This is a genomic window from Escherichia sp. R1 (assembly GCF_003000935.1).
GTDB classification, from domain to species: domain Bacteria; phylum Pseudomonadota; class Gammaproteobacteria; order Enterobacterales; family Enterobacteriaceae; genus Escherichia; species Escherichia coli.
Window position 1 is genome coordinate 1 of the sequence record NZ_PSRU01000012.1, and the last position, 115,343, is coordinate 115,343.

The following is a 115,343-nucleotide window of genomic DNA, read 5'->3' on the forward strand; positions in this document are numbered from 1 at the left end:
TTTCTCTGTTGAGATTCTCAGGAGAACCCCGCTGACCCGGCGGCGTGTTTGCCGTTGTTCCGTGTCAGTGGTGGCGCATTATAGGGAGTTATTCCGGCCTGACAAGAGGAAATTTAAAATAATTTTCTGACCGCGCAACATTCAACCAAATCAGCCTAAAACTGCCAGTTTTTCGAGCGTTTCGAAGCCGTAACGCTGTAAAACGGGCAATAATTGTTCAGCTTCTGGCGTCATTGCCATACAAAAGGCAATATTCGCATCGGCAGATTTTGCATCCGGGGCTTCATGTTCTAACAGCCAGGCCGTTCGGCGAGCAATCGCTGCGCCAGAATCCACCAGCCGGGTTCCCTCTGGCAGCACCTGTAACAGTTCTTCTTGTAGTAGAGGGAAATGGGTACACCCCAGTACAACGGTATCTGGCGGCTCTTTCATTCTTAACCACGGGCGTAGGATACGTTTTAGCGCATCCAGAGAAACATCTTCGCCATGCAGCTTCGCTTCAGCCAACTCAACCATCTCTGCCGAGCCCAGCATTTCTATCTGGCATTCATTAGCGAAACGCGCGATCAGCTCATGAGTATAAGAACGTTTAACAGTTCCGCGGGTTGCCAGTAATCCGACAATGCCATTTGCCGTCAGACGTGCAGCAGGTTTAATCGCCGGCACGACACCAACAACCGGGAAGTCGAACTTTTCGCGTAATGCAGGAAGTGAAACGGTACTGGCGGTGTTGCAAGCGACCACAGCCAGCGCAAGGGGATAACGTTCTTGCACTGCGGTGACAATTTCCACCACTCGCTCAACAATAAACACTTCGCTTTTTTCGCCATACGGGAAAGCGACGTTATCGAAAGCATAAATGTAATGGAGATCCGGTAAGAGATGCCGGATCTCGTCATAGACCGACAACCCACCGACGCCGGAGTCAAACACCAGCACGGTGGGACGTGGTTCAGAAGGTGTAGCTGCCAGACAAGGTGTATTCCCGTCCTGCAGTTTGGTAGCCATAGACTGTCTCATAATCTTTGTCGAACAGGTTGGCTATTTTACCACGAACTGTCAGGTGAGAGGTGACCGGATACGCAACCGCAAGATCCCACAAGCTCACACCGCCCATTTTAACGGTTTGATAAGGATAAGATGAGTAATCCTTATCATAGCGAGTGCCTAAATACTGATAAGTAATCCCCCAGTCGAAGTCATACAACTGCCAGTCGAGCTGGTATTTCACCTGCTGTTTAGCACGGCGTAACAACGGCGTGTCAGTAATTGCATTGCGCGCATCAACATAATCATAACTCACAGTATGCGTCAGTGGTCCGGTATCAAAATTAGCGGTCGCCTCGACACCCTTAATCCGCGCTTTCCCTTCGTTGTAATATTTCAGGGTGTGATCATCATAATCGATCAAGTCACTGACATCGTTACGATATCCGGAAATACGCCAGTTAACCCCAGCAGTTAAGCCTTCAAACGCGCCTTCCCATTGTTTGCTTTTCTCAGGATTCAGATTCGGATTACCGTAGGTGCCATACAGTTGCCCAAGATTTGGTGCCTTATAAGATGTTCCGTAGGAAGCAATAAAGCGATAACCTTCGATGAACTCCCAACCGGCGCTGGTTTGCCAGGTACCATGACGACCAAACTGAGAATTATCGTCGCTGCGTCCTGCGCCTTCAAAAGTAAAATCGCCGACTTGTTGCAGCCCAGTCAGATAGATGCCGGTATTACGTTGATCATATCCATCCTCAACATAAGCTGTGCCCGGTGCCGTGCTCTGCTTCTGCCAGTCAACACCCGCACCAATATTACCGTGGCCAATGATGATGTTGTTTGCCCACTGGACGGTGTACTGTTTCATCTCATCGAGCGTCGCGGACGAATCATAACGACCATAATGCGGATCGTAGTTGTAATCTTTGCTATGGCTGTAGCTGGAAATCAGTTGTGATTTAATCAGTTCGCCGTTATAGCGCAGTCCGGCATCCCAACTTTGGCTATAGAGTTTACGGGTATCGACCAGTGGCAAGCCGGGAGAATAATATGCGTCATAATTGGTACGATTATCATAGCCATAGCCGCGCACAAAGCCGCTCCAGACATCAGTAAAATTATGCTCCAGCGCGCCATAAAGCGTTTTACTTAAAAAACCATCGTTATCTGGCTGCGCTTGCGTTCCGGTATTACCATAGGCGACAACATCATAACCATGAGTATGGGCATAATCGCCCAACAGCGTTACCCGTGTCTTATCCCCCAGTTGTTGCTGTGTAGAGACATCATAGTTCTGATAACTATTGCTTCCCCACCCTGCTGAAATTTCCGTTCCGGGGTGATCGCGCGTCGTGATGATATTCACGACCCCGCCTATTGCATCTGAACCATAAACAGCGGAGCGCGGCCCACGGATATATTCAACACGCTGGACAAGCGCAATAGGGAACTGACTAAGATCAGCAGAACCACTCACCCCCGCCAAATTCAGGCGGACGCCATCAATTAACACCAACACATGACTGGCATTTGTACCGCGAATAAAAATAGATGAGAGCTGACCTGAACCGCCGTTTTGGGTGATATCCACGCCCGGAAGACGGCGCAGCACATCATTGACCGAGGTCGACTGCCAGCGGTCGATATCCTGACGCGTCACAACAGTAGTTGGCGCAAGCACAGTGCTGCGCGGTTGTTCAAAACGGTTAGCAGTAACGACGAGAGTATCCGGGCTGGTATCCTGTGCCCAAGCGGAAAATGCCGTGACGGAACACGCCGTCAGCAGCGAAGCTTTTTTAATCATTGTAAAGCATCCACAATAGAAGAAGGATGCCGCAGGTTTCATCAATATTACGCGATGATGAGAACCAGATGCGACGTTGGCCGGCAGGTCTTCGGGCTTGGAGGGGTATCTAAGATACTAAGAGATGATGACTTCCCACCGGATGGCAGTGTCCGCATAACGCAATCATCGCACCTTTCCTTACCGCTGCGCGTCAGCTCCAGATTCGCACTGGATTCCCTATTAACTCACAGGACCGGCAAGTGGATGCTACAGGTTGTAACAAGTTACTGTCCAGACGTAGCTCACAAATAGGAATTCATCAAGATCTGGACATCTGATGAGCAATCCCTACAATCGCCGCGTACTTTAATTTTTCAGGATACATCATGACCCCCGAACACCTTCCAACAGAACAGTATGAAGCGCAGTTAGCCGAAAAAGTGGTACGTTTGCAAAGTATGATGGCACCGTTTTCTGACCTGGTTCCGGAAGTGTTTCGCTCGCCGGTCAGTCATTATCGGATGCGTGCGGAGTTCCGCATCTGGCACGATGGCGATGACCTGTACCACATCATTTTCGATCAACAAACCAAAAGTCGTATCCGTGTGGATAGCTTCCCCGCCGCCAGTGAACTTATCAACCAGTTGATGACGGCGATGATTGCGGGTGTGCGTAATAATCCCATTCTGCGCCACAAGTTGTTCCAGATTGATTACCTCACTACGCTAAGCAATCAAGCGGTTGTTTCCTTGCTGTACCATAAAAAGCTGGATGATGAGTGGCGTCAGCAGGCGGAAGCCCTGCGCGATGCACTGCGCGCGCAGAATCTGAATGTGCATCTGATTGGTCGGGCAACGAAAACCAAAATCGCGCTGGATCAGGATTACATCGACGAACGTCTGCCGATCGCGGGGAAAGAGATGATCTACCGTCAGGTAGAAAACAGCTTTACCCAACCGAACGCGGCGATGAATATTCAGATGCTGGAATGGGCGCTGGACGTAACCAAAGGCTCAAAAGGCGATTTACTGGAGCTATACTGCGGCAACGGTAACTTTTCATTAGCGCTGGCACGCAATTTTGATCGGGTATTAGCCACCGAAATCGCCAAGCCGTCAGTCGCCGCCGCGCAATACAACATTGCCGCTAACCATATTGATAACGTACAAATTATTCGTATGGCGGCAGAAGAATTTACTCAGGCGATGAATGGTGTGCGCGAGTTTAACCGCCTGCAAGGAATCGACTTAAAGAGTTATCAGTGCGAAACCATTTTTGTCGACCCACCGCGCAGCGGTCTGGACAGTGAAACCGAGAAAATGGTGCAGGCGTATCCACGTATTCTGTATATCTCCTGCAATCCGGAAACGTTATGCAAGAATCTGGAAACATTAAGCCAGACGCACAAGGTCGAACGTCTGGCTCTATTTGATCAGTTCCCCTACACGCACCATATGGAGTGCGGCGTATTACTGACCGCGAAGTAAAACCCATGCCGGATGCGCTTGCATCCGGCATGATACCGATTACTCAGCAACTTCCTGCTTACGGTTACGCATCTTCGCGCCAATCCAGAACACCATAATGACGGACAGTACTGCCGGGAAGAAGTTAGAGCCGATATCCGGATATTCCGCACGAACTACCGTGCTGTACAGCAGTACGCCGAGAATAAAACAAGCAGCTGCCAGACCCGGCAAGCCTACCGGCATAGTGCGATTAAGATAACGTTGATGCAGGCAGTAAACTGTCAACACCAGGGAAATAATCGGGAATACAGAAAATGGTACAATGGAGCTAAACAGCGCTGCAAAAGTACCATTGATCGATAAGCCAGCAACCAACGCTAGCAGCAGCGTACCTCTATCTTGATTTGCTTGTTTCATTACTCGTCCTTCACATTTCCCGGAATAATTGTGGTTTTCTCTTGTTCACGGCGATACCAGTAATAAGCCCCTTTCGAAATCATTCGCAGCTGCAGTACCAGTCGCTCTTCTAATTGCCGGCGTTGCTCGACGCCGACATCCAACGCCTCGGCCCCCGCACTGAAGACAATCGTCACCATTGCTTCGGCTTGCGCTTCAGTAAACGCACGCGGCATATGGTTTTCGAGTTCCAGATAGTCCGCAAGTTCCGCAATGAAGTGCTGAATTTCACGCGCAACGGCGGCACGAAACGCAGCGGAGGTGCCGGAGCGTTCCCGCAATAATAACCGGAAGGCGTTAGGATTATTACCGATGAACTCCATAAATGTGGAGACCGAGGTGCGGATCACACTCCCGCCTTTGGCGATACGCTGACGCGCCTGACGCATGAGTTGGCGTAGCATTAAACCGCTCTCATCAACCATGGTCAGACCCAGTTCGTCTACGTCGCGGAAATGCCGATAAAAAGAGGTGGGAGCAATGCCTGCTTCTCGTGCCACTTCACGCAAACTCAGGCTGGCGAAGCTGCGTTCAGCACTTAATTGGCTAAATGCGGCTTCCACCAGCGAACGGCGGGTTTTTTCTTTTTGTTGCGCTCTTACGCCCATCACGATGTCTGAATCCTTGCCAAAAGTACTGCTGGCACTATACCAGAGAATGAACATACTGGATTGCTCCAGTGTTGTGAATGAACGGTAACGCAATAAAACATATTTACTGCAATTCTTTGGCCGGTTCTTTTACGTACAACAACGCCAGCATCGACAGCAACGTGCCTCCCCCCAGATACCACGCCGGAGCCGTCAGACTATCCAGCAACACGATGGATTGCGTGGCGAAATATTGCGCAAAACCGCCAAAGATTGCTACGCCAATGCTATAAACCAGCGCGAAACCTAATGCCCGAATCCGTTTCGGCAACAGTTCAGAGATCAACAACATCACTGGCACACCGCCAAGCGTGGTAAAGCTGACCATCACGAAAACCACCGTCAGCAACATGCCAGGGCTTGGGTAATTCACCAACAGCCAGAATGACGGCCAGCTACAGAGAAGCACCATCACACGGGAGATTAAAATCAGCTTTTTACGCCCAACCGAATCACATAGCATCCCCACCAACAGCGCACCCACAAACGTAATTACCCCCGCCAGTAACATCGCTGCATGAGAATAATGTTGAGGCATCGCCAGATACTTCGCCGCCCAGGTGCCGTAATAAAAGAGGGAGATATAGGTTGCGACCGTGCTACCAATAGCGAGTAAAACGCCATTAACGATAGTCGCCTTATGTTGCAGGAGCAGAGAAAACGCGCTTTCGCTGGTAGCAGCTTTTTTATTGCGCACTGGCTCAGGTACGTCATTTTCCAGGCTCAGACGCAACCAGCAACCGATAGGTGCTAATAACACGCCAATAAAAAACGGCACACGCCAGCCCCATTCTGCCATTACGGTTTCTGAACCTGTGGCGAACGGTAGCCATGCGCTCAGACCTAAAGCAACAACCCCACCGAAGGTCGTTGCCAGCCCTTGGGTCGCCAGTGACCAACTGCTGTAAAAGCCGCGACGATTTGCCGGAGCTGACTCCACCAGTAGCGACATTGAAGCCCCGACTTCACCACCTGCCGCAACGCCCTGAATTAGACGCGCCAGCACCAGCGTTGCAGTTCCCCAATAGCCCGCCGTTTCATACGTCGGTGCGATGCCGATCATCAGCGTACCGAGGCTCATCAGAGCAATAGTGAACACCATCGCCGGTTTACGCCCGAAGCGATCGGCCCAGGCACCAACGATAATCCCACCGAGCGGACGCATAAAAAAGCTCACACCAAACGTTGCAAATGCCAGTAACAGCGCGACGTTATGATCGGCACTGGGTGGGAAGAAAAGCGTACTGATATAGACCACAAAAAAGTTGTAAACGCCAAAATCAAAAAATTCGAGCGCATTGCCAAACGCCGAGGCAAAGATCACCCGCCTGCCGCTGGGCTTTTTCTTCACACTCACGGTTTCATTTACGATCGCCGTCATTCCATGTTCCTTGCCAAAAAGTGTTGTTGTGTGTTGTTTTATTTATTGCAGCCAGGCTTCAACCAGTGCGCCCCAGTAGCTGCTTGCCGGGACCAGGCTTGCATCGTTAAAGTCGTAACCGGGGTTATGCACCATGCAGGAACCTTCCCCGACATCGCCATTACCGAATAACAGGAAACCGCCTTTGGGTTGGGCTTCCAGCATGAAAGAGAAATCTTCACTGCCCATCAGGGGTTTGATGCCAAACTCAGCCCGATCTTCACCAAATGTTTTGCACGCCACCTGCCAGGCGAAGCGCGCCATCTCCTCGTCATTTACTAATACCGGTGTACCGTTAACATGCGTAACCTCAGCCGTAGCGCCAAAGCTGGCAGCCTGGGCTTGTGCAAGAGCAGGAATACGGGTCAGAAGAAGTTGTCGGGTATCGCGGCTAAGAGAGCGGACACTGATTTTCATCTCAGCACTGTCAGGAATGACGTTAGCCGCCTCACCCGCAACAATGCTGCCGACGGTAATTACCGCCGCTTCCAGCGGATCGACATTGCGCGACACAATGCTTTGTAATGCGGTGGTGATATGTGCAGCAACCAGCACTGGATCGATGGCTTTGTGCGGGATCGCACCGTGTCCGCCACAACCACGAACCGTAATATGGAACTGATCCATTGACGCCATCAGCGCCCCAGGCTGGAAGAAAAACTTGCCGACCGGCAAACCCGGCATGTTGTGCATCCCGAAAATGACATCGCAGGGGAAACGATCAAAAAGCCCCTCTTTAACCATGATCTCACCGCCGTTAATCATCTCTTCCGCAGGCTGGAAGATAAGGCGTAACGTGCCGTTAAAACGGCGGGTTTCGGCAAAATAACGCGCAGCCCCCAGCAGTATGGTGGTATGCCCGTCATGCCCGCAGGCGTGCATTAAACCAGGATGTTTACTGGCCCAGGGCTTGCCACTATTTTCATAAATCGGCAACGCATCCATATCCGCCCGCAGGCCAATACTTTTCTCTCCGTCGCCCACTTTTAACGTGGCTACCACGCCGGTTGTCGCCAGCCCTTGCTCAACCTCATAGCCCCACTGGCGCAGCTTTTCCGCAACCAAAGCACTGGTTTTAAATTCTTGTAATCCCAGCTCCGGGTTTCCGTGGATCTGATGGCGGATCTCGCGAAGTTCTTCCTCAAACCCACGAATATAGTGTTCGATCATCGGCTATTCCTTTATTCACTTATAAACAGGCTAATTAACGGATTTTATTGATGGTATAAATACAAATAACTCATCAATATAAAATATTTATACATTTGTTTTATAAGAAGATTTCATAAAGACAATAACAAAAAAGCACGCTTCGGCAAGATAAAACTATCAGCCATAAGAAAAAGCGATTAATAGTGAATAAATAAAATAAGAAGGAGGAAGACAAAGCAAAGGCCGCTCACGATATAGCCAGATAAATGACGGGGATCAATTGGCTTACCCGCGATAAAATGTTACCATTCTGTTGCTTTTATGTATAAGAATAGGTAAGCCCTACCATGCCACATTCCTACGATTACGATGCCATAGTAATAGGTTCCGGCCCCGGCGGCGAAGGCGCTGCGATGGGCCTGGTTAAGCAAGGTGCGCGCGTCGCAGTTATCGAGCGTTATCAAAATGTTGGCGGCGGTTGCACCCACTGGGGCACCATCCCGTCGAAAGCTCTCCGTCACGCCGTCAGCCGCATTATAGAATTCAATCAAAACCCACTATACAGCGACCATTCCCGACTGCTCCGCTCTTCTTTTGCCGATATCCTTAACCATGCCGATAACGTGATTAATCAACAAACGCGCATGCGTCAGGGATTTTACGAACGTAATCACTGTGAAATATTGCAGGGGAACGCTCGCTTTGTTGATGAGCATACGTTGGCGCTGGATTGCCCGGACGGCAGCGTCGAAACACTAACTGCTGAAAAATTTGTTATTGCCTGCGGTTCTCGTCCATATCATCCAACAGATGTTGATTTCACCCATCCACGCATTTATGACAGCGACTCAATTCTTAGCATGCACCACGAACCGCGCCATGTACTTATTTACGGTGCTGGAGTGATCGGCTGTGAATATGCGTCGATCTTCCGCGGTATGGATGTAAAAGTGGATCTGATCAACACCCGCGATCGCCTGCTGGCATTTCTCGATCAAGAGATGTCAGATTCTCTCTCCTATCACTTCTGGAACAGTGGCGTAGTGATTCGTCACAACGAAGAGTACGAGAAGATCGAAGGCTGTGACGACGGTGTGATCATGCATCTGAAGTCGGGTAAAAAACTGAAAGCTGACTGTCTGCTCTATGCCAACGGTCGCACCGGTAATACAGATTCGCTGGCGTTACAGAACATTGGGCTGGAAACTGACAGTCGCGGACAGCTGAAGGTCAACAGCATGTATCAGACCGCACAGCCGCACGTTTACGCGGTGGGCGACGTGATTGGTTATCCGAGCCTGGCGTCGGCAGCCTATGACCAGGGGCGCATTGCCGCGCAGGCGCTGGTGAAAGGTGAAGCCAACGCACATCTGATTGAAGATATCCCTACCGGCATTTACACCATCCCGGAAATCAGCTCTGTAGGCAAAACCGAACAGCAGCTGACCGCGATGAAAGTGCCATATGAAGTGGGCCGCGCCCAGTTTAAACATCTGGCACGTGCACAAATCGTCGGCATGAACGTGGGCACGCTGAAAATTTTGTTCCATCGGGAAACAAAAGAGATTCTGGGTATTCACTGCTTTGGCGAGCGCGCTGCCGAAATTATTCATATCGGTCAGGCGATTATGGAACAGAAAGGTGGCGGCAACACTATTGAGTACTTCGTCAACACCACCTTTAACTACCCGACGATGGCGGAAGCCTATCGGGTAGCTGCGCTAAATGGCTTAAACCGCCTGTTTTAACACTTTATCGAAATGGCCATCCATTCTTGCGCGGATGGCCTCTGCCAGCTGCTCATAGCGGCTGCGCAGCGGTGAGCCAGGACGATAAACCAGGCCAATAGTGCGGCGTGGTTCCGGCTTAATGCACGGCAGATAAACAACCCCATCGCGTTTGCGTTCCGGCGGCACAGCCAGCGCAGGCAGTAAAGTGATCCCGCTACCTGCCGCCACCATGTTGCGCAGAGTTTCCAGGCTGGTCGCGCGGAAGTGTGTATCTTCATCCGCCCCGGCTTCAAAACAGAAACCCATTGCCTGATCGCGCAAACAGTGACCATCTTCCAGCATCAGCAGTTTTTCCCCTGCCAGATCGGCCATCGGTACGCATTCGCGGTTCGCCCACGGGTGGTCTTCATAGATAGCCAGCAACATTGGCTCATCAAACAACGGCACTTCAATGAATGCTTCGCTCTCTTTCACCAGCGCGAGGATCACGCAATCGAGTTTGCCGCTGTCCAGTTGCGCCAGTAACTGGTGGGTCTGTGCTTCATGCAGATACATTTCCAGCTTTGGAAAGGTCTGGTGCAGCATCGGGATAATATGCGGTAGCAGGTACGGTCCAACCGTGGGAATCAAACCAATATGCAGCGGCCCGGACATCGTCTCGCCCTGCTGGCTTGCCATCTCTTTAAGGACTTTCACCTCACGCAGTACGGTACGCGCCTGATCCACCAGCAGCATTCCCGCCTGGGTGAACAACACTTTACGGCTGGTCCGCTCCAGCAACATCACGCCCAACTCATCTTCCAGCTTACGAATTTGCCCGCTAAGCGTCGGCTGGCTAACGTGGCAGGAATCTGCCGCACGCCGAAAATGGCGGTGTTCGGCCAATGCCACCAGGTACTCAAGATCACGAATATTCATTATCCATCCTCCATTGCCACGATAGTTCGCGGCGATAGGTAGCATAGCAACGAACGATTATCCCTATCAAGCATTCTGACTGATAATTGCTCACAGAAACGGAGCGGCACCTCTTTTAACCCTTGAAGTCACTGCCCGTTTCGAGAGTTTCTCAACTCGAATAACTAAAGCCAACGTGAACTTTTGCGGATCTCCAGGATCCGCTTTTTTTTATTCTACAGGCCCACAGCAAGAGAGCCTGATAGTAACGGTTACTCAATCCGATCTTTGACAATAAAGAAGTAACACAGCGCCCCGGTGAACGTCACACAGGCCGCGATAACCAGCGCCAGATTAAACGAGTGTGTGGTATCCACGACCCAACCGGTTACGATCGGAGCAAAGGAAGCAAAAACAAAACTGCCAAAGTTTTGAATCCCGGCGATGGAAGCCACTTTTGTTTCTGACACCATCACCTGCACCAGCCCCCATGCAGATGTTCCCGCGAAATGCACGCAGAACAGCGCCATTGAGATAAACGCTACCGCCTGGGCTGGCGAGGAAGATTGCACGACCAGCAACGTGCCTAATGCCGACATCATCAAACCGCAGACAATCGCCGTTTTACGCGTCTTCGCCAGGTCATAGCCTTTTTTCGCCAGCCGATCGACAACAATACCGTTAACCCACATCCCGACCGCCGCCGCGAGGAAAGGAATTGCCGCCACCCAACCGGTTTTCGCCAGACTGAAACCTTGTTCGGCCTGCAAATAACCGGGTAACCACGCGATGTAGAGCCAACCGGTATAATTGACGCCAGAGAAACCTAAAATCATCCCCCAGGTTGTCCGATGCTTAAACAGCGCCAGCCACTCGCTAAATTGTAACTGTGGACGCGGTTTAACCGGCGCGGAGAGATATGTCCGTTCTTCCTCGGTCAGGACAAACTGCGCCCGGTTGCGATACCACGCGTACCAACAGATCCCAACCAGAATCCCTGCTACGCCGATGATGACAAACATCGTCCGCCAGCCCCATGCCAGTTGCATCAATACAAGAGCAGGAGGCGCGATAGCCTGACCGATAACGGTAGATGAGTTAAAAATCCCCAGCGCCGTGCCGCGTTCTTTTTGCGCATACCAGTCGGTGATCGACTTTACTCCCGCAGGCATAAATGGCGCTTCGCCAATACCCAGACCGATACGCATTAAAATAAAGTGGCTAAAAGAATTAACCATTCCTGTTAATGCCTGCATTAATGACCAGAATATTAAGCCTGCGCCTAACACTATTCGTGGGCCAAAGCGGTCTAGCAAAATACCGGAAGGAAGTTGTGAAAAACCATAAGACAGAGAAAATGCAGAAAGCAAAACACCAAATTCGGTAGCGGATAATCCTAACTCACCACGAATTGCTTCACCTGCCACGCTCAATGACGAACGGTCGAGAAAATTAACGATCCCCGCCATAAATAATAAAACCAGGGTCACTGTCTGAATACGACGAATCCGTTGCGGTTTATTACCCGCAACACTGGTTGACACATCAACGTCCATTTTTAGCTCCTTGAGCGGAATTAATCGATTTGATGAATATTCAGAAAATAATTAAGCGAACCGCTATTACCAGTTCCACAATGTGCCATCTTCCAGTCGTGCGACGGGGAGATACGCCGGGTCATACGGATATTTCGCCGCCAGTTTCTCATCGAAAGAAATACCCAGCCCCGGTTCATCGCCTGGGTGCATATAACCTTCATCGAAGCGCCAGCTGTGCGGGAAGACTTCAAGCATTTGTTCGGAATAGCCCATGTACTCCTGAACGCCAAAGTTTGGCACCCAGAGGTCAAAATGCAGCGCCGCCGCATGACAAACAGGCGATAAATCTGAAGGGCCATGCGAACCGGTACGTACCTGATAAAGCGATGCAAAATCGGCAATCCGTCGCATCCCGGTAATGCCGCCTGCATGGGTAATCGTCGTGCGAATATAGTCAATCAGCTGCTCTTCGATTAACTGCTTGCAGTCCCAGATACTGTTAAACACTTCACCGACCGCAATCGGCGTCACGGTATGCTGGCGAATCAGACGAAAACATTCCTGGTTCTCGGCAGGCGTCGGATCTTCCATCCAGAACAGGCGGTAATCCTCAATGCTCCTCCCAAAGCGTGCCGCTTCGATGGGGGTCAGGCGATGGTGCATGTCATGCAACAGATGTTCGTTAAAACCGAACTTATTACGCACCGCTTCAAATAACTTCGGCGTAAAATCGAGATACTTTTCTGAAGACCACAACTGCTCTTCTGGCCACAGGCCTTTGGTTGCTGGTTCATACGCCAGTCCTTTGCCCTTCGCCAGACCATAGGTGGTTTGCATACCCGGTACACCACACTGCACACGAATCGCCTTAAAGCCCATCTGCTGGTGCTTTGCATAGTCTTCAAGGACTTCATCAATCGTCCGCCCGGTGGTGTGGCAATAAACCATCACGCCTTCACGAGAAGCGCCACCAAGCAGTTGATACAATGGCATATTTGCCGCTTTAGCTTTGATATCCCACAACGCCATATCAATGGCAGAAATGGCCGACATCGTGACGGGACCACGTCGCCAGTAAGCTCCTTTATAAAAGAATTGCCAGATATCTTCGATACGGCTGGCATCGCGGCCAATTAATTGAGGACAAAGATGATCTTTCAGATAAGAAGCGACCGACAATTCGCGACCATTTAACGTGGCATCTCCTAATCCACAAAGTCCGCTTTCAGTGGTTATTTTAAGCGTAACGAAATTACGCCCGGGACAAGTAACAAAAACATCCACAGCAATAATTTTCATTATTGCAATCTCCTGTATTGTAAATAGACACTTCAAACTTAATTTTACGCCTACTACCATACAAGAGAGCAAAAGTGATTATTCAACCGTGATCACATTAAAAATAAAAATTTCTACCGAGGAGAAAAAACACCCTCAAAAACCACCTGAATAATTAGCCATCATCGTTAAAACAACACGTTAAATAATCACATAACAAACTCCATTAATCATTAAAAATGAACACAGCAATAGAAATGAATTATATTCAATTAATTAAAGTATGTATTGGCTGATGTATTGAAAATATAATTTTTATGGGGAGAGTGAAGGTAAAGAAGACGCAAGAATAAAAAGGAATGTGACAAATAATGGTTCTGGTTGGGCGTTAAATTTAAGGTCACCAGAATGCTGACAAATTTCTGCCTGATGCGGCGTAAACGCCTTATCCGCCTACGAAGTGTCACACTTTGTAGGCGTGGTAAGCTCCCCATTTTCAGGGGAGCAATATAAACAAATTACCCCAACCGCGCCTGCGCAAAAGCAATCGCCTGCGCCACCTGTTGCGGTGAGACACCGCCTTTTGCTGCACGCTTGTCGAGGCACGATTGCAGCGACAGAATCGGATAGACATCTTCGCCAATCACCTGGCTGAATTTCTGCAACTCACTGAGCGGCAGATCTTCCAGCGCTTTGCCCTGACGAATGGCTTCCACCACCGCTTCACCCACAATATGGTGCGCCTCGCGGAACGGTACGCCTTTCGCCACCAGATAATCCGCCAGTTCAGTAGCGTTGGCGTAACCCTGCTGCGCCGCTTCCTGGCAACGCGGACGTTTCACCTGAATGCCGTCCAGCACCAGCGCCGCCATATGCAGGCAGTCCAGCCAGGTATCGAGCGCGTCGAACAGACCTTCTTTGTCTTCCTGCATATCTTTGTTGTAAGCCAGCGGCAAACCTTTCAGCGTCATCATCATGCCGGTTAACGCCCCCTGCACCCGACCGCATTTACCGCGAATCAGCTCCAGCGCATCCGGGTTTTTCTTCTGCGGCATTAATGATGAACCGGAAGTCACACGGTCAGAAAGCTCCACAAACCCCGCTTCGCCGGTGTTAAAGAAAATCAGATCTTCAGCAAAACGCGACAGATGCACCATGCCGATAGCGGCAGCAGAAAGCAGTTCCAACACATGGTCACGGTCAGAAACGCTGTCGAGACTGTTACGGGTCGCCGAAGCAAAGCCCAGCCAGCCTGCTAACTGTTCACGGTCGATTTCATAGGCCGTTCCTGCCAGTGCGCCACAGCCTAGCGGGCTGACATCCAGACGCTTAAGCGCATCCTGCAAACGGCTTTCATCACGCGCCAGCATCTCAACGTAGGCCAGGCACCAGTGCGCGAACGTCACCGGCTGGGCGCGTTGCAGGTGGGTGTAACCCGGCATCACCGCGTCCTGATTGTTCTGCGCGGTCTCGACCAGAGCGGATTGTAACTGCCGGTTAGCCGTCAGCAACTCGCTAACGGTATCTTTGCACCACAGTTTCAGGTCAGTTGCTACCTGATCATTACGGCTACGCCCGGTATGCAGTTTTTTGCCTAACTGACCCACTTTGTCGATCAGTTTGCCTTCCACCCAGCTATGGATATCTTCGGCGTCGCTTTCAAGGATTTGTTGTGGCCTGGCGCGAACATCTTCCAGCAGCACGTTCAGCGCCTCTTCCAGTTGCGCCTGCTCTTCTGCGGTTAACACGCCGACCGTTACCAGGGCTTTGGACCAGGCCACAGAGCCAACAATATCCTGCTCCGCCAGACGGTAATCAAAGCGCAGTGAGTCGTTGAATTGTTTGAACCGTTGATCTGCTGCCTGGGTAAAACGCCCGCCCCAAAGTGCCATAACTCTGTTTCCTTATTTTGAAATTCAATGCCGGAAAGCTGCGCCTCCGGCCAACAAAACTTAAGCTAAAATCCGCGTACCCATCGGCATACCGTTAAACAGTGCCGGAAGCTGTTCCGCATGACGCCAGGAGGCGATATCTACCGGACGGCCCAACGTGCGCGCAGCATCCAGCGCCGCGTTCACTTTCACAATCATGCCGTCAGTAATAATGCCCTGCTCAATCAGTTGTTCTGCTTTCGCGGCGGTCATTTCGGCAATACGTTGCCCTTTGCCGTCGAGAATGCCGCTGACGTCAGAGAGCAAAATCAGATCCGCGCCCAGCGTTGCCGCCAGCGCCGTCGCCGCCTGGTCGGCATTGACGTTCATCAGTTGCCCTTCGTTTGTTACGCCAATGGAGCTGACCACCGGCAGATAACCGTTCTCCAGCAAGCTGTTGATAAGCTTAGGCGAACCTGGCTGCGCCAGTCCAACATGGCCTAACTCTTCATCAAGCTGGGTCACTTTGACGCTGTCGCCGTCACCGAGAAACAAACCTACGGCCGCAATCTGATGCTTCTTCGCCCATGCCAGCAGGGTTTTATTTGCCGTTCCCGCCAGTGCTCCGGTGATAATGTCTATCTGATCCGCAGGCGTCACCCGCAGGCCATTTTTCTTTTTCACCGGCAGATTCAGCCCTTTCATCAGCTCATCCACCACGCAACCGCCGCCGTGCACAATCACCAGCTGACGCTGATGTGACTCGCGATAATTCACCAGTGCGCTAAACAGACGTTCCAGCGCCTCTTCACTATCCAGCAGTACGCCACCCAGTTTGATAATTAATGGATTCATCATTGCACCCTTAAATAAGAGACTGCGTTTCCGCATAGCCGAAACGAATATTGGCGCACTGCACCGCTTGTGCCGCCGCGCCTTTCAGTAAGTTGTCTTCGGTCGCCACAATAATCAGATGCTCGCCCTGAACGGCAAAACCGATATCGCAGAATGGCAGTCCAACGACATTTTTCAGCGCCGGAACGCCTTTGTCATACAGCCGCACCAGTGGTTTATGGGCATACGCCTGCTGTAACGCTTGCGCCACTTGCACCTGGCTCACACCCGGTTTCAGGCGGCAGGTAATGGTTTCGAGAATGCCGCGCGGGAAATTGCCCAGATGCGGGGTGAAGATAACGTCAGCACCGAGGTGTGTGGCGATCTCTGGTTGATGGCGATGGGTAAAGACGCCATACGGTTGCAGGCTAACTTCACAAAAACTATTTGAAATCGCTGCCTTACGTCCTGCACCGCTCACGCCGCTGGTGGCGTTGATCACCGGCCACTGATTGAGGTCAAGAAGATCGGCATCAATCAACGGTTTCAGCGCCAGCTGTGCTGCCGTCGGATAACAGCCTGGCACGGCAATCAAGTTCGCTTCTTTTAATTTATTACCGCACCACTCCGCCAGACCGTAGGCTGCCTGTTCCAGCAGTTCCGGGTATTGATGGGTAAAGCCGTAATATTTTTCATAGAAGGCGACATCGTTAACACGAAACGCGCCGGAAAGGTCGAACACCACACAGCCTGCTTCAAGAAATTGCGGCGCTAAATCGTGGCTGACTTCATGGGCGGTGGCGAGAAACACCACGTCCACCCCTGGGCTAAACTCGCTGATATCCGACATCGGCTGCAACGGCAGATCAACGATGCCTTTTAGCTGCGGATGCAAATCGGAGATTAACTTTCCCGCATCATTGCTTTGCGCTGAAACAGTCAAAGCGGTTATGTTCATATGCGGATGGCGATTTACATAGGTCACTAGCTCTGCGCCAGCGTAGCCGCTGGCACCCACAATCAGCGTATTCAACATCGGGGCTATTCACCTTCTTATGTCTGGTTGCCAGGTTAAACGTAAAACATTCACCTTACGGCTGGTGGGTTTTATTACGCTCAACGTTAGTGTATTTTTATTCATAAATACTGCATGAATATTGATACTATCATGACCAGAGGTGTGTCAACAATGAAAAACAAATTACCGCCATTTATCGAGATTTACCGTGCTCTGATTGCCACACCTTCAATAAGCGCCACGGAAGAGGCACTCGATCAAAGCAATGCAGATTTAATCACTCTGCTGGCGGACTGGTTTAAGGATTTAGGCTTCAATGTGGAAGTACAGCCTGTGCCAGGAACTCGCAACAAATTTAATATGCTGGCCAGTTGCGGACAGGGGGCTGGCGGTTTGTTGCTGGCGGGGCATACCGATACGGTGCCATTTGATGACGGACGCTGGACGCGCGATCCATTTACGTTGACGGAGCATGACGGCAAGCTTTACGGCTTAGGCACCGCCGACATGAAAGGCTTTTTTGCGTTTATCCTTGATGCGCTACGCGATGTCGACGTCACGAAGCTTGCAAAACCGCTCTACATTCTGGCGACTGCCGATGAAGAAACCAGTATGGCCGGAGCGCGTTATTTTGCCGAAACTACCGCCCTGCGCCCGGATTGCGCCATCATTGGCGAGCCAACGTCGCTGCAACCGGTACGCGCGCATAAAGGTCATATCTCTAACGCCATCCGTATTCAGGGCCAGTCGGGCCACTCCAGCGATCCAGCACGCGGAGTTAACGCTATCGAACTGATGCACGACGCCATAGGGCATATTTTGCAATTGCGCGATAACCTGAAAGAACGTTATCACTACGACGCGTTTACCGTGCCATACCCTACGCTCAACCTCGGGCATATCCACGGCGGCGATGCATCTAACCGTATTTGCGCTTGTTGTGAGTTGCATATGGATATTCGTCCGCTGCCAGGCATGACACTCAATGAACTTAACGGTTTGCTCAACGATGCATTGGCTCCAGTGAGCGAACGCTGGCCGGGTCGTCTGACGGTCGACGAGCTGCATCCGCCGATCCCTGGCTATGAATGCCCACCGAATCATCAACTGGTTGAAGTGGTTGAGAAATTGCTCGGAGCAAAGACCGAAGTGGTGAATTACTGTACCGAAGCGCCGTTTATTCAAACGTTATGCCCGACGCTGGTTCTGGGGCCTGGCTCAATTAATCAGGCTCATCAGCCTGATGAATATCTGGAGACGAGGTTTATCAAGCCCACCCGCGAACTGATCACCCAGGTGATTCACCATTTTTGCTGGCATTAAAACGTAGGCCAAACAATGTCGGATGCGATGCTTGCGCATCTTATCCGACCTACACCTTTGGTGTTACTCGAGGCGATTTTTTAACATTCCCATAAGTTACGCTTATTTAAAGCGTCGTGAATTTAATGGCGTAAATTCCTGCTATTTATTCGTTTGCTGAAGCGATTTCGCAGCATTTGACGTCATCGCTTTTACGTGGCTTTATAAAAGACGACGAAAAGCAAAGCCCGAGCATATTCGCGCCAATGCGACGTGAAGGATACAGGGCTATCAAACGATAAGATGGGGTGTCTGGGGTAATATGAACGAACAATATTCCGCATTGCGTAGTAATGTCAGTATGCTCGGCAAAGTGCTGGGAGAAACCATCAAGGATGCGTTGGGAGAACACATTCTTGAACGCGTAGAAACTATCCGTAAGTTGTCCAAATCTTCACGCGCTGGCAATGATGCTAACCGCCAGGAGTTGCTCACCACCTTACAAAATTTGTCGAACGACGAGCTGCTGCCCGTTGCGCGTGCGTTTAGTCAGTTTCTGAACCTGGCCAACACCGCCGAGCAATACCACAGCATTTCGCCGAAAGGCGAAGCTGCCAGCAACCCGGAAGTGATCGCCCGCACCCTGCGCAAACTGAAAAACCAGCCGGAACTGAGCGAAGACACCATAAAAAAAGCAGTGGAATCGCTGTCGCTGGAACTGGTCCTCACGGCTCACCCAACCGAAATTACCCGTCGTACACTGATCCACAAAATGGTGGAAGTGAACGCCTGCTTAAAACAGCTCGATAACAAAGATATCGCCGACTACGAACATAACCAGCTGATGCGCCGCCTGCGCCAGTTGATCGCCCAGTCATGGCATACCGATGAAATCCGTAAGCTGCGTCCAAGCCCGGTAGATGAAGCCAAATGGGGCTTTGCCGTAGTAGAAAACAGCCTGTGGCAAGGCGTACCGAATTACCTGCGCGAACTGAACGAACAACTGGAAGAGAATCTCGGCTACAAACTGCCCGTCGAATTTGTTCCGGTCCGTTTTACCTCGTGGATGGGCGGTGACCGCGACGGCAACCCGAACGTCACTGCCGATATCACCCGCCACGTCCTGCTGCTCAGTCGCTGGAAAGCCACCGATCTGTTCCTGAAAGATATTCAGGTGCTGGTTTCTGAACTGTCGATGGTTGAAGCGACCCCTGAACTGCTGGCGCTGGTTGGCGAAGAAGGTGCCGCAGAACCGTATCGCTATCTGATGAAAAACCTGCGTTCTCGCCTGATGGCGACACAGGCATGGCTGGAAGCGTGCCTGAAAGGCGAAGAACTGCCAAAACCAGAAGGCCTGCTGACACAAAACGAAGAACTGTGGGAACCGCTCTACGCTTGCTACCAGTCACTTCAGGCGTGTGGCATGGGTATTATCGCCAACGGCGATCTGCTCGACACCCTGCGCCGCGTGAAATGTTTCGGCGTACCGCTGGTCCGTATTGATATCCGTCAGGAGAGCACCCGCCATACCGAAGCGCTGGGCGAGCTGACCCGCTACCTCGGTATCGGCGACTACGAGAGCTGGTCAGAAGCCGACAAACAGGCGTTCCTGATCCGCGAACTGAACTCCAAACGTCCGCTTCTACCGCGCAACTGGCAACCAAGCGCCGAAACGCGCGAAGTGCTCGATACCTGCCAGGTGATTGCCGAAGCGCCGCAAGGCTCCATTGCCGCCTACGTGATCTCGATGGCGAAAACGCCGTCCGACGTGCTGGCTGTCCACCTGCTGCTGAAAGAAGCGGGTATCGGGTTTGCGATGCCGGTTGCTCCGCTGTTTGAAACCCTCGATGACCTGAACAACGCCAACGATGTCATGACCCAGCTGCTGAATATCGACTGGTATCGCGGCCTGATTCAGGGCAAACAGATGGTGATGATTGGCTATTCCGACTCAGCAAAAGATGCGGGCGTGATGGCAGCTTCCTGGGCGCAATACCAGGCACAGGATGCATTAATCAAAACCTGCGAAAAAGCGGGTATTGAGCTGACGTTGTTCCACGGTCGCGGCGGTTCCATTGGTCGCGGCGGCGCACCTGCCCATGCGGCGCTGCTGTCACAACCGCCAGGAAGCCTGAAAGGTGGCCTGCGCGTGACCGAACAGGGCGAGATGATCCGCTTTAAATATGGTCTGCCAGAAATCACCGTCAGCAGCCTGTCGCTGTACACTGGGGCGATTCTGGAAGCCAACCTGCTGCCACCACCTGAGCCGAAAGAGAGCTGGCGTCGCATTATGGATGAACTGTCAGTCATCTCCTGCGATCTCTACCGTGGCTACGTACGTGAAAACAAAGATTTTGTGCCTTACTTCCGCTCCGCTACGCCGGAACAAGAATTGGGCAAACTGCCGTTGGGTTCACGTCCGGCGAAACGTCGCCCGACCGGCGGCGTCGAGTCACTGCGCGCTATTCCGTGGATTTTCGCCTGGACGCAAAACCGCCTGATGCTCCCCGCCTGGCTGGGTGCAGGTACGGCGCTGCAAAAAGTGGTCGAAGATGGCAAACAGAGCGAGCTGGAAGCCATGTGCCGCGATTGGCCATTCTTCTCGACGCGTCTCGGCATGCTGGAGATGGTCTTCGCCAAAGCAGACCTGTGGCTGGCAGAATACTATGACCAACGCCTGGTCGACAAAGCACTGTGGCCGTTAGGTAAAGAGTTACGCAATCTGCAAGAAGAAGACATCAAAGTGGTGCTAGCGATTGCCAACGATTCTCACCTGATGGCCGATCTGCCGTGGATTGCAGAGTCTATTCAGCTACGGAATATTTACACCGACCCGCTGAACGTATTGCAGGCCGAGTTGCTGCACCGCTCCCGCCAGGCAGAAAAAGAAGGCCAGGAACCGGATCCTCGCGTCGAGCAGGCGTTAATGGTCACTATTGCCGGGATTGCGGCAGGTATGCGTAATACCGGCTAATCTTCCTCTCCTGCAAACCCTCGTGCTTTTGCGCGAGGGTTTTCTGAAATACTTCTGTTCTAACACCCTCGTTTTCAATATATTTCTGTCTGCATTTTATTCAAAATCTGGATATCCCTTCAGATATCCTTAAGGAATTGTCGTTACATTCGGCGATATTTTTTTCAAGACAGGTTCTTACTATGCATTCCACAGAAGTCCAGGCTAAACCCCTTTTTAGCTGGAAAGCCCTGGGTTGGGCACTGCTCTACTTTTGGTTTTTCTCTACTCTGCTACAGGCCATTATTTACATCAGTGGTTATAGTGGCACTAACGGCATTCGCGACTCGCTGTTATTCAGTTCGCTGTGGTTGATCCCGGTATTCCTCTTTCCGAAGCGGATTAAAATTATTGCCGCAGTGATCGGCGTGGTGCTATGGGCGGCCTCTCTGGCGGCGCTGTGCTATTACGTCATCTACGGTCAGGAGTTCTCGCAGAGCGTTCTGTTTGTGATGTTCGAAACCAACACCAACGAAGCCAGCGAGTATTTAAGCCAGTATTTCAGCCTGAAAATTGTGCTTATCGCGCTGCCCTATACGGCGGTGGCAGTTCTGCTGTGGACACGCCTGCGCCCGGTCTATATTCCAAAGCCGTGGCGTTATGTTGTCTCTTTTGCCCTGCTTTATGGCTTGATTCTGCATCCGATCGCCATGAATACGTTTATCAAGAACAAGCCGTTTGAGAAAACGTTGGATAACCTGGCATCGCGTATGGAGCCTGCCGCACCGTGGCAATTCCTGACCGGCTATTATCAGTATCGTCAGCAACTAAACTCGCTAACAAAGCTACTGAATGAAAATAATGCCTTGCCGCCGCTGGCTAATTTCAAAGATGAATCGGGTAACGAACCGCGCACCTTAGTGCTGGTAATTGGCGAATCGACCCAGCGTGGACGCATGAGTCTGTACGGTTATCCGCGTGAAACCACGCCGGAGCTGGATGCGCTGCATAAAACCGATCCGAATCTGACCGTGTTTAATAACGTGGTTACGTCTCGTCCGTACACCATTGAAATCCTGCAACAGGCGCTGACCTTTGCCAATGAAAAGAACCCGGATCTGTATCTGACGCAGCCGTCGCTGATGAACATGATGAAACAGGCGGGTTATAAAACCTTCTGGATCACCAACCAGCAGACGATGACCGCCCGCAATACCATGCTGACGGTATTTTCGCGCCAGACCGACAAGCAGTACTACATGAACCAGCAACGTACGCAGAGTGCGCGTGAATATGACACCAACGTGCTGAAGCCGTTCCAGGAAGTGCTGAAGGACCCTGCGCCGAAGAAACTGATCATCGTTCATCTGCTGGGTACGCATATCAAGTACAAGTACCGTTATCCGGAAGATCAGGGCAAATTTGACGGTAATACAGAGCATGTTCCACCGGGATTAAACGCAGAAGAGCTGGAGTCATATAATGATTATGACAATGCTAACCTGTACAACGATCACGTGGTTGCCAGCCTGATTAAAGACTTTAAAGCGACCGATCCGAACGGTTTCCTGGTTTATTTCTCTGACCACGGTGAAGAGGTTTACGACACGCCGCCGCACAAAACTCAGGGGCGTAATGAAGACAACCCGACGCGTCATATGTACACCATTCCGTTCCTGCTGTGGACGTCAGAAAAATGGCAAGCGACTCATCCGCGTGATTTCTCACAGGATGTTGATCGTAAATACAGCCTGGCGGAACTGATCCACACCTGGTCAGATTTGGCGGGCTTATCTTACGACGGTTACGATCCAACCCGTTCAGTGGTGAATCCGCAATTCAAAGAAACTACCCGCTGGATTGGTAACCCGTATAAGAAAAACGCACTGATCGATTACGACACTCTGCCGTATGGCGATCAGGTGGGTAATCAGTAATTATCAGCCAGATGTTATTTGCCGGATGCGACGCTTGACGCGTCTTATCCGGCCTACAGATCGCGGCGGTAGGCCGGATAAGGCGTTTACGCCGCATCCGGCAATACAAGTCGACTGAAACTGCCGCAATGTTTACATCTCACTCCCATCAGGCCACACTTTTCAGGTGGCCTTTTTTCATAATGCCAGTTACTGTTTTCCCGTCTACATACCTAAGGGAATAACATGTATCACGACGTCAGCTATCTGCTCTCCCGCCTGATCAACGGCCCGCTGTCCCTGCGCCAGATTTACTTTGCCAGCAGCAACGGCCCGGTGCCCGATCTTGCGTATCAGGTCGATTTTCCACGGCTGGAAATTGTGCTGGAAGGTGAGTTTATTGATACCGGCGCTGGAGCAGCGTTAGTTCCCGGCGATGTGCTGTACGTCCCTGCTGGTGGCTGGAATTTTCCACAATGGCAAGCCCCCGCCACCACCTTTAGCGTGCTGTTTGGCAAACAGCAACTCGGCTTCAGCGTTGTGCAATGGGATGGCAAACAATATCAAAATCTGGCGAAGCAACACGTCGCCCGACGCGGCCCGCGCATTGGTTCTTTTCTGCTACAAACGCTCAATGAAATGCAAATGCAGTCGCAGGAGCAGCAAACGGCCAGACTTATCGTCACCAGCCTGCTTAGCCACTGCCGCGATTTGCTCGGCAGCCAAATACAGACCGCCTCACGCAGCCAGGCTCTATTCGAAGCTATTCGTGATTATATCGACGAACGCTATGCCTCCGCACTTACCCGCGAATCTGTCGCACAGGCGTTCTATATTTCGCCAAATTACCTCTCGCACCTGTTTCAAAAAACGGGGGCCATTGGTTTTAACGAATACCTGAATCACACGCGACTGGAGCACGCTAAGACATTATTGAAAGGCTATGACCTGAAGGTAAAAGAAGTGGCGCACGCCTGCGGCTTTGTCGACAGCAACTACTTCTGCCGTCTGTTTCGTAAAAATACCGAACGCTCGCCGTCGGAATATCGTCGGCAGTACCACAGCCAACTGACAGAAAAACCGACTACTCCAGAATAAGATGGGTTTGCTGCGGCGCAGAAAGCACTTTGCGCACTGCGCTCATCACCCTCTGCGGCTCACGCAGGAAAGCGTAGATGCTGCATTGCACGTAGCGACAATGTTCAAATCGCTCAGCACCGGCAAGCTCGATATCCGTAATTAACAGCGCAACATCCGCCCGGCGGATATCCTCGTCCGCTAAACGATTCTCCGTTCCCAACGCGCCCTGAGTTTCAATGCTAACGCCCCACTTCTCTAACTGGCACAACTTTTCCAGCCGTTCCGCCGCCATATAAGTATGCGCCACGCCGCTTACGCAGGCGGTTACTGCCACCAGGTATGCCATTTTAACCTCCCACGGTAACCTGAAATCCGGCCCGTTCTGCCATTTCACGCATCGTTGCCACATCGGCTGACGACGGAGCAGCAACCTCTTTCATCGACCATGTTTTCCCCAGCAGGCGGTATTTCGGCTCGCCGTACTGATGAAACGGTAACAGATGGATCTGCTTGATATTCAGCGGGATCAGCACGTCCAGCGCCTGCTGCATATTCTCCCGGCTGAGCGTGAAACCAGGGATCAGCGGTAAACGCGGGATCACGTTGACACCCTCACTCACCAGCAAACGCAGATTCTCCAGCACGCGTTGCAGGTTCATCTTCACCACATCCCGCGCCTGAGCCGCATCCATAATTTTTAAATCGAACAACACTTCATCGCACAATTTCGCCAGCGGTAACAGCTTGCTGGCTGGCGCGTCTCCGGCAGTTTCGATGGCGCATGACACACCCCATAGCCGCAGTCGCTGTAAAAAACGGGTCGCAAACTCCGCCTGCATTAACACTTCGCCGCCAGAAAGCGTGACGCCACCGCCGGACGTGCGAAAGAAAATGTCATCTTTCATCACTTCCCGTTCCAGAGCGTCAAGGCTGATATCGCGACCAATCCGTTCAAACGCCCCGGAGGGGCATTCATCCGCATCACGCAAACATTTCGCACAGTGCAGACATTTCGCCTCTCTGCGTACCGTCTGGATTTTGCCGGAGATCGACTCCGGATTAGCACACCATGGGCAAAGATGCGGACAGCCTTTAAAAAAGACCACCGTACGAATGCCCTCGCCGTCATTCAGTGAATAACGCTGAATGTTGAAAATGCGCGCCACATCATTGCGGCGCGTTTCCACAACGTTACAGCTGATGCGCTGTCCGGCGGATGATGTCATCCTGGATCTCCTTCGACAGTTCGACAAAGAAGGCGCTGTATCCGGCAACGCGCACCACCAGCCCGGCATAATCTTGTGGGCGCTGTTGCGCTTCCCGCAACGTGTCGGCGTTCACCACGTTAAACTGAATATGCTGCAACTTAAGCTGGGTAAACGCCCGTAAGAAGTCGGCCAGTTTGCGTAATCCCGCTTCACCTTCCAGGGTCGCCGGAGTGAATTTCACGTTCAGCAACGTACCGTTAGACAGCAGCGTATTATCGAGCTTACTGACTGATTTCAGTACCGCCGTTGGCCCTTGTGCATCCTGACCCAGCATGGGTGACAAGCCACCGTCTGCCAGTTGTTCCCCGGCAAAACGACCGTCTGGCGTCGCGCCAACCACCGATCCCAACGGGACGTGGGCAGAAACGGTATACGATCCCGGCGTGAAGTAGCCGCCGCGCGGGTTCTGGTATTTTTCCACTTCTTTGCAGTAGTGGCGTAACAGTTCGGCGCTGATGTTATCCACCTCGTCGATATCGTTACCGTATTTCTCGAAGCGGTTAATTAAGCGAGCGCGGACTTTTTCGCCTTCTGGCGTGGCGAAGTTGGCTTTTAATACCGACAGCAATTCGTCAAAACTTAAACGCTGTTGATCAAAAATCATCCCTTTCAACGCATGGAGAGAATCGCTCAGGTTGGCGATACCGATCCCCTGTACGCCGGAGAAGTTATAACGCGCGCCGCCATCGGTAATATCGCGACCTTTTTCCAGACAATCGCTGATAAAAGACGAGAGTAGCGGTACAGGAGCCCAGTCGCGATGGCCGATATCACAAATATTGCTGCCCTCAACCATCAGGGTGATGTAGTGGCTGATCTTGGCGCGGATCTGTTCCAGTAAACCTTCATAAGTCAGCGCAGCGTTGCCTTCATTTTCATGCAGGCAGATTTCCATCACTTTCAGCAGGTTAAACATCGCGATGTCATGCAAGCCGTAGGTTCTGCCGGGAATAGATAATTCCACACAGCCCACTACGGAATAGTCGCGCGCATCTTCCAGCGAAACGCCACGGTTGAGGAACGCTGGCACTACCACTTCATCGTTAAAGATTTGCGGAATACCGGTGCCGAGGCGAATGGTTTCTGCGGTTTTCATCAGGAAAGGGGTGTCGATCAAGGCGTTAGTGCGCACGCCGAGGTTCGGTTGCGGTAATTGCACGCTTTGATAAGCGTCAAGGCAAAGGAACGAAAGCACGTTCACCGCGCTACGTCCGTTCTCGGTTAACCCGCCGAGCAGTGCGGTATAGCCGGTAGGGAAACCGGCGAAATAACGCGCGCTACTGGTGGAGCGCAACAGCACGATGTCGTTGCATTTCACCCATAAAGATTCGAGCAGTTCTTTCAGGAATGCCGGATCTTCGCCCTGGGTTAATGATGTCTGATAGAACGGCAACATATACTGGTCGAAGCGCCCCAACGATAGCGAACTGGCGTTGGATTCGTATTGCAGAATGATGTTCATGTACCAGAATAACTGGCACGCCTGCCAGAACGTCTGCGGCTTATGTTCGGCGTTATGGCGGGAGATCTCCGCAATGGTCAGCAGTTCTTCGCGACGCGGGCCATCAGTGCAGCTTGCCGCCATCGTTTCCGCCAGTTCGGCGTAACGCAAAATATGTTTCTGCGAGGCTTCCAGCAGTAACAGCGCTGCCTGATAAAAGTGATTCTCCGGCTGTTGCTGACAATGTTGCTGCATCTGTGCCACCAGCTCCCCCAGCCCGTGATTCAGCAGGCGCGGGTAATCAATAATAATGTGCCCCTGGCCTTTATCCGTCTGGTTGATGCTGAAAATCTGCGTGCTGGTCGCGGCTTTTACTTCATCCGTCATCTGCCCGTTGATGAAATCTTTCATCGAACGTTTTTCCCAGTACGGGAACAACTCTTCGCGGTAGATACGTTTATCTTCTTCGCTGATAGCAAAGCGGTCCTGCGGACGCGTCGGGAATTGATCCAGCTCTTTCAGCAGCCAGTAAGGGTCCATTTCCGGCGACATAATCCCGGCGCGTGGTTTTACGGTGCGGTTACCGGCAATCAGTTCTTCATCACGAATCGAAATTTCAACGTGTTCAAGGATATACGCTGTTGCTTTCGCCCGACGCATTATCACCGGCTCCCCTTCGGTTTGCCGATGGCTGGCGGTATAAAGCAACGCCCGCTCCAGCGAGATTTCACGGGTATTGGCAAACAGTGCAGTTTTGAGGCGAGAGATACGATTCGTCATGAGGAACTCCTGTGGGAAAGCGAACCCGCCCTTGCGGGCGGGATAAGAACTTAAGCGGTTTGCGCCAGGTGAGCTTCAATTTTGCTCATAATGGCGTCAGCACGTTTTACCGCGTCGCTGATGTTGACACGCACGATAGTCTTGCCAGCAAAACGCTCTTCAAATTTGATGCCGATATCTTTGGTCAAAATCACCATATCGGCGCTTGCCACGTCTTCCGCAGTCAGTTCATTTTCCAGACCAATCGACCCCTGGGTTTCTACTTTCACTTCCCAGCCTTTCGCTTTCGCGGCGCTTTCCAGCGCCTCTGCCGCCATATAAGTATGGGCAACACCTGAAGGACATGCGGTTACTGCGATAATTTTCGTCATGGCTCGTTCCTCAATTAATTAATTTCAAAATCCAGATCCAGGTCGTCTTCCTTCTCTTCAGTTGAAGACCCATTTTTACGCGCCAGACTTTTCAGCACGTTCACGCAGACTGCCGTCACAACCGCCCCGACAGCCACTGCCGCGATGTAACCCAACTTACCTTCAACCACCGGCAGCACAATCAGACCACCCCAGCCTGCATAGCACTGCGCACCGACCAGCGCCGCAGTTACCGCACCACAAACTGAACCGACCATGATGGAAGGAATGACACGCAGCGGATCGGCAGCGGCGAAAGGAATCGCCCCTTCAGTAACGCCAACACAGCCCATCACCAGTGCCGCCTTGCCGGTTTCGCGCTCTTCTGCGGAGAAATTTTTACGACCAATCAGCGTCGCCAGCCCCATCCCCAGCGGTGGAACACAAATCCCAACAGCGGCAATAGCCACCACGGTATAAACACCCTGAGCAACGCAAATCAGCATGAAGGCATAGGCCACTTTGTTAACCGGGCCGCCCATATCGAACGCCAGCATCAGACCCATGATCACCGCCAGCATAACAATGCTGCCCTGCTGCATCCCCTGAAGCCACTGGGTCAGGCTGTTGGTCAACGCCCCCACCGGCTCGCCCAGCCCCCACATCATGACGCCAGCGGTAATCAGTGTGCCGACGATTGGAATGATGAAGATTGGCATCACCGAGCGCAGAACTTTATGCACCGGAATTTTCTTCAGGTAATGCACCACGATGCCGCCGATAATCCCGGCGATCAGCGCACCAAAGAAGCCCGCGCCAAAGCTGTTACCAACCCAGGCACCGATAGCGCATGGAGCCAGCGCAGAACGTTCTGCAATGGAATAACCGATGTAAGCGGCGAGGAAAGGCACCATCAGCGTCAAACCTGCAACGCCGATATCAAACAGTTTTTTCAGATTCGGATCGGCTACGGCATCCGGCACTGCGCCTTTGCCATACAACATGACGGAAACCGCCAGCAAAATACCGCCCGATACCACGAAGGGAATCATGTGTGAAACGCCCGTCATTAAATGCTGACGGGTATTTTTCAGGATCTGCACCAACTCATTCATAAGCTGCTCCCGGGCTTGCGAAAGCCCATGTCCATATTTTTGATGGAAGAAACAATAGGCAATCGCAGGCGGAGCAAACAGTGGATAAAAAGGCCATTTACTGGACTTTTGTAATATCAGTACAAAAATGCGATCCGCCTCATAACTTGCGATAATCCGGAAGTACGCCGCAAAACGGCGTCTTGTGAGACGCGTCGCAAATTGACGGTTACATTACATTTGTCCAGCTTTTGGCAGATTTGTCACATGGCAGGCCGTTGCCGTGCGCTCTTATCCTGTAAACAGAAAACCGTACCGGGAGAAAGGCAATGGCCCTGATTGTGGAATTTATTTGTGAGCTACCTAACGGCGTGCATGCGCGTCCGGCAAGCCACGTTGAAACGCTGTGTAATACTTTTTCATCACAAATTGAGTGGCATAACCTGCGCACTGACCGCAAGGGCAACGCCAAAAGCGCCCTTGCGCTGATTGGCACCGATACGCTGGTGGGCGATAACTGCCAGTTACTGATTTCCGGGGCCGACGAACAGGAAGCGCACCAGCGTTTAAGCCAGTGGCTGCGCGATGAATTCCCCCACTGCGACGCACCGCTGGTGGAAGTAAAATCTGACGAACTGGAACCACTGCCGATTTCACTGACCAATCTGAATCCGCAAATTATCCGTGCTCGCACCGTGTGCAGCGGTAGCGCAGGCGGCATTCTGACGCCGATCTCTTCTTTAGATCTCAATGCGCTGGGTAATCTTCCCGCAGCCAAAGGCGTTGACGCCGAACAATCCGCACTGGAAAACGGTCTGACGCTGGTACTGAAAAACATAGAGTTTCGTCTGCTGGATAGCGACGGTGCTACCAGCGCGATTCTGGAAGCGCACCGATCCCTGGCTGGCGATACTTCCCTGCGCGAACATTTACTGGCAGGTGTCAGCGCCGGATTAAGCTGTGCCGAAGCGATTGTCGCCAGTGCACACCACTTCTGCGAAGAGTTTTCCCGTTCCAGCAGCAGCTACCTGCAAGAACGCGCCCTGGACGTACGCGACGTCTGCTTCCAGTTACTCCAGCAAATCTACGGTGAGCAACGCTTCCCGGCACCGGGCAAACTGACGCAGCCCGCCATTTGTATGGCGGATGAACTGACCCCCAGCCAGTTCCTCGAACTGGATAAAAATCACCTCAAAGGTCTATTACTGAAAAGTGGCGGCACCACCTCACATACGGTGATCCTTGCCCGTTCGTTCAACATTCCGACGCTGGTAGGTGTGGATATTGATGCCCTTACTCCGTGGCAACATCAAACGATTTATATCGACGGCAACGCAGGGGCGATTGTGGTTGAGCCAGGGGAATCCGTGGCCCGTTATTATCAGCAAGAAGCCCGCGTACAGGACGCTCTGCGTGAGCAACAGCGTGTCTGGCTGACCCAGCAAGCGCGTACCGCAGACGGTATCCGCATTGAAATTGCCGCTAACATCGCTCACTCCGTGGAAGCGCAGGCCGCATTCGGCAATGGTGCGGAAGGCGTTGGTTTGTTCCGCACTGAAATGCTCTATATGGATCGCACCAGTGCACCGGGTGAAAGCGAGCTGTACAACATTTTTTGTCAGGCGCTGGAGTCTGCCAACGGACGCAGCATTATTGTGCGCACTATGGACATTGGCGGTGATAAACCCGTTGATTATCTGAACATTCCGGCAGAAGCTAACCCGTTCCTCGGTTATCGCGCGGTGCGTATTTATGAAGAATACGCGTCGTTGTTTACCACACAACTACGGTCGATCCTGCGCGCCTCTGCTCACGGCAGCCTGAAAATCATGATCCCGATGATCTCCTCAATGGAAGAGATCTTATGGGTGAAAGAAAAACTGGCGGAAGCCAAACAGCAACTGCGTAACGAACACATTCCGTTTGATGAGAAGATCCAGCTCGGCATCATGCTGGAAGTGCCGTCGGTGATGTTCATCATCGATCAATGCTGCGAAGAGATTGATTTCTTTAGTATTGGTAGTAATGACCTGACGCAATATCTACTGGCAGTGGATCGCGATAACGCTAAGGTGACTCGTCACTACAACAGCCTGAATCCGGCCTTCTTGCGGGCGCTCGATTACGCCGTGCAGGCGGTGCATCGCCAGGGCAAATGGATTGGTCTGTGCGGTGAACTGGGAGCGAAAGGTTCCGTGCTGCCGTTGCTGGTCGGTTTAGGGCTGGATGAACTCAGCATGAGCGCACCATCAATTCCGGCGGCGAAAGCGCGGATGGCGCAACTTGATAGCCGTGAGTGCCGCCAGTTGCTCAACCAGGCAATGGCCTGCCGTACTTCGCTGGAAGTGGAACACCTGCTGGCGCAATTCCGCATGACCCAACAGGACGCACCGCTGGTCACCGCCGAGTGCATCACACTGGAAAGCGACTGGCGCAGCAAAGAAGAAGTGCTCAAAGGCATGACCGATAACCTGCTGCTGGCGGGCCGCTGCCGCTATCCGCGTAAACTGGAAGCCGACTTGTGGGCGCGCGAGGCCGTTTTCTCTACCGGACTGGGCTTTAGTTTCGCCATTCCCCACAGTAAATCGGAACACATTGAGCAATCCACCATCAGCGTAGCGCGTCTGCAAGCGCCAGTGCGCTGGGGCGATGATGAAGCGCAATTCATCATTATGTTAACCCTGAACAAACACGCCGCGGGCGATCAACATATGCGCATTTTCTCGCGCCTCGCTCGTCGCATCATGCACGAAGAATTCCGTAATGCGCTGGTTAACGCCGCCTCTGCCGACGCTATCGCCAGCCTGCTGCAACATGAACTGGAACTGTAAAAGGAAACATCATGGAACTGTATCTGGACACCGCTAACGTCGCAGAAGTCGAACGTCTGGCACGCATATTCCCGATTGCCGGGGTGACAACTAACCCGAGCATTATCGCTGCCAGCAAGGAGTCCATCTGGGAAGTGCTGCCGCGCCTGCAAAAAGCGTTCGGTGATGAGGGAATTCTGTTTGCTCAGACCATGAGCCGCGACGCGCAGGGTATGGTGAAAGAAGCGAAACGCCTGCGCGACGCTATTCCGGGCATTGTGGTGAAAATTCCGGTAACCTCTGAAGGTCTGGCAGCAATTAAAATGCTGAAGAAAGAAGGCATTACTACGCTGGGAACCGCAGTGTACAGCGCCGCGCAAGGATTACTGGCGGCGCTGGCTGGAGCCAAATACGTTGCTCCATACGTTAACCGCGTAGATGCCCAGGGCGGTGACGGCATTCGTACTGTACAGGAGTTGCAAGCGTTACTGGAAATGCATGCGCCAGAAAGCATGGTGCTGGCTGCCAGCTTTAAAACACCACGTCAGGCGCTGGATTGTTTGCTGGCTGGATGTGAATCCATCACACTGCCCTTAGATGTAGCGCAACAAATGCTTAACACCCCTGCGGTAGAGTCAGCTATAGAGAAGTTCGAGCACGACTGGAATGCCGCATTTGGCACTACTCATCTCTAAAGGAGTAATTATGGACCGCATTATTCAATCACCAGGTAAATACATCCAGGGCGCAGATGTAATTAATCGTCTGGGCGAGTACCTGAAGCCACTGGCGGAACGCTGGTTAGTGGTGGGTGACAAATTTGTTTTAGGTTTTGCTCAATCCACTGTCGAGAAAAGCTTTAAAGATGCTGGACTGGTAGTAGAAATTGCGCCGTTTGGCGGTGAATGTTCGCAAAATGAGATCGACCGTCTGCGTGGCATCGCGGAGACTGCGCAGTGTGGCGCAATTCTCGGTATCGGTGGCGGAAAAACCCTCGATACTGCCAAAGCACTGGCACATTTCATGGGTGTTCCGGTAGCGATCGCACCGACTATCGCTTCTACCGACGCACCGTGCAGCGCACTGTCTGTTATCTACACCGATGAGGGTGAGTTTGACCGCTATCTGCTGTTGCCAAATAACCCGAATATGGTCATTGTCGACACCAAAATCGTCGCTGGCGCGCCCGCGCGTCTGTTAGCGGCGGGTATTGGCGATGCGCTGGCAACCTGGTTTGAAGCGCGTGCCTGTTCCCGTAGCGGCGCGACCACCATGGCGGGTGGCAAGTGCACTCAGGCAGCGCTGGCACTGGCTGAACTGTGCTACAACACCCTGCTGGAAGAAGGCGAAAAAGCGATGCTTGCCGCCGAACAGCATGTAGTGACTCCGGCGCTGGAGCGCGTGATTGAAGCGAACACCTATTTGAGTGGCGTTGGTTTTGAAAGCGGCGGGCTGGCGGCGGCACACGCGGTACATAACGGCCTGACCGCTATCCCGGACGCGCATCACTATTATCATGGTGAAAAAGTGGCATTCGGTACGCTGACGCAGCTGGTTCTGGAAAACGCGCCGGTGGAGGAAATCGAAACCGTAGCTGCGCTTAGCCATGCGGTAGGTTTGCCAATAACTCTCGCTCAACTGGATATTAAAGAAGATGTCCCGGCGAAAATGCGAATTGTGGCAGAAGCGGCATGTGCAGAAGGTGAAACCATCCACAACATGCCTGGCGGCGCGACGCCAGATCAGGTTTACGCCGCACTGCTGGTAGCCGACCAGTATGGTCAGCGTTTCCTGCAAGAGTGGGAATAACCTACTCCAAACTCCCGGCTTGTCCGGGAGTTTGAACGCAAAATTGCCTGATGCGCTACGCTTATCAGGCCTACGCAATCTCTGCAATATAGTAAATTTACGTACTTTTGTAGGCCGGATAAGGCGTTCACGCCGCATCCGGCACGCTGTGCCAGTAATCTGAAACTTCCACCTTGTTCGGGTGTTTTTTTATCCGCTTCTGGACATTTTCTCCACAGAACAATCGTTAGCCCGGAAGGTCGAATCTGTGACTCTTATTTTCACGGACGAAACAGATGAAAGCTTCACTGGCGTTATTCAGTCTTCTGACGGTATTTACCAGTTACTCCTTAAAATCTCCCGCCGTTCCACCAACCGTGGTACAAATCCAGGCTAACACCAATCTTGCCATCGCAGACGGCGCCAGACAGCAAATCGGCAGCACGCTATTTTACGATCCGGCGTATGTGCAGCTTACCTATCCTGGCGGTGATGTCCCGCAAGAACGCGGCGTATGTTCCGATGTGGTGATCCGTGCATTGCGCAGCCAGAAGGTCGATTTGCAGAAACTGGTGCACGAAGATATGGCGAAGAATTTTGCTGCGTACCCGCAAAAATGGCAGTTAAAGCGCCCGGACAGCAACATCGATCACCGTCGGGTGCCTAATCTGGAAACCTGGTTTACCCGCCACGATAAAACACGCCCCACCAGCAAGAACCCCAGTGACTATCAAGCGGGCGATATTGTCTCCTGGCGATTAGATAACGGGCTGGCACATATTGGGGTGGTGTCAGATGGCTTCGCCCGCGACGGTACGCCGCTGGTGATACATAACATTGGCGCAGGCGCGCAGGAAGAAGATGTACTGTTTAGCTGGCGGATGGTGGGGCACTATCGGTATTTTGCTAAATAAGAGATCTCCCCACATGAAGAAAAAATTCAGATCCTTTTTACACTGACGGCTTCTTTTTTCTTACGGCTCACCAGCGCCAGTGCCAGCACAATCAGCACAATACCGCTACCTTCAACTGCCCCCGGATTCTCACCGAGCAGCCACCAGGAAAAGAGTACGCCGCAAACGGGAACGGCCAGTGTGCTTAAGCTGGCAATACTGGCAGGCAAGTTTTTCAATACAAACAACCATAAGCTCCACGCCAGCGCTGTCGCCAGAATCGCACTGTAGGCCAGCGCCCAGAACACGGTGGGTTGCCAGTCAATTTCACGTTGCGGCACCAGTAAAGCGACCACGCTCATCACCAGCGCCGCATACAGCATCTGCCAGGATGTTAGCGACAATAAATCCACGCGCGGATGGCGGGCATACAGACGTTTAGCAACAATCGCGCTCGCCCCCCAACTCACACCGGAGAGGATTGCCAGCATGGCACTTTTCATCGAAGAGAAATCGAGTTGCCACGGCTGCAACACCAAAAATAAGCCGAAAGCGGCAATCAGTATCGCGAAATATTGCCCACGTCGCAGGCGTTCACCGAGAAACAACGCGGCGAAAATTACCACCCAGAACGGCATGGTATAGCTCAGGATTGCCACCTTCCCCGCTCCGCCGCTGACCAGCGCCCACTGTGCCAGGCCAACCATCCCGCAGGTTTGTAACAGGGCAATGGCTAAGGTGTATTTAAACGGCGTCGGGCGCATTCCGCGACCACGTAATAAAAGGACGATGAATAAAACGAGAGCGCCGAAAATGCAGCGTAAGGCGGTGAAGTCGAAGGCACCGATGTAGCTGGTGACTTGCTTCATGAAAATCCAGCTATAACTCCAGATAAGTGTGAGCACAACCAGGCCACTGATTGCCAGTGGGTTGCTCTTTCCTGCGGCAGACATGAGAGATCCAGTGTGTAGTTTTCCTGTGGACACTATACGCCGGTAAAGAAACTTCAGCGACTGCATGAAAGGCAGTCGCTGAAGAAGGTCAGATTACAGCAGGTCGAAACGGTCGAGGTTCATCACTTTCACCCACGCTGCCACGAAGTCTTTAACAAACTTCTCGTGGGCATCGCTGCTGGCGTAGACTTCCGCCACCGCACGCAGGACAGAGTTAGAACCAAAGACCAGATCCGCACGGCTGGCTGTGTATTTCACTTCGCCAGTTTCGCGGTCACGGCCTTCGAACAGTTCTTTCGATTCGTCGGTCGCTTTCCACTCGTAACGCATATCCAGCAAGTTCACGAAGAAGTCATTGCTCAATACGCCAACGCGGTCAGTGAAGACGCCGTTTTTGCTGCCATCGAAGTTGGCACCCAGTACGCGCATCCCGCCCACCAGCGCAGTCATTTCCGGCGCGGTCAGCGTCAGTTGCTGTGCTTTATCAATCAACAGTGACTCGGTGGTGGAAACGTCCAGACGAGCGCGATAGTTACGGAAACCGTCAGCAATTGGCTCCAGCAGTTCGAACATCTCAATGTCAGTCTGATCCTGACGCGCATCAACGCGGCCCGGCGCAAACGGTACATGAATGCTCAAACCTGCGGCGCTTGCGGCTTTCTCAACGCCAACCACACCTGCCAGCACGATGATATCCGCCAGCGAAGCTTTGCCAGACTCTTTCTGAATTTTCTCCAGAACTGGCAGAGCACGAACGGCTGCGGCGTTCACATCCCAGTCACGCTGCGGCATTAATGCCAGACGCGCACCGTTGGCACCACCACGTTTGTCGCCACCACGGAAGGTAGAAGCAGACGCCCAGGCCACCGATACCAGCTCACTAACAGACAGACCAGAATCCGCAATCGCGAATTTCAGATCGATAATGTCCTGCTCGGTCGGGTTGTAGATCGGCTGCGGCAGCGGATCTTGCCAGATCAGATCTTCTTTCGGTACTTCCGGTCCGATGTAACGAGATTTCGGCCCCATATCCCTGTGCGTCAGTTTGAACCAGGCACGAGCAAAGGCTTCGTTGAACGCCTGCGGATCGTTGAGGAAACGACGAGAGATCTTCTCGAACTCAGGATCAAAACGCAGCGTCAGGTCGGTCACCAGCATCGTCGGTTTACGTTTCTTCGACGGATCAAACGGATCCGGGATAATTTCCGGTGCGTCTACCGCTTCAAACTGGATTGCGCCAGCCGGGCTGCGGGTCTGTACCCACTCATACTTGAACAAGTTCTCGAAGAAATAGTTGCTCCACTGGGTCGGCGTCTGGGTCCAGACCACTTCCAGACCAGAGGTAATGGCATCTGCGCCAACGCCGCTGCCGTAAGTGCTCGCCCAGCCTAAACCTTGTTCTTCAATCGGTGCAGCTTCTGGATCAGGACCTACGTTTGATGTCGGACCAGCACCGTGGGTTTTACCCAGCGTATGACCACCCGCAATCAGCGCCACGGTTTCTTCGTCATTCATGCCCATGTTGCCGAAGGTCGCGCGGATAGCTGCTGCCGCCGAAAGTGGTTCGCCGCTGTGATCCGGGCCTTCCGGGTTAACGTAAATCAGGCCCATCTCGGTTGCACCCAGCGGTGCTTTCGCCAGCGCTTCCGGATGACGGTGAGTCAGCCAGGCTTTTTCATCACCCCAGTTAACATCCAGATCCGGTTCCCAGACGTCTTCACGACCGGCACCAAAACCGAAGGTACGGAAGCCGGAGTTTTCCAGCGCCACGTTACCCGCGAGGATAAACAGGTCGGCCCAGGAGATTTTCTGGCCATATTTCTGTTTGATTGGCCACAACAGGCGACGCGCTTTATCGAGGCTTACGTTATCCGGCCAGGAGTTCAGCGGTGCAAAACGTTGCTGACCACGACCCGCGCCGCCGCGACCGTCGATTGAACGGTAAGTACCCGCGCCGTGCCAGGCCATACGAATAAACAGACCGGCGTAGCTGCCCCAGTCGGCTGGCCACCACGGTTGAGATTCTGTCAGCAGGGCTTTCAGATCTTTTTTCAGGCCGTAGTAATCTAATTTGCTGAATTCTTTGCGGTAGTCAAAGTCCTCACCCAGCGGGTTAGAACGATTAGAATGTTGGTTTAACAGGTCAACACGGAGTTGATTTGGCCACCAGTCGCGCGTGGTTGTGCCCCCACCTGCGCTCTGGTCGTGACCGCCCTGATGGAACGGGCATTTGCCGGTGGCTGTCGTGTTATGGATATCGTCTGACGTGCTCATCAATGTGCTCCCCTCTACAGTGTTACCGTTACGATACACAGCGTTAGAGAGAAGTTATAATTGAATTAATCCACGGATGCGATAGTTGAGATCTTACATATTGTTGGTTAAAGAGATGTAGATCAAATTGATCGTAATTAAGACTTTTTGATTATGTCCGATTTAGGATAAATGCTTTATAAAAAAGGGTTTTAGATTTGTATCCTTCAAGTAATGAGGGAGAAAACAAGGCTGATAACCTTATTTTCCCGCCCTCATTTCGAGGCAGCATTTTGTGCTCTGTTTAAAATTTGTGATCACTGTGTGATTTTCACAAAAGGCACACTATTTATAAACCAGGTCGAACACCCAGTGTATGGCAAATCGCGTAACTCATTTCAGCGCGGTTAAGCGTATAGAAGTGGAAATCTTTCACTCCTTCACGGCTTAAAATCTTCACCATATCCATGGCAATATTCGCGCCCACCAGCTTGCGGGTTTCAGCATCGTCATCCAGGCCGTCGAACATTTGTGCCATCCACGCCGGAATACGCACGTTGGTCATGTCGGCAAATTTCTTCGCCTGTTTAAAGTTCGAAACCGGCAAAATTCCCGGAATGATTTCCACATCAATGCCTGCCGAGACGCAGCGATCGCGAAAACGCAGGTAGCTTTCGACATCGAAGAAGAACTGAGTAATGGCGCGGTTGGCTCCGGCATCCACTTTTCGTCTCAGGTTGAGTAAATCGGCCTGGGCACTTTTCGCTTCTGGATGTACTTCCGGATACGCCGCCACGGAGATATCGAAATCTGCCACTTCTTTTAACAGCGTCACCAGGTCAGAAGCATACATTTCTGGCTTACCACTTCCCGGCGGCAGGTCGCCACGCAGCGCCACGATATGGCGAATACCGTTATTCCAGTAGTCGCGTGCAATGATCCGCAGCTCGGCAGGCGTCGCATCAATGCAGGTAAGATGCGGTGCCGCTTCCAGGCCGGTGCGATCTTTAATGCCTTTAATAATGCTGTGCGTACGGTCGCGCTCGCCGGAGTTTGCGCCATAGGTCACCGATACAAACTTCGGTTTCAGGCTGCTAAGGCGATCGATGGAGTTCCACAGGGTCTGCTCCATTTCACTGGTACGCGGCGGGAAAAATTCGAACGAAACGTTAATCTGCCCCTGGACTTCTGCCAGACTCTGATTCAGGGCATCCCGCTGGCTGGCGTGAAAAAAGCTCATACCTTACCTCATCAATCGCTTATCGTTATATGTTGTGTTGTGCACATCTATCCGTTTAGACGTCCAGATGTAAAGATGAAGGAAAAGCCGAAGGGCGTCAACCGAAAAATAACCAATGATGGTGAGGAAAAATCAGGGAAGATGAAAAAAACTCATCTTAATTAGAGGCGATAAAAGATTTCTCTATAGCGCAATCCACCTCGCACGTTTTGACTCATATTCTGACAACACAGCGACACCTGGGCTAATTCGAAAAACAACGTCCTGCCACCGGATGGTGATGTTAAGGCATCTGATTCGGCCTGCGCCCTCGCGTAGGCCGAATACAGGATCTGCGCAATCAACGGGTAACAAACAGTTGAGTCAATTCAGTGCGCACTTTTATTTGATATCCTTCACGCGCATACCGTTGAGCTGTTCATCCGTAATGGTGTTGCCCGCTTTGAAGTAATCAACCACCGCGTGATAAACGTAATAACCGCCCGTTGTGTTACGCGCTTTCCCTTCGGTAAAGGCGGTAAAACCATCTCCACCATCAGCAAGGAAACTCTGAGTAGCAATGTGATAAACCGTCGCATCTTCAATGGGTTTGCCATTCAGAGTCAGTGTGATTACCCGCTGACCAACCGGCTTGCTGCTGTCGTACTTCATTTCCAGGCCTTTCGATACCTGTAAAACGCCATTGCTTAAACTTGCGCCGTGTTCCATCAGACTGCGTAATTGTTTACCCGTGAGTTCCATCGTCACCAGTTCGTTGGGGAACGGGAACGTACTGATAACGCCGCCCATCGTGATCGCCCCTGCGGGGATCTCATTGCGGATACCACCAGAGTTTGTTAACGCCAGTTGGGTATTTTTACCCGCTGCTGCCAGTAAAGCGTCAGCCGCCAGGTTCCCGAGGGAAGCCGATTCACCATAGGCACGTTTTAATTCAACCGGCGATTGCGCCACCGTTTGTTGCACCACTTCATCAAGCTTTTTATTCCAGCCGTCGATCACCTGTTTCGTTTGCGGATCGGGCTTCCACTCGTCAGCGTAAATGGTTTTAAGCTCGAAGTTTTTCACCGTAAAATTATGCGGCTTCTCTTTGTAGTCGAGAACCAGTTTGCCCACATCAATCCCGCCGCTGTCAGTGGAGAGGATGAGCGTATTGCCGACTTTAATCGGTTCCGGCGTACCCACATGTGCATGTCCGGTGATCAAAATATCCAGCCCTTTCACCTGACTTGCCGTCTGAATATCTTTATCCAACGCGCGACGCACATCTGTGCCTCCCATACTGGACTGGCGGGCTGGAACACCTTCGTGGATCAGGGCGACGGTCAAATCAACCTTGCCTTTGAGTTCATCGATATAACGTTGTAGCCATTTAATTTCATCGCGCGCTTCAATACCCACGCGCGTAGCAGCAGAGACAGTGTCATTAAAGGCAAATACTCCGTGCAAACCAATAACGCCTATTTTCACACCGTCTTTTTCGATGATGGTATATGGCTTATCCCAGAATGATTTACTGCTGTTCTGATAAAAAATATTGCCCTGCACAATAGGGAATTTTGCCTGGCTCAACTGTAATAATGTGTTGTCCCAGCCGTGGTCAAATTCATGGTTGCCTATTGTGACGGCATCAAACGGCATAGTATTCATAATATCGATAATAGCCTTACCTTTGGTCAGGCTGCTGATATATGGCCCGGTAAAATAGTCGCCCGCATCAAAAAACCATGTCGCTTTATTTTTTGCTTTTTCTTGCTTAACCAGCGTAGTGATATTTGCCCAGCCGCCAATATCCCGTTTACCGTCAGCGATCCACGGCACTTTATAAGGTTCTACATGCGCATGGAGGTCGTTGGTATAAATAATAGTGACATCTTTAGCGCAAGCCCAGAACGGCAGTGTTAATGCGATACCCGCAGCAAGTATTTTAATTTTCATAAACAATCCCTTTCAGTGAGATAAAGGATTGCTACATTACGTTCTGAAAGACTTATTTATGTGAGAGTAATCACATCCGCAGGGGATAGTTGCCGGACAAAATCAACGACCTTGTGAAATCGTTGGTGATATATGTCGACTCTGTTTACGATTAATGCCTGTAAAACGTTCGGTTGCCGAAATTTGGGATTAGCCTCATCGGAAGATTACAGTTGGCCAGACTATAAACTGGGTTATCCGGCACTGCACTGTCGGGCATGTGGCAGTTACCCGCCGTTGTTTGACGAGCAACAATTTCGTGACTGGTTGTCAGTTCACTTGTCTACTTATGCAATTGAGAAAGGCCATTTCTGCCCGGTATGTTATGGCACAGACATGATTTGTTATGGTCACAATCCACAGGGTTCGCAACGCATTCAATGCCGTAACTGCAAAAAAGTCTGGACGCCTAAAAAATATCAGAAAGAAATTACGCATCCCCAGGCCATTGAAACCGTTCAACTGTTCATACCCTTTCAAGGGGCCAGCGCAGTACAAAAACTGTATGTTTTAGTCAGTCTTGACGCCACTCGTGGCAACATTCTTCATCTCTCCACGAATTATACGCAACATCAGACAGGAGACAGTCTGCGGTACAGTTACAAGGGCAACACAGAACCAACTATGCACCATCGCGATATCGTGCAGAAGGTAGATATGCGTGAAGCGCAATTCTTGCGCCGGAGCCAGTTCGATGAAATTCAGTATGGCAGTGCTGTACTCAAGCGCAACGGTAAGGGAGCCATACTACGCCCGGTTATCACGGCACACGGGCATTTCAGAATACTGAAAATCCGCTATCCAGATGTCAAAACGCATATTATTTCACACGAATGTTTTCTAAGAGGCGCAATTATTACAGCCTGGGCAGATCAGTTCCGCCAACAACAAGGTGAACTTTGGTTCGTAGAAGAAGAAATCAGTGACAGTAACGCTGATACGCCCTGGCATTTTAAGGGAACGACATACCATGGTTGGTGGCAAAATCAGTGGCAGCGCTGGGAGCAGGGGAATAACTGCAAGATGGTCTGCCTACTCACGGGAGCCAGCTTAGAAAGGGGCGCAAATGTTTCTCTGGCAACCAGTCGTTGTTTTATCACATGGCTGACAGACCAACACGACTTTACCCAAAGCGCGTTATTATCCGCAGGTCGCGTAACGCAGATGCTGACCTCACTGGCGTTAAAATACAATGAATCGCTCACTCCATCTTGTTAGTCAATACACTCGACAAACGACCATAAATTAAGAGAGATCACTACCTTTCATTTAATTAAATATATAAATGTATGACCGTGAAATATAATCATGGTCAATGTTTAATTAATAACATTATTTGTTACTAAGATCACACAATACTTTTCTGAACTATGCTTACATAAAATAAGACACGATGTGCCTTTTATTTAAATAATTCAACAAATGTAACACACCCTATCCAGGAGGGATGATGAAAACTGTATTTACAACATTATCAGTCATATTCGGCGTGATATTTTCTCACAGTGTTCTAGCTCAGGACGTTACTATTTATTATACGAATGACATTCACGCACATGTCAATCCGGCAAAAATCATCGCTGTTGATAAGAACAGACTTATAGGTGGTATGGCTAATATTGCAGGCATCGTTAATGAAGCGAAGAAAAAAAGCAAAGATGTGTTTTTCTTTGATGCAGGCGACTATTTTACCGGGCCGTATATCAGCACACTGACCAAAGGTGAAGCTATTATTGATATCATGAACACTATGCCCTTTGATGCGGTGTCTGTTGGTAATCACGAGTTCGATCACGGTGTGCCCAATATGGTGTCTCAGTTATCAAAAGCAAAATTCCCCATTCTGCTGGGAAATATCTACTACACCGATACGAATAAACCAGTTTGGGATCATCCGTGGACCATTATCGAAAAAGATGGTTTAAAGATTGGTGTGATTGGATTGCATGGCGCATTCGCTTTCTATGATACAGTCGCGGCAAAAGCACGTGAAGGCGTAGAAGCCAGAGACGAAATTAAATATTTAAATAAAGCACTTGCAGAATTAAAAGGTAAAGTCGACATTACCGTTTTGCTAATTCACGAAGGTGTCCCGGCGCGTCAATCAAGCTTTGGTAGTAAAGATGTGGAGCGGCTACTACAGGCAGATATTGAGACAGCTAAAAAAGTGAATGGTGTTGATGTCTTAATTACCGGTCACGCACATGTCGGAACACCGCAACCAATAAAAGTTAATAACACATTAATTGTATCTACCGATGCATACGGCACCAACATCGGAAAACTTGTGCTTGATTACAATCCGAAAACGAAGAAAATTGATAGTTATAATGGTGAGTTAATCACCATCTTTGCAGATCAATTTAAACCTGACACCATCGTTCAAAATACTATTGATAAATGGAGTGCAAAGCTTAACAAAATAACACAGGAAGTTGTCGGCCATTCTCCCGTAGTTTTAACACGTGAGTATGGTAGTTCCTCTTCTACCGGCAACCTTATTCTTGATGCAATGATGGAAAAAACACCTGATGCCGTTGCCGGATTTCAAAATAGCGGTGGGATGCGAGCTGATTTTCCTAAAGGCGATATCACACTGGGAGATGTTATTAGCACATTCCCCTTTAATAATGACCTCATCGAGATGGATTTGACGGGCCGCGATCTCAAATCATTGATGACGCATGCAACCAATCTAACTAACGGTGTGTTACAAGTTTCTAAAAGTGTTGCGGTTGTCTATGACAGCAAAAAACCATTCAACCAATGGTTAATCTCTTTCACCATTAACGGCAAACCCGTGGAAGATAATCAAACATATCGTATTGCCACGCACTCCTTTTGTGCCAGTGGTGGTGACGGTTTTGAAGCATTTTTGAATGGAAAAAATGTGAAGACGATACCGGGAACAACCTCGGCGGAATCTATCATCGATTATTTCAAAAATCATAAACCTGTCACCCCAGACTTAACTAAACGAGTCATGGACGTCGCCAAATAAAATCTCATTTATCAGTCAATTTATTTAACAAGGAATGCGAATGAAAACAGCGCAGCGTACTTTATTTGCCGCAACATTGCTGACTATTTTTTCGACCTCAGTTATGGCGCAGGATGTCACGATTATTTATACCAATGATCTTCACGCTCATGTGGATTCCTATAAAGTACCGTATGTCGCAGACGGAAAACGCGACATTGGTGGCTTTGCCAATATATCCACGTTAGTAAAACAAGAGAAAGCCAAAAATAAAGCCACCTTTTATTTTGATGCTGGAGACTATTTCACCGGGCCATATATCAGTAGCCTGACAAAGGGCGAAGCAATAATTGATATTATGAATACCATGCCTTTTGACGCAGTATCAATCGGTAATCATGAGTTTGACCATGGCTGGGATAATGCCCTCCGACAATTAAGCAAAGCGAATTTCCCTGTTTTATTAGGCAATGTTTATCATAAAGAGAGTGAGAAACCCTTCTGGAACAAGCCCTACACCATCCTGGAAAAAGATGGCATCAAGATTGGTATTGTTGGGCTACACGGCGTATTTGCATTTAATGACACGGTCTCGGAGCTCTCTCTCCAGGGACTCGATAATGACAATAATAACCGATTTGATAAATCTTCCGCGCCCCTCAAGAATCAGGGGATTGAAGCACGTGATGAAGTGAAGTATTTGCAGCATTATATCGACGAGTTACGTGATAAGGTTGACCTCACCGTGGCGCTGGTTCATGAAGGCGTACCGGCGCGTCAGTCCAGCATTGGCAATACAGATGTTAGACGTGCGCTGGATAAAGATATTCAAACCGCAAGCAAGGTGAAAGGATTGGATATTCTGATTACCGGGCATGCCCACGTCGGAACGCCAGAACCAATCAAAGTCGGCAACACCTTAATCCTTTCGACTGACAGTGGCGGTATCGATATTGGTAAATTAATCCTTGATGTCAACCCTACAGCTCGTACTCATAAAGTGAAGAGCTTTGAGCTGAAAACGGTTTATGCCGATGAATGGATACCTGATCCAACCACACAAAAAGTTATCAATGGCTGGAATAAAAAACTGGCGGATCTTGTACGCCAACCAGTCGGTGAATCATCGATTGCATTAACTCGTGCCTACGGTGAGTCATCGCAACTTGGCAACCTGTTTACCGATGCAATGCTTGTCGCTGCACCGACTGCACAAATTGCGTTGATAAACTCCGGCAGTTTACGTGCTGATATAAATGCAGGCACGATTACCTTTGGTGACATTACCAGTACATTCCCCTTCAAGAATGAACTTACTGAAATGGATCTCAGCGGTAAGGATCTGCGTAACCTACTGGAACACGGGGCATCGCTTACCAATGGCATCCTGCAAATGTCAAAAGGCGCAGAAATGCGCTATACCCTGCAGAAACCAGTAGGTCAGCGCATTGTATCTTTTAAAATTAATGGTGAAGAGATCGTTGATACGAATATTTACCATGTTGCGACTACGACTTTCCTTGCACTTGGGGGCGATGGTTTTCTGGCATTCAAAGAAGGGAAAAATGTCCAGGTCCGCGCCGGAAATAACATGTCCAATGTCGTAATCGATTATTTTAAGAAAGGCCACAAGATTACTCCTGCACAGGTAAATGAAATGCGGGTAGAAGTAAGCAAATAACAAAAACTTATAATACCATTCATTCACTGGATGACATTATTTCTCTCTAAATCAACAATATATAAGAGATATATTTATGTATATAAAAAAGCACTGGATAGCTTTATCCATTCTATTAATACCTTGCATTGGAAACGCTCAGGAAATTAAAATTGATGAAAGCTGGTTACATCAAAGCTTGAATGTCATTGGTCGCACAGACTCTCGCTTTGGCCCAAGACTGACTAACGACCTCTACCCTGAATATACTGTAGCAGGAAGAAAAGACTGGTTTGATTTTTATGGTTATGTTGATCTACCGAAATTCTTTGGCGTCGGCAGTCACTATGATGTTGGGATCTGGGATGAGGGCTCACCACTATTTACGGAAATAGAACCTCGGTTTTCCATTGACAAATTGACCGGATTAAATCTTGCGTTCGGCCCATTTAAAGAATGGTTCATTGCAAACAACTATGTCTATGATATGGGTGACAACCAGTCATCCCGGCAAAGTACATGGTATATGGGGCTTGGTACAGATATCGACACGGGTCTACCAATTAAGCTTTCTGCCAATATATACGCCAAGTATCAGTGGCAAAACTATGGTGCCGCTAATGAAAATGAATGGGACGGATATCGATTCAAAATAAAATATAGCATCCCTCTTACAAATTTATTCGGAGGGCGATTGGTATACAATAGTTTTACTAACTTTGATTTTGGCTCCGATCTTGCGGACAAGTCACACAATAATAAACGAACCAGTAATGCTATTGCTTCAAGCCATATCCTTTCCCTTCTATATGAACACTGGAAATTTGCATTTACACTACGTTATTTTCACAACGGTGGACAATGGAATGCGGGAGAGAAGGTTAACTTCGGAGATGGTCCATTTGAATTAAAAAATACAGGATGGGGAACCTATACTACTATTGGTTATCAATTTTAAATTAGGTGACATTTTAGATATTGTTACTTAATGTCATTTTGTAATTGTCATTAATAACTTCACCATTCACTCTGTTACTTCATCGCTCAACACAAAAGCCCCCTTATTACCGGGGGCACTGACCAAAGGCAAAATGACAATCAATCACCACTTCCCCAGGAAGAGGTTTAGGGGTGACAACAAAAGCTGGCAACTGCCAGCTTTTGTTCAATAATCACTACAACAACTGCGCCAGTCGGTTAATATCCGACTGAATCGCCCCGGCGGTGACGTCGCGCCCTGCACCTGGCCCGCGGATCACCAGCGGGTTGTCGCGATACCAGCGGCTTTCGATGGCAAAGACGTTATCGCATGGCAGTAGTGATGCCAGCGGATGGTCTTCACGCACCGCTTCCACGCCCACACGCGCTTTGCCGTTGGCATCGAAACGCGCCACGTAGCGCAGCACCAGCCCCATTTCGCGGGCCGCTTCCAGTCGTTGCACCATCTGCTCGTTAAGTTCATCGCCATTTTCAAAGAAATGGTCGATGCTGCCGCCTTCGCAATGGGCAGGCACCAGTGATTCAACACGTACCTGGTCCGGTTCAATGTTGTAACCCGCTTCACGCGCCAGAATCACCAGCTTGCGCATCACGTCTTTGCCGGAAAGGTCATCACGCGGGTCAGGTTCGGTTAAGCCCTGCTGCCACGCCTGATCCACCAGTTCGGTAAACGGCACGCTACCGTCGAATTGCAGGAACAGCCAGGAGAGCGTGCCGGAGAAGATCCCACTGATCGACAAAATGGTATCGCCGCTGTCGATCAGATCGCGCACGGTATGGTTGATCGGCAAGCCTGCGCCGACGGTAGCGTTGTACAGCCAGTGACGCCCGGTTTTTTCGAAGGCGTCGTGGATCTGGCGATATTTATTGCTGTCGCTCGCTCCTGCCAGTTTGTTGGCACTGATGACGTGGAAACCGTGGCTGGCGAAATCAAGATACTGGTCAGCGAGCTGCTGGCTGGCGGTAACGTCCAGCACCACTAAATCATCATACGGATGGGCGCGCATCCACAGGAACAGCGACTCTTCATCCTGCTCGACCGCTTCATCGTTGAAGAAGGCTAACGCGCGGCTGGCGTCCAGACCGTCATAGCTCAACAGGCTACGGCGGCTGTCCACCACGCCTGCCAGCACAAATTCAAAGCCGGTACGTGCCGAAAGCGTACTCTGCTCACGGGCGAACAGTTCCAGCCAGCGGGAACCGATATTGCCCTTGCCGAACAACACCAGGCCGATGCGTTTTTCCGCGCGGAAGACGGACTGATGCAGCCCCTGAATCAGGCTTTCGGTCGGGCCGGTGCGCAGTACTGCCACCAGGCTGATGCCATCATCGGACTGCCAGGTAAACTCGACCGGCTGGCCTTTCAGTTGCTGCCAGAAGCGGTGGCAATGCAGCGGGTTACGGGTGACGCCCGCCCCAACCATCGCCACCAGCGCCAGCCCCTGACGCAGGCGCAGTTCGCCAGGTAATCCCGCTTCGTCGAGGATTTTCAGCGCACTGTCGGCCACTTCTGAGGTGTAGCAAAATTGCAGCAACTGGCGATCGTTATGCACGCCAACCGCCAGTGGGCGCACCTGAGCACGTTTCAGGATCTGGTCGATCTCTTTATGCGCCAGTTTGAAATCCTGGCTGGCGGGCACCTGAAACTCAATCAAGCAGACATCATCATGGCTGGTGACAATACGTGCACCAGTACCGGAGGCCAGCACGCGTTCAATGCGCGTGGAACCTTGATCCGGCGTGTAGCTACAGCGCAGTTGCAAGTCGATTTCGCTGCCAGAAACGGGCTGTAAAGTACGGGCATGAAGAACGGGAGCCGCCAGACGCGCCAGTTCGCTGGCTTCATCCAGACGCAGCAACGGCAGCAGGCAGGCATCTTTCACTTTACGCGGGTCGGCGCTATATACCCCGGCGACGTCGCTCCAGATGGTTACGCGAGAAACACCCGCCAGCGCACCGATTTGTGTCGCGGAATAGTCGGAACCGTTACGCCCCAGCAGCACCGTTTCACCGGCGTTGTTACGGCTGATAAACCCGGTCACCACCAGACGTTTGCCCGGATGTTGTACCAGTAGCTGTTGCAGCAACGGGTAAGAAAGTCCTTCATCAACCTGCGGTTGCGCAGCGCGTTCAGCGCGTAAAAACTCGCGGGCATCAAGCCAGGCCGCTGGCAGCCCTTGTTGATTAAGCACCGCAGACATCAGGCGCGCCGACCACACTTCACCGTGGCCCACCACTTCCGCATACACCGCATCGTTAATACCGCTGTCGAGCAACGCCGCCAGGCGCTCAAGATCGCTGACAAAAGCGCTAATGAGGTTATCGGCTTCTTCGGCGGGTAGCAGGCCGCTAATCAGATCGCACTGATAACGACGTAATGTTTGTTGAACCTGATGCGCAGAGAGACGATCGGTCTGGCTTAGTTTCAACCAGTTAATCAACTGGTTAGTGGTGCTACCGGCGGCGGAAACCACCATCATATCGTCAGGCTGAGAGTACTCCGCCATAATGCCCGCGACACGCAAATAACACTTCACATCAGCCAGACTACTGCCACCAAATTTATGCAGTTGACGACCTTTCGCCCCTGCCTGCGCAATCACACTCATTTTTACCCCTTGTTTGCAGCCCGGAAGCCATTTTCCAGGTCGGCAATTAAATCTTCGCCATCTTCAATACCGGTGGAGATACGCAGCAGCGTCTCGGAGATCCCGGCGGCAGCACGCGCTTCTGGCGCCATGCCTGCATGTGTCATGGTTGCGGCGTGAGAGATTAAACTTTCCACTCCCCCTAATGATTCCGCCAGCGTAAACAACGACAGCCCGCCCAGGAAACGACGCAGCGTGTGCTCATCGCCATCCAGTTCAAAACTCAACATTGCGCCAAAGCCTTTTTGCTGGCGCGCGGCAATTTCATGCCCCTGATTTTCCGGCAGCGACGGGTGATACAGTTTTTTCACCAACGGCTGGGTTTGCAGATATTTCACAATCGCCTGCGCGTTGCGCTGGGCCAGCTCCATTCGCGGCACCAGCGTTCGCAACCCGCGCAGCAGCAGATAGCTGTCAAACGCGCCGCCCGTCACGCCAATATTGTTTGCCCACCAGGCAAGTTCAGTGACAACGTCCGGGTCTTTAGCAATCACTACGCCTGCCACCACGTCAGAGTGACCGTTCAGATATTTCGTGCATGAATGCAACACCAGATCGGCACCTAATGCCAGTGGATTTTGTAATGCCGGGCTTAAGAAGGTGTTATCCACCACGCTCACCGCCCCGACTTCCCTTGCCAGATGGCAGATTTTCGCAATATCCACGACGCGTAACAATGGATTACTTGGGCTTTCTACCAGTACCAGTTTGGGGTTTTCTGCCAGCGCTGCCCGTAATGCCTGTTCATCGCTTTGATCAACAAACAACACGCGATAGCAACCGCGTTTCGCCAGGCTGTCGAACAGGCGATAGCTACCGCCGTAGCAGTCGTGCGGCGCAACCAGCAGATCGCCAGGTTTCAAAAAGACGGTCGTTACCAGGTGAATCGCGGACATGCCGGTATTAGTAAGTACTGCACCAGCACCGCCTTCCAGTTCTGCCAGCGCTCGCTGAACCACATCGCGCGTTGGGTTGCCGCGCCGCGAGTAATCATGCGCGCGCGGTTCATTAAATCCGGTAAAGTTATAGGTACTGGAAAGATGGATGGGAGGGACAACGCAACCATACTGTTCGTCGTCATTTAACCCGCTACGCACTGCGATGGTGGCCTGTTTACGCGTCATGTGATGAAGTTCCCTGGGCTTGGTCGGTGAAATGTCAGGCACCAGAGTAAACATTGTGTTAATGGACGTCAATACATCTGGACATCTAAACTTCTTTGCGTATAGATTGAGCAAATCTCAAATAGCCGTTAAAATTATATGCATTATCACGCCGACAGGTGCATTACACGATGTCACGGTAACGCCTGTACGGTAAACTATGCGGGTTTACGGTCAGTACCCATATTAATTGTGTGGTCTGGCCTCAATTTATTGACGAAGAGGATTAAGTATCTCATGGCTGAATGGAGCGGCGAATATATCAGCCCATACGCTGAGCACGGCAAGAAGAGTGAACAAGTCAAAAAAATTACGGTTTCCATTCCTCTTAAGGTGTTAAAAATCCTCACCGATGAACGCACGCGTCGTCAGGTGAACAACCTGCGTCACGCGACCAACAGCGAGCTGCTGTGCGAAGCGTTTCTGCATGCCTTTACCGGGCAACCTTTGCCGGATGATGCCGACCTGCGTAAAGAGCGCAGCGACGAAATTCCGGAGGCGGCAAAAGAGATCATGCGTGAGATGGGGATTAACCCGGAGACGTGGGAATACTAAAGCGGAAAAGAGCGGCGCGGAGTTAACCAGCCGCTTTTTTCATACATGGACGTTTAACGATGAAAATCAGGCTACTGATTCTCAGCCTGCTGGTTTCTGTGCCTGCATTTGCCTGGCAACCACAAACCGGCGACATCATCTTTCAGATCTCTCGCTCATCGCAAAGTAAAGCGATCCAACTGGCGACCCATTCCGATTACAGCCACACCGGTATGCTGGTGATACGCAACAAAAAGCCCTACGTTTTTGAAGCGGCCGGCCCGGTAAAATACACCCCACTCAAGCAGTGGATCGCCCATGGTGAAAAGGGCAAATACGTTGTTCGCCGCGTTGAAGGCGGACTGAGTGTTGAACAACAGCAAAAACTGGCGCAAACGGCAAAACGTTATCTCGGTAAACCGTATGACTCCAGCTTCTCGTGGAGCGACGATCGCCAGTACTGTTCGGAAGTGGTGTGGAAGGTCTACCAGAATGCGCTGGGAATGCGTGTGGGCGAGCAGCAGAAGCTGAAAGAGTTCGATCTTAGTAACCCGCTAGTTCAGGCAAAGCTCAAAGAACGCTACGGCAAAAATATTCCGCTTGAGGAAACGGTAGTTTCACCACAAGCCGTTTTCGACGCGCCACAACTCACCACGGTCGCCAAAGAATGGCCGCTGTTTTCCTGGTAATACGACCAAAATTCAGGCACAAAAAAAGCGCCGTGCGGCGCTTTTTTCGGAAATCCGGTCTTATTTGCTGCCCGGGATGTTGAAACGCTTGTTGAAGCGGTCAACACGGCCACCGGTAGCAACATCACGCTGTTTGCCAGTGAAGAACGGGTGGCACTTGCTGCACACGTCGAGGTTCAGGTCATGACCAACGGTGGAGCGGATTTTCATTACGTTACCGCAAGAGCAGCTAGCAGTAATTTCTTCGTATTTCGGGTGAATATCTTTTTTCATGGGAAAACCTCGGTTTAAGGCCGCGTCGCTCTTCCAGCCCTAACGCCAGACACCACGCGATGTTAAAAGTATAGCTTCAATACGATCATTTCGTACGAAGGCGCGAAATCATACAGAAATTAACCAGCGTATGCAAACTGATCCGCACTCTTCTACGGCAATGTGTATACTAACCCACCGAATTTCAAGTCAGGATGATGCTATGCCCGTTGCCCACGTTGCCTTGCCCGTTCCGCTTCCTCGTACCTTTGACTATCTGCTGCCAGAAGGCATGACGGTTAAAGCCGGGAGTCGCGTGCGCGTGCCGTTTGGCAAACAACAGGAGCGCATCGGGGTTGTGGTGTCAGTGAGCGATGTCAGTGAGCTGCCGCTTAACGAGCTGAAAGCGGTAGTTGAAGTGCTGGACGTTGAGCCGGTATTTACTCACTCCATCTGGCGATTACTGCTCTGGGCGGCAGATTACTATCATCATCCGATTGGCGATGTGCTGTTTCATGCCTTGCCGATTTTACTGCGCCAGGGGCGGCCTGCGGCGAACGCGCCGATGTGGTACTGGTTTGCCACTGAACAAGGTCAGGCGGTGGATCTGAACAGCCTGAAACGTTCGCCAAAGCAACAACAGGCGCTGGCAGCGTTACGGCAAGGCAAAATCTGGCGCGACCAGGTTGCCACGCTCGAATTTAATGATGCCGCGTTGCAGGCACTGCGCAAAAAAGGTCTGTGTGATTTAGCAAGTGAAACACCAGAGTTTAGCGACTGGCGAACGAACTATGCCGTTTCTGGTGAGCGGTTGCGGTTGAATACCGAACAGGCCACCGCCGTTGGCGCAATTCATAGCGCGGCAGATACTTTTTCTGCCTGGCTGCTGGCGGGCGTTACCGGTTCCGGTAAAACGGAGGTTTACCTCAGTGTACTGGAAAACGTGCTCGCTCAGGGCAAACAGGCGCTGGTGATGGTGCCGGAAATCGGCCTGACACCGCAAACTATCGCCCGTTTTCGTGAACGTTTTAATGCCCCGGTGGAAGTTCTGCATTCCGGCCTGAACGACAGCGAGCGTCTTTCGGCGTGGTTGAAAGCGAAAAATGGCGAGGCGGCGATTGTCATCGGCACCCGCTCCGCGCTGTTTACGCCGTTTAAAAATCTCGGCGTGATTGTTATTGATGAAGAGCACGACAGCTCCTACAAGCAGCAGGAAGGCTGGCGCTATCATGCCCGCGACCTGGCGGTGTATCGTGCGCATAGCGAGCAAATCCCAATTATTCTTGGCTCTGCAACGCCCGCACTGGAAACGTTATGCAACGTGCAGCAGAAAAAATACCGCCTGCTGCGCCTGACCCGTCGGGCGGGCAATGCGCGCCCGGCAATTCAACATGTGCTGGATTTAAAAGGTCAGAAGGTGCAGGCAGGTCTGGCTCCGGCGTTAATCACCCGTATGCGCCAGCATTTACAGGCCGACAACCAGGTTATCCTCTTTCTTAACCGCCGGGGTTTTGCGCCTGCGCTACTGTGCCACGACTGTGGTTGGATAGCCGAATGCCCACGTTGCGATCACTACTACACGCTGCATCAGGCGCAACAGCATTTGCGCTGCCACCATTGCGACAGTCAGCGTCCGGTGCCGCGCCAGTGCCCTTCTTGCGGTTCCACGCACCTGGTACCCGTGGGGCTGGGCACCGAACAGCTTGAACAGACGCTCGCGCCGTTGTTCCCTGGTGTCCCCATTTCTCGTATCGACCGCGATACCACCAGCCGCAAAGGCGCGCTGGAACAACAACTGGCGGAAGTACATCGCGGTGGCGCGCGGATTTTGATTGGCACGCAAATGCTGGCGAAAGGTCACCACTTTCCGGATGTGACGCTGGTGGCGTTACTGGATGTGGACGGCGCGCTGTTTTCTGCGGATTTTCGCTCGGCAGAGCGTTTTGCCCAGCTTTATACCCAGGTGGCAGGCCGTGCCGGGCGTGCGGGTAAACAGGGTGAAGTAGTTCTGCAAACGCACCATCCTGAACATCCGCTGTTGCAAACGTTGCTCTATAAAGGCTACGACGCCTTTGCCGAACAGGCACTGGCTGAACGACGCATGATGCAACTGCCGCCGTGGACCAACCATGTGATTGTGCGTGCGGAAGATCATAACAATCAGCACGCGCCGCTGTTCCTGCAACAGTTGCGTAATCTGATCCTCGCCAGCCCGCTTGCAGACGACAAACTGTGGGTTCTCGGTCCGGTTCCGGCACTGGCCCCTAAGCGTGGTGGCCGCTGGCGCTGGCAAATTTTGTTGCAGCACCCTTCCCGCGTGCGATTACAGCACATCATCAATGGTACGCTGGCGCTTATTAATACAATACCGGATTCCCGTAAGGTGAAATGGGTGCTGGATGTCGATCCCATCGAGGGCTAATGCGCAAACGATGCGAGGCGGATCGAAAAATTCAATATTCATCACACTTTTCATGAAAATTCTGTAACCGTTTTCACGCGCTATCTGCTAAAAATGTTGCCGATGTGAAGTAAACATGGAAGTAGTACGCCTGCCGTGCCAGGCGAGGAGTGAGTGTGAAAGCGAAGAAGCAGGAAACTGCCGCGACCATGAAAGACGTTGCCCTCAAGGCAAAAGTCTCTACAGCGACCGTCTCCCGAGCATTAATGAATCCCGATAAAGTCTCCCAGGCCACTCGTAATCGGGTTGAAAAAGCGGCCCGGGAAGTGGGTTATTTACCACAGCCTATGGGGCGCAACGTCAAGCGTAATGAATCCCGTACCATTCTGGTGATTGTCCCGGATATCTGCGATCCCTTCTTTAGCGAAATTATTCGCGGTATCGAAGTTACGGCGGCAAATCACGGATATCTGGTGCTGATTGGCGACTGTGCGCATCAAAATCAGCAGGAAAAAACCTTTATCGATTTGATCATCACCAAGCAAATTGATGGCATGTTGTTGCTGGGTTCAAGGCTGCCGTTTGATGCCAGCATTGAGGAACAGCGTAATCTGCCGCCGATGGTGATGGCGAACGAATTTGCACCGGAACTGGAGCTGCCTACCGTTCATATCGACAATCTGACCGCCGCATTTGATGCAGTAAATTATTTATATGAGCAAGGGCATAATCGGATTGGCTGTATAGCCGGTCCCGAAGAGATGCCGCTGTGTCACTACCGCCTGCAAGGCTACGTCCAGGCGCTGCGTCGCTGCGGCATTATGGTTGATCCGCAATACATCGCCCGTGGCGACTTCACCTTCGAAGCTGGAAGCAAAGCAATGCAGCAGCTGCTTGATCTTCCACAACCGCCTACTGCTGTCTTCTGCCATAGCGATGTGATGGCGCTCGGCGCACTTTCTCAGGCAAAACGCCAGGGGCTGAAAGTCCCGGAAGACCTTTCCATAATCGGTTTTGATAACATCGACCTGACGCAATTTTGTGATCCGCCGCTGACAACCATCGCGCAGCCGCGTTACGAAATCGGTCGGGAAGCTATGCTGTTATTGCTTGATCAAATGCAGGGGCAACACGTTGGCAGTGGCTCTCGTTTAATGGACTGCGAACTTATCATCCGGGGATCAACACGCGCGTTACCTTAAAGTAAACCTTTAAGACTGCCGTGACTGGTCAAAGGCCCGCCGCTTAAGTAACATGGCGGGCTGACGAACGAATAAATACAGCGAAACGATAGTGGCACAACGAGATTATGTACGCCGCAGCCAACCGGCACCTTCGCGGCGAAAAAAGAGCACCTCACGGAAAAAGCAACGAAATCTGCCTGCGGTTTCTCCCGCTATGGTCGCTATTGCTGCCGCCGTTCTTGTGACCTTTATCGGTGGTCTGTACTTCATTACGCATCACAAGAAAGAAGAGTCCGAGACGCTGCAAAGCCAGAAAGTGACCGGAAACGGACTACCACCAAAACCAGAAGAACGCTGGCGCTACATCAAAGAGCTGGAAAGTCGCCAGCCGGGTGTGCGTGCGCCTACAGAACCTTCTGCCGGTGGTGAAGTGAAAACGCCGGAGCAACTGACACCAGAACAACGCCAGCTTCTTGAGCAAATGCAGGCTGATATGCGCCAGCAGCCAACGCAGCTGGTTGAAGTTCCGTGGAATGAACAGACGCCGGAACAGCGTCAGCAAACGCTACAGCGCCAGCGTCAGGCGCAGCAATTAGCGGAGCAGCAACGCCTGGTTCAGCAGTCGCGTACGACTGAACAAAGCTGGCAGCAGCAGACGCGTACGTCGCAAGCCGCGCCGGTACAGGCGCAACCGCGCCAGTCTAAACCGGCTTATACTCAGCAGCCGTACCAGGATCTGCTGCAAACCCCTGCGCACACGACCGCGCAGTCGAAGCCGCAGCAAGCTGCGCCGGTTGCTCGTGCCGCTGACGCGCCAAAACCGACGGCGGAGAAAAAAGACGAACGCCGCTGGATGGTGCAGTGCGGTTCGTTCAGAGGCGCGGAACAGGCAGAGACGGTACGTGCTCAGCTGGCGTTCGAAGGCTTTGACTCAAAAATTACCACCAACAATGGCTGGAATCGTGTGGTGATTGGCCCGGTGAAAGGCAAAGAGAACGCAGACAGCACCCTCAATCGCTTGAAGATGGCGGGTCATACAAACTGCATTCGGCTCGCCGCCGGGGGTTGAAACCCTCAAAATCCCCCCCATCTATAATTGCATTATGCCCCGTACTTTTGTACGGGGTTTGTACTCTGTATTCGTAACCAAGGGGTCAGCTCGTGACAACTATAGTAAGCGTACGCCGTAACGGCCATGTGGTCATCGCTGGTGATGGTCAGGCCACGTTGGGCAATACCGTAATGAAAGGCAACGTGAAAAAGGTCCGCCGTCTGTACAACGACAAAGTCATCGCGGGCTTTGCGGGCGGTACTGCGGATGCTTTTACGCTGTTCGAACTGTTTGAACGTAAACTGGAAATGCATCAGGGCCATCTGGTCAAAGCCGCCGTTGAGCTGGCGAAAGACTGGCGTACCGATCGCATGCTGCGCAAACTTGAAGCACTGCTGGCAGTCGCGGATGAAACTGCATCGCTTATCATCACCGGTAACGGTGACGTGGTGCAGCCAGAAAACGATCTTATTGCTATCGGCTCCGGCGGCCCTTACGCCCAGGCTGCGGCGCGCGCGCTGTTAGAAAACACTGAACTTAGCGCCCGTGAAATTGCTGAAAAGGCGTTGGATATTGCAGGCGACATTTGCATCTATACCAACCATTTCCACACCATCGAAGAATTAAGCTACAAAGCGTAAGGATCTCCCATGTCTGAAATGACCCCACGCGAAATCGTCAGCGAACTGGATAAGCACATCATCGGCCAGGACAACGCCAAGCGTTCCGTGGCGATTGCTCTGCGTAACCGCTGGCGTCGCATGCAGCTCAACGAAGAGCTGCGCCATGAAGTGACCCCGAAAAATATCCTGATGATCGGCCCGACCGGTGTCGGTAAAACTGAAATCGCCCGTCGTCTGGCTAAGCTGGCGAATGCGCCGTTCATCAAAGTTGAAGCGACCAAATTCACCGAAGTGGGCTATGTCGGTAAGGAAGTGGATTCTATTATTCGCGATCTGACCGATGCCGCCGTGAAAATGGTACGCGTCCAGGCTATCGAGAAAAACCGTTATCGCGCTGAAGAACTGGCAGAAGAACGTATTCTCGACGTACTGATCCCACCGGCTAAAAACAACTGGGGACAGACCGAACAGCAGCAGGAACCGTCCGCTGCTCGTCAGGCATTCCGCAAAAAACTGCGTGAAGGCCAGCTTGATGACAAAGAAATCGAGATCGATCTTGCCGCAGCACCGATGGGCGTTGAAATTATGGCTCCTCCGGGCATGGAAGAGATGACCAGCCAGCTGCAGTCCATGTTCCAGAACCTGGGCGGTCAGAAGCAAAAAGCGCGTAAGCTGAAAATCAAAGACGCCATGAAGCTGCTGATTGAAGAAGAAGCGGCGAAACTGGTGAACCCGGAAGAGCTGAAGCAAGATGCTATCGACGCTGTTGAGCAGCACGGGATCGTGTTTATCGACGAAATCGACAAAATCTGTAAGCGCGGCGAGTCTTCCGGTCCGGATGTTTCTCGTGAAGGCGTTCAGCGTGACCTGCTGCCGCTGGTAGAAGGTTGCACTGTTTCCACCAAACACGGGATGGTCAAAACTGACCACATTCTGTTTATCGCTTCTGGCGCGTTCCAGATTGCGAAACCATCTGACCTGATCCCGGAACTGCAAGGTCGTCTGCCAATCCGCGTTGAGCTGCAGGCACTGACCACCAGCGACTTCGAGCGTATTCTGACCGAGCCGAATGCCTCTATCACTGTGCAGTACAAAGCACTGATGGCAACTGAAGGCGTAAATATCGAGTTTACCGACTCCGGTATTAAGCGCATCGCGGAAGCGGCATGGCAGGTGAACGAATCTACCGAAAACATCGGTGCTCGTCGTTTACATACCGTTCTGGAGCGTTTAATGGAAGAGATTTCCTACGACGCCAGCGATTTAAGCGGTCAAACTATCACTATTGACGCAGATTATGTGAGCAAACATCTGGATGCGTTGGTGGCAGATGAAGATCTGAGCCGTTTTATCCTATAATCGCGTTCAATCATTTTCATCATTGTTTGATGGGGCTGAAAGGCCCCATTTTTATTGGCGCGTATTATGACTGAACAACAAATTAGCCGAACTCAGGCGTGGCTGGAAAGTTTACGACCTAAAACCCTCCCCCTCGCCTTTGCTGCAATTATCGTCGGGACGGCGCTGGCATGGTGGCAAGGTCACTTCGATCCACTGGTCGCCCTGCTGGCATTGATTACCGCCGGGCTATTACAGATCCTTTCTAACCTCGCCAATGATTACGGCGATGCGGTAAAAGGCAGCGATAAACCTGACCGCATTGGGCCGCTACGCGGCATGCAAAAAGGGGTCATTACCCAGCAAGAGATGAAACGGGCGCTCATTATTACCGTTGTGCTCATCTGTCTTTCCGGGCTGGCACTGGTTGCAGTGGCGTGCCATACGCTGGCCGATTTTGTCGGTTTCCTGATTCTTGGCGGGTTGTCGATCATTGCCGCTATCACCTACACCGTGGGCAATCGTCCTTATGGTTATATCGGTTTGGGTGATATTTCCGTACTGGTTTTCTTTGGCTGGTTGAGCGTCATGGGGAGCTGGTATTTACAGGCTCATACATTGATTCCGGCACTGATCCTTCCGGCAACCGCATGCGGCCTGCTGGCAACGGCAGTACTGAACATTAATAACCTGCGTGATATCAATAGCGACCGCGAAAACGGCAAAAACACGCTGGTGGTGCGCTTAGGCGCAGTAAACGCGCGTCGTTATCATGCCTGCCTGCTGATGGGCTCACTGGTGTGTCTGGCGCTGTTTAATCTCTTTTCGCTGCATAGCCTGTGGGGCTGGCTGTTCCTGCTGGCGGCACCGTTGCTGGTGAAGCAAGCTCGTTATGTGATGCGCGAAATGGACCCGGTGGCGATGCGACCAATGCTGGAACGCACTGTCAAAGGAGCGTTACTGACTAACCTGCTGTTTGTTTTAGGGATATTCCTAAGCCAGTGGGCAGCATAACTGACAAATATCAATTAACAATTGATGATTTTGCCAACAGCCCACATAGCGCGATATACTGAAAATTCTCGCAGCAACTGAATGTTAAGCCTATGAAATACGATACTTCCGAGCTTTGTGACATCTATCAAGAAGATGTTAACGTCGTGGAACCGCTGTTCTCCAACTTTGGCGGACGGGCGTCGTTTGGCGGACAAATAATCACGGTAAAATGTTTCGAGGACAACGGGTTGCTGTACGATCTGCTCGAACAGAATGGCCGTGGTCGTGTTCTTGTCGTCGATGGCGGAGGTTCTGTTCGTCGCGCACTGGTCGATGCTGAACTGGCGCGTCTGGCAGTACAAAATGAATGGGAAGGTCTGGTCATTTACGGCGCGGTGCGTCAGGTAGATGACCTGGAAGAGTTGGATATCGGCATCCAGGCGATGGCGGCAATTCCGGTTGGTGCCGCTGGCGAAGGCATTGGCGAAAGCGATGTCCGCGTCAATTTTGGCGGTGTCACCTTCTTCTCCGGCGACCATCTTTATGCCGACAATACCGGGATTATTCTTTCAGAAGATCCGCTGGATATTGAATGATAAAAAAGGCACCGCAAGGTGCCTTTTTTCTGCGTTACCTGTTGGCCTACACAGTAAAGAAATTACGCGAAAGATGAAGTGTAATCAGACCTCTTCCATGCGACCCAGCAGGGCCTGCAGACGTTCCTGCCAGCCGTTCTGCTGTTCTTTCAGATGGTTGTTCTCACGCTCCAGCTCTTCGCGCTGATGCTGGGCATTTTGAACTTCCTGCGACAGTGAGTTGTTTTTTTCTTTCAGCTCTTCGATTTCCATCTGCAACAGAGTGATGGTATCAATCGCCTGCTGTACTTTTGCTTCCAGTTTCTCAAACACTTCTAATGACATTGTCATACCTCTCCTGAATTGCAAGGCGTTGATGGATAAAAATCCTCGTCCCGATTACCGGTGACGCCTTAATAAATACGAGCGCACTTTAGTTAGCTCCGATTGTATGAAGCCGCGCCATCGCTGTCCAGCGGCACGCCTTGCAGATTACGGTTTGCCACACTTTTCATCCTTCTCCTGGTGACATAATCCACACCAATCGAAAATGTTAATAAATTTGTTGCGCGAATGATCTAACAAACATGCATCATGTACAATCAGATGGAATAAATGGCGCGATAACGCTCATTTTATGACGAAGCACACACATTTTAAGTTCGATATTTCTCGTTTTTGCTCGTTAACGATAAGTTTACAGCATGCCTACAAGCATCGTGGAGGTCCGTGACTTTCACGCATACAACAAACATTAACTCTTCAGGATCCGATTATGAGTCAAACATCAACCTTGAAAGGCCAGTGCATTGCTGAATTCCTCGGTACCGGGTTGTTGATTTTTTTCGGTGTGGGTTGCGTTGCAGCACTAAAAGTCGCTGGTGCGTCTTTTGGTCAGTGGGAAATCAGTGTCATTTGGGGACTGGGGGTGGCAATGGCCATCTACCTGACCGCAGGGGTTTCCGGCGCGCATCTTAATCCCGCTGTTACCATTGCATTGTGGCTGTTTGCCTGTTTCGACAAGCGCAAAGTTATTCCTTTTATCGTTTCACAAGTTGCCGGCGCTTTCTGTGCTGCGGCTTTAGTTTACGGGCTTTACTACAATTTATTTTTCGACTTCGAGCAGACTCATCACATTGTTCGCGGCAGCGTTGAAAGTGTTGATCTGGCTGGCACTTTCTCTACTTACCCTAATCCTCATATCAATTTTGTGCAGGCTTTCGCAGTTGAGATGGTGATTACCGCTATTCTGATGGGGCTGATCCTGGCGTTAACGGACGATGGCAACGGTGTACCACGCGGCCCTTTGGCTCCCTTGCTGATTGGTCTACTGATTGCGGTCATTGGCGCATCTATGGGCCCATTGACGGGCTTTGCCATGAACCCAGCGCGTGACTTCGGTCCGAAAGTCTTTGCCTGGCTGGCGGGCTGGGGCAATGTCGCCTTTACCGGCGGCAGAGACATTCCTTACTTCCTGGTGCCGCTTTTTGGCCCTATCGTTGGCGCGATTGTAGGTGCATTTGCCTATCGCAAACTGATTGGTCGCCATTTGCCTTGCGATATCTGTGTTGTGGAAGAAAAGGAGACCACAACTCCTTCAGAACAAAAAGCTTCGCTGTAATATGACTACGGGACAATTAAACATGACTGAAAAAAAATATATCGTTGCGCTCGACCAGGGCACCACCAGCTCCCGCGCGGTCGTAATGGATCACGATGCCAATATCATTAGCGTGTCGCAGCGCGAATTTGAGCAAATCTACCCAAAACCAGGCTGGGTAGAACACGACCCAATGGAAATCTGGGCCACCCAAAGCTCCACGCTGGTAGAAGTGCTGGCGAAAGCCGATATCAGTTCCGATCAAATTGCAGCTATCGGTATTACGAACCAGCGTGAAACCACTATTGTCTGGGAAAAAGAAACCGGCAAACCTATCTATAACGCCATTGTCTGGCAGTGCCGTCGTACCGCCGAGATCTGCGAACATCTCAAACGCGATGGCATGGAAGAGTACATTCGTAACAACACCGGTCTGGTGATTGACCCGTACTTCTCTGGCACCAAAGTGAAGTGGATCCTCGACCATGTGGAAGGCTCTCGCGAGCGTGCGCGTCGTGGTGAATTGCTGTTTGGTACGGTTGATACGTGGCTTATCTGGAAAATGACTCAGGGCCGTGTCCATGTGACCGATTACACCAACGCCTCTCGTACCATGTTGTTTAACATCCATACTCTGGACTGGGACGACAAAATGCTGGAGGTGCTGGATATTCCACGCGAGATGCTGCCAGAAGTGCGTCGTTCTTCCGAAGTATACGGTCAGACTAACATTGGCGGCAAAGGCGGCACGCGTATTCCAATCTCCGGGATCGCCGGTGACCAGCAGGCGGCGCTGTTTGGTCAGTTGTGCGTGAAAGAAGGAATGGCGAAGAACACCTATGGCACTGGCTGCTTTATGCTGATGAACACTGGCGAGAAAGCGGTGAAATCAGAAAACGGCCTGCTGACCACCATCGCCTGCGGCCCGACTGGCGAAGTGAACTATGCGCTGGAAGGTGCAGTGTTTATGGCGGGCGCGTCCATTCAGTGGCTGCGCGATGAGATGAAGTTGATTAACGACGCCTACGATTCCGAATATTTCGCCACCAAAGTGCAAAACACCAATGGTGTGTATGTGGTTCCGGCCTTTACCGGGCTGGGTGCGCCATACTGGGATCCGTATGCACGCGGGGCGATTTTCGGTCTGACTCGTGGGGTGAACGCTAACCACATTATACGCGCGACGCTGGAGTCTATTGCTTATCAGACGCGTGACGTGCTGGAAGCAATGCAGGCCGACTCTGGTATTCGACTGCACGCCCTGCGCGTGGATGGCGGCGCAGTAGCAAACAATTTCCTGATGCAGTTCCAGTCCGATATTCTCGGTACGCGCGTTGAGCGCCCGGAAGTGCGCGAAGTCACCGCTTTGGGTGCGGCCTATCTTGCTGGTCTGGCGGTTGGCTTCTGGCAGAATCTTGACGAGCTGCAAGAGAAAGCGGTGATTGAACGCGAGTTCCGTCCTGGCATCGAAACCACTGAGCGTAATTACCGTTACGCAGGCTGGAAAAAAGCGGTCAAACGCGCGATGGCATGGGAAGAACACGACGAGTAATAATGATTGCCTGATGCGACGCTTGCGCGTCTTATCAGGCCTACGAGTCGGATACACATCCGGCATCACACAGACTCTGAAACCGTGCGGGGGCAACCCCGCACACATCAATAATCCCGCCCTTCCCCTGTGCTACACTTCGCGCCATTCCTTACTGCTTAGAGTTTGCTATGAGACGAGAACTTGCCATCGAATTTTCCCGCGTCACCGAATCAGCAGCGCTGGCTGGCTACAAATGGTTAGGACGCGGCGATAAAAACACCGCGGACGGCGCGGCGGTAAACGCCATGCGTATTATGCTCAACCAGGTCAACATTGACGGCACCATCGTCATTGGTGAAGGTGAAATCGACGAAGCACCGATGCTCTACATTGGTGAAAAAGTCGGTACTGGTCGCGGCGACGCGGTAGATATTGCTGTTGATCCGATTGAAGGCACGCGCATGACGGCGATGGGCCAGGCTAACGCGCTGGCGGTGCTGGCAGTAGGCGATAAAGGCTGTTTCCTCAACGCGCCAGATATGTATATGGAGAAGCTGATCGTCGGACCGGGAGCCAAAGGCACCATTGATCTGAACCTGCCGCTGGCGGATAACCTGCGCAATGTTGCGGCGGCGCTCGGCAAACCGTTGAGCGAACTGACGGTAACGATTCTGGCAAAACCTCGCCACGATGCCGTTATCGCAGAAATGCAACAACTCGGCGTACGCGTATTTGCTATTCCGGATGGCGACGTTGCGGCCTCAATTCTCACCTGTATGCCGGACAGTGAAGTCGATGTACTGTACGGCATTGGCGGCGCGCCGGAAGGCGTGGTTTCTGCGGCGGTGATCCGCGCATTAGATGGTGACATGAACGGTCGTCTGCTGGCGCGTCATGACGTCAAAGGCGACAACGAAGAGAATCGTCGCATTGGCGAGCAGGAGCTGGCACGCTGCAAAGCGATGGGCATCGAAGCCGGTAAAGTATTGCGTTTGGGCGATATGGCGCGCAGCGACAACGTCATCTTCTCTGCCACCGGTATTACCAAAGGCGATCTGCTGGAAGGTATTAGCCGCAAAGGCAATATCGCCACCACCGAAACGCTGCTGATCCGTGGTAAATCACGCACCATTCGTCGCATTCAGTCCATCCACTATCTGGATCGTAAAGACCCGGAAATGCAGGTGCACATCCTCTGATTGATTTGATCGATTGAGCCTTCCAGTCCTTCGGGACTGGAATTTTTTTGTTCGGAGAACGAAGATAAGGCAAGTCAATCAAAACAGGAGAAAAACATGGCTGATTGGGTAACAGGCAAAGTCACTAAAGTGCAGAACTGGACCGACGCCCTGTTTAGTCTCACCGTTCACGCTCCCGTGCTTCCGTTTACCGCCGGGCAATTCACCAAACTTGGCCTTGAAATTGAAGGCGAACGCGTTCAGCGCGCCTACTCCTATGTTAACTCGCCCGATAATCCGGATCTGGAGTTTTACCTGGTCACCGTCCCCGATGGCAAATTAAGTCCACGACTGGCGGCACTGAAACCGGGCGATGAAGTGCAGGTGGTTAGCGAAGCCGCTGGCTTCTTTGTGCTGGATGAAGTACCAGATTGCGAAACGCTATGGATGCTGGCAACCGGTACAGCGATTGGCCCTTATTTATCGATTCTGCAATTGGGCAAAGATTTAGAACGCTTCAAAAACATGGTGCTGGTTCACGCCGCACGATATGCCGCCGACTTAAGCTATCTACCTCTGATGCAGGAACTGGAAAAACGCTACGAGGGGAAACTGCGCATTCAGACGGTGGTCAGTCGGGAAACGGCTGCGGGTTCGCTCACTGGGCGATTACCGGCGTTAATTGAAAGTGGTGAACTGGAAAGCGCGGTTGGCCTGCCGATGAATAAAGAAACCAGCCATGTGATGCTGTGCGGCAATCCACAGATGGTGCGCGATACACAACAGTTGCTGAAGGAGACCCGGCAGATGACGAAACATTTACGTCGCCGACCGGGCCATATGACAGCGGAGCATTACTGGTAAGCGGTTACTTGTCGATAAACGGCACGATCAAGAGATCCGCACTCAACTTATTGATCATCCCGCGATATGCCGGCATCAAACGGTTGATAAATGAGTGGTGATGACCACAGACAAGGAGGTCGCACTGCTCTTTTTGCATAATTTCCAGCAGTGTTTCCGGCATTTCTCCGCGTTCAATACGCAGTTTTGTCTTCGGCCATTGAATATTTTTCGTCAGTTTATACAGCTTGTTATCCGACTTATTCTTCAACAATTGAAGAATATCTTCTGTTGCAGGGAAGTAGATACCCGGATACAACTCGCTTAAGCCATCATCAATATGAATTAACGTCAGGTGAGCGTCATTATGTCTGGCGAGCTCCAGGGCTTTATTCACCAGTAAGGCATCTTCTTCATTCCCGGAAATTGCCACGCCAATGTGTTTATAAGCCATGTTTAACTCCTTCTGAAGCAACTCCATCAAGCTAACGAACGCAGTGATAACTCAAAAATAATCATCTCGGCCTGGCATGAGAAGGTGAAGGCCGCATCAAGCTCAACTTGCCCTTCCAGATCCTTAATCTTATAGGCCACGCTGGCCCCTTCATCTGCAGAGGATGCAGCGGCGGCAAGCTCTTTCAGTTTGGTCATAAAGGACTCTGCTTCTTCGCGGGTGGCAAAAAAGCGCGAAAACTTACTGGTACAGTTGTCGTTATCAATCACCGTACCGATATCAATCGCACATCCTTTAGTACTGCATTTATCTACGACATCTTTCATAGGGCACCTCTGTATATTCGCCTCTCTGTCGATTACGACTTAAGAATAATGCGCCGTTAAAGGAAGAACAAACAAGTAATGATCTTATGGATTACCATTTTTTTTGATATTGCTTAAGGTGAAGAGTTCAGAAGGATTTTCCGGGCATTGTCACTTGCATCGTGGAAATAACAATCCCGGAAAAAAATAGCGATAAGAGATATATTAAAGGTTAATTACTTGATTTATTGTCGGCTTTATACTTCACATCCTGGGTATCTTTACCATATTTATTTTCGCCTTGTGTGCCAACAAACGCACCAAGATCGATAAGCATCATCACCAGAATCAATGTCGGGACAAAACGCCCCACCGCCCATTGCCAGACACCCGGTAAAATTGCCCAGTTACCCGCCAGCAGCATCCACGCCACAATCATCAGAAATGCCCATGCGCCGGAACGCCCGCGATCATGCAAGCGCTTAACGGTTACTGCCGCTGTTGGCCAAAGCAAGCACACAAGGCAAAACGCCGCGGTCTGAATATCGAGTAAATTTTTACCCGCCAGTGAGAAAAGCACCAGCATGCCTGCGAACCACAGGCCTATCCAAATCCAGAAATCACGGCGTCCAATACGCCCTTTAAATGAGAATAACCATTGCTGTATGGTCATGTAAGTTCCTTGATGGTTGTCTTTTCCAGGATTCTACCCTTTTGACAAGGGCGACAGATATCGTTTTAATCGGAGCCAGTCATAACAAAAGGTACTGTCAATGAAGCCAGGGTGTACGCTGTTTTTTCTCTTATGTTCTGCATTAACCGTTACAACAACGGCGCATGCACAAACACCAGATACGGCAACGACCGCGCCTTATCTGCTGGCTGGAGCCCCTACTTTCGATCTCTCCATCAGCCAGTTTCGAGAAGACTTTAACAGCCAGAATCCCAGCCTGCCACTGAACGAATTTCGTGCCATCGACAGCAGTCCCGACAAAGCCAATCTCACTCGTGCAGCAAGTAAAATTAACGAGAACTTGTATGCTTCTACTGCGCTGGAGCGCGGTACCTTAAAAATCAAAAGCATTCAAATAACCTGGCTACCCATCCAGGGGCCAGAGCAAAAAGCCGCGAAAGCGAAAGCTCAGGCATACATGGCAGCGGTGATCCGCACACTCACCCCATTAATGACCAAAACTCAAAGCCAGAAAAAACTGCAGTCGCTACTAACGGCGGGGAAAAACAAACGTTATTACACCGAGACAGAAGGTGCACTGCGTTATGTTGTCGCGGACAACGGCGAAAAGGGGCTGACCTTCGCTGTTGAACCGATTAAGCTGGCGCTATCTGAATCGCTTGAAGGTTTGAATAAATGACAAAAAGCAAAGCCTTTGTGCCGATGAATCTCTATACTGTTTCACAGACCTGCTGCCCTGCGGGGCGGCCATCTTCCTTTATTCGCTTATAAGCGTGGAGAATTAAAATGCGACATCCTTTAGTGATGGGTAACTGGAAACTGAACGGCAGCCGCCACATGGTTCACGAGCTGGTATCTAACCTGCGTAAAGAGCTGGCAGGTGTTGCTGGCTGTGCGGTTGCAATCGCACCACCGGAAATGTACATCGATATGGCGAAGCGTGAAGCTGAAGGCAGCCACATCATGCTGGGTGCGCAAAACGTGGACCTGAACCTGTCCGGCGCATTCACCGGTGAAACCTCTGCTGCTATGCTGAAAGACATCGGCGCACAGTACATCATCATCGGCCACTCTGAACGTCGTACTTACCACAAAGAATCTGACGAACTGATCGCGAAAAAATTCGCGGTGCTGAAAGAGCAGGGACTGACTCCGGTTCTGTGCATCGGTGAAACCGAAGCGGAAAACGAAGCGGGCAAAACTGAAGAAGTTTGTGCACGTCAGATCGACGCGGTACTGAAAACTCAGGGTGCTGCGGCATTCGAAGGTGCGGTTATCGCTTACGAACCTGTATGGGCAATCGGTACTGGCAAATCTGCAACTCCGGCTCAGGCACAGGCTGTTCACAAATTCATCCGTGACCACATTGCTAAAGTTGACGCTAACATCGCTGAACAAGTGATCATTCAGTACGGCGGCTCTGTAAACGCGTCTAACGCTGCAGAACTGTTTGCTCAGCCAGACATCGACGGCGCGCTGGTTGGCGGTGCTTCTCTGAAAGCTGACGCTTTCGCCGTGATCGTTAAAGCTGCAGAAGCGGCTAAACAGGCTTAAGTCTGACAGGTGCCGGATTTCATATCCGGCACTTACTTTCCTAAACTCCTCGCCTTAACGCAAAATCTCACACTGATGATCCTGGATTTCTTCGGCTGAAGCACGGTTCAGCGTCAGTAGATTTCGTTGTGTCGCCAGCAATACAAATGAGTTATCACTCTGCCGTACCATCGCCAGCCCGTAGCTTCCCATATGTTCCCGCGCCTCAGGCACTTCTTCCGCCAGCATCATAAATGGGCTGCGTTGTACCAGTTCGCTTTCCGTTACCCGACGCGCCAGGTACTCATGCCCACGCAAACCACCTGGCAGTGGCAACCAGCGGCTACTGATGTTCGCCAGATTGTTATCCAGCTGTTCGCGCACATCAGGACGAATACAAGAAATATGAATATGAAAATGGTTTTGCGTACGCCCGGTGCGGGAGTTGATCGCCAGAGATACCGCGCGATCGGGAACAGGCTGGCCGTATTTTTGGCTCATAAAATCACGCGCCTGCCAGGCTAACCAGAAAAAATTAGGCGTTGACGGATCGGTCAACAATGGGCTTTCAGTACCGTTAATACGGTTCGTTGGCATCAACAGATATTGCAGTGGGCCATGACGATCTTTTAAAACCACGTATCCGGCGTTGGGTTTGACTTCCGCACATGGCGACGGGTTTTGGTTTTCCTGCTGGTTGGGCAAACATTGCTCAAGAACAATCTTACGTAACGTGTCTGACTCTTCACCGGTTAATTTCCAGTAACCAATACCGGCAGCCACAACGGCGATAACTATCATCACCAAAAAAAGAAGACCCGCTTTTTTCATCTTTTTTTCCCTGTACCTCAAAGAGATGCAAGGGTAACGCAAAATCGTGACAAATAAAAAACCCAGTGGCGAGAAACCACCGGGCTTGATAATTATCCTGGGGAAATCAGCGTTTGCTGATCTGATCGAACGTACCGCCGTTAGCAAAATGCTCTTTTTGCGCTTTCGTCCAGCCGCCGAACTCTTCATCAATGGTGAATAACTTCAATTTTGGAAACGCATTTTCGTACTTTTTCGCTACCTCAGCGTCGCGCGGACGGTAGTAGTTTTTCGCTGCAATTTCCTGACCTTCTGGCGAGTAGAGATATTTCAGGTAGGCTTCCGCCACCTCTTTGGTGTCTTTTTTCTCGACCACTTTATCGACCACCGACACGGTTGGCTCTGCGAGGATAGACTCACTCGGCGTGACGATTTCGAATTTATCTTTCCCCAGTTCATTCGCTGCCAGCAGAGCTTCATTTTCCCAGGCAATCAGTACATCGCCAATTCCGCGCTCGACAAAAGTGTTAGTGGATCCGCGCGCGCCAGAATCCAGAACTTCGACGTTTTTATACAGTGCCCGAACAAAATCCTGTGCTTTTGCCTGATCGTTGTTGTTGTGATGCAGCGCGTAGCCCCAGGCTGCCAGGTAATTCCAGCGCGCGCCACCAGAGCTTTTCGGATTAGGCGTGATCACCGAAACACCCGGTTTAATCAGATCGTTCCAGTCATGGATCTGCTTCGGATTACCCTTACGTACCAGGAAAACAATGGTGGAAGTGTACGGTGCGGAATTATCCGGCAGACGTTTGATCCACTCTTTATCAATCCGCCCGCGTTCCGCAATTGCGTCCACGTCATAGGCCAGAGCCAGCGTGACAACATCAGCTTCAATACCGTTGATTACCGACGTCGCTTGTTTGCCTGAACCACCGTGTGACTGACGAATCACCACGTTATCGCCAGTTTGCTGTTTCCAGTGGGCGCTGAATGCCTTGTTGTACTGTTCGTACAATTCGCGCGTTGGATCATATGAAACGTTAAGAAGCTGAATATCCTTTGCCATAACGCTGGTTGCCGCCAGCAAAAATGTTAACCCTACGCCCCACTTTTTCATCGCCCGACTCTCTTATGTTGTGTTGTGATGAGCAAAGCGTGCCAGAAGGTTGACCAAACATTAAAGAATAAAAAAAGATTGGCTATAACTTGCGAGTATATGTTGGGGGATTAAAAAGGCGGAAGAAATCCGCCTCATATTGCTGACAAAGTGCGCTTTGTCCATGCCGGATGCGGCACAAACGCCTTATCCGGCCTACAAAAGTTTGCAAATTCAATAGATTACAGAATTCATGTAGGCCTGATAAGCGAAGCGCATCAGGCCTTTTTGCTTCTGTCATCGGTTTCAGGCTAAAGGAATCTGCCTTTTTCCGAAATCATTAATACAGTTTTTTCGCGCAGTCCAGCCAGTCGCCTTTGAACGGACGCTTCATGTTTTCGATAGCGTCGATGATGTCGTGGTGAACCAGCTGTTCGTTCTGGATACCTACGCAACGACCACCGTAACCTGCCAGCAGCAGCTCGATAGCGTAAGCGCCCATACGGGAAGCCAGAATACGGTCGTAAGGCACCGGAGAACCACCGCGCTGGATGTGGCCCAGCACAGTTGCGCGGGTTTCACGACCGGTTTCTTTCTCGATGAAATGCGCCAGTTCGTCAACATCACACATATGTTCGGTAATCGCCACGATCGCGTGTTTTTTACCTTTCGCGATACCCGCTTTGATTTCGTTTACCAGGTCTTCACGGCTGAATTCAACTTCCGGAACCACAACGAATTCACAGCCACCGGCAATGGCCGCAGCCAACGTCAGATCGCCACAATAACGGCCCATCACTTCCACCACGGAAATACGCTGGTGAGAAGAAGAGGTGTCACGCAGACGGTCGATCGCTTCTACAACGGTGCTCAGCGCAGTGAAGAAACCGATAGTGTAGTCAGTGCCTTTGATGTCGTTGTCGATAGTGCCCGGCAGGCCGATGCACGGGAAGCCCATTTCGGTCAGACGCATTGCACCCATGTAGGAACCGTCACCGCCGATAACCACCAGCGCGTCGATCCCACGTTTTTTCAGGTTTTCGATAGCCACGGCGCGGATGTTCTCGTCGCGGAATTCCGGGAAACGCGCAGAACCGAGGAACGTACCACCACGGTTGATCATGTCAGAAACGCTGTAACGGTCTAGCTGTACCATACGGTCTTCATACAGACCCAGATAGCCGTCATAAATGCCCATTACTTCCAGACCTTCTGTCAGCGCAGAACGAACAACCCCGCGAATTGCGGCGTTCATGCCTGGCGCATCACCGCCGCTTGTCAACACACCGATTTTCTTAATCATGACTACCTCTGAACTTTGGAATGCAAAATGAAATCTGTTGCCGGAAGTCTTCTTGCACATCGAAATGATCCAACGAATGTGCAAATAGTATAACAATCACTTCCTGCTGAATTGATTCAGGTCAGGCCAAATGGCGGTATTTTATACACAAAATGCGGGTCTGGCTCTCTTTTATACTGATTATGAAAGCATAGACCGTTTACCCTCCCTGGGTACGACGGAACAGGGGTCCTGATGGATAATCACATCCGATCCCGGAAAACGCCGTAAAATAGCCTGCTCTACCTGATCCGCCACCATATGTGCCTGAACCAAAGGCAGAGAGTCTTCCATTTCCAAATGAATCTGAATAAAGCGGGTCGGCCCTGACTGCCGCGTGCGAAGATCGTGAGCGCCGCTAACACCCGGCCAGGAAGTCACGATATCAATAATTTCTTGCCGTTCCTCATCAGGTAATGCGCGATCCAGTAATGACTGTACCGCCTCATATCCCATGCGTAACGCGCTATATAAAATATAGATGCCGATTCCCAATGCAAACAGAGCATCGGCGCGATGCCAGCCGTACCAGGACAACCCCAGCGCCAGCAGAATTGCGCCGTTCATCATAACATCAGACTGGTAATGTAGCATATCAGCCCGCACCGCCTGGCTTTGCGTCCGGCGCACCACCCAACGCTGAAACGAGACAAGGATAATCGTACAAATTAGCGCCACAATTGTCACGATAACCCCGACGCCTGGATCTGTCATCGGTGTTGGAGATACCAGATGTTGAATACCCGTCAAAAACAGGAATAGTGCCGAACCGGAGATAAACATACTTTGCGCCAGCGCCGCGAGGGACTCAGCTTTACCGTGACCAAACGAGTGATTATCGTCGGCAGGTTGCAGGGAATATCGCACCACCAGTAAATTCGTCAACGACGCGCCGATATCCACCAGCGAATCCACCAGCGCGGCGAGAATACTCACCGACCCGGTATACCACCATGCAAAAATTTTAATCAGCAATAGCAGCGAAGCCATCGCCGTCGCAGCAATCGCCGCCCGACTGACCAGCCGTCCATAAGATTGATTCATAAATACTCCCGCTATCAACTGACGGTAGTATAACGGAAGCAAATCATCTGCAATGCATTAAGCAGCAGGCAAATTGAGGATAAAAAAAACCCCCACATCATGTGGGGGAAGACAGGGATGGTGTCACAAAAAAGCACCTAACCTGATGATATAAATGGATTTATATCAACCACTGTCCACATAGCGTCCACATCGACCATAAATAAGCCCCTCGACTGAGGGGCTATTTTTGTGATCACATCCACATAATTTGCTGCCCTGACGGCAACGGGTGCGGCCTTACGGCGTGGACTTCTCCCGGCTTCACGATGTATCTCTGTACCGACTCATAAGTGATGAACGTGGCGCTGCAATTCACGTTCTGACACTGGTGATAACGCTCTTTTGTCGTGTCAGTGATATAGCGGCTTGTACGCGCATGTGCGGCATGCTGGCATAAAGGACAATGAAACATCGCGAGCACCTCTTCCGGTTTTGTTGATGTTGCCATTTTAGTTAATTTATACTTACAAAACAAACAGATAAATAAAACACATCACTCATCATCTTCTGTTTCGTACTCCACATCAGAAAGCCTTACCTCAAGCTCCAAAGACGTCGTGAAGCCGCTATTATTCAGAAAATGTGTCACCTTAGTGATTGTCCAGTCCTGCTCGTCTATGACACGCTTAAAGCCTGACACTTTGACCGGTGTTTCCGTGTAAATATCTGCCCGACCGGTAGCCAGGCTGATGGAGAACTCCGCAACACCCCGTTGCAGTTTATCCCACTTCGCCTGAGCGGCACGCATGGCCTGCGCTTTTGTGGCATATACCGTGGTCAGGGCAAAAACATTGTCAGCCTCACCGGCTATGTATTCACCTTCGCGCGCTTCAGGTACTTTTGGCGCTTTCTTCTGCGTGACCGGTTTCGCTTTCGGGTGCTCCAGTGCGCGCAGGTGTTTTTCTTTCTTTTTGCGTTTCAGTTTTACCTTCTGCTTTTGCGGCTTCGGGTCTTTGGTGTGTAACCACTTTGCCGTTACGCCGGTATAGGCTCCGCGGTCAGCAATCGCAAAATGATGACAGTCGCCGTCGCTGCGGGTGATGGTAATCTGCGGGATTTTTTTACCGCTGGCCGTCACGCCCTGCCCCGCTTTGAGAAACAGCAGTTTTCCCATTTTTACCGACACCTCACCGCCGTTGCGTTCTGCAAGACGGGTCAGGAATTTCGCATCAGACTCCTGCGACTGGTCGATGTGCGGGATTTTAATTCCGGCCAGTGACGGAGTGACACTGGCTTCCAGCCTGTTACGGGAGGCTATCGCCTCAACAATCGCACCGAGCGTGGTGTCATGCCATGAGCCTTCCCGGCGGGAATTGAACGTCCCGCGAAAATCTGCACTCCGGGCGCGGATGGTAACCACATCCGGCGCGCCCCGGTGTTCAACCTCATCAACGGTAAATTTCCCTTTGCATACCAGGGCAAAACCTTTCCAGCCGATATACACCGTCAGGACAGCGCCACGAACCGGCAGCCCGACCTGCCCGTCGGCATCGTTCAGTTCAATATCAAGCTGGTCAGCCTCAAAGCCCCGGTTATCCGTCAGGGTCATGCTCATCAGACGGTCGCTGATATTGCCGGTAATATCCCTGCTGTCGAGCATCAGCATGTAATCCGGCGTCAGCGTACTGCCTGCATCAAATGTCAGTGCATCCAGCATTATCCCGCCCCCGTCATATCCGTGAATTTAGTCGCCATACTGCCAGCCTTACCGATGAGCGATTCTGCCTGTTTACCGATATCGCCATAAAGCGCGGCCAGTGATTCATCAACGCGGGTGAGCGACAGCGTAAAATCAATTTTTCGGGGTGTGCCGTCTGCAAAGAAAATACTCCCTGTTTCACTCACCCTGCTGATGACATACATGCCGTAAATCATGCCGGTGCCATCCAGCAACGGCCACGCCCGACCTTCCTCTGCCATCAGTCTGAGCGTGGTCATCGTCAGCTTTCCGCCGGTCAGTTCGGGATAAAGCACACCGGCAAGCGTGATGTTTTCCTCGCCAACACCGAGAAACTGAAAGGCATCCCGTTTACCGATACGGGAATTTGACGGCCAGCGATAATCTGATTCACGCTGCATGGTCTGGTGTGGCAGCGTCTGGCGCATAAAAACAAACATACCTAACGCGAGCATCATTTTTCGTCACCTCCTTAACCGTCATGCATCATGCTGGCACGAGCGCGCGCACGTTTATCCCGCTCGTATTTTTCGAGCGCATCCTGTAACTGGCGGTCAAGCTGTATCCCCGGCGCAGTACCACCCGTCAGGCTGATGTGATATTCGTTTTTACTCTGGTCCACATAAGAGCGGCCAGCCGGTGCCGTGACCGGCTGATAAGCCTGATAGCCTGCATAAGAGCTGGTCGCCGGAATATAACCACCGGTGCCATACGTGGCGGCATGAGTTCTGGCGGCGGTCTGGTCAAGTGTGTCTGACTCTTTGTTGATGACCCCGAGCTTTTCCAGTACCCAGTCAATACCGCTGCGCAGTTTGTTGAACGCATTAAGCGGCAGCATTAGCGCGTCAGCCAGTGCCTGCCCGAACATGACGCCCGTGTCACGGCAACGATTCAGGGTGTCCTGGGTGGCTTTAACCGGGGCAATCAGGTTTTTAAACCACTGCCACGCGGCCTGTAATTTTTCGCCCAGCCAGTCAAACACCGGTTTCAGTGGCGTGAACAGCTCCCCCACCGGCGCAAATGCCGCTTTCAGCCCTTCAACCACACCGCCAAAGAATGCGCTGACAGGCTCCCAGTATTTACGGATAAGCAACGCCCCGGCGACAATAGCGGCCACCACAGCCACAACCGGCCAGCTAATCGCCCCGATGGCGGTCATAACAGCACTGCCAACCGTCGTGAAGATTGCCCCCATTGCGCCTGCTGCCGCGATGATGGCATTAATGCCGGTGATAACCGGCCAGGCTACAAGACCAATTGCACCGATGATGCCAGTAAGCGCCAGCGCGCCACCGGCAATGAGGCCAATGGTTGACGCCAGTGATTTGTTTTTCTGTATCCAGCCATCGAGTTTTAACACATACTTTGTGGCCGTCTGCGTGAGCTTACGCAGCGAGCCTTCCTGCTGGTCAAACAGGTCAGTCCCCACCGCCTCATAAGCGGACTGAAACTCTTTAAAGTCACCGCCGAGATTGTCCTGCATGATATTTACCAGCTCGGCGGTCTTCCCGTCTGAGGCTTTAAACGCAGCGGTCAGTTTGTCCAGCTTTCCAGTTGAGGCGGCAGTCATCAGCACGGCGGCGGCTGAGCTGGCCTCCTCCCCGAAAATAGTTTTCATGTATTCAGCCTGCTGGGCAGTACCGAGCCGGTTTTTCTCAAAACTGGCCTGCATTTCTTTCAGAATGGTAAATACTGGTCGAGTATTCCCTTTACTGTCTGAGGTTTTCACGCCAAGCTCTTTGAGTGCATCCCATGCTTTTCCCGTTGGTGCCTGCAGGCGACTTAACACGGCACGGCTTCCCGTCCCCGCCATTGAGCCTGTAATTTTTGCATCATGCAGCGCCCCGACCATTGCGGCGGTTTCTTCAATGCTGACACCAGCATTTTTTGCCACAGGTGCGGCATAGGTCAGCGCATCGCTCATGCCATCAAAATCGGCGGCGGTTTTGTTCATCGTCATGGAGAGAACATCCCCGATATGAGCGACCTTATCGTTTGAAAGCTGAAAGGCGGATTTCATCCCCATCAGCAGGGCGGCGTTTTCTTCCATCGTGCGACGGTTCGCCAGCGCCATATTCAGCGTGACCGGCGTTGCCGCCTGAATGGCATCAACATCCCCACCGGCTTTCGCAATAATAATCTGCGCACCGGCTGCATCATCTGCCGAGGCTGCGGTATTGTCGCCGAGCTGGCGCGCCTGCTTGCGTAGTGCAGCCATTTCGGCGGAGTCTTTTGCCACACCGAGCACAGCCTGCAATTCTGAGTTTTTCTGCGCAAACTCATAACCGGGCATCAGCAACTTAACTCCGGCCATCGTTCCCGCAGCAGCAATCCCCACACCGGCAGCGCCCACTGAGGCCATATTTCCGGCCAGTTCCTTTCCGGCCTGATAACGCTGTTTTACTGCGTTAAGTTTTGCCTGTTGTGCACTGACACGCGCCAGCGCGTCACGCTGACGGTTAAGCTGTGCGGTGGTTTCACTGATACGGTTTTTCAGTCCCTGCTCATCATGTGCAAGATTGCGGGTATTAATTCCCACAGCGGCCAGTTCCCGCTGCTGGCGTTTAATGGAATCTGTCAGGCGGTTATATTTCGCCTGTAAGTCCTCCGCCGCACGCTTTGCGGATTCCAGCACTTTCGCCTGAGCACGGGTCGGACGTTCAGTGTTTTTAAACTGTGTGGCAAGGGCTTCGGCTTCCTGCCGTGCCTTTTCAAGTGCATGACCAGTCACGGCAAGCTGTGCGCTGGTCTTGCGAAATCCCTCAATACGGGATGCGTGACCGTTCAGCTCGCGCAGTGATTTTTGTGTTTCCCGGATATCCCCCGACAGCGACTTACTCGCTGTGCGGATGGATTTAAACGGGCGGGATGCCTGGTCAACAGCCCTGAGCAATACCTGTAATTTTACATTGTTACTCATTCGTGTTTCCGCTTCGCCGGAGCGCCTTTTCGCGCCATGTGATGAGTTCGGTCAGGCTCATGGGATACAGTTCTGATGGCGGCCAGTGAAATATCACTGCCACATCCGCCATCAGGTCATCGACCGACAGATTTTTCGGGAACGTTACTGCACCGAGTTCGGCGACAAAAAACCGACCACCTTACCGGCCAGCGCCACAAGGTCAGGCAGTTCCAGCGCGGCGACTTCCTGCTCGGTCAGCATCGGTGCCGTTATGCGCGGCAGCACCTTAATCAGTGCATCGACTTCTGAGTTTGCGACCGCAGCCAGACTGACACCGCGCAGCGTCCCCGCACTGGGTTTCATCAGCGTGACCTGTTCGATAACCTGCTCACCACGCTTGACCGGATTGTCCAGGGTAATGACATTTTCTTTGTTCATGGTTTTCTCACTTCTGAATCAGGGTTAACCGGTCAGCCAGGCTGACCGGATGAAAATCACAGGCCGATATTTCGGCGGTGTTGCTCCAGCCGGTCGACGCCGTTCACCTTCTCAATCATGTTGATGGTGTCGATTTCGACCAGCTCCTTACCGTCCATCGTCAGCCGGAAATAGGTGCAGACCACGGAGATTTTCGACTCGGTGTCTTCTCCCTGTTTACCCTCGCCGGTGTCGATTTCTTTCTGACGTCCACGCATGACCACTTCGACGGCCACCGTTTCGCCGGTATCGTCGCGCTGGTAAGAGCCTGCAAAACGAATCGGCACGGCATCCACACCGGTTGCGGCGTAAAGCTCCCAGATAACCGAATCCGGGAAGCCCCCGAGCGACCACTCCATTGACAGCGCATCGTCATCAAGGCCGAGGTCTACCGGTGCGCTGCCGTTCATCCCCGCACCGCGATAGTTTTCGAGCTTACGGGTCAGTTTTGGCAGCGTGACGGACTTTGCAACGCCCTGATAGCTGTAGCCGTTCAGAAAGACGTTCATTAACTTGAGTTTGCGCGGCATTGCCATCGGTCATGCTCCTTAATTGCTGTTAACCGAGGTGACCAGATTTGCCAGGTATTTATCAGTAATACGCTGGCGCAGGGTCAGGTTTTCAAGAGGAGGCACCGGGGTATAGTCGTAGTCGATATACAGTTTTCCGGCCTTGAGGGTTTCCGCATCGTTGGATTCTTCACTGAACCAGCAGGTCGCATCCACGATATAGCCGTTTGTTTTCAGCTCACGGAATTTGGCATTGATGCCGTCAACGATGTCGCGAATCAGCGTTGCGGTGATGGGCTTGTCCACCGCCCACATGTGCGCCTCAGCCATCGTGTCGGCCAGCACCTGCGCGGTGCGGGTGTAGTTTTCAAAGAGGAACAGCGGGTCATCAGAGCAGGTACGGTTACCCCAGAACCGGAAACCGTCACGGCGAATCAGCGTTGTGACGCCTGACTCGTTAAGCAGGTCAGCATCGGTGCCGGACTCCTGCAAATCCCAGAATACAGATGCGCTGATGCCGGTAACACCGTTCACCCCGACATTGGACAGCGTTTTATGCCAGCCCTGCTCCTGGTCGATTTTAGCGCGCAGACCCAGCGCACGGGCGGTGGCATACGCGGTGGCGGTGGTACTGGTGACCGTATCCCATGCGAGGAAATCCGGCCAGATGACCATCAGCTCACGCTGGCTGAAATTCTGGCGGTAGGCTTTCACCTCGGAAATGGTCTTACAGCCCCATGCGCTGATATATCCGAAAGCGCGCAGCTTCTGACAGACTGATGCCAGTGCAACAGCCACCTCTTTGGTATCCAGCCCCGGCACACCAAGAATACGCGGTTTAACACCGGTTACCGACTCTGCCGCCAGCAGGGCTTTCAGTCCGGTATACTGACCATTTTCGTCGGTGGTGCCGATGATATTGGAAACGGTCTGCGCGAGCTTCGTTTCTTCGTCATCGCCGGTGCCGTCTTCCACGCGCACGACAACGGTGACCGGTTTTGACTGGTCAGCGATGGCCTGCAACGATGCCGCCAGCGTGCCTTTTTTACCGGCCTTTGCAATTGCACTCTGCACATTGGTAATCAGCACCGGTTTATTGAGGGGGAAGGTTTCCGCATCCGCATCGCTGGCCGTGCAGACCATGCCGACAATGGCAGTGGATACGGTGGAAATGACGCGGGTGCCGTCGTTAATCTCCAGCACCTGCACGCCGTGATGATAGTCACTCATCCGTTTAACTCCGTGGTTAATGGGTGAGTGGTATTTTCAGTTGTACCCGAGATGTCAGACTATTTGTCCCGGTTGGCTAATCGACAGCACAACCACCGGTAAAGAAAAGGCGGGCAATTCGCTCGCCTGTCCTGATTTGTACTCACTTATTTCCCGACTGACAATTTACATAGCCAAAACGCTATCAAATCTGACAGTCTGCTTTGAGCGAGAAGCAGGCCTTACACTGTAATCAGCATAGAATAGGATGCAGAATCGCTAAACAAATAGATGTCTGTCAGAGTAGTGGCTTTTAGTGGAAATCTATAGTTGCTATAGCTCAGATAATTAAGTGCCGTCTCTGTCCGCAACTCTAGTCAGAGTTTATTGCACAGGGGAAATAAATAAGTGCATGTGAATCATTGTCACGAAACAGTAAATATTCGTCATGGGTCATCATATCACTATTTATATGTGTCAGAGTTGATACCCACCACTGAAATCACTTTCCAAACTTATTAAATTGTTCAGCAATGAAATCAATATACTCATTACCTTGGCCGTTATGCCTGAATTTTTGCTGCCCTTCGAAATCTAAATTAGGTGAAAAATGAATTATTTGGTTATCTTCATACAGTTTTAAAGGAGAATAAAATGACAATGATTTATCATTCAATAATTGACGCACTCCTGTTATAGCACTACCAATCAAAATATCACATAATTGAACTGCCGGGCTTAGTTTTGAATCAACTTGGTGAACATGCTCAAGCTTTAATGGGAATTTAATACTGGCGATTTCAGACATCTTAAACTCGGCTGGCGTCTGACATTTGATAAGCATCGAAAGATATTCATTGTATTGTAAAAGATTTTTAGAACGATCATGCTCAATGCTATACGGTCCCTCTGACATTAATTCAGTGCGTGATATTAGTGCTTGAAGAATAACAAATGCTGCATCAGTAGAAATTTTTGGATTAGTTATTGCCGTAATACAATCTGGATGCTCTAAAGCTAGTGGCCCCAGCACTTCCGGTAATAGACGCCAATTCACGGCCCTAACGTTCGCAATAAGGTTATTTACTGCTGTGTGCGTTTTCTCATGCATCGCATTTTGAAAAGATATTAGGATATTATCAAAATCTCTACCAAAGTAGCTTTGGCAGACATAGTAAGCCATTGATGCCATAGAAACGTTTCCACCATTTTCGTATAGATTTATCCCATGGTCATAGTAAAAAGGCTCTACCGCATACTCAATAAACATTTGAATTAGAATCAAACGTTTATCGGCAACACAAGTAACACATGGAAAATTGGCAAGTAGTTCCTGTTGCAAAGTAAAAATTGGTTTTTGATAACTATCTCGCTTTTTAAGAGAGCTAAATTTCAATTCAGGGGCTTTGTGTTTAGGAAAATGTTGTCTGATAAGATGAAGAGCATCGTCATGACTAATCTTTACAGCGCTGGCCCCTTGCCAAGGTTGTGACTTTTGAAGAAGATCTCGCCCAGTGTAACCAGACTCATCAATTGAAAATATACTCATTTATTCTGTGTCCATAGCTGTTGTTTCACCCAAAATACCTTTTTGGATAGTATTGCGCTATAGCCTTTAACCCTATTAATTGAGATCCATCGATGCAAGCAACGTCCGCTCATGGCACAGAGCGGACGATATCACTGAGCTGAAGGTCCGCTGAGAGCGAGGAGCGGACGTAGGGAATTGGTCCTTTCCCCCAACGATAACGTGTGTTAATCAGCCGAGAGTGGGTTATGAAACGCGGTGAATAGTTATGTTCCCAGTATCGCCATATTCCAGCCACTTTCAACGCATGCTTTTTGCGGTCTTATCTTGCTCCCAATGTGTGACACCTTCGACCCCACGCGTCGAGTCAGATGTAAGCATCAATGGCTGTCTAAGGAAGAGCCCCATCAAATCCGGGACACGGGCAAAGTCTTGAACAGTCTCAGCCCACTCATAGTTGTCCTCTAATGGGTAATAATTAACGGCATGCAGGAAAGCACCCAACACGGTTGTTTTAGAGGCATCGTAGGCCGAGATATGCTCCATGTTTTTATCCCTACGTAGTTCTTCAATATCTATGCCTTCGCAAGTCTCATACCAAATATGCACCACGCCAGCACGATCAGGGGGAATCTGCATGACTCCATCATTGAGCAAGCTCTTGAAATGCTTGGATCTGAGGCCAAGAGAAATCTCATGATCGCAGCACCACTGAGCTCCAACGCACTTTGCAACATCCTCTACAAAAATGTTGAGAATATCGTTATTGGTGCCAGGACGAATAACTCTCTGAGCGATAGTCGAGATACTTCGTTTCTCATTGCTATCTAGATCCCCAAATACCAGCAATTCATGCTGTGGGCTATTGGCTCTGACTGAAAATTTTCTGTAGTGACGTCTGAGACCTAATTTGTCGATGGCTCGTATTCCCACACTGATTGAACCTTCATTAGCTTTTCCCGTCCCCCCTTTAATGGCTAGATTCACCGCTTTAATAACGTCTGCCGGAGTCACACTGGCGACCTGCTCATGGAAAATTATATCGACAATGTTCCATGGTGCGACTTTGAGCATATGTTGGCTCAATTGATGCCAGATGTTGGCCCAGGCTTGCTCTTCTGTCTTTGAGTACTTGGTTTGCTTATCCGACCTTTTGCACTCGACGTAGAACTCCAGATCACCTAACTTGACGAGCATATCCGGTGATTTTTTGGTCTTTCCATCGGGCCAAACAATGCTGCTTTCTGGGATGAAGGCAACCTCATAGCCGTTCTTTAGGTAGAACGATGCCGTCAGCAGCTCAAAAATTTGAGTTTCTGGTTTATTGTTATTTGCTAGCATTTTGTCCAGAACATCATCGACGTATGGGACTTTGCGAAGCTGGTCTGCAACAGCTCCGATGGCCATAGCATAGGGGTAGATACGTCTGCTGCTGTAAGTAGCATCACTATATGGAAAATCATGAGACAGATACGACGCCAGAATGTACCAGTCGATGTCATCTTCTGCTGGTATGAAGAGCTGGGGCTCTATCGGCAGATTGATGTTAAACTTAGCCTCCTTCTCTCTTATGCGCTTGAAATATGCAGCTTTGCGAGCAGCCCAGGCCTCAGTTCCAAGCCTATCCACAAGCAACTGATAAAAAGCTTTTGTTCTTAAACGCTCAACACTACTGACACTATCCATTGCGGTCTCTCTTGGTTGTTGTATAGAGTCTTTAGCGATATATGTGATTTCAACTTATTGGAGGTATTATCCTTCAGAAATCAAAGTTTGCTACCACAAAGAAATAGAAACTCTTTATTGCATCCTGTGTAAGTATCTATCCAAGCGGACCATTAGTTTTTTTAGATATCTGACGTCCCGCAACGTCCGCTTCTGGCACATAGCGGACTGTCAGATTAGGCTTTACTCTGTGCCATAGATATGTAAGCTCACACCAGAGATCATACAACTTATTACGGCATTTCCGGCCATTCGGGATTTGCAGGATCCACACGACTGACCAGAACGCTGTAGCGTTCCCATGCTTCCAGTCGGCCGCGTTCCTCATCTGTTGCCATATTCAGCCTGACAGCGCGTTCCAGTGGCTGAATGATAGTTTCAGCTTCGGAAAGCAAAGCTGCCTTCTGTAATTCCGCCAGTTGCTCCTGTTCATCTGCCGTATAAATCCGCTTAATCACAGCACCATCCTTAAACATCCATTTACCTGAGTCATCAGCACGTCGGTTGGAGGTAATATCAGGAACCTCGACAACGCTGAAACCTTCAGGGTTAAGCGTTGAAGCATCTCTGGTGATGGCGACAATAATATTATTCTCGTCGTAAACAATTTTTATTGTGTCTGGCTGAAAATTACTTACTTCCTCATACCAGTTTTTTCCGTCTTCGGACCATAACCAGATAACATCAAAATTCTTTGTTAGCTGATATTGTTCTTTTGTTTTTGGATTACCTGACTTAATGTTTTCTAAATGCTGCATAATTTACACCTGCGCAACGTTATACCATGTGCCATTGATGTATTTTTGTATTGGTCTGAATACTGCTGGGTCATCACCATCGACTTCACCGACAATACCAAGCCCCGTGATTACATGGCCTGATTTTTCATACATCACGCCTTTTTGCATGGTCTGAACAACACGTGTGCCAAGTCTGACATCTCTCACATAGCGGGAATCAAAGTTACCGTAATCCGAGGGATTAACACTCCCCGTAATATTTATGGTTTTATTACTTTGAATACTTCCCGAGACAAAGCGCATAACATGGACGCTATTAGCATAAACATCCAGATTACCATCACCATTTTGTTTAAAGCCCGTGTCATTATCACCCAAAACAATCGAATTACCGCCAAGAGCACTGGATGTTCCTATACCCAGAGCACCATTCAATTGACCACCAGATAACGGCAGGGCACCGACATCTCCCGCTGTAGGTTTTCGCGTTGTGGTATAAAACTCAGACCAGTCAGCCTCGAATCCGTAACCGTCACGAGCAGAACGATAAAAAATACCGCCGTTCTTATAATTAACGCGGAACTGGGCGGCGGGACAACTTCCTTCACCGATATTAAAATGAAGAATTAACGTTGATGCACCACCAATAGTTGCGTTATAGGCTCCGCTACTCCAGTTCCATCCAACGGCTTTATCATTCGCAACGGTGTCTCCTGTTTTTCCTGAAGCAAATGCACCAATATTTTTCGGCGTCAGGTTAATATCTGATGTTCCATCAAACGAAACGTTATTAATTTTACGGGCTGTTTTCAGCTTTGTTGCTGTCGCCGCATTGCCGGACAGTTCACCAGAAAGGCCAGCACTGAATGTCTGTTTCGCGCCCCATGTATGGGCTTCGTCAATGATTGGTACTCGTCTTGTTGTGATCGTGCGGCTTCCCGGATTTCCTGAAATACGCACCATAAAAAAGCGGTAGTTGGCTTTACTTACAGTGCTGCGCCATACATGCATTGAGCGCCCCGAACCAGAATCATCACTCGGACCGACTGAGATGTTTATCAGGTTGCCATCAATGACGCCCCAGTCCATACCGTCGGGAATATTGGTCATGTTATCCAGCCGAACGGTTATCAGACTGCCCGGCACAAAATTGTATGTCTGCCAGTCCAGGCTGGTGAGTTTTGCCACTGCGCCACCGATACCCAACTCTAACGGCAAAGAGTTTGAGTTATAAATCTGTCGCCACTCCCCCCACGCGTTAAATGAGCCACCAAGAAACACTCGCTCATATAAACGGTCTTTTGTAGCTGCGCTGGTTCCTGTGGTCGTGTAACGTTGCAAAACATAGACACCATCCTTGCGCCTGATGACTTCCAGAAAACCAGACTGCCCCTGGATTGGGGTGTGGGTCGCTTTGCCTGTCACACTGTAAATACCCGGAGACATCAAATCATCCAGGTCATCCTCATAGAAGGTACTACTGGTCTGATAACCAATTTGGATCCAGTCTTCCCACTGTGGATTTTCTGCATCCCATTTGGCTGTCAGGCCGCGAATATACATAGTCCCGTTACGGGTTGTATAACGCTGCGTGCGTCCATATAGCCCACCTTCGAAAATTTCCAGAATGCCCTGCGCGTCTCCTCCCTGCTCAGGGTAATGTCGTTCAAAAGAAGCTATTGCTGAACTGCTGTTTCTCCATAGACCTAAATGTTCTGCGCCACCGAGAGAGTTAAGGTCAATGGTCGTACTTAGAGCACGCGTTACAGCCTGAACATGGCGCCATGCTCCCCATGGTCCATCATTACCATTCCATGTTCCAATGAGTTTGCGGGTATACAAATTTCCGTCACGTGTGGTATAGCGTTGCGTGCCTGCAAAATTGCCGCCAGCAAAAACCTCAAGCACACCGACAGCATTATCTTCCGGGAAGTTTTTCTCCAGTGTTGCGTTGGTGGATGTTGCTTTAGACCAGATACCTGAATAAGCCTTAACAGGACCAAACGTATTCAGATCAGCATTAAGCGGCATTTCGCCATTGTTTTTCATAAACGTCAGGCTGGTAACGCCAACATTGTCCAGAAAAGCGCCCTTATCTGGAATATCGCCACCGTTCTGGTCTTTCTGCAGACGTTTCTCAGCATTGTCATAGGCTGCTTTTACTGCCTTTGGCGTTGCCGCCAGCTTTTCACTGGTGCTGTTTGTTGCACTGCTTAACTGAGTAAAACCTTTTTCTGTCAGCGTGGCGTCAGGATGGCGGCGGGACTGCTCATGCTCTGCGATTTTGTCATCGACGTAATCCTGCGTCGCCATCACTGTGCTGGCATCAATAGTCAGCTCAACAGACGCCACGTTACTGATAATAATAACCATGCGGCAGGTCTGCGCACGTCCGGAGCCTTCAGCCAGTTCTGGTTTATAGCTTTCTGCCATGTTGGATACCGCAATCAGTGTTCCGGCATCGTCATACAGACCAAGCTCACGCATCCAGAAGCCGCCCACTTCGGGCGGTACAACCAGTTCAGCCACGATATAGTTTTTATTCTTATTATCCACGCTGACTTTATTCAGAGCGTGACGCCAGACCTCATGCACCAGTTTCGTCTGACCGGCATCCGGCACCGGCAATTTGCCATTACCGTCACCCACGGCCATTGCAGACAGGTTTACTTTTTTCCCGCCGGGGACAGTGGCGGCAGCCAGCTTTGCGGCTCCGGCAGTAGTGATAACGGTTTTAAATTTCGTGCTCATTGTTTCTCACTTATCCGGGATAAACAGTAATAACATCACCATCACAGACCACACCGCCTGTATACAGATAGCCGGGAATGTCCTGGATAATGTTCAGACCGATAAGGTGGCGACTTGCGGGTTTGGCATCGGCAATCAGCCGTTCCATTTCCTGATACATTGCCTCTGTGATACCGCTTTCCAGTACACCAATATCAAGCCGGAAGGTGCCGGGCGGGTCACTGTTTTCCCACCACTCCGTCACGTTGATGAGATAGCCGAGCGGCTCCACCACACGCCGGATTGCACCTATCGTGCCCTTATGACAGTGGATGAAATACGCATCGCGGATAACGGCGCGTTTTGTCGCTTCCGGCCACTTTTCATCCCACCTGTCGACCGAAAACGCCCACGCCAGCCACGGCAGCAGATTTGCCGGGCAGGTGTCCGGGTTCCACAGCTCACGAATACTGACCGGCGTTTTTTCAATTTCCGCACAGGCTTTTGCGGCGGCGACCTCAAGCGGTGATGAGCCGGTCGGCAGCAGTCGCGAATCACTCATCCGAGCCTCCGGTCACGACGCGGTATTCGGTACAGAAAGACGCCTGCGTACTGTTGAGCACGATGTCGGCCAGTGGTGCAGCCAGTTCGACACGCTGCACACCTTCCACATGCAAAGCGGCATAAATGGCAGACAGACGGATGTCGCGCCCCAGCCGGTGCTGTGCCGTGATATACGCTTCCAGCTTTTTCACAGCGGCAGCGCGGATGGGTTCGCTTTCGGGACCAGGGTAAAGGTAAAGCGTGGCGTTTATCTGGTATTCAACGATGGCGGCAGACTGCACGGTCACGCGGTCGGCCACCGGCCTGACGTCCTCGCCATTAAGGGCGTTACGCACCACAGCCAGCAGGTCTTCGGATGCGACGCCGTTATTTTCACGTGACAGCACAGAGATGGTGACACAGGCAGGAGACGGGCTGGTGACAGAGATATCCGCGACACGCCCGTCGGCACTGCGACCATGATACTGATAGGCACCCACCGACCCGGCGACGCTTAAACCTTCAAACGCCTGCTGAATACGCAGCCGGTAATCGGTGTCAGACTCCATCACTGCCGGTGTCGGCGGGATAGTCGAATCATCTGCCGGGGTGATAATCAGGCGCGTGGTGTTGTAATTGGCACCAATCACATCAAGGTCATTACCGGCAGCACAGGCCAGCATCACCGCCCGTGCGGCCTCATTCACACGCTGACGCCAGATAAGCTCACGATAAGCATTTTCCTCCAGCAGTTTGACGAGAGGCTCCGATTCCAGCGTCAGGGTACGGGCGACCGCCTCCTGCTGGTCTTCCGGGTAAAGGGAAATCAGTGTCGCCTTGCGTTCGGCGAGAATGGTTTCAAAGTCCAGCTCCTCGACCACATCCGGTGCGGGTAGCTGGTTCAGGTCGATAATCGGCATGGTTTCAACTCACAGGGATGGTTAACGAAAGTGGCTGGCCGGTGTCGTTGTGCTGGCCGGTTAACGTGACCGTCATTCGCCCGTCAAAACTGCGCGCCGTGGTGACGGATGACAGGGTGACGCGGGGTTCCCATTTCAGCACTGCCATGTAACAGGCGACTTTAATCTGCAACTCAAGCGCCGGGGTCTGCGGCTGGTCAATCATTGATGCCAGCAACGAGCCGTAATCACGACGCATCACCCGTGAGTCGACCGGTGTGCGCAGGATATCGCCGATACTCTGGCTGATATGCTCAAGGTCAGTGACCGTCAGGCCATTACTGCGATTCATTCCGAGATAACGCGCTGTCATTTTGTCCCCTGTGTCCAGTTGTCTCCTGACTTAACACCACCGTGACCGTGGTCATCCACCTGAACGCCGTTAGAAGTGAATTTCCCGTCGGTATGCTCGATGTTGCCGTGCATCTTCCCGCCCTTCTGCACTTCCAGCGTGCCGGTAGTCAGCTTGTTGGTGCAGACCACCTCCGGTGTGTCCAGAGTGACGCGGGTTGACGCTTTCACCATGGCCACCGGCACCGTGGCGGTAACAGAATCAGAAGCCGTCACGCTGGCCGTTTTAATTCCGCTTACCGTGAGTGCACTGGTTTCGGGTTCATATTCAATCACCGCCCCGTCAGGGAAACGGATATGCAGGGCATCCGCCGACGCAGACGGCGCGGGGTTATCGCCGGAATAAATCCCCGGCAGAACGAACGCCGTGTCGAGTTCACCGCCCACGGCCAGAATCAGCACCTGCTCCCCCACGGAAGGTGCCCACCATGTGCGCGAACGCCCGGCGCGATGGGTCAGCCACTGAAGCCAGTCAGTGCACATGCCACCAGTCTGCACTCGGCAGCGACCGGCGTTAAGGTCGGTTTCGACGACAAGGCCGGTGCGGATCATGTTGCGCAGTGCGCGCGCGATTTCCTGAATATTTGCGAGAGTGTTCATAACGGGAAGGATGCCGCCGGGTCATACCGGCGGCAATGTGACGATGAGGTGTCGGGAATGGCACAACTAACGGTCGAGGTGAGCCAGGATAATCTCTTCAATCATCTGTACATCCTCACCGGTGAAGCCGAGCAGAGGGCGCGCCGGATAATCAATTTTCTTACCGTCTTTCCGGTTTTCTTCCGACAGACCGAACTGATGCACACTGGCGATTTTCGGTGACTTCCCGCCGTAAAACTCCATTGATGCCTGCTCCGGGCTGGCGCGGATATGCAAAAAACGACTGGTGATAAGTTTCGCAAACATTTTTCGCTTAACACGACCGGTCTTTTTTCTGGCGCTCTGCTGCTGGCGTGGCACGTAGGGTGTGCCGTCCGGGGCTTTCTGTGCCATCACCCGACGCTGCTGACTCTGCCGCAGGCGCTTCGCCAGTTCGGCACTCAGTCGCCGACGCCCTGACGGTGACAGCGATTCAGTCAGTCCGGTCAGCCGGTCTTCAAAACGCTTAAACTCATTCATCCCACTTGCTCACCAGTTCGCCATTGATATAAAGCTCCATCGGGCGGTTGACCGGCTCCGGCGGCGGGGGTTCCGGGATATTCTTCACATGCAGTGCGCCGTCCACCTCACTGACCAGCGTGCGCTCGGTCAGCATCAGGCTGATACTGATATCAAAGCTGCTGTCATTGTTGATGTCTGCATAAAACGTGAAGCCCTTTTTCTGGCCTTCGTCGGTGGTCATGATGTCGGGCTGATTTTCCCGCAGCCACGCCAGCACCGGCACGATGAGCAGGTCAAAATCACCGGTAAAGTCGGTCACAATGACATTGAGCGTGTAACGTTTTTCGAATGACAGCGACGTCGCCAGCGTGGAGGCAATACTCCCGTTATCCACGAATATCCGCAGCATCTCGGGACTGGTTTTCAGCACCGTGACGGCATCAGTCAGCGCCCTGCGCAGGCTGTCGGGTTTGAGCATCGTTTTCATCCTGACAGTGTTTAATCATTTTTACCTGGCTGGCACAGCGTGCCAGCGCGTTCTCAAGCTGCCGGATATCGGCACTTAAATCGCCGTTCGTCTGCGGGTCACTGCCCGGCATCGGGCAAAGGCTCACTTTCGGGCAGGCGTTGTGGACAATCACTGGCGTCTGCGCAGGCCGGGCGCTGGTGCAACCGGCGCACAGCATCAGGCAGGTCAGCGCCGTACCAGCGGCGGAAATCTTCGTTTTCATTGAGTAATCTCGTGATGGTTTTCTCGCGCTGAGCTTCACGCTTCGCGGCGTTTTCCAGTTCCTGACGCAGTGCCACCTGCGCCAGCTCGTTTTTGTCTGCCCTGGTGAGCGCAACATGAAGCTGATTTTTCAGCATGGTGATGGTCGCCTGCTGCTCGCTGGCTACGTTGTTTGCCCTGTCCAGTGAGGTGCGCAGGCTGGCGTTTTTATGCTTCGCCAGAAACAGACCCGCCACCGCCAGCGATAACAACACGACCAGCACAATCATCAGCTTTGACATGGTTCCCGCCCCTCAAAACGCTGACGGCAGGCCGTACGTATCAGCCGGAAGAACAGCGACGCCACGAGATAAATCAGCGCGGTAAAAATCCACCCGGCAGCGACCAGCGAGATAAACGTCGCCACCATCACCACCAGAGCCGCCGCCCGTCTGCGCCACGGCACCGGCTGCAAAAACAGCGACGTGACAATCTTCACGGCCAGCGATTCCGGTGGCAGCTCCCGCCCGTAGCGTTCCAGTACATACTCCGTGGCATACACACCGACACCACCGGCAACCACACAGATAACCGTCGCCAGAATCGCCCAGGTGGCGACAAAACTGACGGCCACGCTCTGCGGGTAAATCAGGGACAGTGCCAGCATCAGCGCCAGCGACACGTTCAGCATCAGTGAAAGGGATAATTTCTTCATGGTGTTTACTCCGTTTAAGCCGGTACGCCGCCAGCGGTACGCCAGACGGTGACCAGTTTTTCCAGTGAATGCTCACGCTGACCGTAACCGGCACCCGGCAGGGACGCCCAGATATTGCGACAGCGTGAAATGGCGCGCTCAATGCGTCCCGCCCGGATGTCATCCAGTGCACCGCGTTCGCGGATCAACTGAATGGCAAGTCTGTCCTGTGACAACGGACTGAAATCCGGCAGGGCAAGCTGTTTGCGGTAATGCGGCCAGAACAGGTAAAGCTGCTGATAGCGACCGGAGGCCGTGGATTTTTCACCGCGACGGTTAAACACCTTCGCCGGTCGGCCATGCGCGAACGGGTGGTCACTGTAGTCGGTGAAAATTTCCGGCTTTCCGTCCAGTCCGGTGACTATCACGTCATAGCCCCGGTTTTTCGTCAGCGGATGATTCGCCGTCCCTTCGGACACGGCCAGCATGTCGAGAAAGGCGGCGATATTCTGATGCGTGTTAATTACCGGCATTACTGTTTCCCCCTGCCCTTAAAGCGGCGCTGAATGGCAATCTCAATCACCTGATAACCGGCGATACCCAGCATGGAGCCGATGCCGCACACCGCAGGCAGTGACAGGTCAGGAAACTGCACCAGAACAACACCGGCAACCATCGAGACAAAACCACCGAGCAACATGCGCCCGATAAACAGACGCGGGGTGATGGGTTCACCACCGGCAAGCACCTTGCCGACAACAATCAACACCCCAATCATGAAAAGCGACAGGACGCTTTTTTCTTCTGCTGTCATGCGTTACTCCCACAGATTGACAGTTTCAGCCACGGGCGCGGTCTGAACGTCGGGCAGTTCGACGGCGGTGCCGTGCGGCAGCACCGCACCCAGTTCAGCCAGTCCCGGATTTGCGGCGAGCACGGTCTCAACCACGCCCTCAGTGCGCCCGTAATACCGGACACAAATGGCGTCGAGCGTGTCGCCCTGTAGCGCAAAGGTCTTCATCAGATTTGACTCACGATGCAGCGCGGCTTGTCCTGGATGCGCGCCACTGCCCAGCGCATATCCCGCCACAGCTCATCAATGGTGCTGTCAATGCTGTCGGCCTTCTTGTCTCCTTTCGCACTGGCATCCACGCCGCGGTAACGCTCATAAAGCGACGCGGTCGCCATCGCACACACGGCGCGCTCGTAGTAAAAAACTTTGATACTTTCACCGTCGATATCGTCCGCCGGAACGTCCGCCAGACGCGTAAAACCGGCGGCAATTTTCTGTTCGCGGTACTCGTACAGCTCCGCATTTGTTTCCGCCATGCCTGACTTGATGGCCTCACGCAGACGGGCGGGGGCGACGGTCTGCTCAAGGCGCATACGTTCCCGGACGCGCTTCGGGTCGATATCGGGAAAAAAGAACGTGTTTTTAATCACCGGCTCGTCGCCTGCCGGTTGCGGGATGACCACCGTACCCTCACCGGACACGGGAGCCTCCTTTCGCGGAATAATCAGCGTCATCATGACTACCTCTGAAAAGTCGGGCGGTGGACGCCGGTGCAGTGTCAGGTGATTCACCCTCACTGACCGGCGTGCCGCCCTGGCGCGGGGCGCATTCGGTTGTTAACTGGCTTTCTTTTTCGGGCGTCCACGTTTTGCCGGTGTCACGCTCCGGGTCTTACGCGTGGCACGGGTGGCCGCTTTGGGTTGCGGCTCCGGCTTAGGTTTCAGCTCCCGCTCCAGTCGCTCAATCTCTTTTTTGACGCCTGCCTGACAGTCGAGCTGTGTCGCACGTTGCAGGTGAGCCAGCGCACCGGCGGCATCACCACCGTCACGCAGAAACAGACCGGTGATTTTGTGCAGCTTTGCGCGCACTTCATCAGGCATGTCAGCAGCGGCAGTCAGTTCAAGGGTCTCCGTCAGCAGGCGGGTATCCACAGACTCACCGGCCGCGTGGGCGCGCATGGCCGCGAGCGCGACCTCCTCGGTGAACATATACGGCGGGGTGCGGCGGTGTTTACCCGGCATGGTCAGACCGTATTTCAGGGCATAACGGGCAATCTCCAGCGCACCGGCAATATCGTCGGTATCCAGACGCCACAGCATGACCGTCATCAGAATGTCATCCTGTGCGCCTTTGCCCTGCTCCAGCACGCCGTTCACCCACGGCAACCAGAACGGCAGCAGTTCGCGTTTTTTCGCGGCCTTCAGCTCTTTTGAGTAAATCGCTTTCAGTGTGCGCTGGTCTGCGGCCAGCTTGACCAGCATCTGCTCATAGACAGTTGCATGTCGCAGCGGGGCGGCTTCCCGCTGCGCGGTCATCGCTGCCGAAACCCGCATCATGTGGCGCTGTGCGGGACTCGTCATCAGTTACGCTCCCGGCTCTGCGGTCGCCTTGGCCGGTGTGGAGAAATCACCGACCTTAATTTTTTCCACCAGGCAACCGGCGGCGTAGTCTTCCACCACGTAATCAATATTCATTGACTCGTAGTTCTCCACGCGGTCGAGTTTCGGGTTTTCCTCAATCACGCGGCGATGGCTGTCATCCATGTAGTAGATGGACAGGTTTTCCAGCTTCGTGATGAGCATCGCATCCGCCGGGAAGTACGGGACGCGTACCGCCGGCAGGTTACCGATGCGTTTCTGGCTGATGATGACGTCAGCGGCCAGCATTTCGCTGTTGTCCTGCTCCTTGTTGACGATGGGGAAATATTTGTCCGCCAGCAGCTGACGCCCCACAATCACCACAAGGTCAGGGTCTTCCTGATACCACGGCTCAATCAGGTTGTTAGTCGCATCCATCACCAGTGCATCGAGGCTGGCATAATCACCGCCCTTACCCACGCGGATGACCTCAGAGGTGGTGTGCCCTTCCTCGTCAGTGACCTTGCTCATCACACGCGCCGGGGCTTCATTGCGGTATTTCTGCAGCCAGCCGACCGCCACATCCTGCAACATCGGATTACTGTTGCGGTCAGAGGTTTCTGCACGCTTCACGCCGTTAAAACCGGCCATGATGAAATCAAGGGACTGGCGTTTGATAATGGCGTTACGGATACGGAGCTGGAAATCCTGATAACGCGCCCACAGGTCCAGCGTTTTGTAGCGGATATAAAAATCGAAGTTAATCTGGTCGCATTCGTACTTGTTTGACGCCAGCTTCGAGAAGTCCTTCGGCTGACGCTCGGTGCCACCGGCGGTGTCGGTGGTGCTGGCGATGGAGCCGGTGACACCGATGCCAATTTTTTCCCCTTTCATTTCACTGACCGGCACAATGTTGATGCGGGTCAGAAAGTCAGAGGACTCCTGCATGGTGTTCATCAGGGTCTGGGTGACCGACGGTTCAACGGTGAATTTTTTCGACACATCACCGGCGTCGATGCCGTTCAGTTCGGCAACACGGGACAGGTAGGCATTAAATTTAAAGCGGGTTTCCTGGCGCATAGTTTTTCCTGAAATTAAGGGTTAATCGTGAAGGTTTTCCCGGACTGACTGACGCCGGTCAGCAGTTCGTCATCAGGGCGTCACCGCCACCACCGGTGGCCTTGCTGCGGCGCTGCTGGGTCAGACTTTCGGTGTGGTCGAGACTGTTTTTCAGGCGGGTGAATGCCTGGCTGGTTTCATCCGCCCTGTCAGTCACATCCTGCTTAAGTGCGGAAAAAGCGGTTTCCATCTCAGCGAGGCGCTGCTCAGTGGCGCTCAGTTTTTCCTGCACATGTTCAGCAACAGCGGTCACCGCTTCATGCACGTCATTCAGACGGGCGTCATCGCTGGCCTGTTTGCGGCCAAAAATGGACTTCACCTTTTCGGTCAGGGCGGTGAACACGGTTTCAGGCAGGTCTTCAAATTCCAGCTCAACGGGCGTTGCCACTGAAATCAGGTTTTCAGGGCTTAATTTGAAGCGGTTCAGGGGGTTGTGTTTTGCCGTGCGGCAGAATTCCAGGTATTCCGTGCCGAGGCTTGCCGGGTCATCGGTGACGGCCAGCCCCACCAGATAACACTTGCCGGTGTTGGCAAAGTTCGGCTGAATTTCCATTGAGGTATAGACCTTCTGCGCGGCCTTGTTCATCGCGATAAGGTCATCGGTCGGGGTGATTTTCGCAAACAGCGCCCATTTGCCTTTCAGCGCCGAATCGTCGTCAATCTTTTCGGCCTTCAGTTCGGCCACATCGCCATAACGTTTAAAAATACCGTCAGGCAGGATGCCGCGCAGATGTTCCAGGTTAATGCGGCAACCATAGACACGCGGGTCAAAGGTTTCGGCCATTTCCTGAATATCCTGCGCACTGATGACACGCCCGTCACAGGTGTCACCCTCAACGCCGATACGAAAGAATTTTGAGACTTTTTTTGCCATTGTCAGGAGTCCTGAATAGTGATTAGAGGAGTCACATGTCGGCATCAGTTTCCCGACGATGCGCATCCTCCGCCATCAGTCCCGGATGGCTTATCACTGACACAACAGCACCTTAGCGAATCGCGGGGCGCGACTCAGTAGCCTTGCCGTGTATTCATCACGGCGAGGTATTCATGACCATCACCACAGACACCACTCTTTTACACGACCCGCGTCGTCAGGCGGCGCTGCTGTACTGGCAGGGGTTTTCCGTGCCGCAGATTGCCGCCATGTTGCAGATGAAACGCCCGACGGTGCAGAGCTGGAAACAGCGCGACGGCTGGGACAGCGTTGCCCCCATCAGCCGTGTCGAAATGAGTCTGGAAGCGCGGCTGACCCAGCTCATCATCAAACCGCAGAAAACCGGCGGTGACTTCAAGGAAATTGACCTGCTGGGACGCCAGATTGAACGACTGGCACGGGTAAACCGTTACAGTCAGACCGGCAACGAGGCAGACCTTAATCCGAACGTCGCTAACCGCAACAAAGGCGGGCGTCGCAAACCGAAAAAGAATTTTTTCAGTGACGAGGCCATCGAAAAGCTGGAGCAGATTTTCTTTGAGCAGTCTTTCGACTATCAGTTGCACTGGTATCGCGCCGGGCTTGAGCACCGCATCCGCGATATCCTGAAATCCCGCCAGATTGGCGCGACGTTTTATTTTTCCCGCGAGGCGCTGCTGCGCGCCCTGAAAACCGGTCATAACCAGATTTTTCTGTCGGCCAGTAAAACGCAGGCGTATGTGTTCCGTGAATACATCATCGCCTTTGCCCGGCTGGTTGACGTTGACCTGACCGGTGACCCGATTGTCCTGGGCAATAACGGCGCAAAACTGATTTTTCTCGGCACCAACTCCAACACCGCACAGAGCCATAACGGCGACCTGTACGTCGATGAGATTTTCTGGATCCCGAATTTTCAGGTACTGCGTAAGGTGGCATCAGGTATGGCCTCACAGAGTCACCTGCGCTCGACCTATTTCTCCACCCCGTCCACGCTGGCGCACGACGCCTACCCGTTCTGGTCGGGTGAACTGTTCAACCGGGGACGCGCCAGCGCCGCCGAACGCGTGGAAATCGACGTCAGTCATAACGCCCTTGCCGGTGGGCTTCTCTGTGCGGACGGCCAGTGGCGGCAGATTGTCACCATTGAGGACGCCCTGAAAGGTGGCTGCACGCTGTTCGACATTGAGCAGCTCAAACGTGAAAACAGCGCCGACGATTTTAAAAACCTGTTCATGTGTGAATTTGTTGACGACAAGGCGTCGGTGTTCCCGTTCGAGGAGCTGCAACGCTGCATGGTCGACACGCTGGAAGAATGGGAAGACTATGCGCCGTTTGCCGCCAATCCGTTCGGCTCCCGCCCGGTATGGATTGGTTACGACCCGTCACACCGTGGCGACAGCGCCGGATGCGTGGTGCTGGCACCGCCGGTGGTGGCCGGTGGCAAATTCAGAATACTTGAGCGTCACCAGTGGAAAGGCATGGACTTTGCCACCCAGGCGGAATCCATCCGCAAACTCACCGAAAAATATAACGTTGAATACATCGGGATTGATGCCACCGGCCTCGGTGTCGGCGTGTTCCAGCTCGTGCGCTCGTTCTATCCCGCCGCGCGCGATATCCGCTACACGCCGGAAATGAAAACCGCAATGGTGCTCAAGGCAAAAGACGTTATCCGCCGTGGCTGTCTGGAATATGACGTCAGCGCCACCGACATCACCAGCTCGTTTATGGCTATCCGCAAGACCATGACCAGCAGCGGACGCAGCGCCACCTATGAGGCCAGCCGCAGCGAGGAAGCCAGCCACGCCGACCTCGCCTGGGCGACCATGCACGCCCTGTTAAATGAGCCACTCACCGCCGGTATCAGCACCCCGCTGACATCCACCATTCTGGAGTTTTACTGATGAGCAAGAAAAAAGGGAAAACACCGCGACCAGCGGCAAAAACAATGACCGCCAGCGCCCCGAAAATGGAGGCATTCACCTTTGGTGAGCCGGTGCCGGTACTCGACCGCCGTGACATTCTGGATTACGTCGAGTGCATCAGTAACGGCAGATGGTATGAGCCACCGGTCAGCTTTACCGGTCTGGCAAAAAGCCTGCGTGCTGCCGTACATCACAGCTCGCCAATTTACGTCAAACGCAATATTCTGGCCTCGACATTTATCCCGCACCCGTGGCTTTCCCAGCAGGATTTCAGCCGTTTTGTGCTGGATTTTCTGGTGTTCGGTAATGCGTTTCTGGAAAAGCGTTACAGCACCACCGGTAAGGTCATCAGACTGGAAACCTCACCGGCCAAATATACCCGTCGTGGCGTGGAGGAGGATGTTTACTGGTGGGTGCCGTCCTTCAACGAGCCGACAGCCTTCGCGCCCGGCTCCGTGTTTCACCTGCTGGAGCCGGATATTAATCAGGAGCTGTACGGCCTGCCGGAATATCTCAGCGCCCTTAACTCTGCCTGGCTGAATGAATCGGCCACGCTGTTCCGCCGCAAGTATTACGAAAACGGCGCACATGCCGGATACATCATGTACGTCACCGATGCCGTGCAGGATCGCAACGATATCGAAATGCTTCGCGAAAACATGGTTAAGTCGAAAGGCCGCAATAACTTTAAAAATCTGTTTCTCTATGCCCCTCAGGGGAAAGCCGACGGCATTAAAATTATCCCCCTCAGTGAAGTGGCAACGAAGGACGATTTTTTTAATATCAAAAAATCCAGCGCCGCTGACCTGCTGGACGCGCACCGCATCCCCTTTCAGTTGATGGGCGGCAAGCCGGAGAACGTCGGGTCGCTGGGTGATATTGAGAAAGTGGCAAAGGTCTTTGTCCGCAATGAGCTTATCCCGTTACAGGACAGGATTCGGGAAATAAACGGCTGGCTCGGTCAGGAGGTCATCCGCTTTAAAAACTACTCACTGGACACTGACAACGGCTGAACATCGCCGCCTGCGGGCGGCTTTTTTACACCCCGCCATCACGCCCTCACACGCTCATCACCGCACAAAACATCCCGCAGACACACCAACGCCCCGGCGAACAATCTAAACGCCGTCACGACGCGCTCAGACGCTGAAAAAATAAAATCAGCACCACCGCCAGCGCGCAGTGCTTTCCCCGCCTCGCCCGCCCGCTTCGTGGGACGATTTTAATGCAGTTGCCCGCATTAGCTGAATCCGCGCCAGAACAGACATTATGGATATGTCAATACGAACTTATTGACGTGCAAAATCATGCAATCAAGCGCAAAAAAAACCGCCTTCAAAGAGGCGGTTTATGTTATCCCATTGGATTAAGATCTACATTCAACTAAAAGGTACACTAATGGACGTTCTGGCGTCCCATTCTTCTTTGCAACAAAAGCAGATATTTTGTGTTTTGCTATTTTTTGCTTGAGTTTTTTACATAACACTTTGTTTATATAACCAAGTTTCCCGCTCTCATGAACAACAGCTATAGCATGTGGATCAACCGGGTTATCCTCTTCAGGAACAAGCTTGACCAAATCACCGACCATTACTTTCGACAAATCAAGCCCTTCCTGATAACGAGTTCCTGCCACTTCAAAAAGAAGCTCACCTTCACTATTAAGAATTTCTGGATCTGGCACCAAACAAAAACCATCGCCAGGTGATTTTGCTCCTGTATATCCTAACAGCGCAAAATCAGAGCCTTCAAATGGATGGGGGAGCAAATGTTGAGCCAGATACTCAGCAAAGTCTTTTCTTTTCCGTGGTGGTAAACGCCGAACAAACGGGTCAAGCACGTTGTTCGTATGTTCTTCACTTTTCAGACTAAATGCGGGATGTCCTGCAAACCCTTTCTCTTGGGCTTTAGCATAATCTTCTGACTGAAAATGGTATGTGAAGACGTAGTTATCCCCTTGCTGACGATCAATCTGACCAACAACATAACGAGTACCGCCTGTGGGTGGCTGCCATGTAAGAAGCAACCGAGTAGGCTCCATTATTCTGTTTATAGTACGCATATTTAGAATCAGTGATAACCTTAGGTATCTACGCCTCAATAAACGAATCGTCCAATCCGCTCGTTCCCTAGTGAACGGCACATCGGAGCTAATTTCGCAAAGTGAATCTATCTTGTCGACCAGTTCCTGAAAATCAAATTCAAGTCTCCGGGCCAAGTACGCTTTTGACTGCTCATCAAGAGCCAAATCCTGTATAGAAGAAATATGACCTAATCGTTCATGCGTGTCTGCCCGATTCTTCCGCAAATGATGACAACCACGCTGTATGTATTCATCTACATTTTGATGGTTCCATCCTCTGATCCTCTCTACATACCTTTCATGCCCCAAACTAGTACCATTATCGAAATATGGTGCGAGATATCCCTTCACTTTAGGTGGCGTTATGCCTGGTGCAGATTCAGGTACAAAAACAAAACCCCAATTCTCTTGGTGTCTATCACTATTACCGATGAGCGCATCAAAAAGCAGCATATCGTAAAGCCATTGGATCCAGTCTGGAGAGATCAGGCCGCGGATACTAAAAGCCCTACAAATTAAGCGTAGATCAACAAGGTTATGGTGTCTTCCGGAAGAGTCATCAAAATCCGATATCAACACATGAAAAAAATCAGACGCATGAACAAATAACTGGCTACTTTGATCGTAAAACCACTCAAGCAAAGCTCCATATTCGTATTCACCGTTCTCCATCATTCTTCGCGCTGGCAATGCTTTAGGAACAGGAACGCCCATAACATCTCCAACTATATAAGCAACGGTTTCCATCCAGTACTGATCGGGATAAGCATCTCTTGAGAGTTTAAAAAGATAAGGCCATTCCGGTTTTATCCCCTCAGGAGCATCATTCGGTGACCAAAGCATTTTTTTATCCCTCGCTCCTCGAGGAAAAATGCCATGCTCATCATCTTTACGCCAACTAGTTACATCTATTAAATTGATATCCATATCTTACGGTTACCCAGCTAATGCACGGAAAGCAGCACTAACATAAGCTACCTGAAACTTTGCATCTCGAAGCGCATGATGCGCATCAGTAACATTAATGGAAAAATTTGCCCTTACATCAATATTCTTAAGGCTTTTAGCTAGTTCAACGATGGTACGCACGTCTCGATCATTTCGAAAACGCCATGGGATATTTTGCGCATGTTTACGGTAAACCGCTGCCAATATAGCGTTATCAAAGCTTGCCCCATTCCCCCAAACTTGTACGTCATCGTTACTACGACTTCGTACAAATAGAGAAAATTCTTGTAAGGCTTCATGTAAGTCAACAGCAGACGGGTCATTAAAAACCGCCCTTGCAGAATCGCTTTGTATCATCCACCACTGTAAAGTTTTTGGGTCTACAAAACTATTTTCCAATGCAGATGATAGGGTTATAACTCTATAAAACTCATCCCCACACTTGCCAGTCAGAGGCTCAAAGAACACAGCGCCGATTGAAATCAAAGGAGCATCCATTGACACACCTAATGTTTCTATATCGAGCATTAAATTATTCATTTAACCTCCACCCCAGACATAGCTCAGGGAAACGTAACCTATTGAAATAACGAATCAAGTATTTGTCACATTCTATACTAAAACATTCGAATTCCAAAACTTCAGCTTTTGCAACCCCTTACAAGTCAATTGATCCATAATACTGTATACATACACAGTACTACATTTGAAAAACAAATCAAGGGAAATCATTAAAACCCGGCCAATCACAACAAGGCGGATAAACAAATTTTTTCATGTCATAAATAACTTCTGCCCCACGAGCCAGCGCCTCAAGCTCCCATCTCTGAGGCCTGATACCGTTCTGAGCAAGGTCAACGCGGATACGGGTGATTTGCAATCGTTCAGACCGGGTCAGTCTGGCCGATGGTGCAATTTCATGCGGTTTTAACGGGCTTCCGTTTCTTTGCTGACGGTTTGGTCTTCTCAGGCCGTATTTTAATGCACCTCTGAGCGCCCTCACGACCTCCGGGTCATTCCATTCGATAACACCGTCATCAACCAGATTAAGCACTGCTGCGGCGTGCTCAGAAGGTGTGGGAGCCAGTAACGAAGTATCACCACCGGTGAGCTTTCCACAGTTATTGACAGGACTCCGAGGCGCGGCGATGCCGCTTTTTAAAGTCAAAGGCTCAACGACCGGAACTTTCGGCACAATGCGCCAGTCCGTCGTTCTGGTGATATGAATATGACGCGCGCCGAGATGCGGCGCGTAAATGCCGACCACTCTCTCGACTTCTTCCTCGTACTCGTTAACGTCATCCGACGGACTACGGGCGACCCTGACAGTCTGACAATCGCGCGGGACATTTGCCCCGCCCTGCGCGCTGATATACAGCGCAAAATCGCCACTGTCTGCGGCAGCGCGTGCAGCCTCCACGCGTTCGTCAAACTCATCAGCAATACTGACGCCGCGAGGCAATTTACGTAGTTCACGGTAAGCCCCCATTGTCGGCAGTCCAACCGTTTTAAATTGCGGGATGCGCCACGTTGACGCCCATGCGGTAACAGCCGCGGCAGTATCTTTAAGCGGCTTACCGGTATCGTTATCGAGCTGACCATCCAGTGCATAGCCGTCGATATTTTTTGAAATGTATTTCGCGATATATCCCGCAGCACCGCCCCGGTTAAGATGCTTTGCCTGAAAACGGTTTCGCGCGGCTCCTCTTTCGTCACCATCCTCTTTGAGCGCATAGCGACGCATGATTTCGATAATCTGGTTACGCTGGCGTGGATTACAAAAAAGCATCATATGCCAGTGCGGCGTTCCGTCGTGGTGTGGCTCGACGACACGCAAACCGTAGACCTGTAAATCATTATCCTTGAATGCCGTACGCATCAGGCTCCAGATACGGCAGAGATAACGCTGCGCATCCTTTGGATTAAATGCCTCATCATTCCAGCCGTGATTAAGCTGGACGGTTTTACTTTCGCCTTTTCCGACCTGACGTGTCGGATGATACTTTGACGGCGCGGTCATCGTGATAAACATCCCCACATCACCCTCTGCGGCGGCGTAACGCTCAATTCCGGCGATGGTGTTCATCAGCTCCATCCGGCGAATTTCAGGATTAGAAATACTGCCCATCACCTTACTGATAAGGTCGATGCGCTCGCCGGTTTCCCTGTTTTCAAGGTCACACGATTTAAGAAATTCCAGATTTGCCTGGCGGCGCGCACGCACATCACGAATGGCATGTTTACTGGCATAAGGAGAACGGTCTTTATTGACCTCCCCGACAGCAATCAGTAACGCCTCATGCCAGCGCATACGCTGGCCTTTAAGCTGATGAGTCCACCACTCATCGTTAAACAGACGGGCAATGGCAGAATATGCCTGCCTCGTGGTCATCTGTCCTTTACGGTATTTTTTCCAGTAGAGCGGGGAAATATTGAAAGCACGTGCAGCGCCAGCAACATGACCATACAGGTGAGCCTGCGCCTCATCCGTAAACAGCGATTCTTTTTCGCCATGCGCATCCACCCAGGCATCGCAGAGTTCCTCATACATCATGAAAAGCTGCGATGAGATTCGGGCGGCAAACTTTTTCAGCTCCTTGTCATTCATCCCCGGCAGGCGCGCATACTGGTCGCGCTCTGCCAGAAACAGCAACGACGCGTCGGTGTTCATTTCATGGCGCTGATTCACGCGCTCAATGCGCGGCCATAAACGACGCTGAAAAGTGGATGTGAGGAAATAAAACCCGTGCACCGGGCTTTTATTGCGCCGGATGTAGTCATAGCGTGAAGTAAACAGCGAACGCAAAAAGTAAGGCAGGCGGTTAATCGTGGATAAAACACCTTGCACCTGACGCATCTCGTCACGTGTAAGGGGTCTTTCGCGCCCGACAGCCTCGCGTGGCGCGTTCCATGCATAAGCACCGGTAAACGCCTTACCGGTGCCTGCGGCAAATGCTGACGGAGGGACAAAACGCCCGGAGGCTTTAACGGCCATATGAGCCAAAAGCCTCTGAACAACGCTTGCTGAGTTGCTCAACCTGCGCGTTTAAATCAGCAAAAGACTTTGCGCTTCCGGTCAGAATATCGTGATGCATCAGGCCGGAAACGAGCTGGCTTAATTTCGGGTAATAACCAACCACCGACAGCCATTCCTGACCGGCGTTTTTACCGCTTTCCGCTCTCTTTTTCTCGTGGAGAACAAACTGAAAGCTGTCACTGGTAACGACATAACGTTCGCCAATTTCAATACGAATACTCATGCCGTTCTCCGGTAATGTTTGTTTTTTGCTTCAAAGACTGACTGACAGGAAACACAACGCGTGGCTGACGGATAAGCCGCACGACGGGCAGCAGGTATTGGCGCGTCACACTCTTCGCAAACCAGCGCAGAAGCACCGCAATGTTTTACCCTTGCCGCGTTAATCTGGCGCTCCAGTAATTCAGCCTGTTGTTCCTGAATAAAATCTACGTTGTCCGGCATTACCAGTTCCTTTTGTCGTTCAGTTTTTTAAATTCATCAGCGCAATAGCTGGCGATTTCTGTCGTTAATTTCGTCAGTTCATCCACGGAGGAAATTTGCTTGTGAAATACAGCGCGTTTAACAAGTAAATTGACCACATCAGACAGGAGGTTTAATTCACTCTGATAAATCGCGATAACAGATTCAGTTATTTCGCGTTTTTCTTTATCAAGACCAAGTTGAATAAGAGACAAATCGCCATTTTTCATAACGGCGATTTTTAAGGCATTGTTCAGTAAAACAACTGAACGAGAACAGGACATCAAAGCACCTCCCCGCGAGACAATCCGATGTTGTGAAATTTTTCCGACTCCTGACTGAGCAGCTCGACTATCTCCACGCGGGATAACTCCGCCTTTGTGATGTGGCGAATCATGGCGTCAAGATGAGAAGAAAAGCGCGTCGCTGCATCGGCCTGTGCTTCGGTTCTGGCCTGTTGCAGCAGTAATGCGTATTTACCGCACTGATTTTCAGAAACTGTATGCATGACTTTCTCCAGGCAAAAAGAAGCCCCGCACAATTAAGTGCGTTAAAAACTCTGGTTAATTACTTAATGCAGATATTGCTCTGGTTTTACCGACGTCAGAATTGTCGGTGCATACTCAAACAGGCTGAATAATTCACGTAATGCACGGAATAAAGCATCACGCCAGTAACATGACTCTTCATTAATTCGCCAGTATGGCTGGTTGAATTCTTTTTCAGTCAATCCGGCATGCATAAATAAAGTGCGACGCTGACTGACTGTTAAAAAACTAATATATGCATACTCACTTGCGCCAACCTGACGGCGTTTTGAGAATGCCCCACGCAATTCATCAATTGCACAAACCAGCCGTTCACGTTCGACGTCGTTCATTTCTTCAAAACGCATCGTTGCGTGACGCTGTTTTAACTGCGCATGAAAGCAAACCGTTAGCCGTTCGCGCTCCATCATCTGATTATAATAATCACATGTATCCTGCCAGCGAGGAACGGCAAGATGCTTACCAATTATCCGGCGCATAGCTGCTGGCTGTTTTTCAACGAGATTGAGCGTCATCACTGTCATTTCCATACCCTCCGGCTTTTCAGAAAGGTCAGAGCCTTTTTTAACGGACTCTGTTTTTTGGTGCGGATAATGATTCCCTTACGCCCCTTACCGTGGGTGATGGTGAAGTCAATCGCCCTTGGGCTTTCGTTACGCAGTAACTGAGCAATACAACGCGGTTCACTCATAATCACAACCCCATCCACAAAAGCCATGCATCACGCTGTTCAACTGGTCGGTTATAAAACGCCTCTCGTACAGCGCGATTAAACTCTGGAATGAAAACCCACTTCTCACCGACACGAGCGTTCGGCTTACTTGGATCACGAAGCTCAATAACTGGCAATTTATTCTCTTTTACCATCTTGACTACAGCCGTTTCTGGCTTACCAAGTAACTCTGCAAACTTAACCGTATGTACCGCATCAATCGGGTACTGAATCACATAGTCATTGACTTCCATTGATTAGCCCTTTTTGCTTTCGTGTTACCCTTATTAGATCCAGTCCCTTCTAGGTCGCCCCTGTCCTTTCTAGGGACTGGCTAACACACTCAAAAGGTCACCAATACACAACCTTTTGACGGGAATATAAGTCACCAATAGGTTACTGTCAAATGCAGACATTCGAAAAACTGAAAGCGATTAGGAAAGCAGAAGGCTTAACACAGGCGAAATTCAGCGAAATTAGCGGGATAGCTCTAGGAACAGTCAAAAATTACGAAAGTGGGCATAAAGACCCTGGTCTCAGCATCGTTATGCGAGTCACAAATACGCCTTTATTTAAAAAATATACGCTCTGGTTAATGACTGGTGATACGTCACCACAAGCTGGTCAGATCGCGCCGGCTCTCGCACACATTGGGCAAAAACCAACAGAATCAGACCACTCCGAAAAACAGACTGGTTAACACTCTATAAACATTATATTTTCACCATTTGTTACCAAGATGGTGAATACAGCGTCAGAGGGCTTTCTTATGTCAATTAAGAAGCTCGATGATGGACGCTATGAAGTGGACATTAGACCTCGCGGTCGCGACGGAAAACGCATCCGCAGGAAATTTGAAAGAAAAGCTGAGGCTGTAGCATTTGAGCGATACACAATCGCCTACGCCAGCCAGAAAGAATGGGCAGGTCAGCGAGCAGATCGCAGAACTTTGAGTGAGTTGCTGGACATCTGGTGGAAATATCACGGGCAAAACCACGAGCATGGAACAAAAGAGTTTAATCATCTGCTCAAAACCATCAGCGGCATAGGTGATATACCAGTGAGCCGGATGAGCAAAAGAGCTTTGATGGATTATCGTTCCATGCGACTACGTGATGGTATCAGTGCCGCAACGATAAACCGTGACATGTACCGATTATCCGGCATGTTCACAAAATTAATTCAATTGGATGAATTTTCCGGGCAACACCCAATTCACGGACTGCCGCCACTGGCGGAGGCCAACCCTGAAATGACGTTCCTGGAAAAAGCAGAAATCGAAAAACTGTTAAATGTTTTGGATGGTGATGACTTACTTGTCGCACTTTTATGTCTGAGCACTGGAGGAAGATGGACGGAAGTTGCCACGCTAAAACCAGCACAGATTACAAATTGCAGGGTTACCTTCCTGAAAACCAAAAACGGTAAAAAGCGAACCGTGCCGATTTCTGAGGAACTGGAGAAAAAAGTTAAAGAGGAGGCCAGCGCTAAATTATTCAAAGTTGATTATGAGAAGTTTTGCGGGATTTTACGCAGAGTGAAGCCAGATATACCACCCAATCAGGCAACCCACATCCTGCGGCATACATTCGCAAGCCATTTCATGATGAATGGGGGCAATATAATCGCACTGCAACAGATTCTGGGACATGCGAGCATTCAGCAGACGATGGCCTATGCGCACCTTGCGCCTGACTACCTGCAAAATGCCGTCGCGCTGAATCCTCTAAAAGGCGGAGTGACGTTATAAATTTCCCTTCTGAGTGTCCACATAGTGTCCACACTCTCAGAACTTTGTAGCCCTTCCAGTCCCTTATAGGTTTTCTTAAGTTACTGTTTTCTTACGGAAACTGATGTAAGTGATTGATAAAAAAAACCCCCACATCATGTGGGGGAAGACAGGGATGGTGTCTATGGCAAGGAAAACAGGGTTTACTACTGGGAACGTGAGTTGCTACTACTCAATAGCTTCAACGATGAACTTTTTTGCCATTGCGTCACGTCGCGCAACTGCTCCATTCGTTGTTGATGTTTCTCGTTTAAAACCGCTTGCTGCTCCGGCGTTAACAGGCGATACATTTGGTTGCGGACTTTTGCCATCTCAACCTGACGAGCTATTTGCTCATTCGCCATTTTTTCTGCCTGTGCGCGCACAGCGTTTTCATCAAAATTTTCTGCGGTGACAAGGCGATGCATTGTCTCCAGTTCGCTAACATTAACAGGAGGCTGTTCGTGCCGGGCCTGTTGCATAAGATCTCGCATCTGCTGACGCTGATGTTCGGTTAAACTTATGCCGTCGAACATATGGCTCTGCGTACTGCGCTGCGTAAGTTCTTCACCCGGATGCCAGTTATCGCCTGAACCGACTTCAGCAGCGTGGCTTAATGAACTGACTGCCAGCGTTGAGGCCATGACGGCAGCGGTAACTATGCGCATCATTTGCTCCCAAAATCTTTCTGTCGCGATTCAACGATAGAGAGTTTACGATTCAGGCTGCAAACATGCGTCAGGGGGTGTAAAACAACGTAAAGTCATGGATTAGCGACGTCTGATGACGTAATTTCTGCCTCGGAGGTATTTAAACAATGAATAAAATCCTGTTAGTTGATGATGACCGAGAGCTGACTTCCCTATTAAAGGAGCTGCTCGAGATGGAAGGCTTCAACGTGATTGTTGCCCACGATGGGGAACAGGCGCTTGATCTTCTGGACGACAGCATTGATTTACTTTTGCTTGATGTAATGATGCCGAAGAAAAATGGTATCGACACATTAAAAGCACTTCGCCAGACACACCAGACGCCTGTCATTATGTTGACGGCGCGCGGCAGTGAACTTGATCGCGTTCTCGGGCTTGAGCTGGGCGCAGATGACTATCTCCCAAAACCGTTTAATGATCGTGAGCTGGTGGCACGTATTCGCGCGATCCTGCGCCGTTCGCACTGGAGCGAACAACAGCAAAACAACGACAACGGTTCACCGACACTGGAAGTTGATGCCTTAAGTCTCAATCCTGGTCGCCAGGAAGCCAGCTTCGACGGGCAAACACTGGAGTTAACCGGTACTGAGTTTACCCTGCTCTATTTGCTGGCACAGCATCTGGGTCAGGTGGTTTCCCGTGAGCATTTAAGCCAGGAAGTGCTGGGCAAGCGCCTGACGCCTTTCGACCGCGCTATCGATATGCACATTTCCAACCTGCGTCGTAAACTGCCGGATCGTAAAGATGGTCACCCGTGGTTTAAAACCCTGCGTGGTCGCGGCTATCTGATGGTTTCTGCTTCATGATAGGCAGCTTAACCGCGCGCATCTTCGCCATCTTCTGGCTGACGCTGGCGCTGGTGTTGATGTTGGTTTTGATGTTACCCAAGCTCGATTCACGCCAGATGACCGAGCTTCTGGATAGCGAACAGCGTCAGGGTCTGATGATTGAGCAGCATGTCGAAGCGGAGCTGGCGAACGATCCGCCCAACGATTTAATGTGGTGGCGGCGTCTGTTCCGGGCGATTGATAAGTGGGCACCGCCAGGACAGCGTTTGTTATTGGTGACCACCGAAGGCCGCGTGATCGGCGCTGAACGCAGCGAAATGCAGATCATTCGTAACTTTATTGGTCAGGCCGATAACGCCGATCATCCGCAGAAGAAAAAGTATGGCCGCGTGGAACTGGTCGGTCCGTTCTCCGTGCGTGATGGCGAAGATAATTACCAACTTTATCTGATTCGTCCGGCCAGCAGTTCTCAATCCGATTTCATTAACTTACTGTTTGACCGCCCGCTATTACTGCTGATTGTCACCATGCTGGTCAGTACGCCGCTGCTGTTGTGGTTGGCCTGGAGTCTGGCAAAACCGGCGCGTAAGCTGAAAAACGCTGCCGATGAAGTTGCCCAGGGAAACTTACGCCAGCACCCGGAACTGGAAGCGGGGCCACAGGAATTCCTTGCCGCCGGTGCCAGTTTTAACCAGATGGTCACCGCGCTGGAGCGCATGATGACCTCTCAGCAGCGTCTACTTTCTGATATCTCTCACGAACTGCGCACCCCGCTGACGCGTCTGCAACTGGGTACGGCGTTACTGCGCCGTCGTAGCGGTGAAAGCAAGGAACTGGAGCGTATTGAAACCGAAGCGCAACGTCTGGACAGCATGATCAACGATCTGTTGGTGATGTCACGTAATCAGCAGAAAAATGCGCTGGTTAGCGAGACCATCAAAGCCAACCAGTTGTGGAGTGAAGTGCTGGATAACGCGGCGTTCGAAGCCGAGCAAATGGGCAAGTCGTTGACGGTTAACTTCCCACCTGGGCCGTGGCCGCTGTACGGCAACCCGAACGCCCTGGAAAGTGCGCTGGAAAACATTGTTCGTAATGCTCTGCGTTATTCCCATACGAAGATTGAAGTGGGCTTTGCGGTAGATAAAGACGGTATCACCATTACGGTGGACGACGATGGTCCTGGCGTTAGCCCGGAAGATCGCGAACAGATTTTCCGTCCGTTCTATCGGACCGATGAAGCACGCGATCGTGAATCTGGCGGTACAGGTTTGGGGCTGGCGATTGTAGAAACCGCCATTCAGCAGCATCGTGGCTGGGTGAAGGCAGAAGACAGCCCGCTGGGCGGTTTACGGCTGGTGATTTGGTTGCCGCTGTATAAGCGGTCATAACGTCAACATTCAGGTAAAAAAAATGCCTGATGCACTACGCTTATCAGGCCTACAAAACCTGTTGAATTTATGGGTTTTGTAGGCAGGATAAGGCGTTTACGCCGCATCCGGCATTTGAGCAGGATGCCTGATGCGACGCTGATAGCGTCTTATCAGGCCTACACTCCGGGGTTATTTTCCCCACAAACGGCGGGAAAAATCTTCGATCTTGCCGCTAAGTCGGCGCTTTTGCATCGTTCGCGTCCAGCTTTTCGATAACCCTGCGGCGGAGAGTAAACGGTGATACTGATCGTCATCAAACGGCATATGCCATGCGATGGCGGCAGCCTCCTGCACGGTCATATCGCTGACACGGGAAACCAACTCCAGCGGCGCATCAGCAGATACCACCCCTGGTGCAATTACGCTATACAACCACCCCACTTTACCCGTGTTTTGCATCAACTGCGCTATATCGCTGATATCAAAATGGTAATTGAGTTTATAGCAAGGTGAGCGTGGCTGGCTGACCTGAATTAATGCCTCTCCCCAGCGGAAAATATCACCAATATAAACATTACTTTCCGTCAGACCGTCGGTTGAGAGATTTTCGCCAAACGCAGGCGCAACAAACAGCTCCGCCTGTTCCGGAAATTCCCGCGCCCAGTAGAGATAATGCTCACGAGGATAATGACACAGCGCTCTGTCTGGCCCGCCGTGGATCTTTTTCTCCGCCTGTTCGTCACCTTCCAGCCCCAGGTCCGTCAGCATCAACTCACCATCAACCTGGATTTTGGCAATTGCGCTGGGTTTGCCTTCGGGATAAGCCTGAATCTTGCCTGTGTATACATCAACCGGATATCGCATCTGTTCCCTCTCCACGAGAAATTTTCCCATTAGACCATATTTATTTTATGTCAGGCGTGCTGTTTTCGCGGTAAGTATCCAGGCAGAAACGCAATTGAAAACCGGACGAACGTTAGTTCATCCGGCTGTGGGGATTAAGGAAGCAGGTTTATTTTACCGTGCCTAAAATTTCGATTTTCGCCACTCTGGCTTTGACTTTACGTGACCAGATAGAGGTAAGAATTGGCACCAGAATCGAAGTCACAATGACCGCCGTCGCGACCAGCGAAGTTGCTGCCGGAGCCATCGGTTTAAACGCAGGCACCATTTCAGCAATCAGCACAGGTGTCGCTACCGCGGCCCCTGCGGAACTGGAAGCAGCAATTCCGGCAGTGCCATCGCCACCGCCAATCAATTTATCGGCGATAATCAACGGAATACCGGTCACGATAATTACTGCCACACCCAACAGGATCCCCAGCAAACCTGTCTGGGCAATTACAGTCAAATCAATGGTATTGCCCAGTGCGAAGGCAAAGAATGGAATCAGCGTCTGCACCGCTTTGCTGAAAAATTCTCGTAACTCAGGGTCAAGGTTCCCCAGGGCAAAGCCCACCAGGAACGGCAATACTGCGCCGACGAAAACATGCGGTTCAAACGAGGCAATCCCGGCAGTGCCCAGAATAATCATCGTCATGAGCGGCCCGGACTCCAACGACATCAACACAAATGCCCCAGCTTCTTCTTTTGTGCCGTACTGCTGCATGATGGAAGCGTAAAGTCCGCCGTTGGTCATATCCATCGCCGCCACCAGCGCCAACGTTGAAAGTCCGGCAAAAAATCCAACTTCAACACCATGTTCCGGAATAATGCGCGAGGCAATTGCCGCAACCACCCACGCGACGGCAATTTTAGTTACCACCAGCGTACCGGATTTACGCAGTACCGTTCCCGTCGCGCTTAATTTTATTGACGCCCCCATGCAAAAAAACCACACCGCCAGAATGGGCACCGTACCGGTAATCATCCCGTTGGTGAATGATCCAAAATATTTCCCCGCCCCCGGCGAGAAGGTGTGGCACAGTGCGCCAAGGAATAGCGGGACGAGCATCATCCCCCCGGGATTTTCTCAATCGAGCGTTTTATCTGCATTTCCATCACCTGTCGGCATATTTTTAAGGGCTGATGCGTCATTCCTCAACGGAGCATCAGTGTTGATGGAAACGAAGATAGACATTCATTTGATCAATAAAAGTGATCAAAACCACATCAATTGAAATGCTGTTTTATTTTTATCGGATCATTGTTTTTATTTTGAAATTGATCACAAAAAAACCACCGCCGTTGGCGATGGTTCATTTTTTAAGCTGCAATGCGGCGTAAACGCCTCATTGCAGCAGGCGTCAAATGATTATTTTTTCGCCGCGAAACGTGCCGCTGCTTCGTCCCAGTTCACCACGTTCCAGAACTCTTTAATGTAGTCCGGACGGCGGTTCTGGAATTTCAGATAGTAAGCATGTTCCCACACATCCAGGCCCAGAATCGGGAAGCCGGAAGCGCCAGAAATGGCTTCGCCCATCAGTGGAGAGTCCTGGTTAGCAGTAGAAACCACCGCCAGTTTATCGCCTTTTTGCACCAGCCATGCCCAGCCGGAACCAAAGCGGGAAGCTGCCGCTTTTTCAAATTCTGCTTTGAAATTATCAACGGAACCGAAATCACGTTCGATAGCCGCTTTCAGGTCGCCCTGCAGGGTGGTGCCTTTTTTCAGACCTTTCCAGAACAGACTGTGGTTAGCGTGACCACCAGCGTTATTGCGCAGTACGGTTTTCTTGTCTGCTGGCAGCTGGTCCAGTTTGGTGATCAGCTCTTCAACCGGCAGGTTGGCAAATTCTGGCAGGTTTTCCAGCGCCGCGTTGGCGTTGTTGACGTAAGTCTGATGGTGTTTGGTGTGGTGGATTTCCATGGTCTGCTTATCGAAGTGCGGTTCCAGGGCATCGTAAGCATACGGCAGGGATGGCAGGGTATAACTCATATTCATCTCCAGTGTTGTCGGGCGGCCGATTGTTAATGCCGCGTAAGCAGTTGGTTCATTATAGTTAATTAAATGATATTGAAAATGATTATCAATGCCGTACTTTTCATAAGGGTATGGTTTTGCAGGAAAATGCCCAAGATGTGAAGCAAATCACCCACTTAATGCCGTGATTGCCAGTAAATCGGCAGCGGCGGCAACAGGCGAAAGGTTAATCGACAGCTCAATTTTTACACTCATCTCGTCGGAGATGTGACGCGACGAAAAAATGATGAGGATAAGAAGATGAGTAACGCGATTACGATGGGGATATTTTGGCATTTGATCGGCGCGGCCAGTGCAGCCTGTTTTTACGCTCCGTTCAAAAAAGTAAAAAAATGGTCATGGGAAACCATGTGGTCAGTTGGTGGGATTGTTTCGTGGATTATCCTGCCGTGGGCCATCAGCGCCCTGTTACTGCCGAATTTCTGGGCGTATTACAGCTCGTTTAGTCTCTCTACGCTGCTGCCTGTTTTTCTGTTCGGCGCTATGTGGGGGATCGGTAATATCAACTACGGCCTGACCATGCGTTATCTCGGCATGTCGATGGGGATTGGTATCGCCATTGGTATCACGTTGATTGTCGGTACGCTGATGACGCCAATTATCAACGGCAATTTCGATGTTCTGATTAATACCGAAGGCGGACGCATGACGTTGCTCGGCGTTCTGGTGGCGCTGATTGGCGTAGGGATTGTGACTCGCGCCGGGCAGTTGAAAGAGCGCAAGATGGGCATTAAAGCCGAAGAGTTCAACCTGAAAAAAGGGCTGGTGCTGGCGGTGATGTGCGGCATTTTCTCTGCCGGGATGTCCTTTGCGATGAACGCCGCAAAACCGATGCATGAAGCCGCTGCCGCACTGGGCGTCGATCCCCTGTATGTCGCTCTGCCAAGCTATGTTGTCATCATGGGAGGCGGCGCGATCATTAACCTCGGTTTCTGTTTTATTCGTCTGGCAAAAGTGAAGGATTTGTCGCTAAAAGCCGACTTCTCGCTGGCAAAACCGCTGATCATTCACAACGTGTTACTCTCAGCACTGGGCGGGTTGATGTGGTATCTGCAATTCTTTTTCTATGCCTGGGGCCACGCCCGCATTCCGGCGCAGTATGACTACATCAGTTGGATGCTGCATATGAGCTTCTATGTATTGTGCGGCGGTATCGTCGGGCTGGTGCTGAAAGAGTGGAACAATGCAGGACGCCGTCCGGTAACGGTGTTGAGCCTCGGTTGTGTGGTGATTATTGTCGCCGCTAACATCGTCGGCATCGGCATGGCGAATTAATCTTTCTGCGAATTGAGATGACGCCACTGGCTGGGCGTCATCCCGGTTTCCCGGGTAAACACCACCGAAAAATAGTTACTATCTTCAAAGCCACATTCGGTCGAAATATCACTGATTAACAGGCGGCTATGCTGGAGGAGATATTGCGCATGACACACTCTGACCTGTCGCAGATATTGATTGATGGTCATTCCAGTCTGCTGACGAAATTGCTGACGCAAAACGCGCTCACTGCACGATGCCTCATCACAAAATTTATCCAGCGCAAAGGGACTTTTCAGGCTAGCCGCCAGCCGGGTAATCAGCTTATCCAGCAACGTTTCGCTGGATGTTGGCGGCAACGAATCACTGGTGTAACGATGGCGATTCAGCAACATCACCAACTGCCCGAACAGCAACTCAGCCATTTCGTTAGCAAACGACACATGCTGACTACTTTCATGCTCAAGCTGACCGATAACCTGCCGCGCCTGCGCCATCCCCACGCTACCTAAGCGCCAGTGTGGTTGCCCTGCGCTGGCGCTAAATCCCGGAATCGCTCCCTGCCAGTCAAGGTTCAGCTTCAGCCGCTCCGGGCAATAAATAATATTCTGCAAAACCAGATCGTTAACGGAAGCGTAGGAGTGTTTATCGTCAGCATGAATATAAAAGAGATCGCCACGGGTAATGCGATAAGGGCGATCGTTGAGTACATGCAGACCATTACCGCGCCAGACAATCACCAGCTCACAAAAATCATGTGTATGTTCGGCAAAGACATCTTGCGGATAACGGTCAGCCACAGCGACTGCCTGCTGGTCGCTGGCAAAAAAATCATCTTTGAGAAGTTTTAACTGATGCGCCACCGTGGCTACCTCGGCCAGAGAACGAAGTTGATTATTCGCAATATGGCGTACAAATACGTTGAGAAGATTCGCGTTATTGCAGAAAACCATCCCGTCCCTGACGAATATCACGCGGTGACCAGTTAAACTCTCGGCGAAAAAGCGTCGAAAAGTGGTTACTGTCGCTGAATCCGCAGCGATAGGCGATGTCAGTAACGCTGGCCTCGCTGTGGCGTAGCAGATGTCGGGCTTTCATCAGTCGCAGGCGGTTCAGGTAACGCAGAGGCGTCAGCCCCGTTTGCTGCTTAAGCTGGCGATGCAGCGTACGCAATGAAAGAGAAAATTGATCCGCCACAGCGTCCCAATTCACCTCATCGGCAAAATGGTCCTCCAGCCAGGCCAGAAGCAAGTTGAGACGTGATGCGCTGTTTTCCAGGTTCTCCTGCAAACTGCTTTTACGCAGCAAGAGCAGTAATTGCATAAACAGAATTTCACGACTGGCGGTCGAGGGTAAATCATTTTCCCCTTCCTGCTGTTCCATCTGTGCAACCAGCTGTCGCACCTGCTGCAATACGCTGTGGTTAACGCGCCAGTGAGACGGATACTGCCCATCCTGCTCTTGTGGCAGCAACTGATTCAGCCCGGCGAGAAACTGAAATCGATCCGGCGAGCGATACAGCACATTGGTCAGACACAGATTATCGGTATGTTCATACAGATGCCGATCATGATCGCGTACGAAACAGACCGTCCCACCGGTGATGGTATAGGGCTGCCCATTAAATACATGAATACCCGTGCCATGTTCGACAATCACAATTTCATGAAAATCATGATGATGTTCAGGAAAATCCGCCTGCGGGAGCCGGGGTTCTATCGCCACGGACGCGTTACCAGACGGAAAAAAATCCACACTATATAATACGGTCATACTGGCCTCCTGATGTCGTCAACACGG

Annotated in this window: 111 protein-coding genes, 1 pseudogene and 1 riboswitch; of the genes and pseudogenes, 36 read left to right on the plus strand and 76 right to left on the minus strand. The window is 51.4% G+C overall.

Features of this window, described 5'->3' with window-relative positions:
* Positions 1–150: 150 nt before the first annotated feature.
* Both murI and btuB read right to left on the minus strand, forming a co-directional pair.
* Positions 151–1,008: a glutamate racemase gene (gene murI / locus C4F37_RS15175; protein ID WP_000201829.1), complete on the minus strand. Its 858-nt coding sequence runs from the start codon at positions 1,006–1,008 to the stop codon at positions 151–153.
* Positions 953–2,797, minus strand: coding sequence for a TonB-dependent vitamin B12 receptor BtuB (gene btuB, locus C4F37_RS15180; protein ID WP_000591376.1), 1,845 nt, complete (start codon positions 2,795–2,797; stop codon positions 953–955). The genes murI and btuB overlap by 56 nt, the downstream gene beginning before the upstream one ends.
* A 65-nt stretch (positions 2,798–2,862) precedes the next feature.
* Positions 2,863–3,052: riboswitch (cobalamin riboswitch) on the minus strand.
* 113 nt (positions 3,053–3,165) lie between these two features.
* On the opposite strand from btuB, the gene trmA reads away from it, so the two are divergent.
* Positions 3,166–4,266 (plus strand): tRNA (uridine(54)-C5)-methyltransferase TrmA, encoded by a 1,101-nt coding sequence (trmA, locus tag C4F37_RS15185; protein WP_000187001.1) that lies wholly within the window; start codon positions 3,166–3,168, stop codon positions 4,264–4,266.
* A 39-nt stretch (positions 4,267–4,305) separates the two neighbouring features.
* Here the strand turns inward: trmA and C4F37_RS15190 are convergent, their stop codons facing one another.
* The 4 genes from C4F37_RS15190 to C4F37_RS15205 all read right to left on the minus strand — a co-directional run bounded on the left by C4F37_RS15190 (position 4,306) and on the right by C4F37_RS15205 (position 7,944).
* A complete protein-coding gene (locus tag C4F37_RS15190) occupies positions 4,306–4,665 on the minus strand; it encodes a YijD family membrane protein (RefSeq protein WP_000806411.1) in 360 nt (119 codons plus the stop codon).
* Complete coding sequence (gene fabR, locus C4F37_RS15195) at positions 4,665–5,315, minus strand: HTH-type transcriptional repressor FabR (protein ID WP_122083113.1); 651 nt, start codon at positions 5,313–5,315, stop codon at positions 4,665–4,667. Before fabR ends, C4F37_RS15190 begins: the two co-directional genes overlap by 1 nt.
* A 103-nt stretch (positions 5,316–5,418) precedes the next feature.
* Positions 5,419–6,735 carry a citrate-proton symporter gene (locus C4F37_RS15200; protein WP_000125464.1) on the minus strand — a complete coding sequence of 439 codons (1,317 nt, stop codon included), beginning with the start codon at positions 6,733–6,735 and terminating at the stop codon, positions 5,419–5,421.
* A 42-nt stretch (positions 6,736–6,777) separates the two neighbouring features.
* Positions 6,778–7,944 (minus strand): M20 aminoacylase family protein, encoded by a 1,167-nt coding sequence (locus C4F37_RS15205; RefSeq protein ID WP_001540363.1) that lies wholly within the window; start codon positions 7,942–7,944, stop codon positions 6,778–6,780.
* 329 nt (positions 7,945–8,273) lie between these two features.
* Here C4F37_RS15205 and sthA point away from each other — a divergent pair, with 329 nt between their 5' ends.
* A complete protein-coding gene (gene sthA / locus C4F37_RS15210; protein WP_001120806.1) occupies positions 8,274–9,674 on the plus strand; it encodes a Si-specific NAD(P)(+) transhydrogenase in 1,401 nt (466 codons plus the stop codon).
* On the opposite strand, the gene oxyR is transcribed toward sthA, so the two are convergent.
* The 6 genes from oxyR to argC form a co-directional block, all read right to left on the minus strand.
* Positions 9,657–10,574, minus strand: a complete 918-nt coding sequence (gene oxyR / locus C4F37_RS15215; protein WP_001025939.1) for a DNA-binding transcriptional regulator OxyR — start codon at positions 10,572–10,574, stop codon at positions 9,657–9,659. The two genes, sthA and oxyR, sit on opposite strands and share 18 nt — an antisense overlap.
* A 251-nt stretch (positions 10,575–10,825) precedes the next feature.
* Complete coding sequence (locus C4F37_RS15220; protein ID WP_000382186.1) at positions 10,826–12,109, minus strand: MFS transporter; 1,284 nt, start codon at positions 12,107–12,109, stop codon at positions 10,826–10,828.
* 66 nt (positions 12,110–12,175) lie between these two features.
* Entirely contained in the window at positions 12,176–13,390 is a 1,215-nt protein-coding gene (gene manD / locus C4F37_RS15225) for a D-mannonate dehydratase ManD (RefSeq protein WP_000691039.1), read from the minus strand.
* A 497-nt stretch (positions 13,391–13,887) separates the two neighbouring features.
* Positions 13,888–15,261 carry an argininosuccinate lyase gene (gene argH / locus C4F37_RS15235; RefSeq protein ID WP_001230079.1) on the minus strand — a complete coding sequence of 458 codons (1,374 nt, stop codon included), beginning with the start codon at positions 15,259–15,261 and terminating at the stop codon, positions 13,888–13,890.
* Positions 15,262–15,321: 60 nt separating this feature from the next.
* Positions 15,322–16,098, minus strand: coding sequence for an acetylglutamate kinase (gene argB, locus C4F37_RS15240; RefSeq protein ID WP_001298414.1), 777 nt, complete (start codon positions 16,096–16,098; stop codon positions 15,322–15,324).
* Positions 16,099–16,105: 7 nt separating this feature from the next.
* The gene (gene argC / locus C4F37_RS15245; protein WP_000935379.1) at positions 16,106–17,110 is read right to left on the minus strand and encodes an N-acetyl-gamma-glutamyl-phosphate reductase; all 1,005 of its coding nucleotides are present in this window, start codon (positions 17,108–17,110) and stop codon (positions 16,106–16,108) included.
* 153 nt (positions 17,111–17,263) lie between these two features.
* Between argC and argE the strand changes: the two genes are divergently transcribed.
* The 4 genes from argE (at position 17,264) to C4F37_RS15265 (ending at position 24,361) form a co-directional block, all read left to right on the plus strand.
* Positions 17,264–18,415 (plus strand): acetylornithine deacetylase, encoded by a 1,152-nt coding sequence (argE, locus tag C4F37_RS15250; protein WP_001298411.1) that lies wholly within the window; start codon positions 17,264–17,266, stop codon positions 18,413–18,415.
* A gap of 301 nt (positions 18,416–18,716) precedes the next feature.
* Positions 18,717–21,368 (plus strand): phosphoenolpyruvate carboxylase, encoded by a 2,652-nt coding sequence (gene ppc, locus C4F37_RS15255; RefSeq protein WP_001005569.1) that lies wholly within the window; start codon positions 18,717–18,719, stop codon positions 21,366–21,368.
* Between the two features lie 182 nt (positions 21,369–21,550).
* Positions 21,551–23,284 (plus strand): phosphoethanolamine transferase CptA, encoded by a 1,734-nt coding sequence (locus C4F37_RS15260; RefSeq protein ID WP_001540359.1) that lies wholly within the window; start codon positions 21,551–21,553, stop codon positions 23,282–23,284.
* A 225-nt stretch (positions 23,285–23,509) separates the two neighbouring features.
* Positions 23,510–24,361, plus strand: coding sequence for an AraC family transcriptional regulator (locus tag C4F37_RS15265; RefSeq protein ID WP_000274618.1), 852 nt, complete (start codon positions 23,510–23,512; stop codon positions 24,359–24,361).
* Here C4F37_RS15265 and C4F37_RS15270 read toward each other — a convergent pair.
* The 5 genes from C4F37_RS15270 to C4F37_RS15290 are packed head-to-tail and all read right to left on the minus strand — an operon-like array spanning position 24,348 to position 29,297.
* Positions 24,348–24,689 carry a PTS fructose-like transporter subunit IIB gene (locus C4F37_RS15270; protein ID WP_000323849.1) on the minus strand — a complete coding sequence of 114 codons (342 nt, stop codon included), beginning with the start codon at positions 24,687–24,689 and terminating at the stop codon, positions 24,348–24,350. The two genes, C4F37_RS15265 and C4F37_RS15270, sit on opposite strands and share 14 nt — an antisense overlap.
* Before the next feature lies 1 nt (position 24,690).
* Positions 24,691–25,569 carry a [formate-C-acetyltransferase]-activating enzyme gene (locus tag C4F37_RS15275; protein WP_000204136.1) on the minus strand — a complete coding sequence of 293 codons (879 nt, stop codon included), beginning with the start codon at positions 25,567–25,569 and terminating at the stop codon, positions 24,691–24,693.
* The gene (locus C4F37_RS15280) at positions 25,535–27,832 is read right to left on the minus strand and encodes a formate C-acetyltransferase (protein ID WP_000184862.1); all 2,298 of its coding nucleotides are present in this window, start codon (positions 27,830–27,832) and stop codon (positions 25,535–25,537) included. The genes C4F37_RS15275 and C4F37_RS15280 overlap by 35 nt, the downstream gene beginning before the upstream one ends.
* A gap of 50 nt (positions 27,833–27,882) precedes the next feature.
* Positions 27,883–28,203 carry a PTS fructose-like transporter subunit IIB gene (locus tag C4F37_RS15285; RefSeq protein WP_000161265.1) on the minus strand — a complete coding sequence of 107 codons (321 nt, stop codon included), beginning with the start codon at positions 28,201–28,203 and terminating at the stop codon, positions 27,883–27,885.
* 14 nt (positions 28,204–28,217) lie between these two features.
* Positions 28,218–29,297, minus strand: coding sequence for a PTS fructose transporter subunit EIIC (locus tag C4F37_RS15290; RefSeq protein ID WP_001004469.1), 1,080 nt, complete (start codon positions 29,295–29,297; stop codon positions 28,218–28,220).
* A gap of 308 nt (positions 29,298–29,605) precedes the next feature.
* Between C4F37_RS15290 and ptsP the strand changes: the two genes are divergently transcribed.
* The 4 genes from ptsP to C4F37_RS15310 all read left to right on the plus strand — a co-directional run bounded on the left by ptsP (position 29,606) and on the right by C4F37_RS15310 (position 34,788).
* Entirely contained in the window at positions 29,606–32,107 is a 2,502-nt protein-coding gene (gene ptsP, locus C4F37_RS15295; RefSeq protein WP_001540357.1) for a phosphoenolpyruvate--protein phosphotransferase, read from the plus strand.
* 11 nt (positions 32,108–32,118) lie between these two features.
* Positions 32,119–32,781, plus strand: coding sequence for a fructose-6-phosphate aldolase (gene fsa, locus C4F37_RS15300; RefSeq protein WP_001540356.1), 663 nt, complete (start codon positions 32,119–32,121; stop codon positions 32,779–32,781).
* Between the two features lie 10 nt (positions 32,782–32,791).
* Complete coding sequence (gene gldA / locus C4F37_RS15305) at positions 32,792–33,895, plus strand: bifunctional L-1,2-propanediol dehydrogenase/glycerol dehydrogenase (protein ID WP_000374004.1); 1,104 nt, start codon at positions 32,792–32,794, stop codon at positions 33,893–33,895.
* Positions 33,896–34,170: 275 nt separating this feature from the next.
* Entirely contained in the window at positions 34,171–34,788 is a 618-nt protein-coding gene (locus C4F37_RS15310; protein WP_000647862.1) for a DUF1287 domain-containing protein, read from the plus strand.
* 26 nt (positions 34,789–34,814) lie between these two features.
* Here the strand turns inward: C4F37_RS15310 and yijE are convergent, their stop codons facing one another.
* The 4 genes from yijE to C4F37_RS15330 form a co-directional block, all read right to left on the minus strand.
* Entirely contained in the window at positions 34,815–35,720 is a 906-nt protein-coding gene (yijE, locus tag C4F37_RS15315) for a cystine transporter YijE (protein ID WP_001271242.1), read from the minus strand.
* 93 nt (positions 35,721–35,813) lie between these two features.
* On the minus strand, positions 35,814–37,994 hold the full coding sequence (gene katG / locus C4F37_RS15320; RefSeq protein WP_001296626.1) for a catalase/peroxidase HPI: 2,181 nt from the start codon (positions 37,992–37,994) through the stop codon (positions 35,814–35,816).
* 328 nt (positions 37,995–38,322) lie between these two features.
* Positions 38,323–39,213: a methylenetetrahydrofolate reductase gene (gene metF / locus C4F37_RS15325; RefSeq protein ID WP_000007515.1), complete on the minus strand. Its 891-nt coding sequence runs from the start codon at positions 39,211–39,213 to the stop codon at positions 38,323–38,325.
* A 381-nt stretch (positions 39,214–39,594) separates the two neighbouring features.
* On the minus strand, positions 39,595–41,148 hold the full coding sequence (locus C4F37_RS15330; RefSeq protein ID WP_000694066.1) for a bifunctional metallophosphatase/5'-nucleotidase: 1,554 nt from the start codon (positions 41,146–41,148) through the stop codon (positions 39,595–39,597).
* 132 nt (positions 41,149–41,280) lie between these two features.
* Here C4F37_RS15330 and C4F37_RS15335 point away from each other — a divergent pair, with 132 nt between their 5' ends.
* The 4 genes from C4F37_RS15335 to C4F37_RS15350 all read left to right on the plus strand — a co-directional run bounded on the left by C4F37_RS15335 (position 41,281) and on the right by C4F37_RS15350 (position 46,785).
* Positions 41,281–42,405, plus strand: a complete 1,125-nt coding sequence (locus C4F37_RS15335) for a hypothetical protein (RefSeq protein ID WP_000105536.1) — start codon at positions 41,281–41,283, stop codon at positions 42,403–42,405.
* A 232-nt stretch (positions 42,406–42,637) separates the two neighbouring features.
* On the plus strand, positions 42,638–44,188 hold the full coding sequence (locus C4F37_RS15340; protein WP_001774117.1) for a bifunctional metallophosphatase/5'-nucleotidase: 1,551 nt from the start codon (positions 42,638–42,640) through the stop codon (positions 44,186–44,188).
* A gap of 40 nt (positions 44,189–44,228) precedes the next feature.
* Positions 44,229–45,848, plus strand: coding sequence for a bifunctional metallophosphatase/5'-nucleotidase (locus C4F37_RS15345; protein ID WP_001540353.1), 1,620 nt, complete (start codon positions 44,229–44,231; stop codon positions 45,846–45,848).
* 76 nt (positions 45,849–45,924) lie between these two features.
* Positions 45,925–46,785: a nucleoside-specific channel-forming protein Tsx gene (locus C4F37_RS15350; RefSeq protein ID WP_000275563.1), complete on the plus strand. Its 861-nt coding sequence runs from the start codon at positions 45,925–45,927 to the stop codon at positions 46,783–46,785.
* A gap of 217 nt (positions 46,786–47,002) precedes the next feature.
* On the opposite strand, the gene metL is transcribed toward C4F37_RS15350, so the two are convergent.
* Together metL and metB are read right to left on the minus strand one after the other, a co-directional pair.
* Positions 47,003–49,435 (minus strand): bifunctional aspartate kinase/homoserine dehydrogenase II, encoded by a 2,433-nt coding sequence (metL, locus tag C4F37_RS15355; protein WP_000110756.1) that lies wholly within the window; start codon positions 49,433–49,435, stop codon positions 47,003–47,005.
* Positions 49,436–49,437: 2 nt separating this feature from the next.
* The gene (gene metB, locus C4F37_RS15360; protein ID WP_000197204.1) at positions 49,438–50,598 is read right to left on the minus strand and encodes a cystathionine gamma-synthase; all 1,161 of its coding nucleotides are present in this window, start codon (positions 50,596–50,598) and stop codon (positions 49,438–49,440) included.
* A gap of 276 nt (positions 50,599–50,874) precedes the next feature.
* Between metB and metJ the strand changes: the two genes are divergently transcribed.
* Both metJ and C4F37_RS15370 read left to right on the plus strand, forming a co-directional pair.
* Positions 50,875–51,192, plus strand: a complete 318-nt coding sequence (gene metJ / locus C4F37_RS15365) for a met regulon transcriptional regulator MetJ (protein WP_000852812.1) — start codon at positions 50,875–50,877, stop codon at positions 51,190–51,192.
* A 59-nt stretch (positions 51,193–51,251) separates the two neighbouring features.
* Complete coding sequence (locus C4F37_RS15370; RefSeq protein ID WP_000702298.1) at positions 51,252–51,860, plus strand: YiiX family permuted papain-like enzyme; 609 nt, start codon at positions 51,252–51,254, stop codon at positions 51,858–51,860.
* Between the two features lie 60 nt (positions 51,861–51,920).
* On the opposite strand, the gene rpmE is transcribed toward C4F37_RS15370, so the two are convergent.
* Positions 51,921–52,133, minus strand: a complete 213-nt coding sequence (gene rpmE / locus C4F37_RS15375; RefSeq protein ID WP_000710769.1) for a 50S ribosomal protein L31 — start codon at positions 52,131–52,133, stop codon at positions 51,921–51,923.
* A gap of 202 nt (positions 52,134–52,335) precedes the next feature.
* On the opposite strand from rpmE, the gene priA reads away from it, so the two are divergent.
* The 7 genes from priA to rraA all read left to right on the plus strand — a co-directional run bounded on the left by priA (position 52,336) and on the right by rraA (position 60,301).
* Positions 52,336–54,534, plus strand: coding sequence for a primosomal protein N' (priA, locus tag C4F37_RS15380; RefSeq protein WP_001540348.1), 2,199 nt, complete (start codon positions 52,336–52,338; stop codon positions 54,532–54,534).
* A 155-nt stretch (positions 54,535–54,689) separates the two neighbouring features.
* On the plus strand, positions 54,690–55,715 hold the full coding sequence (gene cytR / locus C4F37_RS15385) for a DNA-binding transcriptional regulator CytR (RefSeq protein WP_000644911.1): 1,026 nt from the start codon (positions 54,690–54,692) through the stop codon (positions 55,713–55,715).
* 91 nt (positions 55,716–55,806) lie between these two features.
* The gene (gene ftsN, locus C4F37_RS15390) at positions 55,807–56,766 is read left to right on the plus strand and encodes a cell division protein FtsN (protein ID WP_000068847.1); all 960 of its coding nucleotides are present in this window, start codon (positions 55,807–55,809) and stop codon (positions 56,764–56,766) included.
* Between the two features lie 92 nt (positions 56,767–56,858).
* Positions 56,859–57,389, plus strand: a complete 531-nt coding sequence (gene hslV, locus C4F37_RS15395; protein WP_000208242.1) for an ATP-dependent protease subunit HslV — start codon at positions 56,859–56,861, stop codon at positions 57,387–57,389.
* A gap of 9 nt (positions 57,390–57,398) precedes the next feature.
* A complete protein-coding gene (gene hslU, locus C4F37_RS15400) occupies positions 57,399–58,730 on the plus strand; it encodes an HslU--HslV peptidase ATPase subunit (protein WP_001293344.1) in 1,332 nt (443 codons plus the stop codon).
* A 66-nt stretch (positions 58,731–58,796) separates the two neighbouring features.
* A complete protein-coding gene (menA, locus tag C4F37_RS15405; protein ID WP_001305044.1) occupies positions 58,797–59,723 on the plus strand; it encodes a 1,4-dihydroxy-2-naphthoate polyprenyltransferase in 927 nt (308 codons plus the stop codon).
* A gap of 92 nt (positions 59,724–59,815) precedes the next feature.
* Positions 59,816–60,301, plus strand: a complete 486-nt coding sequence (gene rraA / locus C4F37_RS15410; protein WP_000872908.1) for a ribonuclease E activity regulator RraA — start codon at positions 59,816–59,818, stop codon at positions 60,299–60,301.
* 84 nt (positions 60,302–60,385) lie between these two features.
* Here rraA and zapB read toward each other — a convergent pair whose 3' ends face one another.
* Positions 60,386–60,631 (minus strand): septal ring assembly protein ZapB, encoded by a 246-nt coding sequence (zapB, locus tag C4F37_RS15415; RefSeq protein WP_001296623.1) that lies wholly within the window; start codon positions 60,629–60,631, stop codon positions 60,386–60,388.
* A 424-nt stretch (positions 60,632–61,055) separates the two neighbouring features.
* Here zapB and glpF point away from each other — a divergent pair, with 424 nt between their 5' ends.
* The 4 genes from glpF to fpr all read left to right on the plus strand — a co-directional run bounded on the left by glpF (position 61,056) and on the right by fpr (position 65,456).
* A complete protein-coding gene (gene glpF, locus C4F37_RS15420; protein ID WP_000084268.1) occupies positions 61,056–61,901 on the plus strand; it encodes a glycerol uptake facilitator protein GlpF in 846 nt (281 codons plus the stop codon).
* A 22-nt stretch (positions 61,902–61,923) separates the two neighbouring features.
* Positions 61,924–63,432: a glycerol kinase GlpK gene (gene glpK, locus C4F37_RS15425; RefSeq protein WP_000136804.1), complete on the plus strand. Its 1,509-nt coding sequence runs from the start codon at positions 61,924–61,926 to the stop codon at positions 63,430–63,432.
* Between the two features lie 170 nt (positions 63,433–63,602).
* Positions 63,603–64,613 carry a class II fructose-bisphosphatase gene (glpX, locus tag C4F37_RS15430; RefSeq protein WP_001250644.1) on the plus strand — a complete coding sequence of 337 codons (1,011 nt, stop codon included), beginning with the start codon at positions 63,603–63,605 and terminating at the stop codon, positions 64,611–64,613.
* Positions 64,614–64,709: 96 nt separating this feature from the next.
* Positions 64,710–65,456 carry a ferredoxin--NADP(+) reductase gene (gene fpr / locus C4F37_RS15435; RefSeq protein ID WP_000796345.1) on the plus strand — a complete coding sequence of 249 codons (747 nt, stop codon included), beginning with the start codon at positions 64,710–64,712 and terminating at the stop codon, positions 65,454–65,456.
* A gap of 4 nt (positions 65,457–65,460) precedes the next feature.
* On the opposite strand, the gene uspD is transcribed toward fpr, so the two are convergent.
* The 3 genes from uspD to C4F37_RS15450 form a co-directional block, all read right to left on the minus strand.
* Positions 65,461–65,889, minus strand: coding sequence for a universal stress protein UspD (gene uspD / locus C4F37_RS15440; RefSeq protein ID WP_000323555.1), 429 nt, complete (start codon positions 65,887–65,889; stop codon positions 65,461–65,463).
* 26 nt (positions 65,890–65,915) lie between these two features.
* Positions 65,916–66,215, minus strand: a complete 300-nt coding sequence (locus C4F37_RS15445; protein ID WP_000655986.1) for a DUF406 domain-containing protein — start codon at positions 66,213–66,215, stop codon at positions 65,916–65,918.
* Positions 66,216–66,426: 211 nt separating this feature from the next.
* Positions 66,427–66,867, minus strand: coding sequence for a DUF805 domain-containing protein (locus C4F37_RS15450; protein WP_000155257.1), 441 nt, complete (start codon positions 66,865–66,867; stop codon positions 66,427–66,429).
* 100 nt (positions 66,868–66,967) lie between these two features.
* Here C4F37_RS15450 and C4F37_RS15455 point away from each other — a divergent pair, with 100 nt between their 5' ends.
* A complete protein-coding gene (locus tag C4F37_RS15455) occupies positions 66,968–67,567 on the plus strand; it encodes a YiiQ family protein (RefSeq protein ID WP_000802217.1) in 600 nt (199 codons plus the stop codon).
* 107 nt (positions 67,568–67,674) lie between these two features.
* Positions 67,675–68,442, plus strand: a complete 768-nt coding sequence (tpiA, locus tag C4F37_RS15460) for a triose-phosphate isomerase (protein ID WP_001216325.1) — start codon at positions 67,675–67,677, stop codon at positions 68,440–68,442.
* A gap of 54 nt (positions 68,443–68,496) precedes the next feature.
* On the opposite strand, the gene cdh is transcribed toward tpiA, so the two are convergent.
* From cdh to C4F37_RS15620, 32 genes are all read right to left on the minus strand, one after another.
* Positions 68,497–69,252, minus strand: a complete 756-nt coding sequence (gene cdh, locus C4F37_RS15465) for a CDP-diacylglycerol diphosphatase (protein WP_001774116.1) — start codon at positions 69,250–69,252, stop codon at positions 68,497–68,499.
* A gap of 106 nt (positions 69,253–69,358) precedes the next feature.
* A complete protein-coding gene (sbp, locus tag C4F37_RS15470; RefSeq protein ID WP_000758726.1) occupies positions 69,359–70,348 on the minus strand; it encodes a sulfate/thiosulfate ABC transporter substrate-binding protein Sbp in 990 nt (329 codons plus the stop codon).
* Positions 70,349–70,667: 319 nt separating this feature from the next.
* The gene (pfkA, locus tag C4F37_RS15475) at positions 70,668–71,630 is read right to left on the minus strand and encodes a 6-phosphofructokinase (RefSeq protein WP_001318165.1); all 963 of its coding nucleotides are present in this window, start codon (positions 71,628–71,630) and stop codon (positions 70,668–70,670) included.
* 180 nt (positions 71,631–71,810) lie between these two features.
* Positions 71,811–72,713, minus strand: coding sequence for a CDF family cation-efflux transporter FieF (gene fieF / locus C4F37_RS15480; RefSeq protein WP_001076748.1), 903 nt, complete (start codon positions 72,711–72,713; stop codon positions 71,811–71,813).
* Between the two features lie 235 nt (positions 72,714–72,948).
* Positions 72,949–73,167: a prophage transcriptional regulator OgrK gene (gene ogrK / locus C4F37_RS15485; protein WP_000468308.1), complete on the minus strand. Its 219-nt coding sequence runs from the start codon at positions 73,165–73,167 to the stop codon at positions 72,949–72,951.
* An 81-nt stretch (positions 73,168–73,248) separates the two neighbouring features.
* Positions 73,249–74,412, minus strand: a complete 1,164-nt coding sequence (locus C4F37_RS15490; protein WP_001774114.1) for a phage late control D family protein — start codon at positions 74,410–74,412, stop codon at positions 73,249–73,251.
* A complete protein-coding gene (locus C4F37_RS15495) occupies positions 74,412–74,891 on the minus strand; it encodes a phage tail protein (protein WP_001774113.1) in 480 nt (159 codons plus the stop codon). The genes C4F37_RS15490 and C4F37_RS15495 overlap by 1 nt, the downstream gene beginning before the upstream one ends.
* A gap of 14 nt (positions 74,892–74,905) precedes the next feature.
* Positions 74,906–77,353: a phage tail tape measure protein gene (locus tag C4F37_RS15500; RefSeq protein WP_001774112.1), complete on the minus strand. Its 2,448-nt coding sequence runs from the start codon at positions 77,351–77,353 to the stop codon at positions 74,906–74,908.
* Complete coding sequence (locus tag C4F37_RS15505; protein ID WP_000785970.1) at positions 77,346–77,465, minus strand: GpE family phage tail protein; 120 nt, start codon at positions 77,463–77,465, stop codon at positions 77,346–77,348. Before C4F37_RS15505 ends, C4F37_RS15500 begins: the two co-directional genes overlap by 8 nt.
* Positions 77,466–77,497: 32 nt before the next feature.
* Complete coding sequence (locus C4F37_RS15510) at positions 77,498–77,773, minus strand: phage tail assembly protein (RefSeq protein ID WP_001774111.1); 276 nt, start codon at positions 77,771–77,773, stop codon at positions 77,498–77,500.
* A gap of 56 nt (positions 77,774–77,829) precedes the next feature.
* The gene (locus C4F37_RS15515; RefSeq protein ID WP_001251408.1) at positions 77,830–78,348 is read right to left on the minus strand and encodes a phage major tail tube protein; all 519 of its coding nucleotides are present in this window, start codon (positions 78,346–78,348) and stop codon (positions 77,830–77,832) included.
* A 12-nt stretch (positions 78,349–78,360) separates the two neighbouring features.
* Entirely contained in the window at positions 78,361–79,551 is a 1,191-nt protein-coding gene (locus C4F37_RS15520) for a phage tail sheath protein (RefSeq protein WP_001286716.1), read from the minus strand.
* A 481-nt stretch (positions 79,552–80,032) separates the two neighbouring features.
* Positions 80,033–81,079 carry a DUF3800 domain-containing protein gene (locus C4F37_RS15525; protein ID WP_001774110.1) on the minus strand — a complete coding sequence of 349 codons (1,047 nt, stop codon included), beginning with the start codon at positions 81,077–81,079 and terminating at the stop codon, positions 80,033–80,035.
* 279 nt (positions 81,080–81,358) lie between these two features.
* A complete protein-coding gene (locus C4F37_RS15530; RefSeq protein ID WP_001774109.1) occupies positions 81,359–82,744 on the minus strand; it encodes a hypothetical protein in 1,386 nt (461 codons plus the stop codon).
* A 272-nt stretch (positions 82,745–83,016) separates the two neighbouring features.
* Positions 83,017–83,541: a tail fiber assembly protein gene (locus C4F37_RS15535; protein WP_001774108.1), complete on the minus strand. Its 525-nt coding sequence runs from the start codon at positions 83,539–83,541 to the stop codon at positions 83,017–83,019.
* Positions 83,542–83,544: 3 nt separating this feature from the next.
* On the minus strand, positions 83,545–86,274 hold the full coding sequence (locus tag C4F37_RS15540) for a phage tail-collar fiber domain-containing protein (protein WP_001774107.1): 2,730 nt from the start codon (positions 86,272–86,274) through the stop codon (positions 83,545–83,547).
* A gap of 10 nt (positions 86,275–86,284) precedes the next feature.
* A complete protein-coding gene (locus C4F37_RS15545) occupies positions 86,285–86,815 on the minus strand; it encodes a phage tail protein I (protein WP_001774106.1) in 531 nt (176 codons plus the stop codon).
* Complete coding sequence (locus C4F37_RS15550; RefSeq protein WP_001121474.1) at positions 86,808–87,716, minus strand: baseplate assembly protein; 909 nt, start codon at positions 87,714–87,716, stop codon at positions 86,808–86,810. The genes C4F37_RS15545 and C4F37_RS15550 overlap by 8 nt, the downstream gene beginning before the upstream one ends.
* 4 nt (positions 87,717–87,720) lie before the next feature.
* On the minus strand, positions 87,721–88,068 hold the full coding sequence (locus tag C4F37_RS15555; RefSeq protein ID WP_001774105.1) for a GPW/gp25 family protein: 348 nt from the start codon (positions 88,066–88,068) through the stop codon (positions 87,721–87,723).
* Positions 88,065–88,706 carry a phage baseplate assembly protein V gene (locus C4F37_RS15560; RefSeq protein WP_001774104.1) on the minus strand — a complete coding sequence of 214 codons (642 nt, stop codon included), beginning with the start codon at positions 88,704–88,706 and terminating at the stop codon, positions 88,065–88,067. The genes C4F37_RS15555 and C4F37_RS15560 overlap by 4 nt, the downstream gene beginning before the upstream one ends.
* A gap of 66 nt (positions 88,707–88,772) precedes the next feature.
* Positions 88,773–89,225, minus strand: coding sequence for a phage virion morphogenesis protein (locus tag C4F37_RS15565; RefSeq protein WP_001774103.1), 453 nt, complete (start codon positions 89,223–89,225; stop codon positions 88,773–88,775).
* Entirely contained in the window at positions 89,218–89,685 is a 468-nt protein-coding gene (locus tag C4F37_RS15570) for a phage tail protein (protein ID WP_001774102.1), read from the minus strand. Before C4F37_RS15570 ends, C4F37_RS15565 begins: the two co-directional genes overlap by 8 nt.
* Positions 89,648–89,893 carry an Rz1-like lysis system protein LysC gene (gene lysC, locus C4F37_RS27870; protein WP_231530567.1) on the minus strand — a complete coding sequence of 82 codons (246 nt, stop codon included), beginning with the start codon at positions 89,891–89,893 and terminating at the stop codon, positions 89,648–89,650. Before lysC ends, C4F37_RS15570 begins: the two co-directional genes overlap by 38 nt.
* On the minus strand, positions 89,793–90,218 hold the full coding sequence (lysB, locus tag C4F37_RS15580; RefSeq protein ID WP_001774101.1) for an Rz-like lysis system protein LysB: 426 nt from the start codon (positions 90,216–90,218) through the stop codon (positions 89,793–89,795). The genes lysC and lysB overlap by 101 nt, the downstream gene beginning before the upstream one ends.
* On the minus strand, positions 90,206–90,631 hold the full coding sequence (locus C4F37_RS15585) for a DNZ54_00345 family protein (RefSeq protein WP_000736609.1): 426 nt from the start codon (positions 90,629–90,631) through the stop codon (positions 90,206–90,208). The genes lysB and C4F37_RS15585 overlap by 13 nt, the downstream gene beginning before the upstream one ends.
* 14 nt (positions 90,632–90,645) lie before the next feature.
* Positions 90,646–91,143 carry a glycoside hydrolase family 24 protein gene (locus C4F37_RS15590; protein WP_001144101.1) on the minus strand — a complete coding sequence of 166 codons (498 nt, stop codon included), beginning with the start codon at positions 91,141–91,143 and terminating at the stop codon, positions 90,646–90,648.
* Positions 91,143–91,424: a phage holin family protein gene (locus C4F37_RS15595; RefSeq protein ID WP_000123124.1), complete on the minus strand. Its 282-nt coding sequence runs from the start codon at positions 91,422–91,424 to the stop codon at positions 91,143–91,145. Before C4F37_RS15595 ends, C4F37_RS15590 begins: the two co-directional genes overlap by 1 nt.
* A gap of 3 nt (positions 91,425–91,427) precedes the next feature.
* Entirely contained in the window at positions 91,428–91,631 is a 204-nt protein-coding gene (locus tag C4F37_RS15600; RefSeq protein ID WP_000846409.1) for a tail protein X, read from the minus strand.
* Complete coding sequence (locus tag C4F37_RS15605; protein WP_000988633.1) at positions 91,631–92,140, minus strand: head completion/stabilization protein; 510 nt, start codon at positions 92,138–92,140, stop codon at positions 91,631–91,633. Before C4F37_RS15605 ends, C4F37_RS15600 begins: the two co-directional genes overlap by 1 nt.
* Positions 92,141–92,239: 99 nt before the next feature.
* On the minus strand, positions 92,240–92,983 hold the full coding sequence (locus C4F37_RS15610; RefSeq protein ID WP_001774100.1) for a phage terminase small subunit: 744 nt from the start codon (positions 92,981–92,983) through the stop codon (positions 92,240–92,242).
* Positions 92,984–92,986: 3 nt separating this feature from the next.
* Positions 92,987–94,060: a phage major capsid protein, P2 family gene (locus tag C4F37_RS15615; RefSeq protein ID WP_001774099.1), complete on the minus strand. Its 1,074-nt coding sequence runs from the start codon at positions 94,058–94,060 to the stop codon at positions 92,987–92,989.
* A gap of 58 nt (positions 94,061–94,118) precedes the next feature.
* On the minus strand, positions 94,119–94,973 hold the full coding sequence (locus C4F37_RS15620) for a GPO family capsid scaffolding protein (RefSeq protein WP_001085948.1): 855 nt from the start codon (positions 94,971–94,973) through the stop codon (positions 94,119–94,121).
* A gap of 173 nt (positions 94,974–95,146) precedes the next feature.
* On the opposite strand from C4F37_RS15620, the gene C4F37_RS15625 reads away from it, so the two are divergent.
* Both C4F37_RS15625 and C4F37_RS15630 read left to right on the plus strand, forming a co-directional pair.
* Positions 95,147–96,919: a terminase ATPase subunit family protein gene (locus tag C4F37_RS15625; protein WP_000156861.1), complete on the plus strand. Its 1,773-nt coding sequence runs from the start codon at positions 95,147–95,149 to the stop codon at positions 96,917–96,919.
* A complete protein-coding gene (locus C4F37_RS15630) occupies positions 96,919–97,953 on the plus strand; it encodes a phage portal protein (RefSeq protein WP_001774098.1) in 1,035 nt (344 codons plus the stop codon). Before C4F37_RS15625 ends, C4F37_RS15630 begins: the two co-directional genes overlap by 1 nt.
* Before the next feature lie 353 nt (positions 97,954–98,306).
* Here C4F37_RS15630 and C4F37_RS15635 read toward each other — a convergent pair whose 3' ends face one another.
* The 10 genes from C4F37_RS15635 to C4F37_RS15675 all read right to left on the minus strand — a co-directional run bounded on the left by C4F37_RS15635 (position 98,307) and on the right by C4F37_RS15675 (position 104,984).
* The gene (locus C4F37_RS15635; protein WP_023253881.1) at positions 98,307–99,950 is read right to left on the minus strand and encodes an HIRAN domain-containing protein; all 1,644 of its coding nucleotides are present in this window, start codon (positions 99,948–99,950) and stop codon (positions 98,307–98,309) included.
* 9 nt (positions 99,951–99,959) lie between these two features.
* Positions 99,960–100,511, minus strand: coding sequence for a 3'-5' exonuclease (locus C4F37_RS15640; RefSeq protein ID WP_001774096.1), 552 nt, complete (start codon positions 100,509–100,511; stop codon positions 99,960–99,962).
* A gap of 178 nt (positions 100,512–100,689) precedes the next feature.
* Complete coding sequence (locus C4F37_RS15645; RefSeq protein WP_001774095.1) at positions 100,690–102,966, minus strand: replication endonuclease; 2,277 nt, start codon at positions 102,964–102,966, stop codon at positions 100,690–100,692.
* Positions 102,956–103,231, minus strand: coding sequence for a DUF5405 family protein (locus C4F37_RS15650; protein WP_001774094.1), 276 nt, complete (start codon positions 103,229–103,231; stop codon positions 102,956–102,958). Before C4F37_RS15650 ends, C4F37_RS15645 begins: the two co-directional genes overlap by 11 nt.
* On the minus strand, positions 103,228–103,452 hold the full coding sequence (locus C4F37_RS15655; protein ID WP_001113264.1) for a TraR/DksA C4-type zinc finger protein: 225 nt from the start codon (positions 103,450–103,452) through the stop codon (positions 103,228–103,230). Before C4F37_RS15655 ends, C4F37_RS15650 begins: the two co-directional genes overlap by 4 nt.
* Positions 103,452–103,754, minus strand: coding sequence for a DUF5405 family protein (locus C4F37_RS15660; protein ID WP_001277961.1), 303 nt, complete (start codon positions 103,752–103,754; stop codon positions 103,452–103,454). Before C4F37_RS15660 ends, C4F37_RS15655 begins: the two co-directional genes overlap by 1 nt.
* Positions 103,754–103,978, minus strand: a complete 225-nt coding sequence (locus C4F37_RS15665; protein WP_000557703.1) for a DUF2732 family protein — start codon at positions 103,976–103,978, stop codon at positions 103,754–103,756. Before C4F37_RS15665 ends, C4F37_RS15660 begins: the two co-directional genes overlap by 1 nt.
* 63 nt (positions 103,979–104,041) lie before the next feature.
* On the minus strand, positions 104,042–104,542 hold the full coding sequence (locus tag C4F37_RS15670) for a hypothetical protein (protein ID WP_000217670.1): 501 nt from the start codon (positions 104,540–104,542) through the stop codon (positions 104,042–104,044).
* Positions 104,539–104,736 (minus strand): hypothetical protein, encoded by a 198-nt coding sequence (locus C4F37_RS27565; protein WP_001333116.1) that lies wholly within the window; start codon positions 104,734–104,736, stop codon positions 104,539–104,541. The genes C4F37_RS15670 and C4F37_RS27565 overlap by 4 nt, the downstream gene beginning before the upstream one ends.
* Positions 104,712–104,984 carry a Cox family DNA-binding protein gene (locus tag C4F37_RS15675; protein ID WP_000453534.1) on the minus strand — a complete coding sequence of 91 codons (273 nt, stop codon included), beginning with the start codon at positions 104,982–104,984 and terminating at the stop codon, positions 104,712–104,714. The genes C4F37_RS27565 and C4F37_RS15675 overlap by 25 nt, the downstream gene beginning before the upstream one ends.
* A 152-nt stretch (positions 104,985–105,136) precedes the next feature.
* Between C4F37_RS15675 and C4F37_RS15680 the strand changes: the two genes are divergently transcribed.
* Together C4F37_RS15680 and C4F37_RS15685 are read left to right on the plus strand one after the other, a co-directional pair.
* Positions 105,137–105,430, plus strand: a complete 294-nt coding sequence (locus C4F37_RS15680) for a helix-turn-helix domain-containing protein (RefSeq protein ID WP_001192857.1) — start codon at positions 105,137–105,139, stop codon at positions 105,428–105,430.
* 69 nt (positions 105,431–105,499) lie between these two features.
* The gene (locus C4F37_RS15685) at positions 105,500–106,480 is read left to right on the plus strand and encodes a phage integrase (RefSeq protein ID WP_000023384.1); all 981 of its coding nucleotides are present in this window, start codon (positions 105,500–105,502) and stop codon (positions 106,478–106,480) included.
* A 185-nt stretch (positions 106,481–106,665) separates the two neighbouring features.
* Here the strand turns inward: C4F37_RS15685 and cpxP are convergent, their stop codons facing one another.
* Positions 106,666–107,166: a cell-envelope stress modulator CpxP gene (cpxP, locus tag C4F37_RS15690; RefSeq protein WP_001223800.1), complete on the minus strand. Its 501-nt coding sequence runs from the start codon at positions 107,164–107,166 to the stop codon at positions 106,666–106,668.
* Between the two features lie 149 nt (positions 107,167–107,315).
* Here cpxP and cpxR point away from each other — a divergent pair, with 149 nt between their 5' ends.
* Both cpxR and cpxA read left to right on the plus strand, forming a co-directional pair.
* Complete coding sequence (gene cpxR, locus C4F37_RS15695; protein ID WP_001033719.1) at positions 107,316–108,014, plus strand: envelope stress response regulator transcription factor CpxR; 699 nt, start codon at positions 107,316–107,318, stop codon at positions 108,012–108,014.
* Positions 108,011–109,384: an envelope stress sensor histidine kinase CpxA gene (gene cpxA / locus C4F37_RS15700; RefSeq protein WP_000580417.1), complete on the plus strand. Its 1,374-nt coding sequence runs from the start codon at positions 108,011–108,013 to the stop codon at positions 109,382–109,384. Before cpxR ends, cpxA begins: the two co-directional genes overlap by 4 nt.
* A gap of 171 nt (positions 109,385–109,555) precedes the next feature.
* Here the strand turns inward: cpxA and yiiM are convergent, their stop codons facing one another.
* From yiiM to sodA, 3 genes and pseudogenes are all read right to left on the minus strand, one after another.
* A complete protein-coding gene (gene yiiM, locus C4F37_RS15705; RefSeq protein WP_001540294.1) occupies positions 109,556–110,230 on the minus strand; it encodes a 6-hydroxyaminopurine reductase in 675 nt (224 codons plus the stop codon).
* Between the two features lie 148 nt (positions 110,231–110,378).
* Positions 110,379–111,361 (minus strand): annotated as a pseudogene (gene kdgT / locus C4F37_RS15710) (2-keto-3-deoxygluconate transporter).
* Between the two features lie 259 nt (positions 111,362–111,620).
* The gene (sodA, locus tag C4F37_RS15720) at positions 111,621–112,241 is read right to left on the minus strand and encodes a superoxide dismutase [Mn] (RefSeq protein ID WP_001298417.1); all 621 of its coding nucleotides are present in this window, start codon (positions 112,239–112,241) and stop codon (positions 111,621–111,623) included.
* A gap of 285 nt (positions 112,242–112,526) precedes the next feature.
* Here sodA and rhaT point away from each other — a divergent pair, with 285 nt between their 5' ends.
* Complete coding sequence (gene rhaT / locus C4F37_RS15725) at positions 112,527–113,561, plus strand: L-rhamnose/proton symporter RhaT (RefSeq protein WP_000063507.1); 1,035 nt, start codon at positions 112,527–112,529, stop codon at positions 113,559–113,561.
* Here the strand turns inward: rhaT and rhaR are convergent.
* Together rhaR and rhaS are read right to left on the minus strand one after the other, a co-directional pair.
* Entirely contained in the window at positions 113,558–114,406 is an 849-nt protein-coding gene (gene rhaR / locus C4F37_RS15730; protein ID WP_001298410.1) for an HTH-type transcriptional activator RhaR, read from the minus strand. The genes rhaT and rhaR overlap by 4 nt on opposite strands.
* A gap of 73 nt (positions 114,407–114,479) precedes the next feature.
* Positions 114,480–115,316, minus strand: a complete 837-nt coding sequence (gene rhaS, locus C4F37_RS15735) for an HTH-type transcriptional activator RhaS (protein ID WP_001540290.1) — start codon at positions 115,314–115,316, stop codon at positions 114,480–114,482.
* Positions 115,317–115,343 lie beyond the last annotated feature (27 nt).

Bases quoted from the DNA above. Each gene is read 5' to 3' on its own strand.
- murI (WP_000201829.1), bottom strand. From the start codon at position 1,008: ATGGCTACCAAACTGCAGGACGGGAATACACCTTGTCTGGCAGCTACA.
- btuB (WP_000591376.1), bottom strand. From the start codon at position 2,797: ATGATTAAAAAAGCTTCGCTGCTGACGGCGTGTTCCGTCACGGCATTT.
- trmA (WP_000187001.1), top strand. From the start codon at position 3,166: ATGACCCCCGAACACCTTCCAACAGAACAGTATGAAGCGCAGTTAGCC.
- C4F37_RS15190 (WP_000806411.1), bottom strand. From the start codon at position 4,665: ATGAAACAAGCAAATCAAGATAGAGGTACGCTGCTGCTAGCGTTGGTT.
- C4F37_RS15200 (WP_000125464.1), bottom strand. From the start codon at position 6,735: ATGACGGCGATCGTAAATGAAACCGTGAGTGTGAAGAAAAAGCCCAGC.
- C4F37_RS15205 (WP_001540363.1), bottom strand. From the start codon at position 7,944: ATGATCGAACACTATATTCGTGGGTTTGAGGAAGAACTTCGCGAGATC.
- sthA (WP_001120806.1), top strand. From the start codon at position 8,274: ATGCCACATTCCTACGATTACGATGCCATAGTAATAGGTTCCGGCCCC.
- oxyR (WP_001025939.1), bottom strand. From the start codon at position 10,574: ATGAATATTCGTGATCTTGAGTACCTGGTGGCATTGGCCGAACACCGC.
- C4F37_RS15220 (WP_000382186.1), bottom strand. From the start codon at position 12,109: ATGGACGTTGATGTGTCAACCAGTGTTGCGGGTAATAAACCGCAACGG.
- manD (WP_000691039.1), bottom strand. From the start codon at position 13,390: ATGAAAATTATTGCTGTGGATGTTTTTGTTACTTGTCCCGGGCGTAAT.
- argH (WP_001230079.1), bottom strand. From the start codon at position 15,261: ATGGCACTTTGGGGCGGGCGTTTTACCCAGGCAGCAGATCAACGGTTC.
- argB (WP_001298414.1), bottom strand. From the start codon at position 16,098: ATGATGAATCCATTAATTATCAAACTGGGTGGCGTACTGCTGGATAGT.
- argC (WP_000935379.1), bottom strand. From the start codon at position 17,110: ATGTTGAATACGCTGATTGTGGGTGCCAGCGGCTACGCTGGCGCAGAG.
- argE (WP_001298411.1), top strand. From the start codon at position 17,264: ATGAAAAACAAATTACCGCCATTTATCGAGATTTACCGTGCTCTGATT.
- ppc (WP_001005569.1), top strand. From the start codon at position 18,717: ATGAACGAACAATATTCCGCATTGCGTAGTAATGTCAGTATGCTCGGC.
- C4F37_RS15260 (WP_001540359.1), top strand. From the start codon at position 21,551: ATGCATTCCACAGAAGTCCAGGCTAAACCCCTTTTTAGCTGGAAAGCC.
- C4F37_RS15265 (WP_000274618.1), top strand. From the start codon at position 23,510: ATGTATCACGACGTCAGCTATCTGCTCTCCCGCCTGATCAACGGCCCG.
- C4F37_RS15270 (WP_000323849.1), bottom strand. From the start codon at position 24,689: ATGGCATACCTGGTGGCAGTAACCGCCTGCGTAAGCGGCGTGGCGCAT.
- C4F37_RS15275 (WP_000204136.1), bottom strand. From the start codon at position 25,569: ATGACATCATCCGCCGGACAGCGCATCAGCTGTAACGTTGTGGAAACG.
- C4F37_RS15280 (WP_000184862.1), bottom strand. From the start codon at position 27,832: ATGACGAATCGTATCTCTCGCCTCAAAACTGCACTGTTTGCCAATACC.
- C4F37_RS15285 (WP_000161265.1), bottom strand. From the start codon at position 28,203: ATGACGAAAATTATCGCAGTAACCGCATGTCCTTCAGGTGTTGCCCAT.
- C4F37_RS15290 (WP_001004469.1), bottom strand. From the start codon at position 29,297: ATGAATGAGTTGGTGCAGATCCTGAAAAATACCCGTCAGCATTTAATG.
- ptsP (WP_001540357.1), top strand. From the start codon at position 29,606: ATGGCCCTGATTGTGGAATTTATTTGTGAGCTACCTAACGGCGTGCAT.
- fsa (WP_001540356.1), top strand. From the start codon at position 32,119: ATGGAACTGTATCTGGACACCGCTAACGTCGCAGAAGTCGAACGTCTG.
- gldA (WP_000374004.1), top strand. From the start codon at position 32,792: ATGGACCGCATTATTCAATCACCAGGTAAATACATCCAGGGCGCAGAT.
- C4F37_RS15310 (WP_000647862.1), top strand. From the start codon at position 34,171: ATGAAAGCTTCACTGGCGTTATTCAGTCTTCTGACGGTATTTACCAGT.
- yijE (WP_001271242.1), bottom strand. From the start codon at position 35,720: ATGTCTGCCGCAGGAAAGAGCAACCCACTGGCAATCAGTGGCCTGGTT.
- katG (WP_001296626.1), bottom strand. From the start codon at position 37,994: ATGAGCACGTCAGACGATATCCATAACACGACAGCCACCGGCAAATGC.
- metF (WP_000007515.1), bottom strand. From the start codon at position 39,213: ATGAGCTTTTTTCACGCCAGCCAGCGGGATGCCCTGAATCAGAGTCTG.
- C4F37_RS15330 (WP_000694066.1), bottom strand. From the start codon at position 41,148: ATGAAAATTAAAATACTTGCTGCGGGTATCGCATTAACACTGCCGTTC.
- C4F37_RS15335 (WP_000105536.1), top strand. From the start codon at position 41,281: ATGTCGACTCTGTTTACGATTAATGCCTGTAAAACGTTCGGTTGCCGA.
- C4F37_RS15340 (WP_001774117.1), top strand. From the start codon at position 42,638: ATGAAAACTGTATTTACAACATTATCAGTCATATTCGGCGTGATATTT.
- C4F37_RS15345 (WP_001540353.1), top strand. From the start codon at position 44,229: ATGAAAACAGCGCAGCGTACTTTATTTGCCGCAACATTGCTGACTATT.
- C4F37_RS15350 (WP_000275563.1), top strand. From the start codon at position 45,925: ATGTATATAAAAAAGCACTGGATAGCTTTATCCATTCTATTAATACCT.
- metL (WP_000110756.1), bottom strand. From the start codon at position 49,435: ATGAGTGTGATTGCGCAGGCAGGGGCGAAAGGTCGTCAACTGCATAAA.
- metB (WP_000197204.1), bottom strand. From the start codon at position 50,598: ATGACGCGTAAACAGGCCACCATCGCAGTGCGTAGCGGGTTAAATGAC.
- metJ (WP_000852812.1), top strand. From the start codon at position 50,875: ATGGCTGAATGGAGCGGCGAATATATCAGCCCATACGCTGAGCACGGC.
- C4F37_RS15370 (WP_000702298.1), top strand. From the start codon at position 51,252: ATGAAAATCAGGCTACTGATTCTCAGCCTGCTGGTTTCTGTGCCTGCA.
- rpmE (WP_000710769.1), bottom strand. From the start codon at position 52,133: ATGAAAAAAGATATTCACCCGAAATACGAAGAAATTACTGCTAGCTGC.
- priA (WP_001540348.1), top strand. From the start codon at position 52,336: ATGCCCGTTGCCCACGTTGCCTTGCCCGTTCCGCTTCCTCGTACCTTT.
- hslU (WP_001293344.1), top strand. From the start codon at position 57,399: ATGTCTGAAATGACCCCACGCGAAATCGTCAGCGAACTGGATAAGCAC.
- menA (WP_001305044.1), top strand. From the start codon at position 58,797: ATGACTGAACAACAAATTAGCCGAACTCAGGCGTGGCTGGAAAGTTTA.
- rraA (WP_000872908.1), top strand. From the start codon at position 59,816: ATGAAATACGATACTTCCGAGCTTTGTGACATCTATCAAGAAGATGTT.
- zapB (WP_001296623.1), bottom strand. From the start codon at position 60,631: ATGACAATGTCATTAGAAGTGTTTGAGAAACTGGAAGCAAAAGTACAG.
- glpF (WP_000084268.1), top strand. From the start codon at position 61,056: ATGAGTCAAACATCAACCTTGAAAGGCCAGTGCATTGCTGAATTCCTC.
- glpK (WP_000136804.1), top strand. From the start codon at position 61,924: ATGACTGAAAAAAAATATATCGTTGCGCTCGACCAGGGCACCACCAGC.
- glpX (WP_001250644.1), top strand. From the start codon at position 63,603: ATGAGACGAGAACTTGCCATCGAATTTTCCCGCGTCACCGAATCAGCA.
- fpr (WP_000796345.1), top strand. From the start codon at position 64,710: ATGGCTGATTGGGTAACAGGCAAAGTCACTAAAGTGCAGAACTGGACC.
- uspD (WP_000323555.1), bottom strand. From the start codon at position 65,889: ATGGCTTATAAACACATTGGCGTGGCAATTTCCGGGAATGAAGAAGAT.
- C4F37_RS15445 (WP_000655986.1), bottom strand. From the start codon at position 66,215: ATGAAAGATGTCGTAGATAAATGCAGTACTAAAGGATGTGCGATTGAT.
- C4F37_RS15450 (WP_000155257.1), bottom strand. From the start codon at position 66,867: ATGACCATACAGCAATGGTTATTCTCATTTAAAGGGCGTATTGGACGC.
- C4F37_RS15455 (WP_000802217.1), top strand. From the start codon at position 66,968: ATGAAGCCAGGGTGTACGCTGTTTTTTCTCTTATGTTCTGCATTAACC.
- tpiA (WP_001216325.1), top strand. From the start codon at position 67,675: ATGCGACATCCTTTAGTGATGGGTAACTGGAAACTGAACGGCAGCCGC.
- cdh (WP_001774116.1), bottom strand. From the start codon at position 69,252: ATGAAAAAAGCGGGTCTTCTTTTTTTGGTGATGATAGTTATCGCCGTT.
- sbp (WP_000758726.1), bottom strand. From the start codon at position 70,348: ATGAAAAAGTGGGGCGTAGGGTTAACATTTTTGCTGGCGGCAACCAGC.
- pfkA (WP_001318165.1), bottom strand. From the start codon at position 71,630: ATGATTAAGAAAATCGGTGTGTTGACAAGCGGCGGTGATGCGCCAGGC.
- fieF (WP_001076748.1), bottom strand. From the start codon at position 72,713: ATGAATCAATCTTATGGACGGCTGGTCAGTCGGGCGGCGATTGCTGCG.
- ogrK (WP_000468308.1), bottom strand. From the start codon at position 73,167: ATGTTTCATTGTCCTTTATGCCAGCATGCCGCACATGCGCGTACAAGC.
- C4F37_RS15490 (WP_001774114.1), bottom strand. From the start codon at position 74,412: ATGCTGGATGCACTGACATTTGATGCAGGCAGTACGCTGACGCCGGAT.
- C4F37_RS15495 (WP_001774113.1), bottom strand. From the start codon at position 74,891: ATGATGCTCGCGTTAGGTATGTTTGTTTTTATGCGCCAGACGCTGCCA.
- C4F37_RS15500 (WP_001774112.1), bottom strand. From the start codon at position 77,353: ATGAGTAACAATGTAAAATTACAGGTATTGCTCAGGGCTGTTGACCAG.
- C4F37_RS15505 (WP_000785970.1), bottom strand. From the start codon at position 77,465: ATGGCGGATGTGGCAGTGATATTTCACTGGCCGCCATCAGAACTGTAT.
- C4F37_RS15510 (WP_001774111.1), bottom strand. From the start codon at position 77,773: ATGAACAAAGAAAATGTCATTACCCTGGACAATCCGGTCAAGCGTGGT.
- C4F37_RS15515 (WP_001251408.1), bottom strand. From the start codon at position 78,348: ATGGCAATGCCGCGCAAACTCAAGTTAATGAACGTCTTTCTGAACGGC.
- C4F37_RS15520 (WP_001286716.1), bottom strand. From the start codon at position 79,551: ATGAGTGACTATCATCACGGCGTGCAGGTGCTGGAGATTAACGACGGC.
- C4F37_RS15525 (WP_001774110.1), bottom strand. From the start codon at position 81,079: ATGAGTATATTTTCAATTGATGAGTCTGGTTACACTGGGCGAGATCTT.
- C4F37_RS15530 (WP_001774109.1), bottom strand. From the start codon at position 82,744: ATGGATAGTGTCAGTAGTGTTGAGCGTTTAAGAACAAAAGCTTTTTAT.
- C4F37_RS15535 (WP_001774108.1), bottom strand. From the start codon at position 83,541: ATGCAGCATTTAGAAAACATTAAGTCAGGTAATCCAAAAACAAAAGAA.
- C4F37_RS15540 (WP_001774107.1), bottom strand. From the start codon at position 86,274: ATGAGCACGAAATTTAAAACCGTTATCACTACTGCCGGAGCCGCAAAG.
- C4F37_RS15545 (WP_001774106.1), bottom strand. From the start codon at position 86,815: ATGAGTGATTCGCGACTGCTGCCGACCGGCTCATCACCGCTTGAGGTC.
- C4F37_RS15550 (WP_001121474.1), bottom strand. From the start codon at position 87,716: ATGCCGATTATCGACCTGAACCAGCTACCCGCACCGGATGTGGTCGAG.
- C4F37_RS15555 (WP_001774105.1), bottom strand. From the start codon at position 88,068: ATGACAGCGCGTTATCTCGGAATGAATCGCAGTAATGGCCTGACGGTC.
- C4F37_RS15560 (WP_001774104.1), bottom strand. From the start codon at position 88,706: ATGAACACTCTCGCAAATATTCAGGAAATCGCGCGCGCACTGCGCAAC.
- C4F37_RS15565 (WP_001774103.1), bottom strand. From the start codon at position 89,225: ATGAATGAGTTTAAGCGTTTTGAAGACCGGCTGACCGGACTGACTGAA.
- C4F37_RS15570 (WP_001774102.1), bottom strand. From the start codon at position 89,685: ATGCTCAAACCCGACAGCCTGCGCAGGGCGCTGACTGATGCCGTCACG.
- lysC (WP_231530567.1), bottom strand. From the start codon at position 89,893: ATGCTGTGCGCCGGTTGCACCAGCGCCCGGCCTGCGCAGACGCCAGTG.
- lysB (WP_001774101.1), bottom strand. From the start codon at position 90,218: ATGTCAAAGCTGATGATTGTGCTGGTCGTGTTGTTATCGCTGGCGGTG.
- C4F37_RS15585 (WP_000736609.1), bottom strand. From the start codon at position 90,631: ATGAAGAAATTATCCCTTTCACTGATGCTGAACGTGTCGCTGGCGCTG.
- C4F37_RS15590 (WP_001144101.1), bottom strand. From the start codon at position 91,143: ATGCCGGTAATTAACACGCATCAGAATATCGCCGCCTTTCTCGACATG.
- C4F37_RS15595 (WP_000123124.1), bottom strand. From the start codon at position 91,424: ATGACAGCAGAAGAAAAAAGCGTCCTGTCGCTTTTCATGATTGGGGTG.
- C4F37_RS15600 (WP_000846409.1), bottom strand. From the start codon at position 91,631: ATGAAGACCTTTGCGCTACAGGGCGACACGCTCGACGCCATTTGTGTC.
- C4F37_RS15605 (WP_000988633.1), bottom strand. From the start codon at position 92,140: ATGATGACGCTGATTATTCCGCGAAAGGAGGCTCCCGTGTCCGGTGAG.
- C4F37_RS15610 (WP_001774100.1), bottom strand. From the start codon at position 92,983: ATGACGAGTCCCGCACAGCGCCACATGATGCGGGTTTCGGCAGCGATG.
- C4F37_RS15615 (WP_001774099.1), bottom strand. From the start codon at position 94,060: ATGCGCCAGGAAACCCGCTTTAAATTTAATGCCTACCTGTCCCGTGTT.
- C4F37_RS15620 (WP_001085948.1), bottom strand. From the start codon at position 94,973: ATGGCAAAAAAAGTCTCAAAATTCTTTCGTATCGGCGTTGAGGGTGAC.
- C4F37_RS15625 (WP_000156861.1), top strand. From the start codon at position 95,147: ATGACCATCACCACAGACACCACTCTTTTACACGACCCGCGTCGTCAG.
- C4F37_RS15630 (WP_001774098.1), top strand. From the start codon at position 96,919: ATGAGCAAGAAAAAAGGGAAAACACCGCGACCAGCGGCAAAAACAATG.
- C4F37_RS15635 (WP_023253881.1), bottom strand. From the start codon at position 99,950: ATGGATATCAATTTAATAGATGTAACTAGTTGGCGTAAAGATGATGAG.
- C4F37_RS15640 (WP_001774096.1), bottom strand. From the start codon at position 100,511: ATGAATAATTTAATGCTCGATATAGAAACATTAGGTGTGTCAATGGAT.
- C4F37_RS15645 (WP_001774095.1), bottom strand. From the start codon at position 102,966: ATGGCCGTTAAAGCCTCCGGGCGTTTTGTCCCTCCGTCAGCATTTGCC.
- C4F37_RS15650 (WP_001774094.1), bottom strand. From the start codon at position 103,231: ATGAGTATTCGTATTGAAATTGGCGAACGTTATGTCGTTACCAGTGAC.
- C4F37_RS15655 (WP_001113264.1), bottom strand. From the start codon at position 103,452: ATGCCGGACAACGTAGATTTTATTCAGGAACAACAGGCTGAATTACTG.
- C4F37_RS15660 (WP_001277961.1), bottom strand. From the start codon at position 103,754: ATGTCCTGTTCTCGTTCAGTTGTTTTACTGAACAATGCCTTAAAAATC.
- C4F37_RS15665 (WP_000557703.1), bottom strand. From the start codon at position 103,978: ATGCATACAGTTTCTGAAAATCAGTGCGGTAAATACGCATTACTGCTG.
- C4F37_RS15670 (WP_000217670.1), bottom strand. From the start codon at position 104,542: ATGACAGTGATGACGCTCAATCTCGTTGAAAAACAGCCAGCAGCTATG.
- C4F37_RS27565 (WP_001333116.1), bottom strand. From the start codon at position 104,736: ATGGCTTTTGTGGATGGGGTTGTGATTATGAGTGAACCGCGTTGTATT.
- C4F37_RS15675 (WP_000453534.1), bottom strand. From the start codon at position 104,984: ATGGAAGTCAATGACTATGTGATTCAGTACCCGATTGATGCGGTACAT.
- C4F37_RS15680 (WP_001192857.1), top strand. From the start codon at position 105,137: ATGCAGACATTCGAAAAACTGAAAGCGATTAGGAAAGCAGAAGGCTTA.
- C4F37_RS15685 (WP_000023384.1), top strand. From the start codon at position 105,500: ATGTCAATTAAGAAGCTCGATGATGGACGCTATGAAGTGGACATTAGA.
- cpxP (WP_001223800.1), bottom strand. From the start codon at position 107,166: ATGCGCATAGTTACCGCTGCCGTCATGGCCTCAACGCTGGCAGTCAGT.
- cpxR (WP_001033719.1), top strand. From the start codon at position 107,316: ATGAATAAAATCCTGTTAGTTGATGATGACCGAGAGCTGACTTCCCTA.
- cpxA (WP_000580417.1), top strand. From the start codon at position 108,011: ATGATAGGCAGCTTAACCGCGCGCATCTTCGCCATCTTCTGGCTGACG.
- yiiM (WP_001540294.1), bottom strand. From the start codon at position 110,230: ATGCGATATCCGGTTGATGTATACACAGGCAAGATTCAGGCTTATCCC.
- sodA (WP_001298417.1), bottom strand. From the start codon at position 112,241: ATGAGTTATACCCTGCCATCCCTGCCGTATGCTTACGATGCCCTGGAA.
- rhaT (WP_000063507.1), top strand. From the start codon at position 112,527: ATGAGTAACGCGATTACGATGGGGATATTTTGGCATTTGATCGGCGCG.
- rhaS (WP_001540290.1), bottom strand. From the start codon at position 115,316: ATGACCGTATTATATAGTGTGGATTTTTTTCCGTCTGGTAACGCGTCC.